The sequence below is a fragment of the Nocardioides pinisoli genome (assembly GCF_024199985.1).
GTDB classification, from domain to species: Bacteria; Actinomycetota; Actinomycetes; order Propionibacteriales; family Nocardioidaceae; genus Nocardioides; species Nocardioides pinisoli.
Genome location: NZ_JANARS010000003.1, coordinates 226107 through 339816, shown reverse-complemented (window position 1 = coordinate 339816; position 113710 = coordinate 226107). Strand labels below are relative to the sequence as shown.

Here is a 113710-nt window from a genome sequence, read left to right as displayed (position 1 = left end):
AGCGACCACTTCCACCCGTGGACCAACGCGCAGGGGCAGTCGCCCTTCGTCTGGTCGATGATCGGGGCGGTCGCCCAGGTGTGCGACCTCCCCGTCACCACGGCGGTCACCTGCCCGACCGTGCGCACCCACCCGGCGATCGTCGCGCAGGCCGCGGCGACGTCGGCGGTGCTGCTCGGCGAGGGCCGGTTCACCCTCGGCGTCGGCACCGGTGAGGCGCTCAACGAGCACGTCCTCGGCGACCGGTGGCCGCACACCGAGCTGCGGCTGGAGATGCTGGAGGAGGCCGTCGAGGTCATCCGTCAGCTGTGGACCGGCGAGGTGGTGTCCCGCGAGGGCCGGCACTACACGGTCGACACGGCGCGGATCTACACGTTGCCCGACCAGCCCCCGCCGATCTACATGAGCGCCTTCGGTCCGAAGGCGCTCGACGTGGCCTGCCGGATCGCCGACGGCTTCATCACCACCCAGCCCGACGCCGAGTCGGTGGAGACGTTCCGCGCGGCCAAGGGTGCCGACGCCCTCACGCAGGCGGGCTTCAAGGTCGCCTGGGGACCCACGCGCGACGACGCGATCGACGCAGCCTTCGAGCGGTGGCCCAACTCCGGTGTGCCGGGCGAGCTCAGCCAGGTGCTGCCGAGCCCGCAGCACTTCGAGCAGGCGAGCGAGCTGGTCACGCGCGAGGCGTTCGCCGAGAAGGGCGCCTTCGGTCCCGACGTCGCCGCGCACGTGGAGGCCTACGCGCCGTTCGTCGACGCCGGCTTCGACGAGGTCTACGTCGCCAACATGGGCCCGCACTACGCCGACATGATCGCGGCCTACGGGTCCGACGTGCTGCCGCAGCTCCGCGGCTGAGGCGCGCGCCTCAGTCGTCGTACTCGGGGTCGCCCTCGACGTCCGCGGGCTTGGCCTCGTGGCCCTCCCGCCCGCGGGTGCGGCGCAGCTCCTTCATCTCCGCCTCGAAGACGTGGCGCCGGCCGGCCGTCAGCTCGTCGATGATGCGCTGGTGGAGGCCCTTCGTGCGCGCGTAGAAGCCGTCGTCGAAGGCCTCGACCATCTGGAACGACCACATGCCCGGCAGCGGGTTCTGCCCGAGCACGTCGCGGTCCAGGGCGTCGGCGAGGTCCTCGTGGCCGGCCTCGCGCACCAGCGCCTCGGCCTCCTCGAAGGTGGACTCGGCGCTGCCCATGAGGCGGTGGAAGGCGTAGAGGTGGCCACGGGCGTCCTCGACGTGGTCGAGGGCGGCCGAGACCTTGCCGACCGCCTCGACGGTCTCGTCGGTGACCCCTTCGGGCCGGCGGTGCTCGGGGGAGGGCTGGTCGTCCATGCTCCGAGGGTCACAGACGCCGACGGGCAGCCGCCACCTGCCAACGGGCGGGTCAGTCGACCGCGGGGGTGCGCCCGCTGGGGATGTCGCGGGTGGCGACGAGCTCGGCGGCGAGGTCGCGCAGCTTGATGTTCTCCTGCGACGACAGACGCCGCAGCACGTCGAAGGCGCGGTCCGCGTCGAGGTCGTAGCGCTCCATGACCATCCCGATCGCCTGGCCGATGACGGTGCGGGTCTCCAGCGCACGGGTGAGCTGCTCGTCGTTGATCGAGCGCGCGAGCACGACGGCCGCCATGGCCGCGATCGTCCTGCCCTGGCTCACGTCCTCGTCGCCGAAGGAGCCCGGCTGGGTCGAGTAGACGTTGAGCGCCCCCCACGTGCGGTCGGGGCGGGTGAAGAGCCGGAAGCTGACGCTCGAGCGGATGCCGAGCTCGGCGACCATCGCACGACCCCACGCCGGCCACCGCGGATCGGTCGCGAGGTCGTGGACCACGACGACCTCGTGCTCCCGGATCGCGTCGCGGCACGGGCCCTGACCCAGCTCGTACTGCTTCTCGTCGAGCTGTCGCAGCCGCTCGTCAGTGGCGACGGGGGTGCGGATCTGGTCACGCTCGACGAGCGAGATGCCCACGTGGTCGCAGGCGCTGAAGAACTCCGGCGTGATCTGCACCAGCCGCTCGAGGGTGTGCGGTGGATCGGCCTGGGCGTCGAGCTCACGCACGGCGTCGGCCAGCTGGCCTCCGAAGACGTCGTCCATGGGACACCTCGTTCGATGGGGGTCGGGTTCTCGAGGCTGCCGTTCCTCCACGGTGCCACCGAACGGGGGGCCTCGCAACCTGCTCCTCGCAGCGTCCGACCAGCGTCTTTCCAGCGACCGACGAGCGCCCGCAGACCGGCGGCGACGCCCGTGCCGAGGCGGCTCCGCCGACGGCGTCCCAGCCTGCTGGAGCACCCGCAGGCCCGCGTGCTCGCCGCCGTGGTGGTTGACGGCGGCGAAGACGACCAGGTCGGCGTGCGGGTGCCGTCCGGCGACGTCGGCCAGCAGGCCCGTCACCGCCAGTGCGCCGGCGCACACGGCGGCGTCCCGACGTCCTGCGCCGGACCGGCCCATCAGACCCCTCACCCGACAGCCGGGCTGCGGGGCGGCCGGCTCTCGAGCTCGCGTGCCAGCTCGTCGAGGGCCAGGGTCGTCGCCGCGGCGACGACCTCGGAGGGGTCCCCGGGCAGGCAGGTGTGCAGCTCGCGCGTGCCCGCCTCGGTCGCCACGACGAGGTGGACCGTGCCTGCGGGGCAGTCCTCTTGCGGGCCGGGGCCCCCGACACCCGTGATCCCGACGGCGACGTCGGCGCCCAGGAGCCGGCGTACGCCGTCGGACACGGGGCACCTCCAGGTCGGGGCCCTCTGGTTCCCCGACGGACTCGCGCCCATGCAGGGCCCGGTGTGACGCGTACGCCTCTCGGGGGCGCATGGACGGCGCTGTCCGGGGCACTGGCTGTGCACGCGTTCCGTACTCAGCATGACGACCGAGGAGGTCACCGTTCGATGAAGGCAGTCACGTGGCAGGGCAAGCAGGACATGCAGGTCAAGGAGGTCCCGGACGCGGTCATCGAGGAGCGCACCGACATCGTCGTCGAGGTGACGTCGACCGGGCTGTGCGGCTCGGACCTGCACCTCTACGACCCGCTGACGCCCTTCATGGCGGCCGGTGACGTCGTCGGCCACGAGCCGATGGGCATCGTGCGCGAGGTCGGCTCGGCCGTGACCACCCTCGAGCCGGGCGACCGCGTGGTGGTGCCGTTCAACATCAGCTGCGGCACCTGCTGGATGTGCACCCGCGGCCTCCAGAGCCAGTGCGAGACCACCCAGAACCGGGACACCGGAACCGGCGCGAGCCTGTTCGGCTACAGCAAGCTCTACGGGCAGGTCCCCGGCGGCCAGGCCGAGCTGCTGCGGGTGCCGTTCGGCGACACCCTTCCGATCAAGGTGCCGCACGGCCCGACCGACGACCGCTTCCTCTTCCTCTCCGACGTGCTGCCCACCGCGTGGCAGGCCGTGGAGTACGCCGACGTGGAGCCGGGCGGCACCCTCGCGGTCGTCGGCGCCGGTCCGATCGGCGACATGGCCGCCCGGATCGCCCTGCACCGCGGCCTGCGGGTCATCGTCGTCGACTCGATGCGTGAGCGGCTCGCCCGTGTCCACGGCCGGGGTGCGGAGACGATCGACTTCACCGAGGTCGACGGGGTGGGCGACGCCATCCGTCAGCTCACCGACGGCCGGGGCGCCGACGGGGTGATCGACGCCGTCGGCATGGAGGCCCACGGCTCGCCGGTCGCCGAGACCGCCCAGAAGGCGCTCGGCCTGCTGCCCAAGAAGGTCCAGGAGAAGGTCATGCTCAACGTGGGCGCCGACCGCCTCGCCGCGCTGCTGAGCGCCATCGACGGCGTGCGCCGCGGCGGAACCATCAGCATCTCCGGCGTCTACGGCGCCCCCACCGACCCGCTGCCGATGTTCGAGCTCTTCGACAAGCAGGTGCAGATCCGGATGGGCCAGGCCAACGTCCGGCGCTGGAGCGACGACATCCTCGCGCTGCTCGAGAAGGACGAGGACGTGCTCGGCGTCGAGTCGTTCGCCACGCACCACCTGCCTCTCGACGACGCCCCCGAGGCCTACCGCAAGTTCCGCGACAAGGAGGACGGCATGGTCAAGGTGGTGTTCCGGCCGTGAGGCTGCCCAAGCCGCGCGGCGGGCTGAGCGAGTGGCTCGTCGCCCGGCTAGCCGAGCCGGGGCTTACCGGCTCGGCTCCGGATGCCGACTCGTGGGACGACGAGTCGATCTCGCTCTGGACGCTGCACGAGCTGTCGTTCCGCGGCTTCGAGGACGCCGACGACCGCGCCGAGTGGGACCCCGAGCTCCTCGGCGTACGACGTGACCTCGAGGAGGCGCTCGAGGAGCGGCTCCGAGCGCGGTGGTCGGCCTCGCCCACCTCGCCGGCCTCCTCGGCCGCGCCCGCTGCGGCCGACGTACCGACCGCGCTCGAGGACCTCGTCGCCGCGGACGACGGACCGTCGCTGGCCGACCACGTCCGCCGTCGCGCCGACCGCGACCAGGTGCTGGAGCTGCTGCGACAGCGCTCGGTCTACCACCTCAAGGAGTCCGACCCGTCGGCCTTCGTCGTCCCGCGCCTGCCGGTGCGGGCCAAGGCGGCGCTGATGGCGCTGCAGTTCGACGAGTACGGCGACGGCGACCCCAACCGGCTCCACTCCCACCTGTTCGCGCGCGGCCTCGAGGCCGTCGGGCTGCGGGCGGAGTACGGCGCCTACGTCGAGGACGCGACCACCGAGAACCTCGAGATGAACAACGCCGGCTCCATCTTCGGCCTGCACCGCCGGCTGCGCGGGGCGGCGATGGGACACCTCGCGGCGTTCGAGATGACCAGCTCACTGCCCTCGCGCAAGATGGTGCAGGGCCTCGAGCGGCTCGGGCTCGACGGACCGATGTCGGCCTACTACGACGAGCACGTCGAGGCCGACGCGATCCACGAGCACCTCGCCGCCCGCGACATCTGCGGCACCCTCGCCGAGGACGAGCCCGACCAGGCCGCCGAGATCCTCTTCGGCGCCTTCACCTGCCTCGACGTCGAGGCCCGCTTCGCCACGGCGATGCTCGCGACCTGGGAGGAGCAGCGGTGAAAGACCGCGACTTCGACCACCCCGACGTCGTCCTGGTCCCGCACGGACCGATGCTGCTCCGCGGCGCCGAGTCGGTGCAGGACCTCGAGGGCCGCGTCCACACGGTCGACCGTCCCGTGGTGGCGCTCTGCCGCTGCGAGAAGTCCAGCCGCCTGCCCTGGTGCGACGGCACCCACAAGGTCATCCCGCGCTGACGTCGTACGACCGGCGAGCTCATGAGGAGCGGTGCGTGAGGGGGATTCCGGCACGCGGAAATGCCCCTGGCACACCGCCCGAGCGCGTGTCGTCCGTCGGCGCGCAGGTGAGCGGTGCCTGAGGGGGATTCCGGCACGCGGAAATGCCCCTGCGACACCGCCCGTCGCCCGTCCAGGGCGTACGGCGTCAGGCGCGAACGATCCGGACGAGCACCCCGCGCACCTGCTGGCGCACCTCGACCATGACGAGCCGGCCCTCGGCGAAGCAGGGCTCCGCTCGCAGGATGTCGGCCTGGGCGCTGGTGCCGAGCTGGAGCACGGCTGAGCCGCCGGGGGCGAGGTGCTCGTCGATGACGACCAGGCAGGCGCGCGCGATGTCGAGGCCGTCGTCGCCGCCGTCGATGGCGGTGAGCGGGTCCTCGGGGTAGCGGCTGGTCTGCTCGCGCGGCACCCACGGCGGGTCGGCGATGATCACCGGGAAGAGCTCGCCGGGGGCGAGCGCGTCCTGCAGCCGCCCCTCCCGGACCTCGACGCGCTCGGCGGCCCCGGCGGCCAGCGCGTTGGCCCGGGCGTAGTCGCAGGCGACCGGGTTGGCGTCGACGCAGAGGAGACGGCGCCCGGAGGTCGCGACCGCGAGCAGGCCGATGTGGCCGGCGCCCGCGCAGAGCTCGAGGACCGTCCCACCCGGCGCGGTGTCCATCAGCTCGGCGGCCCAGTCCGACTGCGCGGCCGTCCACTCGCGCGGGCGCAGCACGCGGTCGTCGAAGGCGATCGTGAGGGACCCGAAGGTCAGCTGGTCGGTCATCGGCGGATCCTTTGGTGCCAGAGGGCTGCGCGGGCGGCGTTGGCGCCGGCCGCGCCGTGGACGCCGCCGCCGGGGTGGGCGGAGGCGGAGGCGAGGTAGAGGCCCGGCACCCCGGTCGCGGCCCGACCGCGCATGGCGGGGACGGGCCGGAAGACCAGCTCCTGGTGCAGCTGGGAGGTGCCGCCGTTGACGGCGCCGCCGACGAGGTTGGCGTTGCGGGCCTCGAGCTCGTGCGGGCCGAGCACCCGGCGCTCGAGGACCAGGTCGCCGAAGCCGGGCGCCACGGCCTCGATGCGGGCCTGCATCCGGTCGGCGAAGCGCTGGGCGTCGTCGTGGCCCCACTCGCCGGTGACCTCGTCCGCGGCGTCGCGGCGGGTCTTCCCCGGCTGGGGCACGTGGGTGTAGGCCCAGAACGACTCGGTGCCGGCCGGCGACCGGGTCGGGTCGCTGGTGGTCATCTGGCCGGTGAGCAGGAACGGCCGGTCCGGCACGACCCCCGACGCGACCTGGGCCAGCGTCTCGGTCATCTCCTCGACGGAGTCGGCGACGTGCACGGTGCCCGGTGCGCGCTCGGGACGGTTGGTCCACGGCACGGGACCGGAGAGCGCCCAGTCCACCTTGACGGTGCCCGGGTCGAGCTCGAAGTCCCGCATGCCCCGCATCAGCCGCGGCGGCAGGTGCTCCTCAGCGACCAGCCGGCCGAAGAGGTGGGTGGCGGACACGTCGGCGAGCACCGCGCGGGTGGCGCACGACTGCCCGTCGCGGGTGCGTACGCCGACCACGCGCCCGTCGCGGACGTCGACCCCGGTCACCTCGGCGTCGGTCACCAGCTCCACGCCGAGACCGGTGCAGCGGGTGACGAGCGATTCCGTGAGCTGCTGGGCGCCGCCCCGGGGGACGGGGAAGCCGACCGTCTGGCCGAGCATCGTCATCAGCACGCCGAAGACGCCGGACCCGGGGGAGGAGAGCGGGAAGTCGGCGTGGCCGGCGTTGCCGTTGAGCAGCAGCGGCGCGGCGGGACCGGCGAAGAGCTCGCGACCCAGGGACGCGACCGGGGTCGCCAGTCGCCGTACGGTGTCGAGGCCCCCGGAGCGGGCCAGCGCCGGCAGCAGCCGCGCGCCCGCGCGCACGGGCGGGAAGGGCGAGGTGAGCCCGTCGACCAGCGCCGGGCCGATGCGGTCCCACGTGGCGCACAGCTCGAGCCAGGCGTCGCCGTCGCCGGCCCGGAGCGCGTCGAGGCCGGAGGCGGTGTCGTGCCGGTCGCGGTGCAGGACGGCCCACTGGCCGTCGCCGAAGGGGTGACCGAGCACAGCCGGTGCGTGCTCCCAGGTGAGCCCGTGGTCCTCCAACCGGAGGTCGGCGATCGCGCGCGAGGCGACGGCGAGCGGGTAGAACGCGCTGAACGTGTCGTGGACGAAGTCGGGGTGCAGCTCGCGGTCGCTGCGCACGGCTCCGCCGGGCGTCGGCTGCGCCTCGAGCACCAGGACCCGCCATCCCGCGTCGGCGAGCACGTTGGCGGCGACCAGGCCGTTGGGACCGGCCCCGACGACGACGGCGTCCCAGCCGGTCGACGAGCCTGCGCTCACGTCGTCCGTCCCTCCACGACGAACGCGAGCCGGCGCAGGGCCTCGACGTTGCGCCAGTGGATCTGGGCGTCGCGCAGGGGCTTGGGCACCAGGACGCCCGGTCCCGCGGTGGCGTCCTCCTTCATGGTGACCAGGGTGGCGGCCCCGTCGGGGCGCAGGGAGATCTCGACGTGCGCCTCTCCCGCGGGCCAGCCGCGGGCCTTGAGGAGCAGCCGGCTGCCCTCGTCGACCTCGAGGACCTCGGTGGTGTCGTCGATCAGCAGCGGCCAGGTGCCGACGCTGTGGTGCAGCTTGGAGCCGACGGCGGGCCAGGTGTCGTCGACGTCGCGCATCCGGGACGCACCCACCACGAAGAGCGGGTAGAGCCAGCCGTCGGACAACACCTCCCAGACGCGCTCGGGGGTGGCGGACACGGTGCCGGTCGTGGTGCTCATGGTGTTTCCTTCACTGTGCTCGCGAATGTCGCTCGGGGGTTCTCGGGTCGTTCTGGGTCGTTCTCCGGGTCGTCCTCCCGCACCCAGTGCCCATCCTCGCGCCGCACCAGTCCCCGGCGCTCGAACTCCTCCAGCCACCCGGTCATCGGCCACTCGCCCCACCGCTGGTGGAACAGGCGGCCGTTGCGCAGGATGTCGTCGAGGTGCTCGACCGGTGGGCTGCTGACCGGGTGGTGCTGGTGGTAGGCCCGGGCGCCGCCGACCCAGCCGAGGCCGATGCCCCGCGCGATCGCCGTACGCCCCAGGTCGGTGTCCTCGCCGCCGTAGCCGACGTAGTCCTCGCAGAAGCCGCCGAGACGGTGCCACGTGCGCGGGCCCACCGCGAAGGAGAGCGACCAGAAGAGGTCGGGCTCGTCGAGCTCGAGCAGCTCGCCGGGGGCCGGGCGGGGTCGCGCCGGGTGCGGGTCGTCCCACTCGGCGAGGCCGGCGGGGTCAGCGGGGTAGCCCTCGGACGGGCGGGGAGGCAGGTAGGTCACCGGTCCCGACCAGATGCGGTGCGGGCGCGACGTGACGACGTTGGCGTAGGACGCCACGAGCCCCGCCCCGGCCAGGCAGTCGACGTCGAGGAGCACGACCACGTCGGCACCGGTGTCGAGCGCGGACTCCACGCCCAGGTTGCGTGCGGCGGCCAGCGGCAACCCGCCGCGCGGCCCGCGGCCGATGGCGACCACGTCGCGGACGAGGCCGTCGACCTGCTCCTTGACGATGTCGGGGTCGTCCATGGCGACGGCGAGGTAGGTGTCGGGTCGGAGCCCGCCCCGGGCGAGCGAGCGGTGCTGGGCGGCCAGGTGCTCGTGGCGGCCGTGCGCGATCGTGACGACGGCGACGCGGGTCACGAGGCGGTCCCCGCGCGCAGGCGGTCGCGGGTGGCGAGCACGACCTCGGCGAAGCGGTCGGCGGCCCAGCCGTCGCACCACTGCGCCCACGGTCGCGGGTCGAGGGCGGCGGCCCGGTCGAGCACGTCGCTCCACTCCGCGGCCTCGGGCCAGGCGGTCCGCACCACGGCCGGCCAGCCGCTGGCCAGCACCTCGCCTGTCGTGTGCTGCTCGTCGTGGGGCCGCCGTTGGGGGAGCACGACGGCGGGTCGGCGGGCGGCCGCGGTCTCGGCGAGCGCGTTCTGGCCGGCGTGGGTGACGACGACGTCGGCGCCCGCCAGCACGGCCGACGGGTCCTCGACCCAGGTGCTGCGGTCGGCGCCCAGGACGTGCCACCGCCAGTCGGGGGTGGCGCCCCGCGCGAGGCGTACGTCGTCCGCGCTCACGTCGTGGCCTCCCGAGCCGAGCATGAGGGCGACGGTGCGCTCGCGGCCGCGCGAGCGGTCGTGCGACCGGCTGCGCAGCACGGGTCGGACGGGGTGCCGGGAGAGCGCCCCCACCGGCACCAGTCGCTCCCGGAGGTCGGCGGGCAGTCCGGGCGTCATGTCGCGCGCCGTGCGGGGCCAGAACCCGACGAGCGCCTCCGCGACGCCGAGCCCGAGGAGGTGGGCGCGGTCGTCACGCCGCCCGGGCAGGACGACCCCGACCGCGGGCACGCCGTGGAGGCGGGCGAGGAGGATCACCTCGACCGAGACGTCGACGACCAGCAGGTCCGGTCGGGCGGCGTCCAGCCAGGCGCTGAGCGCCGCGGAACGTGACCGGGTGCCGTCGTGCAGCAGGGGAGCCCAGTGGAGGTGGCCGTAGGCGTTGACGTCGCGGGGGTCGCCGTCGTCGTCGGCCGGCAGCTGCACCCAGTCGCCGACCCAGGCGTCCGGCCGCGGCAGTGACGACAGGCCGGCGACCGCGATCCCCTCGTGGCGCAGCCGGGCGGCCAGCACCTGGGCGCGGTGCCGGTGGCCGCTGCCGACGTGGTGGACGTAGTAGCCGATGGTCGCGGTCGCGTCGCGGCTCACGCGGCGTGTTCCTGACGGGTCAGCTCGTCGTAGAGGTCGAGGTAGCCCTCGACCATCGCGTCCGCGCTGCACGTCGACTCCGCGTAGGCACGGACACCGCCCCGGTCGAGCCGGGCCGCGGCCACGACGGCCTGGGCCAGGGCAGCCGCGTCGCCGGGCGCCGCGAGGACGCCGCCCTGGGGCGAGACGACCTGGCTGAGGCCGCCGCGGGCGAAGGTCGCGACGGGGGTGCCGCTGGCCATGGCCTCGGCGGCGACGAGGCCGTAGGGCTCGTCCCACATCGGTGTCACCACGGCCACCGACGCCTGCCGCAGCAGCTGCGAGAGCTCGCGCTGGGCGAGGTGGCCGGCGTAGCGGGCGTCGGCGCCCAGCAGCGGCGCGACCTCCCGCTCGAAGTAGTCCCGGTCCTGCACGGGACCGGCCAGCACGAGGGGCACGCCCGCGAGCCGGCAGGCCTCGACCGCGAGGTGGGGCGCCTTCTCCGGCACGATCCGGCCCGACCACACGGCCGGTCCGCCGCCCGGGCCTGCGGGCCAGTCGCGGAGGTCGAGCCCGTTGAGCACGACGTCGCTGTCGACCGCGTGGCGCCAGGAGGTCGCCGTCCACTCGCTCACCGCGACGAAGCGCGGCGGGCGCGAGCACAGTGCCAGTGCCGACTCGATCATCGGCAGCGGCGGGGTGTGCAGCGTGGTGAGCATGGGCACGTCGACCGCAGGCGCCATGGCGATCGGCAGGTGGTGGAGGCTGTTGTTGTGCACCACGTCGTACTCCTCGGCGCCGGTGCGCGCGAGCGAGAGCATCAGGGAGAGGTAGGCGTGGTGCTCGGCCAGCCAGCCGGGTCCGGGCGCGAACTTGTCGGCCATCGCCGCAGGGCTCACCTCCACCGTCGACAGCGGCAGCAGGCGCACCGGGAGCGAGGTGTCCGACCCCGGGCCGGCGAACAGCGTGACGTCGTGCCCGCGCTCCGCCAGCCCGCGCGCGGTCGTCCAGGTCATCGACTCCAGGCCGCCGGCAAAGGGCTCTCGGATGGGGAAGCGGCTCGAGGCGATGAGGCAGATCCTCACCGTCGACCCACCACCGACTCGTAGACCCGGGCGTGGGCCTCGGCGACCTGCGCGCGCTGGTGGCGCCGCTCGTCCACGCTCGGCGGGGCGGCGACGTGGCCGGCGTGGGCCGCGCGCACCGCCGCCACCAGGCTGTCGGTGTCGAGGTGCTGCTCGTCGTGCTGGTAGGTCAGCACCGGGGCCTGGTCGGCGAAGTAGCCGCAGGAGGGGGCCACCACGGCGGTCCCGAGGTCGCGGCAGGCCTCGAGCCAGCCGCTGTGGGTGCCGAAGCGGTAGGGCAGCACCGACACGTCGAGCGAGGCCAGGTAGGCCCACAGCCCGTCGTCGTCGAGGAAGTCGTGGATGCGCAGGTCGAGCTCGCCCCGGGCGGCGTGGTGCTGCAGCGTCTCGGCGAGCCCGGCGTCGTACCTCGCCCCGTCGGGGAGCAGCACGTCGCGGTGCCCGTTGACCTGCAGGACGGCGCCGGGCAGGTCGCGGACGGCGTCGACGAGCACCGGCACCAGCGGGTGCGGGTGCATGCCGGCCCGCAGGCTCTTGACGTGCAGGCCGATGCGGAGCTCGCGCTCGCGCGGTCCGCGGCCGAGCACCTCGCGCATCGCCGCGGCCTTGCGCATCACGTCGAGGGGTACGACGTGGGGGTGCGGCACCACGACCGCCTCCCGTCCCCAGCGGTCGCGGATCTCGGCGGCGGCGCCCGGCGTCAGCGTGACCAGGGCGTCGGCGGCCGGCACGAGGACGTCGAGGTGCCGGTCGTGCGCCTCGCGGTCGAGGTGGTGGGGGTTGCGCAGGTCGTGCACCGTGAACACGAGCGGCTTGCCGCGCCGGCGCAGGGCGGCGACGAGCTCCTCGAGGTCGGCGGGGCTGCGGGCGTCGAAGCCGAAGTGCAGGTGGAAGACGTCGAAGTCGTGCGACTCGACCCAGGCGGCGTCGAGCATGACCGGGGGCCACCACTGCTGCGTGGTCGCCGCGCCGACCGGGACGGGGTCGGGCAGGCGCACGGGACCCGAGCCGTCCTCGGGCGCGAGGTGGCGGACGTAGACGTGGTTGGCGGGGACCGAGGCGATGACGAGGCGCCCGGTCCGGGGACGGGGCACCGGGCGCGCCGCGGGCGCGTCCGTCGTCATGTCGGAGGTGGTCACGCGCAGAAGTACCCGCGCGCGAAGGTGTCATGCGTGGGGGACGCTCGCTGTGACGAACTCCATCCCATAGGAGGTGTCGCGTTGAGCGACGGCCCGCGGGGACGTTAAATTCTGTCCTGACTCCAGAACACGGGTCTCAGACGCAAGTCATTCAAGGATTCCATTGTCATCCCATGACTCCTTGGCCGTGTTCGCGGCACTCGCAGCCGAGCTGCAGCAGGAGCCTGACGAGGCCATGACCTCGCGCGCGATCGTCACCCGGATGCGCGACCTCCTCCCCGAGGCCGACCAGGTCAGCCTCACGATCCGCACCTCCCGGGGCCACCGGACGCTGGCCAGCAGCGACCCCCTCGCGCAGGAGGCCGACACCCTGCAGTACGCCCTGGGCGAGGGGCCGTGCCTCGAGATCGCCGACACCGGCGGCTGGCTGCGCAGCGGCGACGTGGGCTCGGACGCGCGCTACCCCTCCTGGGGCCCCCGCGCCTCCGAGCTGGGCGTGGGGTCGCTGCTCGCCGTCGCGGTCAACGACCGTGACGAGCCGATGGGCGCGCTCAACCTCTACAGCTCACGGACCGGTGCCTTCGCCGACCGCGACGTCGTCGACACCGCCTTGGTCTACGCCGTCCACGCCACGACGGCCCTGTCGTCGGCGCGCCGCGCCAGCACGCTGCAGACCGCGATCAGCTCCCGGCACGTCATCGGCATGGCGCAGGGCATCGCGATGGAGCGCTACGGCATCGACCAGCACCAGAGCTTCGAGCTGCTGCGCCGGCTCTCCTCGACGACCAACGTCAAGCTGCGCGACGTGGCCACCCAGATCGTGGAGACGCGGGCCATCCCGCACGAGCGGGCCGCCGAGGCCGTGGACGACTGACGTCCCGCCGGCGACAGGGGGCCGGCCGGGACGTCAGGCTCTCGAGGACCTCAGGCCGGCAGGGAGCCGGTGTCGAGGACGTGCTCCGACACGACGCCGATCTTGGTACGACGGCTGCGCGCAGCGGTGCGGAGCGCGTTGAAGGCGCCGACCGCGTCGAGCGAGTGCTTGGCCATCAGGAAGCCGACGGCCCGCTCGATGAGCACGCGGTAGTCGAGGGCGTACTGGAGCTGTCGGGCGAGCTCGCCGGCGGTGTGCGCCTGGAGGGCGGCGCCCAGCGTGGTGGAGATGACCTCGGCGTAGCGCCCCAGCGCGGCCTGCTCGCTCTCGTCCCAGTCGTGGGGACGGCTCCTGTAGACGTCGAGGGTGCCGACGGGCACGCCACCGAGGAGCACCGGCGTGCCGAGCACCGCGCGCACCGGTTGCTCGGCCATCGCCCGCGCCAGGGTCGGCCAGCGCTCGGCCTCGGCGGTGACGTCGCGGCTGGTCACCACCCGTCCCTGGACGAACGCCTCGGTGCACGGCCCCTCGCCGGCCTCCGCCTCGGTCTGCTCGAGGAGTCGCCCGGGCCCGTCGCTGGCGGCGGCGTAGACCAGGATGTCCTGCTCGTCGGCGATGAGCACGCCAGCACCGTCGACGGCGAAGAGGTCGACGCAGGCGGTGACGACGACCTGGAGGGCCGAGGTGATCGAGCCGTCGTCGTCCCGCGGCTGGGAGAGCCGACGCAGGCTCTCGGCCAGCGCGGCGTCATCGATGTTCATGGGGCTGGATTATCCCTGAGCGGTGGAACCTCCCGGCCAGCCCGAGGCTGGAAGGTGCCCGGCGAACCTGGCCAGCGCCTGGTGGTCCTCCGGATCGGCGGTGCCGTCGTGGGTCGCCACGAGCACCCGCGCGACGGTGCGGACCTTGGTGTTGCTGTCCTGCGAGACGCGCAGCATCGTGCGCCAGGCCTGATCGGTGCTGCAGCTGAAGCGCGCGGACATGAGGCCGATGGCCATGCCGATGTCGCGCTGCGACTTGACGGCCTCGTGCAGCTGGGCGACCTCGTCGCGCAGCGCATCGGCGTGGGGTGTGGGCTCGCCCGGGTTCAGGGGTGTGGCAGACATCGTCACCTCATGCATGACGTCGGTCCGCGGACACAGGGCGGAGTTCAACTAGTTCAACTAAGGCAGTACCCCACCCTACAGGCGGGGCCCGAAACCTCACGATGGGCGGGACGGCCGTGACTGGGCTACAGTCGAGGAGACTCAAGACGTCGGGTCGTTCCGCACTCTCCTTGAGGAGGTGCCGGTGGAGGAGCAGGGCTCCCGCCGCAGCACACCCGACGTCTTCGACTTCGAGGGCGACGGCGACGAGGCGCGCCACTGGCTGGACTCGGCCTACGGCACCGCACTGGGTCTGGACGGTCACATGGGGACCGTGCACCACCGGCGGCGCGAGCGCGGCGGCGTGTCGTTCGACCGCCTGCGCATCGACGACCCCGTCCGCTTCGACGCCGAGGCCATGCCGGTGCTCGTGGTCGTCGACGTGCTGGAGGGCGAGATCGAGTACACCCGGAGGTCGATCACCGACCGCGCCCGCGAGGGGGACACCGTCCTGGCGGCGGGATGGGGGATGCCGTTCTCCGGGGGCGGCACGGGCTACGACGTGCGCAACACGGGCGTGTCGCTCGAGGTGCTGAGCGCCGCCATCGCCGACATCGACCCCGACAGGACGAGCGACGACCTCAGGTTCCACAGCTTCGTGCCGCGCTCGCCCGCCGCGGCCGCGCAGTGGCGCGCCGTCGTCGACCGGCTCGGCGCCCCGGCGCAGGACGGCGTCGATCCCGCGGGCCAGGCAGGCGCGTCCCGGCTCCTCGCCCACAGCCTCCTGCACACCTTCGCCAACAACATCGTCGGCGACGAGCGCGGGGCCGCGCGTGACGCGCGCGACGCCAGCCAGTCCGTCGTACGGCTGGCGCAGCGGATCATCGAGGACCGCGCCGCGGACGAGCTGACCATGTCCGACATCGCCCGGGAGTGCCACGTCACCCCGCGCGCCCTGCAGTACGCCTTCCGGCGCCACCTCGACTGCACGCCGCACGCCTACCTCCGGCAGGTCCGCCTCGACCTGGTCCACCAGGTCCTGCGCGACGGCTCGGTGCCCACCGTCGGTGACGCCGCAGCTCGTTACAGTTTCTTCAACCCCGGCCGGTTCGCCGCGGAGTACCGCCAGGTCTTCGGCGAGAACCCTGGACAGACCTTGGTGCGCGCCTCGTCCTGACGGGTGAGTTCGCTTTGCGGCTGTCGCGGTGGGCTAGACCATGCAACTGTGGGTGTTGATCGTCAGCTGGAGACCACGGCCGACGCCATCAACACCCCAGGAAGCGAGCCGTGGATTCCATGTCGATCGCCTCTGCACTGCCCGCTGGGCACATCCCCGCCCAGCTCCGAACCGCCCTGCCCCTCGAGGGCAAGGCCCGCGCCCGTCGCACCGACGCCATCGTCTGCGACCTCCGCGACGTCCGCCGCAAGGCCGACGCCCACGACCTGACTCGTCAGCTCATCGAGACCAATGCGGCCGTTGCCCGCAGCATGGCCTCCCGCTACCGCAACCGAGGCATCGACCTCGACGACCTGGAGCAGGTCGCCCTGCTGGGCCTGACCAAGGCCGCGCAACGTTTCGACCCCGCCGCCGGTCACGACTTCCTGTCGTTCGCCGTGCCCACCATCCGTGGTGAGCTGCGCCGGCACTTCCGTGACTCGGGCTGGATGGTGCGCCCGCCGCGTCGCGTCCAGGACCTTCAGACGCGCATCGCCAGTGCGCAGGAGGAGCTCGAGGCACAGCTCGGCCGGTCGCCCCGGCCCAGCGAGGTCGCCACCCACCTGGAGGAGGACATCTCCGCCGTGGTGGAGGCGCTCGCCGCCGACGGGTGCTTCACGCCCACCTCGCTCGACGCTCCGGTGGCCGACGGCTCGTCGGCGCTCGGCGACCTGCTCGGCGACGAGGACCGGGCCCTGGCGCAGGCCGAGGCCAAGGTCATGCTCGACCCGCTGATGCGCGGCCTCACGGCCCGTGACCGGCGGATCGTGCGGCTCCGCTACTTCCACGAGCAGACACAGCAGGAGATCGCCGACGCGGTCGGGCTCACCCAGGCCCAGGTGTCGCGTGTCCTCACGCGGATCCTGGCCGACCTGCGGGCCGGTCTCGGCGAGCGGACGGCGGCCGCCTGATCCTGCGGGTGGTTGGGGGTCACCGTGCCACGATGGCGCGGTGCCCCCCACCCTCGCCGTCGGTTACAAGGCCTCCGCCGAGCAGTTCGGCCCCCGCGACCTCGTGGAGCTCGGCACCCGGGCCGAGGAGGTGGGCCTCGACAGCGTCTGGGTCAGCGACCACCTCCAGCCCTGGCGCCATGAAGGCGGGCACGCCCCGCACGCGCTGGCCGCCCTCGCGGCCATCGGCGAGCGCACCGAGCGCGTCGTGCTCGGCACCAGCGTGCTGACGCCGACCTTCCGCTACAACCCCGCCGTGCTCGCCCAGCAGCTCGCCACGCTCGCCCTGCTCAACCCGGGCCGCGTCGTGCTCGGCGTCGGCACGGGCGAGGCGCTCAACGAGATCTCGGTCGGTCTGCCGGAGTGGCCCGACTTCAAGGAGCGCTGGGCGCGGCTGCGCGAGGCCGTACGCCTGATGCGCGAGCTGTGGGCCGGCGAGCGGGTGAGCTTCGACGGCGACTACTACCGCACCGTCGACGCCACGATCTACGACCGTCCCGAGGGCGGCGTCCCTATCTGGGTGGCCGCCGGCGGACCGCAGATGGCCAAGTACGCCGGTCGCGTCGGCGACGGCTTCATCTGCACGAGCGGCAAGGGCATGGACCTCTACACCGACCGGTTGCTCCCCGCCGTCGAGGAGGGCCTCGCCGCGTCCGGGTCGCCGCGCGACTTCGCCCGGATGATCGAGATCAAGCTGTCCTACGCGCCGACGCGCGAGGAGGCGCTCGAGAACACCCGCTTCTGGGCGCCGCTGTCGCTGAGCGCCGAGGACAAGCACCGGCTCCACGACCCCGTCGAGATGGCCGCAGCCGCCGACCGGCTGCCGATCGAGCAGGTGGCCTCGCGCTGGATCGTCGCCACGACGCCCGACGAGGTCGTCGACGCCGTACGTCCCTACGTCGACGCCGGCTTCGACCACCTCGTCCTCCACGGCCCCGGCCACGACCAGGAGCAGCTCCTCGCCGCCCTCGGCTCCGACGTGCTCCCTGCGATCCGCGAGCTGGGTCGCTGATCCCTGCCTGGGTGCGACACCGGCCCGCGGTTGGGGAACCAAACGCATCGTGATCGCGCCGAAAGGCATGCGGATCGTTCCCCAGTCGCTCGGGGTGGCCATCGCCCGTCGCTTCCGTTGCGTCGTCCATCGCTCGACGACCACACCGCACCCCCCGATCCACCCCGAACGAGCCCGGAGCGCGCGTGCGTGAGTACGCAGACCCGGTCGGGTCGAGGTTCGACGGCGGCCGTGCGTGACACGAGTCGCGACCCGGGGCTACGAGACCGCCACTACTTGACCTCGGACCGGCGCAGGAAGAGGAGCCCGACGGCGAGGGGGAAGACGATCCAGATCGTCGTGGTCGAGGCGAGCATCGCCCACTCCTCACCGGTGTCCGTGGTGCCCTCCAGGAGCGCCACCTGGGTGTAGTTCCAGTCGATCCACGGCTGCAGGTCCCGGAACCACTCCCGCACCAACGCGAGCAGCTCGAGGATGCCGGGCACCACCAGCGAGGCCACGAAGTAGCCGACGATCGCCGCGGCCGAGGCCCTCAGCGCCACGCCGAGGGTGAAGCCGAAGGCCATGCCGATCAGGTTGTAGAGCATGATCTGGGGCGCCATCGACCACGAGACGTCCCACACGGTGTCGACGCCGGCGAGTGCGGAGCCGGCCACGTTGCCCACGGCGCCCACCGCGAAGGCGACCGAGACGGCAGCCAGGCCGACCAGGAGGGTCGCGACCGCCTTGGCGCCGATCACGCGGCCGCGGTTCGGCACCAGGGTGAACGTCGTGAGCCCACTCCGCTGGCTCCACTCGTTCGTGACGGCCAGGATCGCGATGATCGGCAGGATCACCGACATCGGGAAGCCGCTCGCCCTCACGAAGTTCTGGTACGTCACGTCGCCGTCGAGGCCGAGGACGAGGAGCGACCCGGCCGAGATGGGCGACAGGATGCCGATGCTGACGAGCATCCAGAAGCCCGAGCGGGTGTCGAACATCTTGCGCAGCTCGACCTTGACCAGCCGGGTGGTCGGGATGCGGCGAGCGGTCCGTCGGGCCGGTGCGGCTCCGGTGGTGGGGTCCGGAGGGACGAGCGTGGCGGTCATGCCGCGGCTCCTTCGCGCTGGGTGTCGGCAGTGAGCGACAAGAACATGTCTTCCAGCCCGGCGCCCTCGGAGGACCGGAGCTCGACGAGGGCGATGCCGGCGCTCAGGGCCACCGCCCCGACCCGACCGGGATCGGCTTCCGTGCGGACCGAGCCGTCCCTGGCGAGCGTGCTGGGGATCCCGGCCTGGTCGAGCGCGCGAGCGAGGTCGCGCGGCGACGACGAGCGGGCGAGCGTCCCGGCGGATGCCAGGAGCTCCTCCTTGCTGCCGGACGCGACGATCCTGCCGTTGCCGATGACGACCAGGTCGTCGGCGATGACCTCGATCTCGTGGAGCAGGTGTGAGGACAGCAGCACCGTGCCGCCCGCGCCGGCGAAGCCCGTCAGCAGGTCGCGCATCCACCGGATCCCTGCGGGATCGAGCCCGTTGGCGGGCTCGTCGAGGATCAGCACCCTCGGGTCGCCGAGCAGCGCGGTGGCGATGCCGAGGCGTTGGCGCATCCCGAGGGAGTAGTCGCGGACCCGGCGCTGGGCCTCGGTGGGGGTCAGGCTGACCAGCTCGAGCATCTCGTCGACCCGGGAGCGGGGCAGGCCCATGGTCTCGCAGGCGACGGTGAGGATCTCGCGTCCGGTGCGGCCGGCGTGCTGGGCCGAGGCGTCCAGCAGGACGCCCACCTCGAGGCCGGGGTTGGGGAGGTCGGCGAACCGGACCCCGTCGATGGTCGCGGCGCCGGACGTCGGGGCGGTCAGACCGACCACGACCCGCATCGTGGTGGACTTGCCGGCACCGTTCGGACCGAGGAACCCGGTCACGCGACCGGGCCGGGCAGTGAAGGAGACGTTGTCGACGGCGGTGAAGCCGCCGTACCTCCGGGTCAGGGACTCGACTGTGATCATGCACCCCACCCTCGCGACATCGCGCCGTGTGCGTATCGGCTCGATGGCCGGTCTCGTCCTGACCGAAAGTACGGTCCGCGGTCCGACCGCCTACGAGTCGAAACCCAGCCCCGCGCGGTCGAGCGCCCGCAGGAAGGCGTTGCGCCGGCCCTCGTGGTGGTCGGCGCGGTCGAGGGACCAGCGGGTGAGGTTGATGCCGGCCGAGGCGAGCGGCTCGGGCGGGAAGGGGAGCGGCCGCTCGCGCACCATGCGCAGCCCGGTGCGCTCGGTCGGCTCCCCGGCGAGCAGGTCGAGCAGGACGTCGGCGGCGAAGCGGGTGGCGCCCACCCCGAGCCCGGTGAAGCCGGAGGCGTGGGCGACCCGGCCGCCGTGCGTCGTGCCGTAGAACGCGGCGAACTGGGTGGAGGTGTCGATGGCGCCGGCCCAGCGGTGCGTGAACCGGATGCCCTCGAGCTGGGGGAAGGTCGCGAGGAAGTGCGAGGCGAGCCGCGCGTGGCTCTCGGGCCGGTCCTCGTGACGCACGTGCAGCCGGCCGCCGGTCGGGTAGACGGCGTCGTACCCGCCCCACAGCACGCGGTCGTCGGCGGTGAGGCGCGCGTAGTGGAACTGGTTGGCGAGGTCACCGAGGCCCTGCCGCCCGGCCCAGCCGATGGAGGCCCGCTGCGTGGCGGTGAGCGGCTCCGTGACGAGCACGTAGTCGTAGACCGGCACCGTCATCAGCCGGTTGCGTCGCAGCAGGGACGGGAAGACGCCGGTGGCAAGCACGACGTGGTCCGAGACCACGACCGCGCGGTCTGTGGCGACCTCGACGACACCGCCCTCGCGCCGCAGGCCGGTGACGGCCGAGTGCTCGTGGACCTCGACGCCGAGGTCGGCCGCTGCCCGGGCCAGGCCGAGCGCGAGCCGCGCCGGGTGGACGAGCGCGGTGGTGTCGGGCGCCAGGGCGCCGGCGAGGAACAGCGGGCTGTCGATCGCGGCGCGCACCTGCTCGCCGTCGAGGAAGTGGCGGGACGTCCGCAGCCAGTCGACCTGGTGGTCCTCGACCGCGACCGACAGCGCGCCGGTGCGCTCCCACTCGCAGGCCACGCCGAGCTCGCGCACGTCGGCCTCGAAGGCGCCGAGGTTGTCGGCGCCGAGGCGGTGGAGGACGTCGTACTCCTCGGGCCAGCGCGACCGGCCGTTCTCCTCGCCGTGGGTCAGCGACGCCTCGCAGAAGCCGCCGTTGCGGCCCGACGCCGCCCACCCGACGGTCTGCGCCTCCAGCAGCACCACCCGCCGGCCGGGGTCGCGGCGCTTGGCGCGGACGGCCGCCCAGAGCCCGAGGTAGCCGCCGCCGACCACGGTCAGGTCGGCGCGCGTCGAGGCGGTGAGCGGGTCGTACGCCGCTGCCGCGCCGACGTCGTCGAGCCAGAAGACCGCCGGCTCGCTCCCGGCCAGCGACTCGGCGACGAGCCGCGGGTCGGGGGCGTGCCGCTCGTAGGCGGTGAGGTGGGCCGTCACCCCGCCGCAGCCGTCAGGGCCGCGTCGAGGATCTCGAGGCCCTCGCGCGCCTCGTCGTCGGTGGTGGTCAGCGGCGGCACGACGTGGATGCGGTTGTAGTTGCTGAACGGCAGCATCCCGCGCTCCTGGCACCCCTTCACGATCGCGCCCATCTCCGGGCTGGAGCCGCCGTAGGGCGCGAGCGGCGCGCGCGTCGACCGGTCGCTGACCAGCTCGACGGCCCAGAAGGCGCCGGTGCCCCGCACCTCGCCGATCCACTCGTGCCGCTCCGCGAGCGCGCGCAGGCCCGGCCCGAGCACCTCGTCGCCGAGGCGGGCGGCACGGGCGACGACGTCGTCGTCCTCCATCGCGCGGATCGTCGCCACCGCCGCGGCGCACGCGAGCGGGTGGCCGGAGTAGGTGAGGCCGCCGGGGTAGGCGCGGTGCGCGAAGGTCGCGTGGATCTCGTCGCTGATCGCGACGCCGCCGAGCGGCACGTAGCCGGAGTTGACGCCCTTGGCGAAGGTCAGCAGGTCGGGGGTGGTGTCGCTGTGCTCGACCGCGAACCACCGTCCGGCGCGGCCGAAGCCGGACATCACCTCGTCGGCGACCAGCACGATCCCGTTCCGGTCGCAGATCTCACGCACGCCGGCGAGGTAGCCGGGCGGCGGGACCATGATCCCGGCGGTGCCGGGGATCGCCTCGAGCACGATCGCGGCGATCGTCGCCGGGCCCTCCAGCGCGACCACCTGCTCGAGGTGCGCCAGCGCGCGCTCGCACTCCTCGGCCTCGGTGGTCGCGTGGAACGGGCTGCGGTAGAGGAACGGCCCGAAGAAGTGCACCGTGCCGGTCGACCCGTGGTCGCTCGCCCACCGGCGCGGGTCCCCGGTCATGTTGACCGCCAGGTGGGTGCCGCCGTGATAGCTGCGGTAGGTCGTCAGCACCTTGTGGCGCCCCGTGTGCAGCCGCGCCATGCGTACGGCGTGCTCGTTGGCGTCCGCGCCGCCGTTGGTGAAGAAGACGTGGTCGAGGTCGCCGGGGGTGTGGCTCGCGATCAGCCGGGCGGCCTCGGAGCGGGTGCCGTTGGCCATCGCCGGGGCGATCGTGCAGAGGTGCTCGGCCTGCTCCCTGATCGCGGCCACGATGCGCGGGTGCTGGTGGCCGAGGTTGGTGAAGACCAGCTGGGAGGAGAAGTCGAGGTAGCGCTTCCCGTCGCCGTCCCAGACGTGGCTGCCCTCGGCGCGGGTGACGACCATCGGGCTGATCTCGGCCTGCGCCGACCAGGAGTGGAAGACGTGGGCGCGGTCGAGCTCGTAGGCCCGCGCGGCGTCGTGGGTGCCGGCGAGGTCGGAGGTCAGGGCGGTCTCAGTCATTGCGCGGGAATCCCAGCTCGAGGCCGCCCTCGGGGCGGTTGGCGGGGTCGATCCACCGGGTGGTGACGACCTTGCCGCGGGTGAAGAAGTGGACGCCCTCGGTGCCGTGGGCGTGGGTGTCGCCGAAGAGCGAGCGCTTCCAGCCGCCGAAGGAGTAGTAGGCCACCGGTACCGGGACCGGCACGTTGACGCCGATCATCCCGACGGTCACGTCGGCCTCGAAGCGGCGGGCCGCGCCGCCGTCGTTGGTGAAGACCGCGGTGCCGTTGCCGTACTCGTTGGCGTTGACCAGCGCGACGGCCTCGTCGTAGGACCCGACCCGGACGACCGAGAGGACCGGTCCGAAGATCTCCTCGCGGTAGATGTCCATGTCGGGGGTGACCTCGTCGAACAGCGTCGGGCCGAGCCAGAAGCCCTCAGCCACGTCATTCGAGCCGCCGCGGGCCGCGACGTCACGTCCGTCGACCACGACCTTCGCGCCGGCCTTCTCGCCCGAGTCGATGAAGGAGCCGACCCGGTCGCGGTGCGCCCGGGTGACGAGCGGACCCATGTCGGCCTCCTTGCCGGAGGCGTCCGCGCCGGTCGCGTCCCGGCCGCCGTCGCCGATCAGCAGCGTGCGGGTGCGGTCGGCGATCCGGGCGACCAGCTCGTCGCCGATCGGGTCGACCGCGACGAGCACGCTGATCGCCATGCAGCGCTCGCCCGCGCTGCCGTAGCCGGCGTTGACGGCCGAGTCGGCGGCGAGGTCGAGGTCGGCGTCGGGGAGGACGACCATGTGGTTCTTGGCACCGCCGAGGGCCTGCACGCGCTTGCCGTGACGGCTGGCGGTCTCGTAGACGTACTCCGCGATCGGGGTGGAGCCGACGAAGCTGATCGCTTGCACCGCCGGGCTGGTGAGCAGTGCGTCGACGGCGGTCTTGTCGCCGTGCAGGACGTTGAAGACACCGTCGGGCAGCCCGGCCTCCTGCCACAGCGCGGCCAGCCAGCCGGCGGCGCTCGGGTCCTTCTCGCTCGGCTTGAGCACGACCGTGTTGCCCGCGGCGATCGCGATGGGGAAGAACCACATCGGCACCATCGCCGGGAAGTTGAACGGGCTGATGATGCCCACTACTCCCAGCGGCACGCGCTTGGAGTGCACGTCGACGCCGGTGGACGCCTCCTCGCTGTGGCCGCCCTTGAGCAGGTGGGAGATGCCGCACGCGAACTCCACGACCTCCAGGCCGCGGGCGATCTCGCCCATCGCGTCGGAGTGCACCTTGCCGTGCTCGGCGGTGATGATCGCGGCGAGCTCCTCCTTGCGCGCGTTGAGCAGCTCGCGGAAGGCGAACAGCACCTGCGTACGCCGGGCCAGCGAGGTCGTGCCCCAGCTCCGGGCGGCGCGCGACGCCGCGGCGATGACCTCGGCGGCGTCGGCCTCGCTCGCCAGCGCGACGCGTCCGGTGACCTGCCCGGTCGCGGGGTTGGTGACGTCGGCCCAGCCGGTGGGGGAGCCGGTCAGGGGGGCGCCGTCGGCCCAGTGCACGATCTGCTCTGTCATGCGGCCATCCTGCGCGTCGTACGACGTCGGGGCGGGTGTCGGATCGTCGGCATCGGCGCTAGCGGCCGGACACTTCGTCACCCCGCGCCCGCGTAGGCTGGACGCTGTGGTCGACGTGACGCCGGGGGTGACGCTCCGCGAGGCGCTGGAGCTGCCGACGTTCCGCCGCGCCCGTCCCACCGTCGTGGCCGGTGCCACCGGGACCGACCGGGCGATCCGCTGGGTGCACGCCACCGAGCGCCTCGACGTGCGCCAGCTCCTGCGCCCGGGCGACCTCCTGCTCACCATGGGCACCGGGCTGCCCGCCGACGACGACGCGGCCGGCCTGGAGGCGTTCGTCGACGAGCTCGCCGACGTCGGCAGCGCGGGCGTCGTCGTGGAGCTCGGCCGACGGTGGGCGGACACGCTGCCCGACGCGCTGGTCCACGCGTGCGAGCGGCACGGGCTCCCGCTGGTGGTGCTCGCGCGCGAGACCCGCTTCGCGGCGCTGGCCCAGGAGATCGGCGAGCGCGTGGTCGACCAGCAGCTGACCGAGCTGCGCGAGGCGCAGCGGGTGCACGAGACCTTCACCGAGCTGAGCAACGACCTGGCCAGCCCCGTCGACATCCTCCGGGCCGTGCAGCGCCTGGCCGACGCGCCGGTCGTGGTGGAGAACGCCCAGCACCGGCCGCTCGACTACTTCGCCGGGCCCGACGGGGACGACGGCTTCCTCGACGGCTGGCCGGCGCGCTCGCGGCGCGTGGAGGTGGCCGGCCGCACCGGCTGGGACGCCGCCAACGGCTGGCTGGTGACGCGCCTGGGCACCACCGACCGCGCCTGGGGCCGGCTGGTCATCGGCTCGCCCGACGCACCGTCCCAGCGGCTGGTCGCCGTGGCCGAGCGGGCCGCGTCGGCACTCGCGCTCCACCGGCTGCACGACCGCGACCGCGGCACGCTGATGCGCCGCACCCACCTCGAGCTGCTCACCGGCCTGGCCGAGGACCCCGGCTCCGACGACACGCGTCGTCGCTGCGAGCTCGCCGGCTTCCCGGTGCACCGCCGCCACCTCACCGGCGTGATCGTCCGGGGACGGGTCGGCTCCGTGCCGCCGGCGGACCTCGACGAGGTGGCAGCGACCGTGGTGCGCTCCGCGCACGCGCTGCGGGTGCCGGCGCTGGTGTGCGAGGTCGAGCGCGACCTGCGCGTGCTGGTCTCGACGTCCCCCGGGGCGGACGCCGACGACCTGGTCGACCGGCTGGCCGCGCGGGTGCGGGCGCACCACGACGTCGTGGTCGCCGCGGGCCGCACCGTGCCCGACCGCGCCGGCGTCGCGCGCACGGTGGCCGAGGCCGGTCAGGTCGCCGATGCCGCCCCGCAGGTCCGGCGCGAGCAGGACCCCGACGTCCACCGGCTCGCCGACCTCCACCTGCGCGGGCTGCTGGCGCTGCTCGGCGAGGACGAGCGGGTCCGGCTCTTCGTCGAGCGCGAGCTGGGACCGCTGCAGGAGCACGACCGCGCCGACGGCTCGCGGACCGAGCTCCTCGCCGCCCTGCGCGCCCTGGTGCTGCACCCCTCCAGCAAGACCGAGGCCGCCGCGAGCCTGCACCTGTCCCGGGCCGCCTTCTACGACCGCCTCGCCCGGATCGAGGCGCTCCTCGACGCCGACCTCGACGACCCCGACGTACGCGTCTCGCTGCACGTCGCCCTCGTGGCAGACGAACTGTTGGGCGGGCGGGCCAAGTGACGACAGATCGTCGGCCCGCCGGTGCCCTGCCGCTGGGGACGATGGCCGGCATGACCCGCGTGACCACCCGTGTGCTCGACGTCGCCACCGCCGTGCCGACCACCCCGCTCGACCCCGGCACCGTCCTCCTCGGCGCCCCCGAGGCGGGGTCGCGCGCCCTGGCCGCGGTCTCGGGCGTGGAGGTCGGCGTGTGGGAGATGACGCCCGGCACCGCGACCGACGTCGAGGTCGACGAGGTGTTCGTCGTGCTGTCCGGGTCGGGCACCGTCACCTTCGACGACGGCGAGCGGGTCGACCTGCGCCCCGGCAGCGTCGTACGCCTGCGCGCCGGCGAGCACACCACCTGGGTCGTCCACGAGACCATCCGCAAGATCTACGTCGCCTGAGCACGACCGCCCAGCAGAGGGAGCACGGAGCCATGACCGAGACGATCCGCAACTTCATCGACGGCGAGCCGGTCGAGTCCGCCACCGCCGACTTCATCGAGCTCGTCGACCCGGTCACGGGGGAGCCCGACGGCCGCTCTCCGGTCTCCACGCCCGACGAGGTCGACCGGGCCTACGCCGCCGCCGAGCGCGCGTCGGCGTCGTGGAAGCGGCTCACCCCCGGAGCCCGGCAGGCGCACCTGCTCGACCTCGCCGCCGCCGTCGCCGAGCGACGCGACGAGATCAGCCGGGTGCAGGCCCGCGACACCGGTCAGCCGGTGCGCTACGTCGCGAGCGAGGAGGTCGACCAGGGCGTCGACCAGCTGCGGTTCTTCGCGGGCGCGGCGCGGCTGCTGGAGGGGAAGTCGTCCGGGGAGTACCTCGAGGGCCACACGTCCGCGATCCGTCGCGAGCCCATCGGCGTGGTCGGCCAGGTGACGCCGTGGAACTACCCCTTCGCGATGGCGATCTGGAAGATCGCGCCCGCGCTCGCCGCCGGCAACACGATCGTGCTCAAGCCCAGCGACACCACGCCCCGCTCGACCGCGCTGCTCGCCGAGATCGCCGGCGCGATCCTGCCGCCCGGGGTGCTCAACGTCGTCAACGGCGACGCCTCGACCGGGCGCCACCTCGTCGAGCACCCGACCCCCGGCCTCGTCGCGATCACCGGCTCGGTCCGCGCCGGCACCGAGGTCGCGCTCTCCGCGGCCAGGTCGCTCAAGCGCGTGCACCTCGAGCTCGGCGGCAAGGCGCCGGCCGTCGTGATGCCGGACGCCGACCTGCCCCGGGCCGCGGAGATGATCGCCGCCGCGGCCTACTTCAACGCCGGCCAGGACTGCACCGCCGCCACCCGCGTCATCGCCCACAGCAGCGTCCACGACGAGCTCGTCGACCTCCTGGTCAAGGCGGCGGAGGCGACGCGGCCCGGTCCTCCGTCGGACGAGGAGGCCGACTACGGCCCGCTCAACAACGCCTCCCACCTCGCCAAGGTCGAGGCCTTCCTCGCCGAGCTGCCCGGCCACGCCGACGTACGCACCGGTGGCTCCCGCCACGGCGACACCGGCTTCTTCTTCGCCCCGACCGTCGTCACCGGCGTACGGCAGGACGACCGGATCGTGCAGGAGGAGGTCTTCGGCCCGGTGCTCACCGTGCAGTCCTTCGGCGACGAGGCCGACGCGCTGGCGATGGCCAACGGTGTGCCCTACGGCCTGGCCGCCAGCGCCTGGACCCGCGACGTCGGCGTCGCCGACCGGCTCACCCGCGAGCTCGACTTCGGCTGCGTGTGGGTCAACACCCACATCCCCTTCGTCTCCGAGATGCCGCACGGCGGGTTCGGTGCGTCGGGCTACGGCAAGGACCTCTCGGGCTACGGGTTCGACGACTACACGCGCATCAAGCACGTGATGACCGCGCACTACTGAGCCGGCTGCTCCTCCTCGGGCGCACCCACGTCGAACACGTCGAGCAGCTGGGCAAGCGTGCGGTAGTAGCCGACCAGGACGATCAGCTCCGTCATGGTCGTCGTGCCCAGCGCGTCGGCGTACGCCGCATAGCTGTCGTCGTCCAGGTGTCCACCGTCGTCGAAGAGGTGACGGCAGAAGTCGTACGCCGCCCGCTCGCGGGGGTCCGCCGAGGTGAACGAGCCGTCGGCGAGCGCGGCGATCTCGTCCTCGGTGAGCCCGACGGCACGCCCGACCCGCTCGTGGGCGTACGCCTCGAACGCGCTGCCGGTGGCGGCGGCGACGGCGAGGATGGCGATCTCCCGGGTGCGGGCGTCCAGGCCGGACGCGTAGCGGATCGCCGACCCCAGTTCCTGCAGCGGCGCCCCCAGCGCCGGCTCGTGGAGCATGACGCCGAACGGGCCCGTCAGCGAGCCGTCCTCGCGCACCAGTGGGAAGTGCTGCGGTCCACTGCCCCGCGGTCCGCCCACGATCCGCTCGCGGAGCTCGAGCTGGGCCTGGCCCAGCTCGGCAGGGGTCAGGTCGGGCAGGCGCACGGGGTCCTCCTGGGCGGGGCGGGTCTGGGACAAGGATGACCGGACGGGTTCGAGGCGGCCACGGGGGTGGCACGATCACCGCATGACCTGCGTCCCCGGGAGGGGTCGTGAGCGCAGCCGCTGGCCGGGGCACACTTGACCCATGCGCTTCACCGAGCACGAGCTGACCGTCGCCGTCACCGCCGCCGCCAAGATCGTCGCCGGCGGCAAGATCGGCAAGCGCGGCAAGGGCGAGGAGAAGTGGGAGTCGATGAGCAAGATCGACCGCTACCACCTGCTCGAGGCGGTCGGCAGCCAGGTGCTGCCGGTCATGCTCGCCCTTCCCGACGTGGAGGTGCCCGCCGGCACCCGGCCGACCTTCACCGACGCCCAGATCGCCGAGGCCGTGGAGCAGACGCTCGGCGAGAGCGGGGTGGGCCGGCTGCGCCAGAAGGTGGCGGTCGCGGCGCGCCTCACGCTCGTGCGTACGGCGCTCGCGCAGCTCCCGGTGCGTCAGGACCCGGACGCGCTGATCGTGCCGGACTCCCTCGACGACCTGTGACCTGCGGCAGGGGGGTGGTCACCGGATATCCGGTGACCACCCCGCTTCGCACCCCAGATCTCGGCCACAAAGCAGGGATCTCGGGTGCGAAGCTCGCTCCGAGCGCCAGCTGAGGACCCTGAGAACGGCGCTCAGGATCGGTGCGTAGTCTCGTCGACGATGACTTCCACGAAGACCTCCCTGCTCAGCTCCCGCACCCTCGCCGCCATCGGCGTCCTGGTGGTCGCAGCCGTCCTCACCTTCGGCGCCTACATGGTCGGCCCGGGCTCGTCGGACGCCGACGGAGGCAAGGACGCCGCGGCGAGCTCGTCGCCGTCCGCCGACGCGTCGGCCGACGCCGCGGAGGGCCCCCAGCCCGACCTCGACGCCATCCCCGACGTGGTGGCCGAGGTCAACGGCGAGCAGGTGACGAAGGAGGAGTTCGTCCCGATCTACCAGGCAGCCTTCCAGCAGGCGGCCGCGCAGGCGCAGATGGGTGGCGAGAAGCCCGACGAGGAGGCGCTGCGCAAGCAGACGGCCGACAACCTCGTGGACACCGAGCTGCTCATCCAGGAGGCCGAGTCGCGCGGTCTCGAGGTCAGCGACGACGCCGTCGACGCCGAGCTCACCGACCTCGCCGAGCAGAACGGCATGAAGTCGGCCGAGGAGCTGCTGAAGGCGGTCGAGGCGCAGGGCGTCACCGCCGAGCAGGCGCGCCAGCAGGTCGAGACCCAGGCGATGGTCGAGCAGCTCGTCGCCGACGAGAACGGTTCGATCGAGCCGACCGACAAGGAGCTCCGCAAGCTCTACGCGCAGGTCAAGAAGCAGCAGGCCGCCGCCGGCGGGCAGGGGCAGGAGATCCCGCCGTTCGCCCAGGTGCGCGACCAGCTCGCGGAGCAGGCGACGAGCCAGGAGGTCGGCAAGGTGGCCACCGGGCTGGTCGACGACCTCCGCAAGGACGCGGACATCACGATCAACCTCTGACGCTCACGCCGTCAGGAAGGCGTCAGGAAGCCCGCCAGCAGCTCCTGGAACGCCGCGGGATGCTCCACTGGCGGCGCGTGGCCGCACCGGCCGAGGACGTGGAGGCGTACGTCGCGCACGTGCTCCAGGAGCGGGAGCGCGGCGGTCCGCAGTGGCGTGAGCCGGTCCTGTGCGCCGTGCACGAGGAGCACTGGCGCGCGCACCGCCGCCAGGGTGGTGGCCGAGAGCGTGAGGTCGTCGACCCAGCGGGTGCGGGGCGCGGGGAACATCGTGGCGAACGCCTGCGCCCCTGCCCGCATCGCCTCGGCGCGCGTGGCCACCGCCTCGTCGGTCACGAGCGACTGGTCCAGGACGAGGCGCCTCAGCATGTCGCGCGCCCCGGCCTCGCCGGGGACGGCCGACCAGACCGCGTTGAGGTCCGCCGAGAGGGGCGCCCCGGGGGCGCCCATGCTCGCGACGGCGACGACCCGGGTGACCTGATGCGGCCGCGCGGCGGCGAGGGCGAGAGCGACCGCGCCGCCCATCGAGTGGCCCACGACCGCGTAGGACGTCTCCCCGAGGGCGTCCATCAGGCCGGCGGCCTGCTCGGTCCACACCTGCCGGCCGCCTGAGGTCCCCGGCGGCAGGGGCGTGCGTCCGAACCCCGCCTGGTCGGGGGCGACCACGCGGTGCGAGGCAGCCAGCGCTCGGGCGGTCGTCGTCCAGGCGCCGGCCCCGGTCGTGCCGGGCCCGGACCCGTGCAGCAGCAGCACGGCGGGCCCGGTGCCCGTCTCCATGACGTGCACCGGGCTGCCGGCGACCTCGACGCTGCGGCGCTCGACCGCCGCTGCGTCGGCGGTCGCGGTCATGCCGACGCGTCGCCGATGGACTTGTCGAAGACCTGCATCATGGCGCGGCCGAACTGCGGCATGTCGGGCCAGCCGCGGCAGGAGACGAGGTTGCCGTCCACGCAGTCCGGGGCGTCGACGACCGTCGCGCCGGCGTTCTCCATGTCGCCGGTGATGGGCGGGAAGCAGGCCGTCTTCCGTCCCTGGAGGAGCCCGTAGACCGCCGGCACCTGCGCGCCGTGGCACACCAGCGCGATGGGCAGGTCGCGGGCGAAGAAGTGCTCGGTGATGCGACGCACGTCGGCGTCGACGCGGATCCACTCGGGAGCGCGCCCGCCCGGGATGATCAGCGCGTCGTAGCGCTCCAGGTCGACCTCCGACCAGGTGACGTCGACGGGCAGTTTGCGGCCGTTCTTCTCGACGTAGGCGTCGCAGTTGGGGTCGAACTCGTGGATCACCAGCTGGATGTCGCGCATCGTGAGGGAGGCGACGTCGACGTCCCACCCGCCCTCCTGCACGCGGTAGTAGGGGTACATGGTGTCGAGCTCTTCGGCGGCGTCGCCGGTCATGAGCAGTGCTCTGGGCACCTTGGTCTCCTCGCGCTCAGGTCAGATCAGATCCGATTGGATCGATCGGCTTAGGATTCCGTCGGGTGGGCGCCGGCGTCAAGCCCCTGTCCGGACCGGCCGGCCTCCTCGGACTCGTCGAAGAGCCGCCGGAAGCGGTCCCGCGAGAGGAGGATGTGGCGCCGCATGGCGTAGGCGGCTGCGTCGGGGTCGCGGGCGGCGATGGCACCGAGGACCTCCTCGTGCTCGCCCATGGCCAGGAAGGTGACCTCGGCGTCGTAGAGGAGCCGGAAGAGGTGCACGTGGGTGTGCAGGCGCGCCAGCGCTTCGCGCACGACCTGGTTGCCGGCGCTGTGGGCCACCAGGTCGTGGAAGGCGGCGTCGCGGAGGCCGAAGGCGCCGTAGGCGACGTGGCGGTCGCCCTCGACGAGCTCGGCCATGTCGTCGAGCATCCGTCGCAGGCCGCTGACCTGCTCGGACGACGCGCGTTCGGCCGCGTGGCGCGCCGCTGCGGGCTCGAGGAGCAGGCGGAACTCCACCATGTCCTCGAACCGCTCGCGCGTGATCTGGGGCGGTATCCGGTAGCCGGCGTGGGGGACCCGGACCACGAGCCCGTCGGCCTCCATGCGGTTGAGCGCGTCGCGGATCGGCGTCTGGGACACGCGCAGCTCGCGCGCCAGGGCGTCGATCGTGACCCGTGACCCGGGCTCGATGCGCAGCGACATCAGCTGCGCCAGGAGGGTGTCGTAGACCTCGTCGGCCAGGCGGCCGCGTGTGCGGTCCACCCGCAGCCGGTCCGTCGGCGGGGCCCGGAGCGCGCCGGCCTCGCCCGTCGTCGCCTCGTCCATGTCGTCGTCCCCTCTCTGCGTGTCGGCGCCCAGCCCTGTTGACAGGGGCCGGTTTCGTGGCTCATGCTCTCGCACCAATCGGATCGTATATGAAATGGGTCCGACGTTCTGCTTCTCCTTCCTTCCACCACGGAGCCCTCATGAGCATGCTCGGCATCCTGCGGAGCCCGCGCCAGGTCCTGTTCGGAGCCGGACAGCGCCATGCGCTCGGGTCGGTCGTCTCGGCGCTGGGCTCACGCGCCCTGGTGTGCACCGACGCCCGCTTCGGCGCCACCTCGGAGTTCGCCCACCTGCTCCGCCTGCTCGCGGACTCCGGCGTCGAGGTCACGACGTTCGCCGAGGTCGAGCCCGACGTCCCGGTCCACCAGGTGACCCGGTGCGCCGAGCTGGCCGCAGCCGCCGAGCCCGACGTCGTGGTCGGGATGGGCGGGGGCAGCTGCCTCGACCTGGCCAAGGCGGTCGCGGTCCTGCTCACCCACGGAGGGACGCCCGCCGACTACTACGGCGAGCTCCGGGTGCCCGGCCCCGTCGTGCCGGTCGTCGCCCTGCCCACCACGGCGGGCACCGGGTCGGAGGTGACGCCGGTGGCGGTGCTCACCGACCCCGACCGGATCAGCAAGGTCGGGATCTCTAGCCCTCACCTGATCCCGCACGTCGCGGTGTGCGACCCGGAGCTGACCGTCGGGTGCCCGCCGCCGCTCACCGCGAGCGCCGGCGCCGATGCGCTCTCCCACGTCGTCGAGGCCTTCACAGCGGTCCGCCGTCCGGCGACGAGCGGGCTGGCGAGCGAACGTGTCTTCGTCGGCAAGAACGAGCTGACCGACAGCTACGCCCTGCTCGGCGTCCGGCTGATCGCCGGCAGCCTGCACCGCGCCTGGTCCACGCCCGGTGACGTCGAGGCGCGCGAGGCGATGATGCTCGGCGCGACCGCGGGCGGCTTCGCCCTCGGCACCGCGGGCACGGCCGCAGCGCACGCCATCCAGTACCCGGTCGGTGCCCTCACCCACACGCCCCACGGCGTCGGCGTGGGCGCCCTGCTGCCCTACGTGATGGAGTTCAACCGTCCCGCCCGGGTCCCGGAGCTCGCGGCCGTCGCCGTCGCGATGGGCGCCCCGCCGGAGTGGTCGGCCGACGACCTCGCGGACGAGGCGATCGACCGGGTCGCGGCCCTGCTGGCCTCGGTGGGGATCCCCACGACCCTTGCCGAGCTCGGCCTCCCGGCCGACCAGCTGCGGTGGACCGCCGAGCAGGCGTCCGGAGCGGAGCGGCTGGTGGCCAACAACCCGCGTCCCCTCGACGTCGACGCGCTCGAGCACATCGTCCGCGCAGCCCACGCGGGTGACCGCTCTGCCCTGCGGGAGGCCGTGCCGGCTCCTGCCGTCCTCGGCGCCGCAGGCGGTGCGTGATGACGATCGTGGACGAGGTGCTGGTGCCGGTGGCCGACGCCATCGACGTGCCGACTGACCTGTTCGTGGCGGGTGCCTGGCGTCCCGCCGACAGCGGACGACGCTTCGAGGTGTCCGACCCGGCGACGGGTGCGGTGCTGGCCACCGTGGCGGACGCCGACACCGCCGACGCCGTGGCGGCGGTCGAGGCAGCCGACGCCGCCGCTGCCGGCTGGGCGACGACGTCGCCGCGCTCCCGTGCAGACCTGCTGATGCGCGCGTTCGACCTGATGCACGAGCGCAGCGAGGACCTCGCCCTGCTCATCTCCCTGGAGAACGGGAAGTCGCTGGCCGACGCCCGCGGCGAGGTCGCCTACGCGGCCGAGTTCTTCCGCTGGTACGCCGAGGAGGGTGTCCGTCTCCGCGGCCAGGTGGGCCATTCGCCCAGCGGGGCCAACCGGCTGCTGGTGGGCTACCAGCCCGTGGGCGTGAGCGTGCTCGTCACGCCGTGGAACTTCCCTGCCGCCATGGCGACCCGCAAGATCGCCCCGGCGCTCGCGGCCGGGTGCACCACCGTCCTCAAGCCGGCGGCCGAGACGCCCCTCACGGCCCTGGCTGTCGCGGCGCTCCTGGAGGAGGTCGGGCTGCCCCACGGGGTGCTCAACGTCGTCACCTGCTCCCGGCCGGGACCGGTGGTGGAGGCCATGCTCCGCCACCGACGCACCCGGATGCTGTCGTTCACCGGGTCCACGGAGGTCGGTCGGGTGCTGCTGCGCACCGCCGCCGACAGCGTCCTCAAGTGCGCCATGGAGCTCGGCGGCAACGCCCCCTTCGTCGTCCTCGCCGACGCCGACGTCGAGGCGGCGCTCGACGGCGCCATGGTCGCGAAGATGCGCAACGGCGGCCAGGCCTGCACGGCCGCCAACCGGTTCTACGTGCACAGCTCGGTCCACGACGCCTTCGTCGACGGGCTCATCGCGCGGATGGCCGCCGTCAGGGTCGGGCCCGGCCCTGACGAGGACACGGAGTGCGGGCCGCTCATCAACGACCGGGCGGTCAGCAAGGTCGACCTGCTGGTGCGCGACGCCGTCCAGCGCGGTGCCCGGGCCATGATCGGCGGCCGCGCACCCGAGGGCCCCGGCTCGTTCTACCCGCCCACGGTGCTCGTCGACGTACCGGCCGACGCCCGTGTGCTGCACGAGGAGGTCTTCGGACCGGTCGCCCCGGTGGTCCGCTTCGAGCAGGAGGACGACCTGATGCCGATGGTCAATGACACCGACTTCGGCCTGGTCAGTTACCTCTACACCCGCGACCTGGCCCGTGGCCTCCGCCTCGCGGAGCGCCTCGAGAGCGGGATGGTCGGGCTCAACCGAGGGCTCGTGTCCGACCCCGCCGCCCCCTTCGGCGGCACCAAGCAGAGCGGACTCGGTCGCGAGGGCAGCACCGAGGGGCTGCTCGAGTTCCTGGAGGCCCAGTACGTCGCCACCTCCTGGTAGCACGCCCCACCCGTCTTCTCGGACGTCTCGGACAGCCCAGCACCACCCGATCACCCACCCCGAGCAGGAAGCAGGAAGCAGATGCGGTACCTACAGCGAACGGGACGCAGGTCCCTTCCCGGCCGACCGGCACGCCTGGCCACGGCGGCCATCCTCGCGGCGACGGCCCTCGCAGCCTGCGGCGGCGGTGCCGGCGACGACAGCGGCGGTGCCGCGGCGGCCGGCGGCCCGACGGCGCCCGCGACGGTCCCCGAGCTCACCGACGACCCGCTCACCCTCAGCTTCATCTGGTTCGAGTGGCCCCCAGCGCAGGCGCTCGAGGACTTCGCCAACGCGGAGTACAGCAAGGAGCGCCCGAACGTGACCATCGAGGTCAACACGGTGCCCAACGCCAACTGGCACGACGCGATGTTCACCCAGTTCGCGGCGCGGCAGACCGACTTCGACATCCCGATCCTGGACTCCCAGCACATCGGTGAGGCCGTCACCAACGGCAACATCCTCGACATCACCGACTTCGTCAACGAGAACATCGAGGTCGACGCCTACGACCCCTACCTCCTGGCCGCCTACGGCCAGTACCCGCAGGCCGAGACGGGCCAGCGCGACGAGGACGCCAGCCTCTACGGCCTCCCGCTGCTGGGCGACACCTGGACGATGATCTACCGCAAGGACCTCATCGGCGACGAGCCCCCGAAGACGTGGGACGAGATGATCGACGCGGCCCAGAAGTGCCAGGACGAGAACCCCGGCGTCAGCGGCCTGGCCTTCCACCAGGCCAACGGCTCCGACGCCGCGGCCGTCACCTACAACACGGTCAACGGCGTCTACGGCGGCAACCTCTGGAACGCCGAGGACAAGACGGTCGAGGGCGTCATCAACGACGAGGCCGGCCAGAAGGCCATGGACGTGCTCGTCAACGAGATGAAGCCGCTGACCGCGAAGGGCTCGGGCAACTGGTTCATCGACGAGGTCAACGCCGCGGTCGCGCAGGGCAAGGCCTGCATCGCGTTCCAGTGGATCGCCGCCGCCGGAGGCCTGGTCGACCCCGCACAGTCGACCCTCGGCAAGACCGAGGACGAGATCCTCGACAAGCTCGGCTTCGCCACCCTGCCCACGCAGGACGCCGACGTCGTGCCCCTCGGCGGGATGGGCATGCACATCTCCGCCTACGCACCCTCGGAGCGGCAGGCCGAGGCCCTCAACTTCATGAAGTGGTTCGAGCAGGAGGACATCCAGAAGAAGTGGGCCGCGGCCGGCGGTGTGCCGGCGCGCACCGATGCGCTCGAGTCCCCGGAGTTCCTCGAGGCCGGACCGTTCAACCAGGTCTACGCCGACTCGGTGTCCCGCATGCGGGACATGTGGAACGTCCCGGAGTACGCCCGGCTCATCGATATCGAGAACACCAACGTCAACGCGGCGCTCAACGGCGCCAAGGACCCGGAGCAGGCCCTCGACGACATCGCCTCGGAGCAGCAGAGGGTGCTGGACTCCGCTGGCGGCGGCGGACTGTGAGCTGAGCCGATGACGACGACGAAGGACCACCCGGTGCAGGAGGCGCACGCGGCGGCGCCCCCTGCGCCGGGGGGTTCCCCCCGCCTGAGCGATCGCGGCCTGGCCGTGGCGTTCATCTCCCCGGCCCTGTTGCTGCTGCTCGGGATGTCGGTGTTCCCACTGCTGTGGGCGCTCTACCTCTCCTTCACCGACTACTCCGCCACGCGCGACGTGCCCGCCAACTTCGTCGGGGTCGAGAACTACACCAACATCCTGACGTCGGACCAGGTCCACCAGCGGGCGCTGACGACCCTGCTCTACGTGGTCGGCGCGGTCACGCTGCAGACCGTGCTCGGCTTCGCGATCGCCTTCCTGATCTCGCGGCGTACGCACGGGCGGGGGGCGCTGACCACCATGTTCCTGGTGCCGATGATGCTGTCGCCGGTCGTGGTCGGCCTGTTCTGGAAGTTCATGCTCGACGCGCAGTTCGGGGTGATCAACTCCATGCTCGGCTCGCTCGGCCTCGGGCAGGTGGAGTGGCTCACCCGGCAGCGGACGGCGTTGATCTCGCTGATCGTGGTCGACACGTGGCAGTGGACGCCGTTCATCATGCTCATCGCGCTCGCCGGCCTCACCGCCGTCCCGAAGTACCTCTACGAGGCCGCGTCCATCGACCGTGCCTCGGAGTGGTTCCGCTTCCGCCACATCACCTTGCCGATGGTCTGGCCGCTGCTGCTCATCGCGATCATGTTCCGCGCCATCGAGGCCTTCCGGCTCTTCGACCTCGTCTACATCCTCACCAGCGGAGGCCCAGGGGTCTCCACCGAGACGCTGTCGTTCCACGTCTACAAGGTCGCGTTCCTCGGCTTCAACACCGGGACCGCATCGGCGTACGGGATCTTGATGGTCCTCGTCGTCATCGTCCTCGCGCAGTTCTACCTGCGCTACCTGAACAAGCTCAAGGAGGGCTGATGGCCATCACCATCGACGAGGCCGTGCCCGTGTCCGCCACGCACGACGCGCCGCCGGAGCGCCGCCGCGGCGGACGAGGGCGGATGGTGGTCGAGGTCGTGCTGCTCACCGCGCTGGCGGTGGCCATGCTCTTCCCGGTGCTGTGGATGCTCGAGACGTCCATCAAGGAGAACCGCGACGTCTACGCCGTGCCCGCGAAGTTCTTCGGCTTCGACCTCACCCTGGCCCACTACAAGGACGTGTTCGTCGCGCCGGGCGGCGGCCGGTCGGACCTGTCCGGGTCCTTCCTCAACTCCGTCATCGTGGCCGGTGCGTCGACCGTGCTGGCCACCGTGCTCGGAGTCCCGGCGGCCTGGGCCTACTCACGCTTCAGCATGAAGGCCAAGAAGGACCAGCTGTTCTTCATCCTGTCGACCCGCTTCATGCCGCCCGTGGTCGTGGTGATCCCGATCTTCCTCATGTACCGATCGCTCGGCCTCATCGACAGCAAGCTCGGCCTCGTCCTGATCTACGCCGCGTTCAACGTGCCGTTCACCATCTGGATGATGAAGGGGTTCGTCGACGAGGTCCCCGCAGAGTACGAGGACGCGGCGATGCTCGACGGCTACACCCGGCTGCAGGCGTTCCACAAGTTCACCCTTCCCCTGCTCGTGCCGGGGATCGCTGCGACCGCGGTCTTCGCGCTGATCTTCTCCTGGAACGAGTTCGTGTTCGCGATCTTCCTGACCTCCAGCCAGGAGGTGCGGACGGCGCCTCCCGCCATCGCCGGGCTGATCGGTGGCACCACGGTGGACTGGGGACTCGTCGCCGCGTCCGCGGTGGTCTTCGCCCTGCCGGTACTGGTCTTCGCCTACCTCGTGCGCAAGCACCTCGTCGCCGGTGTCACCCTCGGGGCGGTGCGTCGCTGATGGCCGGCATCGAGGTCACCTCACTGCACAAGAAGTACCCGGACGGCACCGTCGCCGTCGACCACGTGGACCTGTCGATCGGCGACGGCGAGCTGTTCGTCATGCTCGGCCCGTCCGGGTGCGGCAAGACCACCACGCTGCGGGCGATGGCCGGTCTGGAGCGCCAGACGTCGGGCGACATCCGCATCGGCCGGACGCTGGTCAACGACCTCCCGCCGGCGGAGCGCGACATCGCCATGGTCTTCCAGTTCTACGCGCTCTACCCGCACCTCCGGACCCGCGACAACCTCGCGTTCCCGCTCCGGGCCGAGGGCAAGCCCGAGAAGGAGGTCAGGGAGCGCGTCGCCGAGGTCGCCCGGATGATGCAGCTCGAGCGGCTGCTCGACCGCAAGCCGCAGCGCCTCTCGGGTGGCGAGCAGCAGCGCGTCGCCCTCGCCCGGGCCCTCGTCCGCCGGCCGCAGGCCTTCTTGATGGACGAGCCGCTGACCAACCTCGACGCGGAGCTGCGTGCGGACGTGCGCACCGAGATCAAGCACCTGCAGGCCGAGCTCGGCACCACGATGGTCTACGTCACCCACGACCAGGTGGAGGGGATGTCGCTCGGGCACCGCATCGCCATCCTCAACAAGGGCCGCGTCGAGCAGGTCGGGACGCCGCTCGAGGTCTACGACCGCCCGGCGAGCCTGTTCTGCGCCGCCTTCATCGGCTCGCCGCCGATGAACCTCATCGAGGTGCAGGTGGCCGAGGGTGCGCTCCGCGGCGCGGGCGGCCTTGTGCTCGCACCACCGGACGGCCTACCGCGCGACCGCTCGCTCGTCGCGGGCGTACGACCGGAGGCGCTCGAGGTGACCGCACCCGGTGCCGACCGCACGGTCCCCGCCCGGGTCGTCTCGGCCGAGGCCCTGGGCGACGAGATCATCTACGTCGTCGACCACGGCGGCGACAGCGACGTACGGGTCCGGATGCCACCGACCGCGCGGTTCGCGGCCGAGGAGCAGGTCGGGCTGCGCCACGCCGGCGGGACCCCGCCGGTCTACGACACGAGCACGGAAGAGTTGGTGGCCTGATGGGAACCGTGGCAGCGCACGGGCTGCGCAAGTCGTTCGGCGAGGTGCAGGCCCTCGACGGCGTCGACCTCGACGTGCCCGACGGCTCGTTCTTCGTGGTGCTCGGCCCGTCCGGGGCGGGCAAGACCACCACCCTCCGGGCGATCGCCGGGCTCGAGACGCTCGACGGCGGGTCGGTCCACCTCGACGGCAGGGACGCGACGGCCGACACCCCGGCCGCGCGCGACCTCGCCATGGTGTTCCAGAGCTATGCCCTCTACCCGCGGCGCACGGCGTACGAGAACATCGCCTCGCCGCTGCGGGCCCGCAGGGCGTCGTCGAGCGACATCCAGGCGGCCGTGCAGCAGGTCTCCGCCCTGCTGCACATCGAGCGGCTGCTGCAGCGGCGCCCGGCGCAGATGTCCGGCGGGGAGATGCAGCGCGTCGCTCTGGCCCGAGCCCTGGTCCGGCGCCCGCGTGCCTTCCTGATGGACGAGCCGCTGACCAACCTCGACCTCAAGCTGCGCGTGGAGATGCGCACCGAGCTCACCCGGATCCACCGCACCCTCGGCGGCACCTTCCTCTACGTGACCAACGACCAGGTCGAGGCGCTGTCCATGGCCGACCGCGTCGCGGTGCTGCGAGAGGGGCGGGTGCAGCAGGTCGGCACGCCGACCGAGGTCTACGAGCGCCCCGCCAACCAGTGGGTGGCCGGCTTCGTCGGCAGCCCGCGCATCAGCCTGCTGGCCTGCCGGGCCGAGGGCGACCGCCTCGTCGGGGCGCAGGGCTGGTCCCTCCCGCGGCCGCGGTGGACCACCGCCGAGGACGGCCGGCCGCTGCTGCTCGGCCTGCGGGCCGAGGACGTGTCGGTGGAGAAGCGGGGCGAGGCTGCGCTGCCCGGTGAGCTCTACGGCCTCGAGCCGCTCGGCGACCGCACCGTCGTCGACGTCAAGGTGGGCTCGGAGATGGTGAAGGTGAAGGCGCGCCCGACGGTGACGGGCACGCCGGGGGAGCGGGTGTCGGTGACCGTCGACCTCGATCGCGCCCACCTCTTCGACGCCGACACCGGACTCGCGCTCGCCACCTCGGGGAGGTAGCCGACGGCCCGGCTCGGCCTCCTCGGCTCAGGGTGCGCCGGGGAGGTCGAGCAGGGTCTCGACCGCGGCGAGGAACTCGCGCCGGTTGAACGGCTTGGGCAGGAAGTGTCGGTGCGCGTCGCCCACGTCGAGGTCGCCCGACATGATCAGCACCTTGGTCGTCGGGCTGGTGCGGCGCAGCTCGTCGGCGACCGCGAGCCCGGTCATCCGCGGCATGTGGTGGTCGACCACGACCAGGTCGAAGGTCTCCGTCGACGCGTGGGCGATGACCTCGGCGCCGTCGTCGGCGAGGGTGACCGCGTGCCCGGCCCGCTCGAGCACGTGCCCGATGAAGTCGCGGATGTCGGGCTCGTCGTCCGCGACGAGGCTGCGCAAGGACATGTGCCCGAGTCTGGACCCGGCGACGCCCCGCTGTCGCGCCGCGGCGTGGTTTCTCGGGCAGATGTGAGCAGATCGTGAGGTCTGCCCTCGGCGAACCGCCGTCGGGCGCCCGCCCGCGGTCGTAGTCTGTGCCCATGACGAGGGGGGCCCTGCCGCCGGCACGGTCGGCCGCCTTCGCAGCGACCTACGTCGTCCTCACCCTCGTCGGGCGGGCGACCGCGATCGAGGGCCAGGTCGTCAGCCTGGTCTGGCCGGGGTCCGGCGTCGCCTTCCTGTGGTTGCTCGCCGAGTCGCCCCGCCACGTGCTGCGCGTGCTCGTGCCGCTGACGGCCCTCCACTTCGGCGTGGTCGTCGCCACAGGGGTGTCCCCGCTGCTGGGCCTCTTCGGAGCCGCGTCGGTGACCCTCCAGACCGCCGTCGCGGTCCTGCTGCTGCGCCGCTGGTGCCCGACGATGCTCGGCACCGGCGGGACCCACAGCATCCGGTCGCCCCGCGCCCTGGCTGTGACCGCGGGCTCGGCGGCGATCGGCTGCGCCCTCGGCGCGGCGGTCGGGACGCTCGGGCTCTGGCTCGACGAGGTCCCGGTGACCGGCCTGACCCCGGTGGCGTGGTTCGCGCGGCACTTCGCCGGCGTCCTCACCGTCGGTGCGGTCGGGCACCTGGCGTGGGAGTGGCACACGCAGACGATCCCGGCCCGTGTGCGCGGCGGATCGCGCGCCGAGCTGGTGCTGCTGTGGGTGGTGTCGGTCACCGCGACCGCCCTGCTGTTCGTCCAGCCCTACCCGGTCGTCTTCCTCGTGATCGCCTTCGCCGTGTGGTCGGCCGCCCGGTTCCGGACCTTCCCCGCCGCCCTGCACTGCCTGGTGCTGGGCGGCCTCGCGCTCGTGCTCAGCCTGACGGACCACGGCCCGTTCGCCGCTGTCGAGGACCCGGTGGCCGAGGTGCTGGTCTCGCAGCTCTTCATGGTCGTCGTGGTGCTCACCGGCCTCGCGGTGGGCGCGCTGGGCGACCGGGTCGACGAGGCGTACGCCGCCGTGACCGCGGCGCGTGCCGAGTCGGCCGAGCAGGCCGAGCTCCTCGCGGAGATGACCGAGAGCATGGACGAGGGGCTCATCGTGCTCGACCCGGACGGGCGCGTCGAGCGCAGCAACGGCGCCAGTCGCCGGCTGGCCCACCGGGTCAGCCTCGCGACCACCGACGCCGACGCGCTGGCCGAGCTGGTCGCGCTGCTTCACGACCCCGAGCCCTCCCACACCGGCGCGGTGCGCGCCGAGCTGGGGGTCGGCGACGTGGTCATCCCGCTGGGCAGCGGGGAGGAGATCGTCCTCGCGGTCTCCCGCGCCACGCTGTCCCGTGCCGGCGGGCCTCCCGGCGTGCTGCTCGTGCTGCGGGAGGTGACCGAGCACCGCTCCGGCCTGCGGCCCCTCGCCGGCTTCGCGTCGACCGCCGCCCACGACCTGCGCGGCCCGCTCTCGGCGATCCGCTCCTGGGTGGGCCTCGCCGCGGACGACCTCGAGCCCGGCTCCCCGGCGGCGGAGCCGCTGCGTCGCGCCGAACGGGCCGCGGAGCAGATGGGGGAGCTCATCGGCGACCTGCTCGAGCACGCGCTGGCGGAGTCGGGCGAGCTCGCCGCGCGCGAGGTGCCCATCGTCGGCCCCGACGGCGTCCTCGACCAGGTGTCCGGACTGCTCGGGCCCGACGACGTGCTCGAGGCGGCTCCCGATCTGCCGTCGGTGCGCGCCGACCCGGTCGCGGCGCGACAGCTCTTCGGCAACCTGATCGGCAACGCCGTCAAGTACGCCAAGCCCGGCGAGCACGCCACCATCACCGTGCGCGCCCGGCGAAAGGGCTCGCGCGTCGTCGTCGAGATCGAGGACCACGGGGTCGGGGTCGAGGACTCCGAGCGCGCCCTGATCTTCCAGCGCTTCCACCGCAGCGGCGCCGTCCGCGCCCACTTCCGCGGGACCGGGATGGGGTTGTCGATCTGCCAGACCATCGTGCAGCGCCACGGCGGCACGATCGAGTGCCTGGCGACCCCGCCCGGAAGCGGGACGGTCTTCCGGTTCGACCTCCCGGCCGGCTCCGCCCCTGAGGGTGGAGAGACGGGCCGCTGACGCGGATTCTTTACCGTCGTCCGGCCAACCTACGCCAATGTGGGCATGCCGCGTCCTGTGACCGGGGCCTACCAATGCTGTAGGCCCGGTCGAGTGACCCCCCGCTCCGGGCGGGCCGTCCAGCCACCGGCCGCGGGTCGATTCTCGGTAGGACTTGCCGACACCTTGAGTGAGGCGCCATGCACCGCATGCCCGCATGGATCACGGTCCTCCTGGTCACGGCGGGGGTCGCGCTCGCCCCGCTGCCGGCCAGTGCCGCCCCCGGCGCCCCGGTGATCACCGGCCATCCTGCCGCGACGGTCGAGACCCCCTACGCGGCGTTCACGTTCCTCGCCGCCGGGGCGACGTCGTACGAGTGTCGGGTCTTCGCTGCCGGCACCCCGGACGGGACGCGACCGGCGTACGACGACTGCGGCCAGGCGGGGAGCCACCGCACCGAGGCACTGGCAGACGGCGACTGGACCTTCGAGGTGCGGGGGCGTGACGAGGGCGGCACCGGGCCGAGCGCGACGAGGGACTGGACCGTCACCTCCGACCCGGTGGTGCAGTGGATCGTCGAGCCCACCGGGAGCTACTCCGCCCGCACCGTGGCGGCCACCTTCACCGCTGCCGGTGCGACGAGCTTCGAGTGCCGGCTCGATGACGGCGGCTTCGCCGCGTGCGGCAACGGCCAGAGAGGCACCTGGACCTCCCCGATGCTCGCGGCGGGCCCGCACGTGCTGCAGGTGCGGGCGTCGGACGCCGGCGGCCCCGGGCCGGTGGCGACCGCGACGTTCACCATCGCCGACCCGCTGGGCATCACGTGGCTCGCCCGCCCGCAGGGGACCGTGGACGCGCGGGCGCTGACGGCACGCTTCACGGCGAGCGGCGCCGTCCGCTACGAGTGCCGGCTCGTCCGCACGGACCCCGAGCCCGACCCGCTGCCGGGGTTCAGCACGTGCGGCAGCGGCCGCAACGGGCACTGGCGCAGTGAGTTGCTCCCTGACGGCGCCTACCGGCTCGACGTGCGCGCGGTGGACGGTGTGGACCCGGGACCGACGGCCGCCGCCGAGTTCGTGGTGGCGGCGAGCAGCCCCCTCGTGTGGGTGTCACGACCGCAGGGCACGATCGAGCACCGGGCCGTGACGGCGATGTTCCGCGCCACGGGAGTCAGCGGCTTCGAGTGTCGAGTCCACCGGACCGACCCCGTGCCGACGGACGTCCCGGACTTCAGCGCCTGCGGCAACGGGCGTCAGGGCTACTGGCGCTCCGCGGTGCTGGAGGACGGGGCGTGGCGCCTCGAGGTGCGTCCCGCCGACCCGACAGGCCCCCGGCCGGTGAGCGGCACCGAGTTCGTGGTGTCCCGTCCGCTCGCCGTCTCGTGGGGTGCTCGCCCCACCGGCACCATCGCGGGGTCGACGTACGCCGCGACGTTCAGCGCCGAGGGCGCCATCTCCTACGAGTGCCGGCTGGACGCGGGCGCGTGGGGTGGCTGCGGCACCGCCCGCAACGGCTACGAGACGGGTGCGCCGGGTGACGGTGAGCACGTCCTCGAGGTGCGCGCTGTCGACGAGCACGGACCGGGCCCGTCGAGCAGCACGACCTTCACGATGCTCGGACGGGACGCCGGCGCGACCGACCTCCAGGTCACGTCCGGGCCGAGCGGGACCACGGGGCTTGCGTGGGCGGCGTTCTCCTGGGCTGCGCGGGACGCCGCGTGCTTCCGCTGGGAGCTCGACGGGGACGGTGACCTCTCGGATGCGTTCTGCTACCACCCCGCCTCCTACGGCGACACTGCGTCGATGTCGGCGTCGTTCGCGAACCTCGCCGACGGCGACCACCTCCTCCGCATCCAGGCACAGGCCGCGGACGGCACCTTCGGCGACGTGATCACGCGACCCTTCACCGTCGACACGGCTGCCGGGACACGCGTACGTCTGGTCACCGGCCCCGGTGCCGCCTCGACCGTCGAGTCGGCCTGGGCAGCCTTCTCGTGGACGGCCGAGCAGGCACGTTGCTTCCGCTGGCAGCTCGATGGCGACGACGACCTCTCGGACGCGTTCTGCTTCGACCCCGGCTCCTACGGAAGTGCGGCCTGGCAGGACACGTTCACTGCCCTGCCCGACGGCGTCCACGTCCTCAAGGTCCAGGCCGAGTCGCTGGGAGGCACGCCGGGGCCCGTGACGTCGCACTCCTTCACCGTGGCCACGGGGGACGTGGTGCGCCCCCGCATCACGTCCGGACCTGCCCAGGACGCCACCGTGGAGGCTTCGTGGGCTGCCCTGGGATGGGAGGCCGACCAGGCCCAGTGCTACCGCTGGGAGCTGGACGGGGACGGTGACCTGACGAACGCGTTCTGCTTCGACCCCTCGTCGTACGGCGCAGCGGCACTCAGCTCCGCGTTCGACGACCTCGCCGACGGCGAGCACACGCTCCGCGTCCAGGCCTCCTCCCTCGGAGGCACCTACGGCCCCGTCGTCACGCGGACGTTCCTCGTCGACACGGCCGGTGCCGTCCGCCCGCGGATCATCGCCGGACCCGGTGAGGACGCGACCATCCCCAGCGCCTGGGCCGCCTTCGCGTGGACGTCCGAGCAGGCGAGGTGCCTGCGTTGGGAGATGGACGGCGACGGTGACCTGTCGGACCGGTTCTGCTACGACCCCGCCTCCTACGGCTCCGCCGCGTCCGCTGCCGCGTTCGACGGCCTCGGGGACGGGACGCACGTCCTGCGGGTGCAGGCGGAGTCGGTCGGCGGGACTCCTGGCCCGACCATCACCCGGACGTTCCGCGTCAACAGCGGCCCGTGGGTCACGGTCTCGTCCCGGCCACGGCAGGTGCTCCCGTCGTCGACGGCCGCGTTCGCGTGGTCGGCACCCGGGGCCGAGTGCTACCGCTGGGAGGTCGACGGGGACGGTGACCTCGCCGACAGGTTCTGCTACAACCCCGCGTCCTACGGCGCCCAGGCCCACTCGGACTCGATCTCGGGACTCGCCGACGGCGCCCACACCCTGCGGGTGCAGGCCCAGTCGACCGGGGGCGCCTTCGGGCCCGTGACCCCCGTCCAGTTCACGGTCGAGACCAAGGCGCCGGAGACCACGATCACCGGCGGTCCGACGGGATTCGTGTCGTCGCGGGCGGCCTCCTTCACCTTCGACGCCGACGAGACGGCGACGTTCGAGTGCAGCGTCGACGGAGGGGCGTACACGGCCTGCGGGTCGCCGCTCGAGCTCGACGAGCTCGAGCAGGGGGTGCACTCGCTGTCCGTGCGGGCCGTCGACCTGGCCGGCAAGACCGACGCCACCCCCGCCACCCGCTCCTGGACCGTGGACACCGTGGACCCGACGGTCATCGACCTCGACGGTCCGAGCGGGACCATCGTGGACCCGGACTTCGTCGCGGTCCTGACGTTCCAGGCCGACGAGCCGGCGACCTTCGAGTGCCGCCTGGTCCCCGCCGCCTTCGCGCCGTGCGCGCCCCCGACGTCGTACACCGCGCTCCCGGACGGTCAGTACCGCTTCGAGGTGCGGGCCGTCGACCGCGCGGGCAACCGGAGCGCGGTGGCCTTCCGCGAGTGGACGCTGGTGACCGACCCGCCGGAGACCGCCCTCACGAGTGCCCCGTCGGGCCTCGTGCGCCAGACGTCGGCGACCGTTGCGTTCACCTCGCCGGACAGCCCGGTCACGTTCGAGTGCGAGGTCGACGGGGCCGCCTGGGCGGCCTGCACCAGCCCGCTCCAGCTCACCGGTCTCGCTCAGGGCGACCACACCGTCCGGGTCCGCGCGGTCCTGCAGGGCTCGCTCCGCGATCCCTCGCCAGAGGTGGCCACGTGGACCGTCGACACGATCGGGCCCACGACGACCATCACCTCCGGCCCCTCCGGGACGGTGGGTGCCGGCCCCAGGACGCTCACGTTCCTCGCCGACGAGCCCGCGACCTTCACCTGCGTGGTCGACGGTGGCACGCCCTACACGTGCACCTCTCCCGAGAGCATCGGGGCACTCGGCTCCGGCGCCCACACCTTCACGGTCCGGGCGACCGACGAGGCCGGCAACGTCGGGTCCGACGCGTCCCGTTCCTGGACGGTGGACGCCGAGCCGCCCGTCGTGACCATCACGGGCCGGCCCGCTGCGGTGACCAGCCAGACGAGCGGCACCGTGAGCTTCACCGTCGACGACCCGAGCGCCACGGTGGAGTGCCGCCTCGACGGCGGGGCCTGGTCGCCGTGCACCTCCCCGGTCACGCGCACCGGCCTCGCGGAGGGCGAGCACGTGCTCGAGGTGCGGGCAACCGATGCGGCCGGCAACGCGTCCGACCCGGCCGCAGCCCAGTGGCGCGTCGACACCACGGCACCGGTCGTGGCCATCACGTCCGCGCCGGTCCTGCCCACCAGCTCCTCGACCGTGACGATCGGCTTCACCGTCAGCGAGCCGGCCGACGCGTCCTGCCGGGTCGACGGCGGACCGTTCACGCCCTGCTCCTCCCCGCACGCGTTCGCCGACCTCAGCGACGGCGTGCACCGGGTCGAGGTGCGCGCGACCGATGCCGCGGGCAACACCGGGACCCCTGCGGGTCGCGACGTCACCGTCGACACGGTCGCGCCCCGGGTGACCATCACCGGCGGCCCGGCCGACACGGTGCCGCAGACCGACGCCCGCTTCACCTTCACCGTCGACGAGTCGCCGGTCACCACGCGGTGCAGCCTCGACGGCGCCGCGTTCACGCTGTGCGACAGCCCGGTGACGTACGCCGGGCTGGACCAGGGCGTCCACACGGTGCGGATCCAGGCGACCGACGCGGCGAGCAACACCGGGCCGGTCGAGTCGCGGACCTGGACCGTGGACACGCCCGAGCCCGACACGACCATCGACTCTGCGCCCCCGGCCGTCAGCAACGACCGGACGCCTGCGTTCGCCTTCAGCTCCGACACCGTGGGTGCGACGTTCGAGTGTCGGCTCGACGACGCCACCGTCTGGACCAGCTGCGCGAGTGGGCTCGAGGTCGGTCCCCTGGGCGACGGGCCGCACACCTTCCGGGTGCGCGCGGTCTCCGACGGGCTGACGGACCCCACACCCGACGCCCACACCTGGGTCGTCGACGCCACCGCGCCGGTGGTGACGGTGACCCAGCGCCCTGTGGGCCTGGCCACCCTCGTCGGCAGCCGGTTCGTGTTCACGGTGGGCGAGGAGGCGACGGTCGAGTGCCAGGTCGACGGGACGTGGCGCTCGTGCGCCAGCCCGTTCGACCCCGTCCTGACGGACGGGTCCCACACCGTGCGCATCCGCGCCACCGACGCGGCCGGCAACGTCGGCCAGACCGACCCGATGACGTGGACGCTGGACGGGACCGAGCCCGACGTCGTGATCACCTCCGGCCCCTCCGGCGACCACACCAGCCGGACGGCCACCTACACCTTCACCGTCGACGACCCCACCGCGACCGTCGAGTGCCTCCTCGACGGCGGCACCTGGACGCCCTGCTCGAGCCCCCGGACCTTCACCGGTCTTGAGGACGGCCCGCACTCCTTCTCGGTGCGGGCGACCGACCCGGCGGGCAACCGCGGAGCCGAGGGACGGTCGTTCTTCGTCGACGCCACGGCCCCGGTCGTCACCTTCACCAGCGGACCACCCGCGGTGACGACCTCGCGCGTGGCCGACCTGGCGTTCCGGGCCGATGACCCCCAGGCCGTCCTGCGCTGCCGGCTCGGCACGGCCGCCCTGGCGCCGTGCACGTCCCCGGTGCAGCTCACCGGCCTCGCGGACGGGACCTGGACGTTCCACGTGGAGGCGACCGACGGCTTCGGCAACTTCGGGACCGCCACCCGCACCTGGGTCGTCGACAACACCCCGCCGACGGTCACCATCACGTCCGGGCCGTCCGGGACCGTCACGTCCAACGACGTCTCGTTCTCCTTCACGGCCGACGACTCCCCGGCGACGTACGAGTGCCGGCTCGACGCCGCCGCCTTCGCGCCGTGCACCTCGCCGCGCGCCTACGACGACCTCGCGGCCGGCGCGCACCGGTTCGAGGTCCGCGCGACCAACGGCGCCGACGTCACCGGCCCGATCGCCTTCCGCGAGTTCACCGTCGCCGTGCAGGGCGATCCCTCGATCGCCGTGACGGTCCAGGCTCGTACGACGGCCGGAGCCGCCCTGACCGCCACTGGGCTCGGCGACGACTTCGTGGTGCGGGCGTCGCTGACCAACAGCGGGCCGGTGGCCTCGGACGCCACCGTGCTGACCGTGCCGCTGTCGTCCGACCTGACCCTCGCGGGAGCGCTGCCCGAGAGGTGCGCGTCACCCGATGCCGACGGACCCGTCACCTGCACGATCGGTGTCGTGGGCGCCGGAGCGACGACCGTCGTCGACCTCCGGTTGGACGCGTCGTTCACCTGCACCGTCCACGGGGACTCCGGCAACCAGTCGGGTGACGCCGCTCGGTTGCTCGGCACCGCAGGCGACGACGTCATCTGTGGCGGCGGGGGCGCGGACGAGATCCTCGGACGGGGCGGCAACGACGTGGTGTGGGGCTACGGTCCGACCGGTTCCGTGGCCACGGGCGCGTCGGTCAGCTACGGCCCCGGTGCGCGCACGGCCAGCGCGCCCGTGCCGGCGACGGTCGGCATCGGCGGACCGGACGGCGGCGACACGATCACCACCGCCCAGGGCGACGACACGGTCCGCGCCGGTGCCGGGGCCGACACGGTCAGCACCGGTGCCGGTCGGGACACGGTCGCGGCGGAGGACGGCAACGACCGCGTCGACACCGGCACCGGTCCCGGCACGGCGAGTGGCGGTGACGGGGCCGACACGTTGACGGGTGGCCCGGAGGGGGACGGCGTCGACGGTGGCGCCGGTGACGACACCATCAACGCAGGAGCGGGTGGGAACACCGTCCGCGGCGGTGCAGGCGACGACCGCATCTCGGCGAGCAGCGGCACGATCCTCGCCGAGGAGGGCAACGACACGGTGACCGGCACGACCGGTTCGGTGGATGCCGGTCCCGGCAACGACTCGGTCTCCTCGACCACGGGCCCGGTCCTCGGAGGCGCTGGCAGCGACACGATCACGGGCACGTCCGAAACGGTTCGGGGCGGGCCCGGGAACGACACCGTCAGCGGCACGTCAGGCACCGTGGCGGGTGACGACGGGAACGACGTGATCACCGGGACCCCGGCTGCCGACCTCATCGACGGCGGCAACGGGGACGACGCGGTGGCTGCCGGTGCGGGTGACGACCAGGTCGCTGGAGGCGACGGTACGGACACCCTCCGTGGCGACTCCGGCAACGACACGATCGGCGGCAGCTTCGGCAACGACATCATCTGGGGCGGTGACGGTGCCGACCGGTTGTCCGGCGACACGGGCGACGACACCATCAACGGCGATGCCGGCAACGACAGGATCGAGGGGGACAACGGCGAGGACACCCTCCGCGGCGGCGGCGGGGCCGACATCATGGACGGCGGCATCCTGGACGACGACCTCCACGGCGACGCGGGCGACGACGACCTCGTCGGAGGAGATGGGCGGGACCTGGTCAACGGCGACGTGGGCGACGACGACGTGGCGGGTGGCCGCGGCTCCGACAGGCTATGGGGAGAGGACGGCGACGACCTGCTCGACGGCGGCCAGGACAGCGACAAGATCCTCGGTGGCGGTGGGCACGACTACCTCGAGGGCGGCGCCAACGGCGACGAGCTCAACGGCGGCCTGGGCCGCGACGTCGTCCGCGGTGGCGGGGGAGCCGACGAGCTCGACGGCGGTGGCACTTCCGAGTCCAAGCGCGAGGCTCCGCGTGACCACTGGAACCGGCTCTACGGTGACGACGGGCAGGACATCTGCCACTTCGGGCCCGGCACCGGCATCCAGATGACCAACTACCGCGACGCGACGTGCGAGCTGCGGAAGAAGGGCGACCGCGATCCTGGACGTGGGTGGCTGAACGGATCCGCGATCCGGCTCGATCGCGGGCGCAACCTGCGGGCGTACCCGGGCTAGGGGCGGCTGGCCCGCCGGCTCGTCGAGGGCGGGAGGTTTCGACCGCTCGCTCCCGTGGCACCATCCCACCGTGAGGTCTTCGGGGGTCGCGGTCTGCGGTGTGCTGCTGCTCGGCGCGCTGGTGACCGGCTGCACCGACGATGCGGACGGGACCGCCGGCCCTGCGGACGACGGGCGATGGCGCACCAGCACGGCGCCGGTCGACGCCTCCGGCGTCTCGTGGGCCGTCGGCTCGACGGTCCACCTCGCGGACGGCACCACCGTGGACACGGGCCGCCCGCCGCGGGCCTTCCTCGTCGCGGGTGACGGTGTGTTCTTCGTGCCTGCCGACGGCGACACGTCCACCGGTGACTCGGCGTTCACCGGCGCGGACCTGTGGTTCGTACGCCCGGGAGCGGGCCCCGTCCCGACCGGGCTCGAGGTCGCCGGGACGGGATTGGCCCGCACGCCCGACGGGACACGCCTCGTGGTGCTCGACGCGGACCACGACGAGGGCACCGCGGTGATGCGGTTCCTCGACCTGTCGTCCGGCGAGGAGACCACGTCCGAGGACGGGATGGACACCTCCGGCATCGACGACCCCGTCGACCACCTGCTGGAGGCGGAGGTGGAGATCCTCGCCGTCGACGACGAGCGCGTGCGCGCCCGCGTGATCGAGGGCGAGGAGGTCTACGACCTCCGCACCGGGGAGGGTGCGCCTGCGAGCGACGGCGAGCCTCCCCTCGTGCGTGACGCGCTGACCAGCCCCGACGGGACGTGGCGCATCGAGAAGCCCGGCTCGGGTCCCGACCGCGTCGTCGACGCCGACGGACGGGTCGTCGACCTCCAGGTCCCGCAGGAGCGGTGGAACCTGTCCTGGTGGGCCGACCAGGAGACGGCGGTCGGCACCGTGATCACCGGGCCGGGCACCGGCAAGCGGACCACCGAGGGCGACACCGTCACTCTCCTGTCGTGCACGGTGCCGACCGGCGCCTGCACCGTCCTCGAGGACTCCGCGGGCCAGACGGTGCTGTTCCCGCTCCGCTCCCCGGTGGCCGCGATCCGGCTGCAGGGCGGGGAGTGACGAGACGGTGACGGCCGGCTGGGCCGCCGGTGCTCAGACGTTGCGGCGGTACTGCCCTCCGACCTCGAAGAACGCCTCGGTCACCTGCTGGAGCGAGCAGACGCGGGCGGCGTCCATCAGGACGGCGAAGACGTTGTCCCCGGAGATCGCGGCGTCCTTGAGCCGGGCGAGCGCCTCCTGCGCCTCGGCGCCGTGGGCGGCCTGGAAGGCACGCACACGGGAGAGCTGCGACTCCTTCTCGGACTCGGTCGCCCGGGCGAGCTCGACCTCCTTGGGCTGCGCGTCGGCCGCCGACTCCTTGACGAAGGTGTTGACGCCGATGATCGGCAGCGACCCGTCGTGCTTGCGGTGCTCGTAGAGCATCGACTCGTCCTGGATCCGGCCACGCTGGTAGCCGGTCTCCATCGCGCCGAGCACGCCGCCGCGCTCGTTGATCCGGTCGAACTCCTCCAGGACGGCGGCCTCGACGAGGTCGGTGAGGTCGTCGATGACGAAGGACCCCTGGAGGGGGTTCTCGTTCATCGCAAGGCCCCACTCGCGGTTGATGATCAGCTGGATCGCCAGAGCGCGGCGCACTGAGTCCTCGGTGGGGGTCGTCACCGCCTCGTCGTAGGCGTTGGTGTGGAGGCTGTTGGCGTTGTCGTAGATCGCGATGAGGGCCTGCAGCGTGGTGCGGATGTCGTTGAAGTCCATCTCCTGCGCGTGCAGCGACCGGCCGCTCGTCTGCACGTGGTACTTCAGCTTCTGCGAGCGCTCCGAGGCGCCGTACTTCTCCTTCATCGTGACCGCCCAGATGCGGCGCGCGACGCGGCCCAGCACGCTGTACTCCGGGTCCATGCCGTTGGAGAAGAAGAACGACAGGTTGGGCGCGAAGTCGTCGATGTCCATGCCGCGGGCGAGGTAGGCCTCGACGTAGGTGAACCCGTTGGCGAGGGTGAAGGCGAGCTGGCTGATGGGGTTCGCCCCGGCCTCGGCGATGTGGTAGCCGGAGATCGACACCGAGTAGAAGTTGCGCACCTGGTGCTCGATGAACCACTCCTGGATGTCGGCCATCATCCGCAGGCTGAACTCGGTGGAGAACAGGCAGGTGTTCTGGCCCTGGTCCTCCTTGAGGATGTCGGCCTGCACCGTGCCGCGGACGTTGGCGAGGGCGTACGCCGCCAGAGTGGCGCGCTCCTCCTCCGACGGCTCGCGGCCCTCCCGCTCGCGGAAGGCGTCGACCTGCTGGTCGATCGCGGTGTTGAGGAAGAAGGCGAGCACCGTGGGGGCGGGGCCGTTGATGGTCATGCTGACGCTCGTGGTCGGCGCGACGAGGTCGAAGCCGTCGTAGAGCGCCTTCATGTCGTCGAGGGTCGCGACGGAGACGCCGGACGTGCCGACCTTGCCGTAGACGTCGGGGCGCGGGTCGGGGTCGCGGCCGTAGAGGGTGACCGAGTCGAACGCGGTCGAGAGCCGGGTCGCGTCGTTGCCCTCGGAGAGGATCTTGAAGCGGCGGTTGGTGCGGGCCGGGTCGCCCTCGCCGGCGAACATCCGCGCCGGGTCCTCGTTGTCGCGCTTGAACGGGAAGACGCCGGCGGTGAAGGGGAAGTAGCCGGGCAGGTTCTCGCTGCGCCAGTAGCGCACCAGCTCGCCGTGGTCGGTGAAGCGGGGGAGCGAGACGCGCGGGATCTTGTTGCCGCTGAGCGACTCCCGGGTCAGCTTGGTGGTGATCTCGCGGTCGCGCACCTTCACGGTCTGCTCGTCGCCGGAGTAGGCCTCCACGACCGACGGCCAGCGCTCGAGCTGGTCGGTGACCTCGTGCGGCACGGCCTTGCGCGCGGACTCGAGCAGCTCCGCGACCTGCCCGAGGTCGCCGTCGGCCAGCTGGTCGGCCACGTGCTGGACGCGCTGGAGGTGGCGCGCCGCCTCGGCGAGCTCGGTCGTGCGCGCGTGGTAGCCGCGGACGGTCTCGGTGATCTCGGAGAGGTAGCGCACCCGGTCGGCCGGGACGACCTGCCGGATGCCGGAGGAGTGGCGGACGTCGACGTGGGGGAGCGTGCCCTCGCTGACCTCGAGGCCAGCGTCGGCGAGCTCGGCGCGCAGGTGCTGGTAGAGCGCGGTGACGCCGTCGTCGTTGAAGGTCGCGGCGCTGGTGCCGAAGACCGGCATGTCCTGCGGCTGCTTGCCGAAGGCGTTGCGGTTGCGGACGAGCTGGCGGCCGACGTCGCGCAGCGCGTCCTTGGCGCCGCGGCGCTCGAACTTGTTGATCGCGACGGTGTCGGCGAAGTCGAGCATGTCGATCTTCTCCAGCTGCGACGCGGCGCCGAACTCCGGCGTCATGACGTAGAGCGAGTGGTCGACCAGGGGCACGATGCCGGCGTCGCCCTGCCCGATGCCCGGCGTCTCGACGATCACCAGGTCGTGGCCGGCGGCCTTCACCACGTCGATGACGTCGGCGAGGTGGTCGGGCACCTCGTGGGCGCCGCGGGTGGCGAGGGAGCGGAAGAACACCCGGTCGCCGTCGAGGGAGTTGGCCCGGATCCGGTCGCCGAGCAGCGCGCCGCCGCCCTTGCGGCGGGTCGGGTCGACCGCGATGACCGCGATGCGCAGCTTGTCCTGCTGGTCGGTGCGGAAGCGGCGGACGATCTCGTCGGTGAGGCTCGACTTGCCCGAGCCGCCGGTGCCGGTGATGCCGAGCACGGGCACGACGCGGCGCGCGGCCGCGTGACGTACGTCGTCGAGCAGCGACGCGTCGAGTCGCCCGCCCTCGGCGCCGGTGATCGCGCGGGCGACGGCGAAGCGGTCACCGGAGAGCACCTGCTCGGCCGTGACCTGCCGGTCGGCCCACAGGTCGATGTCGCAGTCGGCGACGACCGAGTTGATCATCCCGACGAGGCCCATCTTCTGGCCGTCCTCGGGGGAGAAGATGGTCACGCCGGACTCGCGGAGGCGCTGGATCTCCTTCGGGACGATGACCCCGCCACCGCCTCCGACGACCCGCACGTGGCCCGCGCCCGCGGCGCGCAGCGACTCCACGAGGTACTCGAAGTACTCCACGTGGCCGCCCTGGTAGGACGACACCGCGACGCCCTGCACGTCCTCCTCCAGCGCCGCGTCGACGACCTCCTGGACCGAGCGGTTGTGGCCGAGGTGGATGACCTCGCAGCCCTGGCTCATGAGGATGCGCCGCATGATGTTGATCGACGCGTCGTGCCCGTCGAACAGCGCGGACGCCGTGACGAGGCGGATCGGGTTCTTCGGGGTGTGCAGGTCGGCCATGCTGTCGATAGTAGGACTTCCAAGTATTACTCGCGAGTCACCGAGCGGGGCGGTCCCCGGATATCCGGTGACCGCCCCACTTACAGGTACAGATCCCGGGTGCGAAGCACGCAACTCGGGTGCGAAGTACGGCCCGGGTGCGAGGTCCGGTCCGGGTGCGAAGTCCGGCCCGGGCGGGCTCAGGCCCCGTCGCCGAGGCCAGAGCGCAGCGCGGTCAGCCGGTCGGTGAGCTCGCGCACCTCGTCACCGGGGAGCCCGGGCGTCTCGAACACCTCGCGGTTGAGGGCGTCCGTCGCCTTCTCGACCGCGTCGCGGCCGGCGTCGGTCAGCACCGCTCGTACGACGCGCTTGTCCTCGTCGCTGCGCACGCGCTCCACGTAGCCCTGCGCCACGAGCCGGTCGACCGCGCTGGTGACGCTGGTCGGGTGCACCTGGAGCAGCGACCCGAGCCGCGACATCGGCATCGCGGCGCCGCGGCTGAACGACAGCAGGCGCAGGACCTCGTAGCGGGCGAACGTGAGCCCGCGCGGGCGGAGCACGGAGTCGATGCGCTCGAGCAGCAGCTGCTGCGCGCGCACGACCGAGGTCACCATCGCCATCCCGTCGGCCGCGTCGGCCCAGCCGTGGGCGACCCACTGGCGGTGGGCCTCGCTGATCGGGTCGCGGGTCATGGCAGGGGAGGCTACTCAGTCAGACCGGTCAGCACGGCGTGCGCCTCGACCATCGCCGGGCCGTACCAGGTGAGCAGCCGTCCCGACACCAGCCGGGTCGGCGTACGCAACGCCTCGGGGCCGTCGTCGGCGGTGAAGACGTAGGGCTCGTCGGGGAGCAGGACGACGTCCGCGCCGGCGCCGTCGATGTCGTGCGGGGTCACCGTCGGGTAGCGCCCGTCGCGCCGGGCCGGGCCGTGGGCGAGCACGTTGGTCAGCCCGGCCCGGGTGAGGAGGTCGTCGGTGTAGGTCGGCGACCCGACCACCATCCACGGGTCGCGCCAGATCGGTACGACGACGGAGAGCCGCCGCGAGGCCGGGGCCGACCAGAGGGCACGGGCCGACGCGAGCCACGGCGGGTCGTCGATCCCGAGGGCCTCGCCGAGGAGCCGCGACATCGACGTGAGCGCCTCCTCGACCGTCTCGATCCGGGTCACCCACACGGCCACCCCGGCCTCGCGCAGGCGGCGCACGTCGAGCTCGCGGTTCTCCTCCTTGTTGGCCACGACGAGGTCCGGCGAGAGCGCGCGGACCGCCGCGAGGTCGGGGTTCCTGGTGCCGCGCACGCGGGCGACCTCGAGGTCGGCGGGGTGGGTGCACCAGTCGGTCGCCCCGGCAAGCCGGTCCGGTGCGCTGGCCGCGATGGCCTCGGTCAGGGACGGCACGAGCGAGACGACCCGCCGCGCAGGGGCCTGAAGTGGGACGTCGGCCCCGAGGTCGTCGCGCATGGGGCGAGGCTAGCCACATCGGGCCGGTCGACGCTGCCCGACCGGGTGGTGGGGCGGACGGGGCAGCCGTGATGGAGTTGTCCCCATGAGCAAGCACGCGCGTCGTCCGGCGCTGCCGGTCGACGGCGTGGAGCGCCCCACCGCCGACGGCTGGACCTTCCCGGCCCGCAACCCGGCCACGGCGGAGCCGCTGTGGGACGTGCCGGACGCGGGGATCCCCGACGCGCGCGATGCGGTCACCGCCGCGCGCCGCGCCTTCGACGCGACGCAGTGGAGCTCCGACGCCGCCCTGCGCGCCGACGCCGTACGACGACTCGCCGACGCCGTGACGGCGCGTGCCGACGAGCTGGTCGCCCTGATGGCGGCCGAGACCGGGGTGCCGGTCGCCCTGCGGTCCGCGCACCTCGACGAGGCGCTCGCCACGATGAGGACGGCGTCGGTGGGGGCCGCCCCGCAGCGTGAGCCGGCCGGGGTGACGGCCGTCGTCACGCCTGCCACCTCGCCGCTGGCCGTCGCGCTGTGCGAGGTCGGCCGCGTGCTCGGTGCGGGCGGGACCGTCGTGCTCAAGCCCGCCCCCGAGGCCGCGACCGCCGCCATCGAGCTCGGCCGGATCGCCCTCGACGTGCTGCCGCGCGGCGTGCTCAACGTCGTGACCACCCGTGACGTCGACGTCGCGATCGCGCTGACGCTCGACGAGCGCGTCGACGAGGTCTCCCTCACCGGGTCACCCGTCGTGGCCGAGCGCGTGCAGGTCGCGGGGGAGCGCGCGGGCAAGCGCGTCCGCCTCGACGTCGGCGGTCCGGACGCCGTCCGCGCCGGCGACGACGCGGACCTCGAGGCGGTCGTGACGACGGCCGCCCACGCCCTCGCGAGCAACGCCGGCCAGGGCTGCCGCGTGCCGAGCAGCGTCGTCGTACCGGCGCACCGGCACGCCGAGGCGATGCACGCCGCCACGACCGCGATGGCGGCCGTGGTGGTCGGCGACCCGGCTGACCCCGCCACCCGCTGCGGGCCGCTGCGGTCGGCGGTCGCCCGGGACCGGGTGCGCCGCTACGTCGACCTCGGCCGGTCCGAGGGTGGCGACGTCGCCCTCGGCGGTCAGCCGCTCGACCGGCCCGGCTGGTGGTTCGCGCCGACCGTCATCGGCGGACTCGACCCCGCCTCGCGGCTGGTGCGCGAGGAGGTGCTCGGCCCGGTGCTCATGGTCGCGGTGGAGCCACCCGGTGGGGCCGGCCCGCCCGGGCCATCGGCACGTGCATGACGCCGTCCTCGTCGAACTCCGGCCCGGTGACCTCGAAGCCGTAGCCCTCGTAGAAGGCCGTGAGTCCGGTCTGGGCGTCGAGGCGCACCTCGCGGTCGCCGCACAGCGCCAGCGCCTCGTCCATCAGCACGGCGGCCAGCCCGCGCCCGCGGACGGCCGGTGCGACCACGACGCGACCGATTCGCGCCCACTCCCCGTCGTCGAGGAACCGGAGCGTGCCGAGCACCGTGCCGTCGTCGTCGAGGAGCACGACGTGGCGGGTGGCGTCCTCGAGGTCGCGGCCGTCGAGGTCGGGGTAGGGGCAGTCCTGCTCGACGACGAAGACCTGCTGGCGCAGCCGCCACACGTCGTACGCCGTGCGCACCGGGAGGTCGTCGACGCCGGCCACCAGCACCCTCACCGGACGAACGCCCTCACCTGGCGGAACGCGCGAGTGCCCTCGGGCACGAGGGGGAGCAGCCCGTAGACGTGGATCAGGTCCGGCTCCTCGATCGCGGTCAGGTCCCACCCGGCCTCGCCGGCGCGTCGGGCCAGCAGGCGGCATCCCGGCGCGAGCAGGTCGCGGGTGCCGTAGAGCATGAGCGCCCGCGGCAGCCCGGCCAGGTCGCCCAGCGCCGGGGACACCTCGGGGCGAGCGAGGTCGTCGGGGGACCCGGCCCACCACGCGGCGTAGGCCTGGAGCTTGCCGATGAACAGCCAGGGGTCGATCGCGTCGGCGGCGAAGGTCTCGGGAGTCGACGTGGTGAGGTCGACCCACGGGGCGTGCAGCACCAGCGACGACGCCTGCGCGAGACCGCGGTCCCGCATCGAGAGCGCCATGGCGAGCGCGAGCCCGCCGCCGGCCGAGTCGCCGGCCAGCACGGCGCCACCCTCCGAGCCGGCCCACCTGGCGGCGTCGTCGACCAGCGCGTCGTGCGAGTCCTTCCACGTGTGCTCGGGCGCGAGCGGGTAGTCCGGCATCACGACCCGCGCACCGATCGCGTCGGCCAGGCGGGTGGCGTAGCGGACGTGGAAGGGGTCGATCGGCGCCATGTAGCCGCCGCCGTGCACGTAGTAGAGCGTGCGCGTCGCCGGGCGGCCGCGCGGGGTCAGCACGTGGCACGGGAAGCCGATGTCGGTGACGCTGGCCTCCCAGCGCCGGGCGAAGCGCGGCACCGCGCGCGTCGGCAGGCTCCGGTCCAGCGTGCGGTGCCACGCCTCGACGCGCGCCCGCTCCGTCGGCTCGTCGTCGAGCTCGCGCGAGCGGCGCACCGCGGGCACGAGGCGGGCGAGCAGGTCGTGACGTCGGCTCGGCATGGGAGGCAGCGTAGGGGGAGGCTAGGGTGGGACCACGAAGACAGGGGAGCACGCGCAGGCGTGCTGAGAGTGCGGACCAGCCGCAGACCCTCCGAACCTGATCCGGTTAGCACCGGCGCAAGGGAGTCACACATGTTGCACACACGCGTCCGCGCTGCCCTCACGGCATCGGTCCCGGCCGTCGTGTCCGCCCTGCTGCTGAGCAGCTGCAGCCTCGTCGGAGGCGGCGAGGAGCCGCGGGCCACCGAGTCGCCCGCCTCGTCGACCGGGTCCCCGCAGGCCGGCGGCACCGTCGTCCTCGCCACCCACGAGTCGTTCCACCTGCCGAAGAGGCTGGTGCGCTCGTTCGAGGACGAGACCGGCTACCAGCTCGAGGTGCGCGCCGCCGGCGACGCCGGCACCCTGGCCACCAAGCTCAGCCTCACCGCCGACAACCCGATCGCCGACGCCGCGTTCGGCATCGACAACACCTTCGCGTCGCGGCCGCTCGGCGAGGGCGCCTTCGCCGAGGTGTCCACGACGGCGACCCCGCCCGAGGAGTACGCCCTGCCCGAGGGTGGCGACCGGCTCGTGCCGATCGACTCGGCCAACGTCTGCGTCAACGTCGACACCGCCTGGTTCGAGGCCGAGGGCCTCGAGCCGCCGACCACCCTCGAGGACCTCGCCGACGAGCAGTACCGCGACCTCTTCGTGACGCCGGGCGCGTCGACCAGCAGCCCCGGCATGGCCTTCTTCCTCGCCACCGTCGCGGCCTTCGGCGACGACTGGCAGGACTACTGGACCGACCTGCTCGACAACGGGACCAAGGTCGTCGACGGCTGGGAGGACGCCTACTACGGCGACTTCACCGCCGGGTCGGACAACGGCACCCGGCCGATCGTCGTGTCCTACGACTCCTCGCCGGCCTTCACCGTCAGCGGCGGGCGCACCACGACCGCGGCCCTGCTCGACACCTGCTTCCGGCAGGTCGAGTACGCCGGCGTGCTCGAGGGCGCCGACAACCCCGCGGGCGCCGAGGCACTGGTCGACTGGATGCTGACCGACGAGGTGCAGAGCGCGCTGCCGGAGTCGATGTACGTCTTCCCCGTGATGCCCGGCGCGTCGGTCCCCGACGACTGGGCCGAGTTCGCCCCGCAGCCCAGCGACCCCTACGAGGTCGACCCCGCCGACATCGTCGCCAACCGCGAGCAGTGGCTGACCGAGTGGACCGACGTCATCTCGCGATGACGACCGTCGTCGGTCGAGGAGGGCGGGCAGCGCCCGTCGCGGGACCACAGGTCAAGCGGATCCTGGCCCTGCTCCTCCTCGCCGCAGGCCCCGTCCTGGTGCTCGGCGTCCTGTTCGTGCTGCCGGTGAGCGGCATGCTGGCCGAGGGGTTCGTCGTCGACGGACGCTTCTCGCCGGGGGCGGTGCTCGACGTCCTCGCCCGGCCGCGGGTGCGCCGGGTCGCCTGGTTCACCGTGTGGACCTCCGGCGTCGCGACGCTGCTGGCGGTCGCCCTCGGCCTGCCGGCGGCGTACGCCCTGCACCGGCTCGCGCTGCCCGGCCGGTCCGCGGTGCGGGCGGCGCTCCTGGTGCCCTTCGTGCTGCCGACCGTCGTCGTCGGGGTCGCGTTCCGCCAGCTGCTGGGGGAGGGCGGCCCGCTCGGCGTCCTCCGCCTCGACGGCACGCCGGTCGCCATCGTGTGCGGCCTGGTGTTCTTCAACGTCGCCGTCGTGGTGCGCACCGTCGGTGTCGCGTGGGAGTCGCTCGACCCGCGGCCGGGGCAGGCGGCGGCCGCCCTGGGCGCGACTCCGTGGCAGGTGCTGCGCACGGTCACCCTGCCGGCGCTGCGGCCCGCGATCGTCGGGGCCGCGAGCATCGTCTTCCTCTTCTGCGCGACCGCGTTCGGCATCGTGCTGACCCTCGGCGGGGTCCGCTACGCCACGGTCGAGACCGAGATCTACCTGCTCACCACCACCGTCTTCGACCTCCAGGCGGCGGCCGCGCTGTCGGTGCTGCAGATCGTGGTCGTCGTCGCCCTGCTCGCCCTCGCCGCGCGGCTGCGGGCGACGCCCGACCCGACGACCCAGCGGGCCGTGTCGCCCGTGCGGGCCGTACGCCGCTCCGACGCGCCCGTCGTCGTCGCGACGCTGCTGGTGCTGGCCGCCATGGCACTGCCCATCCTCACGCTGGTGCTCGGCTCGTTGAGCGTCGGGGACGGGTGGGGCCTGGACAACTACCGCGCGCTCACCACGGCCGGCGACGACCAGGCGCTGCTCGTGCCGGTCACCACCGCCCTGGTGACCAGCCTGCGCACCGCCGTCGACGCGACGTGGATGGCGCTGCTGGTGGGGGTCTCCGTGTCGCTGATCGTGACGCGGCGCTCGCACTCGGTCGCCGAGCGCCGGGTCCGCTCGACCCTCGACGGCTTCTTCATGCTGCCCCTGGGCGTGAGCGCCGTGACCCTCGGCTTCGGCTTCCTGATCACCCTCGACCAGCCGCCGCTCGACCTGCGCGACTCCCCGCTGCTCGTGCCGATGGCGCAGGCGCTCGTCGCCCTGCCGCTCGTCGTGCGCACCCTCGCCCCGATGCTCGGCGGCATCGACGACCGGCAGCGCCAGGCCGCTGCCTCCCTCGGCGCCTCGCCGTGGCGCACGCTGCTCACCGTCGACCTGCCGGTGGTGTGGAAGCCGCTGCTCGCGGCGGGCGGGTTCGCGTTCGCCGCCTCGCTGGGCGAGTTCGGGGCGACGTCCTTCCTGGCCCGCGACACCGACCCGACGCTGCCCGTCGTCATCTTCCGGCTGATCGGGCACCCCGGGGAGATGAACTACGGCATGGCGCTCGCCGCCTCGGTCGTGCTGGCGCTCGCCACCGCCGTGGTCGTCCTGGCCGTCGAGCGGCTGCGCGTGCCGGGTGTGGGAGCTTTCTGACCATGCTGCAGATCGACGACGTGACCGTGCGCTACGGCGACAACGCGGCCGTCGACCACGTGTCCCTCGACCTCGCCCCGGGGCAGGTGCTCGCCGTGCTGGGGCCTTCGGGCTGCGGCAAGTCCACCCTGCTGCGGGCGATCGCCGGCCTCGAGCCGATCACGTCCGGCTCGATCTCCTGGGACGGTGCCGACCTCTCCGGCGTGGCCACCCACCGGCGCGGCTTCGCGCTGATGTTCCAGGACGGCCAGCTCTTCGCCCACCTCACGGTCGCCCGCAACGTCGCCTACGCCCTGCGGCTGCGTCGTACGCCCTCGGCGCGGGTCGCCGAGCGGGTGCGCGAGCTGCTCGACCTCGTCGGCCTCGCCGGCTACGACGACCGGCTGCCCGGCACGCTGTCCGGCGGCGAGCGGCAGCGGGTCGCCCTCGCGCGCGCCCTGGCTGTCGAACCGCGGCTGATCCTGCTCGACGAGCCGCTGTCGGCGCTCGACGCCTCGCTGCGCGAGCGGCTGGCCGGAGAGCTGCGCGAGATCCTCCACGCCGCCGGCACCACCGCGCTGCTGGTCACGCACGACCACGAGGAGGCCTTCGCGCTCGCCGACGGGCTCGCCGTGATGCGCGCGGGTCGCGTCGTGCAGCAGGGCGCGATCGACGAGGTGTGGCGCGAGCCGGTCGACGAGGACACCGCGCTCTTCCTCGGCTACGCCCGCGTGCTGCGCGACGAGGCGGCGCGGCGGGTGCTCGATGCGGCCGCCCTGCCACCGGCACACGCCGTCGCCCTGCGCCGCTCGGCCCTTGTCGTCGACGACGCCGGGCCGCTGCGCGCGGTCGTCGAGTCCGCCCGGGTGACCCCCGACGTCGTGCGGCTGGTCGTCGGCGTCGAGGGCGTCGGCACCGTGGACGCGGTCGCCCCGCTCGGCGCCCGCGTGGCCCTCGGCGACGAGGTGTCGCTGCGTGTCGACGTGACACGTCTCGCGGTGCCGCCGATCACGGCCGCACCTTGACCCGTCCCTAGACTGACGAGCGTGTACAGACCGGCCTATGCCCTGCTCGTGGGAGTCGCCGCCACCATGGGCGCGCTGGCTGTCACGGCTGCGCTCATGCTCGACCGGCCGCTGGTGGACCCGGAGGGGTTCCTCGGCCCGTCGTGGCTGAGGCTGCCGCTGCTGGTGCTGGGGGCCTTCCTGCTCGACCTGCTGCCGCGCACGCTGTGGGGCTCGCGGATGAAGCCGGCCCTGATGCCCGACATCGCACGCGCGCGGATCCGCGAGCACTGGGACCGCGAGCGCGTCATCCTCGTGGTGCTCGGGCTCGTGTCCTTCTACATCACCTACGTCTGCTACCGGAACCTCAAGTCGTTCCTCCCCTTCATCATGGGCGAGGACAAGTACGACCGTGAGCTGCACCTGATCGACCGGGCGCTGATGTTCGGCCACGAGCCGGCCACGATCCTGCACACGATCTTCGGCACCGGCTTCTCCGCGCACATCCTGTCGACGATCTACCTGTGGTTCCTGCCGCTGGTGCCTCTGGCGCTCGCCGCCTGGCTGGTGTGGTCGCGCAACATCACCTTCGGCTACTGGTTCGCCACCTCGCAGTGCCTGGCCTGGTCGATCGGCACCGCGTCCTACTACGCGCTGCCCACCCTCGGCCCCGGCTTCCAGTACAGCTACCTCTACGCCGACCTCCCCGAGACCGGGTCGAGCGCGCTGATGGAGTCGCTTTTCTACGGACGCAAGGGCGTCATCCGCGACGGCGCCGAGGGAGCCGTGCAGTCCGTGGCGGGCTTCGCCTCGCTCCACGTCGCGATCACCCTGCTCGTCGCGCTGATGGTGCAGTACACGCTGCGCAACAAGGTCCTCCGCATCGTCTTCTGGGCCAACTTCGCCATCACCGTCGTGGCGACCCTCTACTTCGGCTGGCACTACATCGCCGACGACCTCGCCGGCGTCGTCATCGCCCTCTTCGCCTTCTGGCTCGGCGGGTTGGCCAGCGGGCAGAAGTTCGATCGCGGGGGACTGGCGAGCCACCCGACCTCCACCACCAGCCAGGTCCCCGTCGACGCCGAGTGAGCGGCGTACGCGCCTCACCCGGGCGCTGTCCTCGGGCCCCCGCGCGGTCCCCGGATATCCGGCGACCACCCCTCTTTGCACCCGCGATCTCGACAGCGAAGCGTGAGTCTCGGGTGCACAGTCGAGTCAGGCTGACTTGCTCCCGCGCGAGTTCATGACCGCGCGGATCCGGGTGGCGAGCCGTTCCGGGTGGGCGAGGTCGGCCCAGGTGATGCGGATGCAGGTCCAGCCCGTGAGCAGGCACACGAGCTCCTCCCGCTTCTTCTCACGCATGAGGAACTCCTCGAGCGACTCGCCCTCGCGCCGGTGCCTCAGGTACTTCGAGCGCCCGTCGAACTCCGCGAACACCTTGTGGTCCGGCCAGGCGAAGTCGAGCCGGGCGACCAGTGCGCCGTCCTCGTCGTGGACCTTCAGCTGCGGCACCGGCTTGGGGAGCGCCTGTCGGAAGGCGAGATAGCTGAATCGATCCTCGCCCACCGACTCGAGCCGGTCGTCGGCGAGGCACTCCACGACGTGCGCCGTGAGGCTGCCAGGCCAGCGGTCGTGCGTCTCGACCTGCTTGGCGAAGTCCGCCATCGAGAGCACGCCGGCGTGCAGCATCCGGTTGACCACGACGAGCCCGGCTTCGACGCCGGCGATGGTCATCACCTCGAAGGCGGATCGCGCCGGGGTCGTGATGCGTACGCCGTTGATCTCCTCGGTCTCGGCCTCGTCGAGCACACCGCGGTGGGGGACCCAGTCAGCCTGGCGACGACCGGCTCGCTCAGGATCCGCACGTGTGGTGTGGACGACGTCGAACGGGAAGCCCCACACCGGGATGCCCCGCTCGATGACCGACGACACGTGCGTCAGCACAGTCGACTCGTGGGCCCTGGCCAGCACCGCCCGACACAAGAGCCGGTGACGGTCCTCGACGCTGCAGGCGTCCCAGAGCTCTCCGGTGGTGTAGACGCCGTACCGAATCCGGTGCAGCACCTTCCTTCGGACCAGGCGGTCGATCTGGTTGTCGCTCATCCCGCTCGCGAGCAGCTCGCCGCGGGTGCGCACGGTGCCCGTGAGGTCGCGCGGGTGTTCAGGGGTTCGCGGTGGTCGCATCATGCGTACGGCTTGCCCGCCATGACGCACGGATAGTCCGTCTCGTTGCTGCCTGTGGAGAACCTCGCCAGGGCCACTTTGCGCCCGGGACTCCTTCTTGTCGGCCCAGATCTCGGCCGTGAAGTGGGGCGGTCCCCGGATATCCGGTGACCGCCCCACGGGAGATCGCGCAAACTACATTGATGTAGTTCGCAAGCCGACACGCCGGCGGATGGTGAAAAAGTTGAGGAAACTGTTCCCGTTGTGACGAAAGTTCACTAGCGTGGCGCGAGTTGCTCGTGCGAAGGGGAAGTCGCGCGAGCCCGAGACCACCCACTGGGAGCCCCGTGCCCGTCGCAGCACCGCACGACCACGAGCCGCAGCGTCGTACGACGTCGCGCTGGGCCGGCGCGGTCGTCCTCGTCGCCGCGCTGGCCGCGGGCGGCGGGCACGCGGCCCACGCCGACGACGACCCGGTCCCTAGCAAGGCGGACGTCGCCGCGGCCGCGGACCGGGCCGCGGCGAAGGGTCGTGACGTCGCGGCCGTCCAGGCCGACCTGATCCGCGCCGACCTCGCGCTCGAGTCCGCCGGCGACCGCGCCGCGCAGGCAGCCGAGGCGTGGAACGGCGCCCGCTGGCGCGCCGAGCAGGCACGCGCCGACGCGGAGGAGGCCGAAGAGGCCGCGGACGCCGCGCGCGAGGACGTCGAGACCCAGCGCGAGCTCTACGCCGCCACGGTCGTGCAGTCCTACGAGGACGCCACCCAGGTGCAAGGACTCTCGGCGGTCGTCGAGGCCGACGGCATCGAGTCGCTCGTCGACCGCACGGTGACGATGGGCAACACCTCGGACGCCCTCGACCACCAGTACGACGCCTTCCTCGCCTCGTCGGCCGTCGCCGACGTCACCGCCTCGACCGCCACCGCCGCCTCGGAGCGGGCCGCCACCGCCGAGGCCGAGGCCGAGGAGGCACGTGACGCCGCAGCCGCCGCGGAGGCCGCCGCCGGCGCCGAGGCGCAGTCGGTCGCCGCCACCAAGGCCGACCTGATCGCTGAGCTCGCCGAGCTCGAGGGGATCAGCGTGCGGTTGGCCGAGAAGCGCCAGTCAGCGCTCGAGGAGGCAGCGCGCCAGGCGGCCGCGGCCGCCGCCCAGGCGGAGGCCGAGGCAGCGGCGCAGGCCGAGGCGGCAGCGCAGGCCCAGGCGGCAGCGGAGGCGGCAGCCCAGGAGCAGGCCGAGCAGGAGCAGGAGCAGCAGCCCGCGCCCACCCCCGCCCCGACCCCCACGCCGGCCCCCACCCCGACCCCCACGCCGACGGAGACCCCGACCCCGGCGCCCACCCCGACCGAGGCCCCGACCGAGACCCCGACCGAGACCCCGACCGAGGCCCCGACCGAGGCCCCGACCGAGGCCCCGACCGAGGCCCCGACCGAGACCCCGACCGAGACTCCGACCGAGACCCCGCCCCCGCCGCCCCCGCCGACTCCGCCGGCGTCGACGGGTGCCGCGACCGCGATCGCGTTCGCCACCGCGCAGCTCGGCGACCCGTACAAGTGGGGCGCCGCGGGCCCCGACGCCTGGGACTGCTCCGGCCTCACGTCGGGCGCGTGGGCCGCGGGCGGGACGTCGCTGCCGCACTACTCCGTCGCGCAGTACATCCAGTCGACGACGATCAGCCCGAGCCAGCTGGCGCCCGGCGACCTGGTCTTCTGGGGCTCCTCGAGCAGCCCGAGCTCGATCTACCACGTCGCGCTATACGTCGGCGACGGGCAGATCATCCACGCCCCGCGCACCGGCCGCCCGGTCGTCCGGGAGTCGATGTACTCCTGGCGGGCGCCCACCTTCTTCGCCCGCCCCTGAGACCCGCCCCTGAGACCCACCCCTGAGGCCCGCCCCCCAGGCCCGCCCCTGGCACGCGCGCTCGGCGCGCCGGCTCACCCGGACCGGGCGATGCGCCGCCGGTGCCCCGTGGCCTCCAATGAGGTCGGCGGAGCCACCAAGGAGGTCGCATGGCGCGCGCGGAGGGGGCAGGTGCCGCGACGGCGCTGGCCTCCTCCTCGGGGCTGGTGCTGCTGACCCTGTCCTCGGCGCAGTTCCTCATGACCCTGGACAGCTCGGTCATGAACGTCTCGATCGCCACGGTCGCCGCCGACGTCGGCACCACCGTGACCGGCATCCAGACCGCCATCACGCTCTACACGCTGGTGATGGCGTCGCTGATGATCACGGGCGGGCGGATCGGCCAGATCATCGGCCGCAAGCGGGCGTTCGGCATCGGCTGCGTGGTCTACGGCCTCGGCTCGTTCACCACGGCCCTGTCGCCGAACCTGCTGGTGCTGATGATCGGCTGGTCGCTCCTCGAGGGGATCGGCGCCGCCCTCATCATGCCGGCCATCGTCGCCCTCGTGGCCTCCAACTTCGAGCAGGCGGAGCGGCCGCGTGCCTACGGCCTCGTCGCCGCCTCGGGAGCGATCGCCGTCGCCGTCGGGCCGCTGATCGGCGGCCTGCTCACGACGTACGCGTCCTGGCGCTGGGTCTTCGCCGGCGAGGTGCTGATCGTGGCCGTCATCCTCGCCCTCACCCGTCGGGTCACCGACATCCCGCCGCAGCCCGCCCGGCTGGACCTCGTCGGCACCGCCCTGTCCGCCCTCGGGCTCGGCCTCGTCGTGCTGGGCGTGCTCCGCGGCGGATCGTGGGGGTTCGTCGTCCCCAAGCCGGACGCGCCGTCGTGGCTCGGGCTCTCCGCCGTCGTGTGGCTCGTGCTGACCGGCGGGGCGGTGCTGCGCGGCTTCCTCGCGTGGGAGCAGCGCCAGCTGGACCGCGGACAGGCCGCCCTCATCGATCCGGCGATGCTGCAGATCCGGCTGCTGCGCGGCGGGCTGACGTCGTTCTTCTTCCAGTACCTCCTCCAGGCGGGCCTCTTCTTCACCGTCCCGCTGTTCCTCTCGGTCGCGCTCGGCCTGTCCGCGGTCGCCACCGGGGTGCGGATCATGCCGCTCTCGATCACCCTGCTCATCGCGGCGGTGGGCATCCCGCACTTCTTCCCGCACGCCTCCCCGCGCCGGGTCGTGCGGATCGGCTTCCTGCTCCTCCTCGCTGGCATCGTGTCCCTGATGGCCCTGCTGGAGTACGGCGCGGGGCCCGAGGTCGTCACCTGGCCGCTGCTGCTCGCCGGGCTGGGCATCGGGGCGCTCGCCTCGCAGCTCGGGAGCGTGACGGTCTCGGCGGTGCCGGACGAGCAGAGCGGCGAGGTCGGCGGGCTCCAGAACACCGTGACCAACCTGGGCGCCTCCATCGGCACCGCGCTCGCCGGGGCGGTGCTGATCTCCGGCCTGACCTCCTCCTTCCTCGCCGGCGTGCAGGACAACCCCGCCATCCCGCAGGACCTCTCCTCCCAGGCGGAGGTCGACCTCGCCGGAGGTGCGCCCTTCCTCTCCGACGAGGCGCTGAGCGACGCCCTGGACGAGGCTGGCATCACCGGCGACGTCGCCGACCAGGTGATGAAGGAGAACGAGGAGTCGCGCATCGACGGGCTGCGGGTCGCGCTGGCCGTCCTCGCCCTGCTGGCCGTCGTCGCGCTGCCGCTCACCCGCGGGATCCCGACCCGCCAGCCCGGCGCGGCGGGAGCGGCGCGACCGGAGTGATGCCGGCGATCAGCGCGATCCTGCTCGCCGGGTGAGCGCGGCGCCCTCGCGCGGGCGGGTCAACCCGTCGCGACCTTCCGCGCGAAGCGCGCCGCCAGCTCCCCGGGGTCGAGCTGTCCGTCGAGGACGAGCCGGGTCGGCCAGGCGGAGGTGTCGATGCCGGAGAGCTCCTCGAAGAGCGCGAGGTCCTTGGCGTAGACCTCGGCCACCCGGGCGAGGTCGTCAGCGGTCGGCGCGGTGCCCGGCACCTGGTCGGCGCCGGCGTGCCAGTTCTGCAGCGGCGGCACGCGCTCGAAGCGCGGCAGGTCGAGGAAGTCGGTCGTCCTGTCGACCGTCGCAGGGAAGTCGGCGAGCATCGTGCGCAGCTCGAGCAGGAGCCACTGTCGCTGGTCGAAGAGCTCGAAGCCGCGCTGCAGCTGCTCGCCGTAGAACCCGCGCGCCAGGCCGGTCATGTGCCGCCACCGCATGGTGCGGACGTCGTCGGGCACCTCGTCGGGCAGCGACGTGTGGGGCCACTCGGTCAGGAAGTCCGGCCAGTCGGGCCAGGCGAGGTTGCGCGAGCGCAGCATCACCCAGTGGGAGAAGAGCCGCTCGAGCGGGTCGCGGAACACCGCGACGAGCGGCATGTCCGGCTTGTAGGCGCGCATCCGCTCCAGCGCGTGCGGCCAGTAGAGGTAGGTCGGCGAGGCGTCGCCGAGCAGCCGGTGCACGCGGGCGCGCCGAGGTGCGGTGTAGTCGCGGTCGTAGTCGGGTGCCGACCAGTCCACCTCCTCGTCGTCGAAGTAGTGGCGCTCCTTGTCGGGTGCCTGGCACACGAGCCGGTGCTGGTTGAGCGTCACCGCCAGTGTCGACGTACCGCCCTTCTGCACGCCCACGACGGCGAAGTTGTAGGCCATCGTCCCCAGCGGCTCGCCCGGGGAGCCGGGGGAGTCCGGCGAGCCCGGCGGGGTGGCATCCGACACGTTCATCGCGGTGAACCTACCGCCATGGCTACCGTTGGTGAATGGCCACCGACCAGGTTCCGCCCATCGCCGACGAGCTGCCCACACCGCTGCCGGAGACCGCGCCGGCCCGTGTCGAGGACGACGGGGTCCACGCCGACGACTCGGGCTACCGCCAGCCCGAGGTCGACGTCGACGCGCTGCGCGCGCTGCTCGACGGCCGCTACCGGGAGGTCCGCGACCTGGTGCGCGACAACCTCACCCAGCACGCGCAGATCCTGCTCGACCAGGAGCAGATGAGCACCGCCGACTTCCGCGAGCGCGTGCGGGACGTCGTGGTGATGATGGCCGAGACCGGGCAGACCGGCATGGGCTTCCCGGAGGAGTACGGCGGTGGCGGCGACATCGGCGCCTCGATCGCCGCCTTCGAGACCCTCGCCCTCGGCGACCTGTCGGTGCTGGTGAAGGTCGGTGTCCAGTTCGGCCTGTTCGGCGGCGCCATCCTGCAGCTCGGCACCCGCCACCACCACGACGCCCACCTCGCCGACCTCGTGACCGGGCGCACGATGGGCTGCTTCGCGATGACGGAGAGCGGGCACGGCTCCAACGTGCAGGCGCTCGGCACCGTGGCGACGTACGACGCCGAGGCGCAGGAGTTCGTCATCACGACGCCCGACGACGCGAGCCGCAAGGACTACATCGGCAACGCGGCGGCCCACGCGGAGCTCGCCGTGGTGTTCGCCCAGCTCGAGGTCGGCGGGGAGCGCCACGGCGTGCACGCCTTCGTCGTCCCGGTGCGCGAGGACGGCCGTGTGCTCGACGGCGTCCGCATCGAGGACTGCGGCCCCAAGATGGGCCTCAACGGCGTCGACAACGGGCGCATCTGGTTCGACCACGTGCGGGTGCCGCGCACGGCGCTGCTCAACCAGTTCGCCGAGGTGACGCCCGAGGGCCGCTACCTCTCGCCCATCGACAACCCCAACAAGCGCTTCTTCACGATGCTCGGCACGCTCGTGCAGGGCCGCGTCTGCGTCGGCGGAGCCGGCATCAACGCCGCCAAGGTCGCGCTCACGATCGCGACCCGCTACGCCGTGCGCCGCCGCCAGTTCGAGGCGACCTCGCCCGACGAGGAGCAGGTGCTCCTCGACTACGGCATGCACCAGCGCCGCCTGCTGCCGCTCCTGGCGCGCACCTACGCCCTGCACTTCGCGCAGGAGGTCGTCGCCGGGCAGCTGCACGAGGTGTTCTCCGGCCCCGGGCCGATCGAGCCGGGCAGCGACGAGCACGCCCGGCGGATGCTGGAGTCGCGCGCCGCCGGCACGAAGGCCCTCGGCACCTGGCACGCCACCCGCACCATCCAGGAGTGCCGCGAGGCGTGCGGTGGGGCCGGCTACCTCAGCGAGAACCGGTTCGCTGCGCTCAAGGCCGACACCGACGTCTTCACCACCTTCGAGGGCGACAACCACGTCCTGCTCCAGCTCGTCGCGAAGGGCCTGCTCACCGACTACGCCGGCGAGTTCGAGGACATGGACCAGCTCGGGATGGCCCGCTTCGTCGCCGGGCTCGCGGTGGAGACCGTGGTCGAGCGCACGGCGGTCCACAAGCTGGTGCAATCGGTGCGCGACCTGCTGCCCGGGGGCGACACCTGGGACCAGGAGGCGGGGCTGCTCGACCCCAACTACCAGCTCGCCATGCTGCGCTTCCGCGAGGAGCACATGATCGGCGGCGTGGCCCGGCGCCTCAAGCGCGGCATCGACCAGGGCGACAACCCCGGGGCGGTCTTCTCCCGCGTGCAGGACCACGTGATCGCCGCGGCCCGGGCCCACACCGAGCGTCTGGTGCTCGAGGCGTTCGTGCAGAAGACCGCAGCGCTGCCCGACGGCGACCTCAAGGTCGCGCTCAACCTGCTCTGCGACCTCCACGCCCTCTCCACGATCGAGGCCGACCGGGCGTGGTTCATGGAGCACGGTCGCCTCTCCAGCGCCCGGTCCAAGGCGATCAGCCGCGAGATCAACGCGCTGTGCCGCAGGCTCCGCCCGATCGCGGTCGAGCTCGTCGACGCCTTCGGCGTGCCGGAGGAGATGCTGCGCAGCCCCGAGCTCCTCGGCTGGCCCATCGGCTCGGACGACTGACGTGCGGCTCCCCGGCCTGGGCGGCTGGCACGAGGACCCGCTGTGGTCCTACGTCTACCCCTGGCTCGTCGAGCACGAGCGCCTCGGCGGCCCCGCCTGGCGGTTGGGCACCGGCAGCGACCTGGCCCTGATGCGGGAGGCGGCGGCCGAGATCGGCACCCTGCCCCGCGGCGCGCGGGTGCTGGACGTGCCGACCGGCTCCGGCGTCGCGCTGCGCGGCCTGCGGCCGGGGCAGGGGATCGACTACGTCGCCGCCGACATCTCGGCCACGATGCTCGGCCGGGCGCGCGCCGCCGCGACCCGGCTGGGAGTCGCCGACCAGGTGACCACCGCCCTCGCCGACGTGGGCGCCCTGCCGTTCGCCGACGCGTCGTTCGACCTCGTCGTCTCCCTGACCGGGCTGCACTGCTTCCCCGACCCGCGCCGCGCGATCGACGAGATGGTGCGGGTGCTCGCGCCCGGCGCGGCGATCACCGGCAGCTCCCTGTTCACCGACACCGGCGCCCGCTACGAGCCGCTGCGCTGGGTGGGCACCCGCGCCGGCGTCCTCGGCCCGATGTGCACGTCGGTCGAGGCGGTCACCTGGCTGCGGGACGCCGGGTGCCGCGACGTGGACCTCACGCTCAACGGCGGGATCGGCTACTTCCGCGCCGTGCGCGGGGCATGATCGGGCCATGACCTTCGGAGGACTGCCGACGCGCTGGGAGCCGACCGGTGCCAGCCGCGGCCTCGCCCTCGTCGCTCCCGGACGCGCCTACTCGCCGGCCGCGCCGCTGCTCGACTTCGCGAGGTTGGCGCTGCTCCAGCACGACCTCACCGTCCAGCAGCTGTGGTGGGACTCGACCACCCGCGGCGACGAGGACCCCGAGGCGTGGGTACGCCGTCACGTGGCCGAGGCGCACGCCCGGGAGGACGCCGACCACGTGCTGGTGGTCGGCAAGTCGCTCGGCACCCGCGCCGCGTCGTACGCCGCCGAGCGGGGGCTCGACGCGGTCTGGTTCACCCCGCTCCTCGTCGACCCGGTCGTCGCTGAGGGCATCGCCGCCAATGCCGGCCGGCAGCTCCTCGTCGGCGGCCTCGCCGACGAGCTGTGGGACCCGGGCGTCGCGCGCGAGCTCGCCGACGCCGGCTGCGAGGTGCTCGAGGTGCCCGACGCCGACCCCGCAGCCCTGTAACGCCGGGTTGGTGCCTGTACCCACCCCCGTGCACAGGGGTGGGTAGTTGCCGTAACCCGGCGTTACAGCGCCCGGCGGGCGGCGTTCGCGGTGGGCGAACCCCGACCGGGCATCGTCCGCGCCAGGGCGAGCGTTGTGCAGGCATGACGCAGAACCTGTCCCTGCCCACCTCGCTCCCCGTCGTCCTCCTCCACGACACGGTCGTGCTGCCCGGCATGGTCGTGCCCATCGAGCTCGACGACTCCGCCCGCGCCGCCATCGACGCCGCGCGCCTGGCCCACGACGACGAGCCCACCAGGGTGCTCGTCGCCCCCCGCCTCGAGGACCGCTACGCCACCCACGGCGTGGTCGCCGTGGTCGACCGGGTCGGCCGCTTCGCCGGCGGCCGGCCCGCCGCCGTGCTGCGCGCCGAGAGCCGCGTCGCGATCGGGGCCGGCGTCTCCGGACCCGGCGCCGCGCTCTGGGTCGAGGTCACGGCCGTGCCCGAGGCGGACGTCACCGACGAGCTGCGCGCCCTCGCCGAGGACTACCGCACGCTGGTCGTCTCGATCCTCGAGCGCCGGGAGGCGTGGCAGGTGATCGAGAACGTCCGACGCATCGCCGACCCCGACGCGCTCGCCGACACCTCCGGCTACGCGCCCTACCTCTCCGACGACCAGAAGCGCCAGGTGCTCGAGACACCCGACGTGGGCGACCGGCTGCGGCTGCTCATCGAGTGGACCCGGGCCTACGACACCGAGGACGAGGTCAACGACAAGATCAGCCAGGACGTGCGCGAGGGCCTGGAGAAGAACCAGCGCGAGTTCCTGCTGCGTCAGCAGCTTGCCGCGATCCGCAAGGAGCTCGGCGAGGGCGAGCCCGACGGCTCCGACGACTACCGGGCCCGCGTCGAGGGTGCCGACCTGCCCGAGGCGGTCCGCGAGGCCGCGCTGCGCGAGGTCGACAAGCTCGAGCGCTCGAGCGACCAGAACCCCGAGGCCGGCTGGATCCGCACCTGGCTCGACACCGTCCTCGAGCTGCCGTGGAACGAGCGGACCGAGGACTCCAACGACGTCGCGGCCGCGCGTGCGGTGCTCGACGCCGACCACCACGGCCTCGACGAGGTCAAGGACCGCATCACCGAGTACCTCGCGGTGCGCGCCCGCCGGGCCGAGCGCGGCCTGCAGGTCATCGGCGGTCGCGGCTCCGGTGCGGTCGTGCTGCTCGCCGGTCCTCCCGGCGTGGGCAAGACCTCGCTGGGCGAGTCGGTCGCCCGCGCCCTGGGCCGGAAGTTCGTCCGGGTCGCGCTCGGTGGCGTACGCGACGAGGCCGAGGTCCGCGGTCACCGGCGCACCTACGTCGGCGCGCTGCCCGGACGCATCGTGCGAGCGATCAAGGAGGCCGGCTCGATGAACCCGGTCGTCCTGCTCGACGAGGTCGACAAGGTCGGTGCCGACTACCGGGGCGACCCGGCGGCGGCGCTGCTCGAGGTGCTCGACCCGGCGCAGAACCACACCTTCCGCGACCACTACCTCGAGCTCGACCTCGACCTGTCCGACGTGCTCTTCATCGCGACCGCCAACGTCGTCGAGCAGATCCCCTCGGCGCTGCTCGACCGCATGGAGCTCGTCACCATCGACGGCTACACCGAGGACGACAAGGTCGCCATCGCGCGCGACTTCCTGGTGCCGCGCCAGCTCGAGCGGGCCGCGCTGACCCCTGACGAGGTCACCGTCTCCGACGCCGCACTCGGCGAGCTCGCCGCCAACTACACCCGCGAGGCCGGCGTACGCCAGCTCGAGCGGCTGCTGGCCAAGGCGTTCCGCAAGGCCGCCACCCGGCTCGCGACCGGCGAGGTGGACCGGCTCGACATCGACCTGGACGGCCTCAAGGACCTGGTCGGCCGGCCGCGGTTCACCCCCGACAGCCACGAGCGCACCGACGTGCCCGGCGTCGCGACGGGTCTCGCCGTCACGGGGCTCGGCGGCGACGTGCTCTACGTCGAGACCTCCGTCGCGGAGGGCAAGGCCGGCCTCACCGTCACCGGCCAGCTCGGCGACGTCATGAAGGAGTCCGCGTCGATCGCGCTGTCGTGGGTGCGCGCCCACGCGGCCGAGCTCGGCATCGACCAGGCCGCCTTCGACCAGTCGATCCACGTGCACTTCCCGGCAGGAGCGATCCCCAAGGACGGGCCGTCCGCCGGCGTGACGATGGTGACCGCCCTGGTCTCGCTGCTCACCGGGCGGCCCGTGCGCTCCGACGTCGGCATGACCGGCGAGGTCACGCTGTCGGGCCGGGTGCTCCCGATCGGCGGCGTGAAGCAGAAGCTGCTGGCGGCCCAGCGCGCCGGGCTGGCCACGGTCTTCGTCCCGGAGCGCAACCGCGCCGACCTCGACGACGTACCCGCCGAGCTGCTCGCGGAGCTGGACGTGCGTCCGGTCGGGCGGGTGACGGAGATCCTCACCGAGGCCCTCGAGCCGCAGGCGCCGGCCGCCGACGAGGCGGGGCGCGCGGCCTGATCCGACCCGCGGGCCGGAAGCGCTGTAACGCCGGGTTGGGTGCTCTGCCCACCCCCGTGCAAGGGGGTGGGTACAGGCACTAACCCGGCGTTACAGCGGCGGTGGCGCGGAGGCGACCGTCAGCAGTCAGGCGTCCTCGCCGAGGCTGTCGTCGGCGAGGTTGGCGACGTCGTCGCCGTGGCCCTCGGTCTTGAAGCGCTCGAAGGAGGCGCGGACCTCGGCCTCGGCCTCGGTGCGGCCGACCCAGTCGGCCCCCTCGACGGACTTGCCGGGCTCGAGGTCCTTGTAGACCTCGAAGAAGTGCTGGATCTCGAGACGGTCGTACTTCGAGACGTGGTTGATGTCGCGCAGGTGCTCCAGGCGCGGGTCGTGGCTCGGCACGCAGAGGACCTTGTCGTCGCCGCCGGCCTCGTCGGTCATCCGGAACATCCCGATCGCGCGGCACTCGATGAGGCAGCCGGGGAAGGTGGGGGACTGCAGGATCACGAGCGCGTCGAGCGGGTCGCCGTCCTGGCCGAGCGTGTTCTCGATGTAGCCGTAGTCCGCCGGGTAGGCCGTCGAGGTGAAGAGCATGCGGTCCAGGCGGATCCGTCCGGACTCGTGGTCGACCTCGTACTTGTTGCGCTCACCCTTGGGGATCTCCACCAGCACGTCGAAACTCAGCACGTCTTCCTCCACTTTTCCGGCACGCCCTCGGGCCGCTCAGCTGCGTCCGGCCGCGGGCCCGACGCGTTGGTCTCGGGGCAGTGTCGCGCACAATGGGCCCGATGCGCGAAGCGAGAGGACCGAAAAGGGTGGGACGTGACCTACGCCACTCGCGCCGCTGGTCCGTCGTCCACTGGCTGCCGCCGCTGCTCGTGCTCGCGCTGCTCGCGGCCGGGGTGGGGGCCTATCGCTTCGAGTGGGGCCAGCGCTACCTGCCCGGGCTGGCCGCCGACCCTGTGACCGAGCCCGAGCAGGTGCTCGCGCCGGCGGGGCTCGACCTGCCCGAGTGGTCGCCGCCGGTCGACGACGCCGTCGCCCTCGACCCCGCGACCGCCCTCGCCCCCGATCGGGTCGCCGCTGCCGTCGGCGACGACCTCGCCGACCCCGACCTGGGCCGCCACGTCGTCGGGGCGGTCGCCGCGCTGGCTCCGGGCTCGCCCGAGTGGACGTCGGGCGACGGGCGCTACCTGCCGGCCTCGACGACCAAGCTGCTCACCCTCGGCGCCGCCCTCGAGGTGCTCGGCCCCGACCACACCTTCACGACACGGGTCGTCCGCGGCCCGGGCCCGCGCGACGTGGTGCTGGTGGGCGGGGGAGACCCCCTGCTGGCGAGCAGGTCCCTCACCCTCGCCGAGGCCGAGTCGACGTACCCCGCCCGCGCGGACGTCACGACGCTCGCCCTCGACGTCGCCGCGGCCCTGGGTGGCCAGGGACGCGTGCGGGTCCGCTTCGACGACAGCCTGTTCACCGGCCCGACCGACAACCCCGCCTGGCGTCGCGACTACGTCCCCGACGACATCGTCAGCCCGATCACAGCTCTCATGGTCGACGGGGGCGACGAGCCCGACAGCGACCTCAAGGCGGACGAGCCGTCGCTGGCCGCCGCCCGGGTCTTCGCCGACGCCCTCAGCGCCGCCGGCCTGCGGGTGACCGGTCAGCCCCGCCGGGTCGTCGCGCCGCCCGGCGCCGAGGAGCTCGCCGCCGTCGAGAGCGCGCCCCTGTCCGAGGTCGCCGAACGGATCCTCGACGTCAGCGACAACGAGGGCTCCGAGGTGGTCGCCCACCACGTCGGCCTCGCCACGGCCGGCGCAGGGTCCTTCGAGGCCGGCGCCGCCGGCGTGCTCACCACCCTCGGCGGGCTCGGGATCGACGTCACCGGCGCCGAGCTGTACGACGGCTCCGGGCTGTCGCGGCGCAACCGGGTCTCGACCGCCACGCTGATCGACCTGCTCCAGCACGCGGCGGGTCCCGACGGCGACGCCATGCGCAGCCTGGTCACCGGGATGCCCGTCGCCGGGTTCACCGGCTCGCTGACCTACCGCTTCGCCGAGGGGCCCGCGGTCGCGCGCGGCGTCGTACGCGCCAAGACCGGCACGCTCACCGGCGTGCACGCCCTGGCCGGCATCGCCGTGGACCGCGAGGGACATGCGCTGGCCTTCGTCTTCGGGGCGGACAGGTCGCCGCCCGACGAGCGCTACGACGCGCAGGAGGCCCTCGACCGCGCGGCCGCCTCGCTCGCAGCGTGCCGCTGCACGCGCTGAGGCCCGCCGGGTCGCGCACGTCCTCCTCGGTCCGATCGTCGATTCCCCACCCGTGGGTCTCGATACACCCCGTCACGACCTCGCGGGCTCCGTCGTGGGGGCATTCGACCTCCCTCCCCACGCCGGGAGCTCATTCTTCGCTCCCCACCCGTGGGTCTCGATACACCCCGTCACGACCTCGCGGGCTCGGTCGTGGGGGCACTCGACCTCTCTCCCCACGCCGGGAGCTCATTCTTCGCTCCCGGCTAGTGTCGTGACATGAACCTCGTCGACTGGGACTTCGCCGTCACCGTGGGATCCCGGATCGCCGGGCCCGGGCCGGACGTGTCGCCCGACGAGGCCGCCGCCGCCGTCGTCGAGCTGCGCGAGGGGGCTGAGCGCTCGACCCCGCTGGTCCGTGACTTCACCGGGCTGCACACCGAGGCGGGCACCGCTCCCGTGCTGGTGGTCGACCGCACCGGGTGGCTGCGCGCCAACGCCGACGGCTTCGCCAAGATCCTCCGCCCCGTCGTGGACAAGCTGGTGGAGAAGAAGGGCCCCCCGTCGGCGTTCGCCGAGGCGATCGGCACCCGGGTCACCGGCGCCGAGGTCGGGCTGATGCTCGGCTTCCTCAGCAGCAAGGTGCTGGGGCAGTTCGACCCCTTCCACGACCCGCACGGCCGGCTGCTGCTGGTGGCGCCCAACATCGTCCACGTCGAGCGCGAGATCGGCGCCGACCCCACCGACTTCCGGCTGTGGGTGTGCCTGCACGAGGAGACCCACCGGGTCCAGTTCACCGCCAACCCCTGGCTGGGCGAGCACCTCATGTCCCAGATGCACGCCGTCGCCGACACCCTGGAGCCGAGCGCGCTGCTCGACGGGCTGCGGCGCGGCGCCGACGCCATCCGCGGCGGCAACGGCAGCGTCCTCGACCTCGTCTCCTCGCCCGAGCAGAAGGAGATCCTCGACCGCGTCACCGGGGTGATGTCGCTGCTCGAGGGCCACGCCGACGTCGTGATGGACGGCGTCGGTCCCACGGTCATCCCGTCGGTGGAGGAGATCCGCCGCAAGTTCAACCAGCGCCGCAAGGGCGTCGGCTCCCTCGACAAGCTGCTGCGCCGCCTGCTCGGCCTCGACGCCAAGATGGCGCAGTACCGCGACGGTGCGGCGTTCGTGCGCCACGTCGTCGACAAGGTCGGCATGGACGAGTTCAACGCCGTGTGGATCGGCCCCGAGACGCTGCCGTCCAAGGCCGAGATCACCGACCCCGACGCCTGGGTCGCCCGGGTGCTGTGACGCTCCACCCCTCGATCGCCGCGGTCCGGGTGCCCGTCCGCAGGACGCTCGCCGCGCCGGAGGCCCGAGGCGGTGGCACTGGTGATGGCCGGGGGACCGTGGCCGTGGCGTGCAGCGGCGGAGCCGACTCCCTCGCCCTCGCCTCCGCGACCGTCTTCGAGGGCCACAAGCTCGGGCTGCGCGTCGTCGGGGTGACCGTCGACCACGGCCTCCAGCCCGGCTCGGCCGAGCAGGCCGACCGCGTGGTCGCCCAGCTCGCCGCGATGGGCGTCGACGAGACCCTGACCGCGCGCGTCGAGGTCGACGCCGCGTCCGGCCTCGGTCCGGAGGCTGCCGCACGCAAGGCGAGGTACGCCGTCCTGGAGCAGGTCGCCGAGCACCTGCGGGCCGGGCTCGTGCTGCTCGGCCACACCCTCGACGACCAGGCCGAGACCGTGCTGCTCGGCCTGACCCGCGGCTCGGGTGGGCGGTCGCTGCAGGGCATGCGGCCGGCCTTCGGCGTGTTCGCGCGCCCGCTGCTCGGCGTACGCCGTGCCGACACCGTCACCGCCTGCCTCGTCGAGGGGCTCGAGGCGTGGGAGGACCCGCACAACTCCGACCCGGGCTACACCCGCGTGCGGGTGCGGGACCGGGTGCTCCCCGTGCTCGAGACCGAGCTCGGTCCCGGCATCGCCGAGGCCCTCGCCCGGACGGCCGACCAGCTGCGCGAGGACACCGCCCTGCTCGACGACCTCACCGACCGGGCGCTCGCCCACGCCCGACGCGACGGTGGCCTCGACGTCGCGACCCTCCGCGAGGAGCCGCCCGCGATCCGGCACCGCGCGCTCCACCGCGCCGCGCTGGACGCCGGGTCGCCCGCGTCCGAGCTGACCCGCGACCACGTCCTCGCCGTCGACCAGCTGCTCGTCGGCTGGCGCGGCCAGAAGTGGATCGACCTGCCCGGCCCGCTCCGGGCGATCCGTCGTGACGGGCTGCTGGTCGTCGAAGCGCCCTGAGACCCTAGGCTGACGCCCATGGACTCGTCCCACGTGGAGAACGACCTGGTCAACATCCTTTTCACCGAGGAGCAGATCCAGCAGCGGCTGGCCGAGATGGCCCTCCAGATCACCGAGGACTACGAGGGCCGGGACCTGCTCGTCGTCGGCGTCCTGCGCGGCGCGGTGATGGTCATGGCCGACCTCGCCCGGTCGATGCCGCGGCACCTCGAGATGGACTGGATGGCGGTCAGCTCCTACGGCTCGGGCACCAAGTCCAGCGGCGTCGTCCGCATCCTGAAGGACCTCGACACCGACATCAGCGGCCGCGACGTGCTGATCGTCGACGAGATCATCGACACCGGCCTCACGTTGAGCTGGCTGGTCAACAACCTCTCGAGCCGCAGCCCCGCCAGCGTGGAGATCGCCACGCTGCTGCGCAAGCCCGAGGCGCTGTCGATGCCCGTGGAGCCGAAGTACGTCGGCTGGGACATCCCCAACGAGTTCGTCGTCGGCTACGGCCTCGACTACCGCGAGCGCTACCGCAACCTGCGCGACATCGGCACGCTCGCGCCCCACGTCTACTCCTGAGCGCGGGTGCGTTCGAGCCCGAACCGGTCGCCCCGCTTCACCCTGCCTGAAACAATGAGGGCACCCGGCGGCGTTGTAGCGTCGCCTCCTCACCTCCGAAACGCCGAAAGTTGCCTGTGAAGCGCATATTCAAGGGTCCCTGGCTGTGGATCGTCCTGTCCGCCTTCGCGGTGCTGCTGGCGATCCAGTTCCTCGCGCCCAGCGACGGCTACGACGAGGTCGACACCTCGACCCTCGCCTCCTACATCGACGACGGCAAGGTCAAGGAGATCGAGTTCAACGGCGCCGACTTCGAGATCCAGGCGACGCTCGACGACGGCACCCGCAAGGACGGCGACAAGGTCGTCGCGCAGTACATCGACGGCCAGCAGGAGGAGCTCCTCGCAGCGGTCACCGAGCAGCGCGCCGCCGGCACCATCGAGTCCTACAACTCGACCGTCCCGCAGCCCAGCTTCCTCGGCTCGCTGCTGGCGACGCTGCTGCCCTTCGCGCTGATCATCCTGCTGTTCATCTTCCTGATGAACCAGGCCCAGGGCGGCGGCGGCCGCGGCGTCATGCAGTTCGCCAAGTCCAAGGCCAAGCTGATCACCAAGGACATGCCGAAGACGACGTTCAGCGACGTCGCCGGCTGTGAGGAGGCGATCGAGGAGCTCGGCGAGATCAAGGAGTTCCTCACCGACCCGGCCAAGTTCCAGGCCGTCGGCGCCAAGATCCCCAAGGGCGTCCTCCTCTACGGCCCGCCCGGCACCGGCAAGACCCTCCTCGCGCGCGCCGTCGCCGGCGAGGCGGGCGTGCCGTTCTATTCGATCTCCGGATCCGACTTCGTCGAGATGTTCGTCGGCGTGGGCGCGAGCCGCGTGCGCGACCTCTTCGAGCAGGCCAAGGAGAACCCGCCGGCCATCGTCTTCATCGACGAGATCGACGCCGTCGGCCGCCACCGCGGCGCCGGCATGGGCGGCGGCCACGACGAGCGCGAGCAGACCCTCAACCAGCTGCTCGTCGAGATGGACGGCTTCGACGTGCGCGGCGGGGTCATCCTGATCGCGGCCACCAACCGTCCCGACGTGCTCGACCCGGCGCTCCTGCGCCCGGGCCGGTTCGACCGCCAGGTGCAGGTCGACGCCCCGGACCTCAACGGCCGCCACCAGATCCTCAAGGTCCACTCGCGCGGCAAGCCGATGGCGCAGGACATCGACCTGCTCAGCATCGCCCGCCGCACGCCCGGCTTCACCGGTGCCGACCTGGCCAACGTGCTCAACGAGGCGGCGCTGCTCACCGCGCGCGGCAACGCCAAGATGATCACCGACGCGTCCCTCGACGAGGCGATCGACCGCGTGATCGCGGGTCCGCAGCGTCGTACGCGCCTGATGAGCGAGCGCGAGAAGCTCATCACCGCCTACCACGAGGGCGGCCACGCGCTGGTCGCCGCGGCGCTGCCGGGCACCGACCCCGTGCACAAGGTGACGATCCTGCCGCGCGGTCGCGCGCTCGGCTACACGATGGTGCTGCCCGACCGCGACAAGTACTCCCAGACGCGCAGCGAGATGCTCGACTCCCTCGCCTACATGCTCGGTGGCATGGCCGCCGAGGCGCTGATCTTCCACGACGTCACCTCCGGTGCCGGCAACGACATCGAGAAGGCCACCAACCTGGCCCGCGCGATGGTCACCCAGTACGGCATGACCGAGCGCCTCGGCGCCGTCAAGCTGGGCGACAGCAACTCCGAGCCCTTCCTCGGCCGCGACATGGGCCACACCCGCAACTACTCCGAGGAGACCGCCGCGGCGGTCGACGGCGAGGTCAAGACGCTGCTGGGCCACGCCCACCAGGAGGCCTTCGAGATCCTCGAGACCAACCGCGACGTCCTCGACGCGCTGGTCCTCGCGCTGCTCGACAAGGAGACGCTCGACAAGGCCGAGATCGCGGAGATCTTCGAGCCGCTCACCCGGCGGCCGTCCCGGCCCGCGTGGACCGGCTCGCCCCTGCGCGTCCCCTCGACGATCCCGCCGGTCGACATCCCGCAGGAGATCCGCGACCGCGTGCACGCCGGTGCGAGCGCCGAAGAGGCGGAGCCGGGCGCGATCCTGACGCCGCCCGGTGCCGGCGGTGACGTCCACGGCAGCCCGCTGCCCGGCCACGAGGCGCCGGCCCCGCCCCACCCGGACGCACCGTGACGGACCCCGTGACCGCGCCCCTGCGCGATCCGGAGGACGTGCCGGAGTTCGACCACGCGCGGGCGGAGGCGGCCGTGCGCGAGCTGCTCATCGCGATCGGCGAGGACCCCGAACGCGAGGGGCTGCTCGAGACCCCCGCACGCGTCGCCCGGGCCTACGCCGAGCTCACCCACGGCCTGCGGCAGAGCGCCGAGGACGTGCTGACCACGACCTTCGACCTCGGGCACGAGGAGATGGTCCTGGTGCGTGACATCGAGCTGTGGTCGATGTGCGAGCACCACCTCGTGCCCTTCACCGGCGTGGCGCACGTCGGCTACATCCCGGCGGAGACCGGCAAGATCACCGGGCTGTCCAAGCTGGCGCGGCTCGTCGACGTCTACGCCAAGCGCCCGCAGGTGCAGGAGCGGCTGACCACGCAGGTCGCCGACTCGTTGATGGAGATACTCGAGGCGCGCGGCGTCATCGTGGTGATCGAGGCCGAGCACCTCTGCATGACGATGCGCGGGGTCAAGAAGGCCGGGGCCCGCACGATCACCTCGGCCGTGCGCGGCGCCTTCCTCACCCACCAGGCCACCCGCGCCGAGGCGATGGCGCTGATCCACTCAGGCACCAGGTGAGCCAGGGCGCCCCGCCTGCACCCGCGGTCACCCGCGTGATGGGGATCGTCAACGTCACGCCGGACTCCTTCTCCGACGGCGGCCGCTGGGACACCACCGAGGCCGCGGTCGCCCACGGGCGCGACCTGCTGGAGCAGGGCGCCGACGTCCTCGACATCGGGGGCGAGTCGACCCGGCCCGGAGCGACCCGTCCGCTCGTGGCCGAGGAGCTCGACCGCGTGGTCCCGGTGATCCGCGAGCTGGCGGCCGACGGGGCCGTGGTGTCGGTCGACACGATGCGCGCCGAGGTGGCGGCGGCGGCCCTCGGCGCGGGCGCACGGATCGTCAACGACGTCTCCGGCGGCCTCGCCGACCCCCGGATCCTCGACGTCGTCGCCGACAGCGACGCGACCTACGTCGCCATGCACTGGCGCGCCCATGCCGACCGGATGCGCGACTTCACCGACTACTCGCCCGACGGCGTCGTGGCGTCTGTACGCCGAGAGCTCGGCGAGCGCCTCGACGCCGTCCTCGCCGCCGGTGTCCCGCAGGAGCGGGTGGTCCTCGACCCGGGGCTGGGCTTCGCCAAGCGGCCGCCCCACAACTGGGAGCTGCTGGCCGCGATCGACGTCCTGCGCGAGCTGGGCTGCCCGCTGCTCGTGGGCGCGAGCCGCAAGTCGTTCCTCGGCACCCTGCTCGCGGTCGACGGCTCGCCGCGGCCGGTGGAGGAGCGCGAGCACGCCCACGTCGCCCTGGTCACCCTGCTGGCCGTCCGGGGGGTGGAGCTCGTGCGCGTGCACGACGTACGGGCCACGCGCGACGCGCTCGCGGTGGTCTCCGCGATGACAGGAGGGGATCGCCCATGAGCGTGACCGACGAGCTCGCCGTGACCGGCATCGAGTGCTTCGCCCACCACGGCGTCTTCGACTTCGAGCGGCGCGAGGGGCAGGTCTTCGTCGTCGACCTCGTGCTCGGCATCGACACCCGGCCCGCAGCCGCCTCCGACGACCTGGTTGACACGGTCAACTACGGCACGCTGGTGGCGGACGTGAAGGCTGCCGTCGAGCGCGACCCGGTCGACCTGATAGAAACCGTCGCTCAACGCATCACGGACGTGTGCCTGTTGGACACTCGTGTTGAATGGGCGCGAGTCACGCTCCACAAACCTGATGCGCCCATCGACGCGACGTACTCGGACGTCGCGCTGACGATCACCAGAACGCGAGGCAACGCTCATGACTGAGACCCCCAACCCCCACATCGTGGATGCCGACTCCCTCACCGGTGAGATGCACCCGATCCGTCGGGTGGTGGTGGGCCTGGGCTCCAACCTCGGCGAGCGCCTGGCGGCCCTCCAGGGGGCGGTCAACGCCCTCGCGGACACCCCCGACTTCTTCGTGACCGGCGTCTCGCCCGTCTACGAGACCGAGCCGGTGGACTCGCCCGACGGCTCGCGTCCCTACCTCAACGCCGTCCTGCTCGCCGACACCACGCTCCCGGCCGCCCGGCTGATGGAACGGGCGCTGGCGATCGAGGACGCCTTCGACCGCGAGCGCAGCGACATCCGCAACGCGCCGCGCACCCTCGACGTCGACCTGATCGTCGTCGGCGACCGCCGCGCCAACGAGGACTTCCTCCGCCTGCCGCACCCGCGCGCCCACGAGCGTGCCTTCGTCCTCCAGCCGTGGCACGACCTCGAGCCCGACGCGGTCTTCCCCGACCGCGGCCCGATCGCCCAGCTGCTCGACGCCTCCGACTCCTCGGGCGTGAAGAGGCGCGAGGACCTCACGCTCGAGGTCGAGTGAGCGGCGCCGAGTGAGCGACGCCGGGCCGGAGCCCGACCCGGACCCGGAGGAGCCCCGCGGCACGCTCCGCCCGACCTCTGCGCGTGCCCTGACGGCCTGCATAGTCGTAGGGCTGGCGCTCGGCTGGGCGCTCCACCCGGTGATGAGCGCGCTCACGGGCCGTCCGCCGCTCGTGTCCTGGGCCCAGGCGCTGGTGCTGGTGCTGGTCGCCGCGATCATGGGCTTCCTCGCCTGGCACACCTGGCAGACGGTGCACGTGCGGCGCGAGCGGCTCGAGCCGCACCAGGCCGTCAACCGCCTCGTGCTGGCCCGCGCGTGCGCCCTCGCCGGCGCGCTGGTGACGGCCGGCTACGTCGGCTACGCCGTCAGCTGGCTCGGCGACGAGTCCTACTACGCCGACCGGTGGATCCTGCGCGCGCTCGTCGCGGCGGCCGGTGCGGCCGGGGTGACCCTCGCCTCCCTCGCCCTCGAGCGTGCGTGTCGCGCGGACGGTGGCCGGCCGCGCCCCTAGTCTGGCGCCATGCCTCCCCAGCAGTCACAGCAGTCACAGGTGTCCCGCACGCCTGCTCGTCGCCGCCAGCGCAGCACGCGTCTGGCCGTGGCCGTCGCGCTCCTCGCCGTCGGCGCGGTGCTCGTCATCGGCGCCCTCGCGTCCTCGTCGGCCGGCCTGACCGCTGTCGCTGCCGTCGTGGCCGTGCTGGCCGGTGCCGCCGCCACCCGCATCACCCACTCCGAGCTCATGCAGGCGCGCCGCGACGCCGCCCGCGACCGGGCCGTGCAGGCGCAGGAGTACCGCGCCCTCACCGAACGTCGTACGGCCGAGTCCGCGGCGTTCGCCGCCGACATGCGTCGCAAGATCAACGAGCGCGAGGAGGCCATCGACGTCCTCGAGCGCGCGCTCTCCAACGCCCAGAAGAACGCCGCCGAGCAGACCCTCAAGCGCGGCCAGGAGGCCCGCCGCGCCGACGCCGCCGAGCGGGGTCGTGACGAGGCCGAGCGCGGTCGCGACGACGCCGAGAGCCGCGCCGCCGAGGCGATCGTCATCGTCGCCGAGCTCGAGGCCGAGATCGACGTCCTGCGCGCCGAGCTCGACTCGCTGCGCGCGGCTGCCGCGCGCCGCAACCACAAGAGCGCCTGAGCCGCCTCGACGCACGCCCCTCGCCGTTCTCGCGTGCCGCCGGGACCCGTCCGGCAGCGGTGGCTGAGGGGGGTTCGGTCCGCCCGTAGTCCTCCTCACGCACCGCCCACGGGGGGACACGCCGTCACCCGTCCGGCAGCGGTGGCTGAGGGGGGTTCGGTCCGCCCGTAGTCCTCCTCACGCACCGCCCACGGGCGCGGCGGCGGTGCGTACGGAAGAATGACCGCTCGTGATCCCTGAGGATAACCGGTTCGAGAGCGACCCCACCGACGCGCTGCCGGACGACCCGGGGCTCCCCGCGGGCTGGGTGGCCGACGCGCCCGACGGCGACGACCCGGCGACCGTCGAACGGCTGACGGAGCTGCTGCGCGACCACGAGCGCGCCGGACGCGGCTGGGCGGGATCGGGGGAGGAGGAGGTCCTGGTCGAGGTCTCCGAGCGCGGGCTGATCATGCGTGAGAACCTCGTCGTGCGCGACCCCGACGGCCGGATCCAGGCGTGGGGCAGCGTCCACGACCGAGCCGAGGGCCGGATGCTCTTCGTGCACATCGTGGCCCGGGACGTCGACCAGCGGACCGCCGACCGCTGCAGCGAGGTGCTCTTCGAGTGGGCCGAGTCGCAGGCCAGGGCCGTGGGAGCGGCCCGGGGCCTGGCCGAGCAGCAGATCGACACCGGGTCCTTCGCCGACGACGAGCGCCAGCACGCCTGGCTGGCCGACGCCGGCTTCGAGCGGGTCCGCACGTGGTGGCAGATGAGCCGCTCGGTGGAGGCCGCGGAGGCCGAGCTGGTGCCCGACCCGGCGCGCTGGGAGCGCAAGGGCGTGGTGTTCCGCCTCGTCGAGCGGCAGGGCGGCCACGACTCCGGCGGGATGCCCGACGAGGCCGACCTGCGGGCGGTGCACGACGTCCTCGAGGGCGCGTTCACCGACCACTTCAACTCCTCGGAGGAGACCTTCGACGAGTTCATCCACCGGCTCCGGGAGGACCCCGGCCACCGGTGGGACCACTGGTGGCTGGCCGAGATCGTCGACGGCGAGGGCGGCGAGCCCGAGCCCGCCGGTGCCCTCGTCGGCACGGTGAGCGAGTCCGGCACCGGCCCCGACGGGTCGTACGTCTCCTACCTCGGCGTGCTCGAGTCCGCGCGCGGCCGCGGGGTGGCCACCGGCCTGCTCCGCACGATCATCGCCGACGCCGCCGCCCGCGGTCGGGACCGTGTCGGGCTCGAGGTCGACGCCGACTCACCGACCGGGGCCGACGGCCTCTACACCGCGATGGGCTGGGGCACGAAGTACGTCACGGAGTCCTGGCACAAGGATGTGACGGTCACGTAGGACGCGAGGAACGAGCGTCCTGCGTGCAACCGGCCAGGTCGAGCACGTCGCCCGGCTGAGCCTGCGAAGCCGGGACCGACGCGTCGAGACCACGACGGTCACGTAGAACGATCGCCTCAGCGCAGGGACTCGCGCAGCGCCCGGTGCACCCCGGCGGGGGTGAGCACCCCGAGGAACGTCGGCCCGCGTCGCACCCCGACCATCGGCTTGTCGTCGCGCAGCATCGCGGCGAGCGCGTCCTCGAGGGAGGAGTCGATGTCGATGGCCGAGCCGAGGTCGCCGGTGGAGACGCCGTCGAGCGGCTCGAGGTGGTCCTCGCGGAGCCGGGTCACGGTGAGCGTGCGGAGGCCGCCGGAGCCCACGAAGTCGGCCACCTGGTCGTCGGCGGGGTGGGCGAGCAGCTCGCCGGGCGTCGCGTACTGCGCGAGACGGCCACCGGCCGCGAAGACGGCCACACGGTCGCCCATACGGATGGCCTCGTCGATGTCGTGGGTCACCAGCACGACGGTCTTGCCGAGCTCGTCCTGGAGCCGGCGGAACTCGTCCTGCAGGCGGCCGCGGACGACGGGGTCGACGGCGCCGAAGGGCTCGTCCATGAGCAACACGGGCGGGTTGGCCGCCAGCGCCCGGGCGACGCCGACGCGCTGGCGCTGGCCGCCCGACAGCTCGTGGGGGTACTTCCGGGCGTACTGCTCCGGCTCGAGGCCGACGGTGTCGAGCAGCTCGTGGGCGCGCTCGCGCGCGGTGGCCCTGGACTCGCCGTAGAGCAGCGGCACCGTCATCACGTTCTGCTCGATGCGCTGGTGGGGGAACAGGCCGATCTGCTGGATGACGTAGCCGATGCCGCGGCGCAGCTCGACCGGGTCGGCGTCGGTGACGTCCTGGCCGTCGAGCCAGATCCGGCCGGTGGTCGGCTCGATCAGCCGGTTGATCATCTTGAGGGTCGTCGACTTGCCGCAGCCCGACGGACCGACGAGGCAGACCATCTCGCCGCGGGCGACCTCGAGGTCGAGCTCGTGGACGGCCACGGTCCCGTCGGGATAGGTCTTGCCCACACCCTCGAGCCGGATCATCGGCTCGTCGCCCCGTGTAGCGTCCATGCGGTGACCATACTGGGGGCCGCAGACTCCGGGCCGAGCTGCTACAGCCGGTTCGTCAACGAATGGTTCTGCTGGCAGTACGTCGAGGACCGGCACGAGCAGATCACCGACGCCCTCGTCGAGCACGTCCTCATCACGCTGGCGGCGCTCGCGCTCGGCATCGCCATCGCCCTGCCGCTGGCGCTGGTCGCGCGGCGGCTGCCTCGCCTGGAGTCCGCGGTACTGGGCTTCAGCACCGGGGTCTACACCGTGCCGTCGCTGGCGCTCCTGCCCCTGCTGGTGCCGTTCACCGGCCTGTCGGCCGCCACGGTCGTGATCGGGCTCGGGCTCTACGCGCTGACGATCCTCGTCCGGGCGCTCCTCGACGGGCTCCGCTCCGTGCCCGACGACGTACGCGAGGCGGCGCGCGGCCTCGGCTACGGGCGCGCGCGGATGCTCACCCGGATCGAGATGCCGCTCGCGCTCCCGGTCGTCATGGCCGGCCTGCGGGTGGCGGCCGTGTCGACGATCGCACTGACCACCGTCGGCACCCTGGTGGCCTACGGCGGCCTGGGTGACCTCATCTCCCACGGCGTGCAGCGCGACTTCCGCGCCGAGCTGATGACCGCGGCGGTGCTGTGCGTCGTGCTGGCCGTCGTCCTCGACGTCGTGCTGGTGCTGCTGCAACGGGTGCTGACGCCGTGGACGGCAGGGGCGCGCTGATGGACCTCTTCGCCGAGACCGGGCGCTACCTCCTCGACCCCGACAGCTGGACCGGCGCGGGCGGCCTCGTCGCCCGCCTGCTCGAGCAGCTGCTGCTCACCGCCACCGCGCTCGTCGCGGCGATGCTGCTCGGGCTGCCCCTCGCCCTCTGGCTCGGCCACCTCGGCAAGGGCGGCTTCCTCGCCGTCAACGTGTCCAACGTCGGCCGTGCCGTCCCCACGTTCGCCCTGCTGGCCCTGCTGGTCGCCGCCGACTGGCCGGGGTCCGCGGACTTCGGCCCCTACGGCCGCGCCGGCCTCGCGACGCTCATCGCGCTCGTGCTCTTCGCGCTCCCGCCGCTCATCACCAACGGCTACGTCGGGATGCGCGAGGTGCCGTCCGACGTGCAGGAGGCGGCCGACGGCATGGGCATGTCGCCGGTGCAGCGCTTCCGGCGCGTCGAGCTGCCGCTCGCGCTGCCCGTGGTCGCATCGGGCGTGCGCCTCGCCCTCGTGCAGGTGTGGGCCACGGCCACCATCGCGGCCCTGGTCGCGGGACCGGGCCTCGGTCGGATCATCACCGAGGGCTTCGCCCGTAACGACTACGCCCAGGGCATGGCGGGTGCGGTGGTCGTCGCCCTCGTGGCCCTCGTCCTGGAGCTGGCCGCCGCCGCGGTCCAGCGCGCCGTGGACCCGATGCCGCGGGGCCCGTCACCGGATCGTGATGACGCCGTGTCGGTGCCCTCGACTACGGTGGCAGAGGCTCCCACCGGGAGCTGAGCGGACCCGCTCGCACACCGGACACGCGTGGCTCGGCCACGGGACACAGAAGGTTCAACGACATGCACGTACGACGTCCGCTGATGGCGGTCACCGGTCTGGCCCTGACCGCCCTGCTCGCCGGTTGTGCCGGCGACGACCTGGCCGCGGAGAACGACGAGCCCACCTCGGGCTCGGGTGGCGGAGGTGGCGAGGGCACGTCCGTCGTCATCGGCAGCCAGAGCTTCGACGAGGCCGCGCTCGTCACCGCGATGTACCAGCAGATCCTCGAGGCCGAGGGCTACGAGGTCGAGACCCGCCTGGTCGACACCCGCCCGGTCTACCTCAACGAGATGCCCGACTCGGTGCAGATCGCCCCCGAGTACGTCGCCGGCATCGTCGACCAGCTCAACACCGACGCCAACGGCCCCGACGCGGAGCCGCTGTCGACCAGCGACGCCCAGGAGACGATCGACGCCGGCGCGTCGCTGCTCGAGGAGAAGGGCATCACCCTGCTCGAGCCGTCGGAGGCGTTCTCGGCCAACGGCTACTTCACCAGCCAGGAGTTCTCCGACGCCGAGGGCGTCACGAAGCTCTCCGACCTCGAGGGCCAGGCCGTGACGCTGGCCGCCGCCCCCGACTGCAAGGGCCGCACCGACTGCGAGAAGGGCCTGGTCGACACCTACGGCATCGACATCACCTTGGAGCCGCTGGGCTACGCCTCCACCGAGACGTTCCAGGCGGTGCTCGACGGCGAGGCCCAGCTCGGCCAGACCAGCACGCTCGACGGCACGCTCGAGGACCAGGGCCTGCTCCTGCTCGAGGACGACAAGGGCATCCAGCCCGCGCAGAACCTCGTGCCCGCCGTGTCGACCGACTTCCTCGCCAACCACCCCGACGTCGAGGGTCCGCTCAACGACCTGATGGCGGCGCTCGACAACGAGACCCTCGGCGAGCTGCTCGTCAGCGTCCAGATCGACCGCGAGCAGCCGGCCGACGTGGCGCAGGAGTTCCTGGAGTCCGAAGGCCTTCTGTGAGACGAGCAGCCGCGCGTCCTTGATCTCGACGCGCCCGGTCGCGACTTCCTGCGTCAGTCCGCGGGGCTTGCTCAATCTGGCCGAGCCCACGCCACGACCTCGTCTCTCGGTCGCGTCTGCTCGTCACATCTCGTGGTCCCGGAGCGCCAAGGCCTCCGGGGCCACGGTCGTCTCGTCGAGCACCGAGGGGGGCACCGACAGCCGCCACGCGCCCGTGGCGATGTCCTGCGCCCGCGGGGCGGGTCCGTCGAGCGTGGCGGCCCACTCCATCAGGGCGGTGACGTCGGCGCGGCGGTCCTGCTCGACGAGCCAGCCCGCGAGCCGGTGGACGGGCGGCAGGCCGCTGTGCACCAGCGAGCGGCGGCCCCAGAGCTCCAGCACGCCTGAGCGGAGCAGGCGCCACCACTCGGGCGTGCACCCGGGCACGAGCAGGAAGTAGCGCCAGAGGTCGCCGGCCAGCACCCGGTCGACGAAGACCTGCTCGACCTCGGCCGAGCCGTGGGCCCGCACCGCGGCCAGCGACGTCCGCTTGGTCTCCCACCGGTCGGCGAGGTCCTGCAGCGACGAGGCGCGGGTCTGCGTGATCGAGCCCTCCCGGATCCGCCAGTGGTAGACCACCTCGTCGAGCACGTCGAAGCTGCCCTCGAGGAAGGCCCGCGTCGTCGTGGGCTGGTCCTCGTAGCGCACCCCCTCCGGCCACGACAGGCCACGGGCGTCCCACCAGGACCGGCGGAACACCTTGTTCCAGGCGAACACGTCGCCCAGGAGCTCGGGCCGGTCCTCGACGCGCGCTCCCCGCAGCGGCCGGTGGAGGCGTCGCATCCACGGTGGCTCGACGAGCCGGTCGCCCTCCCAGCGCACGATCGAGCCGGTCGCGAAGTCCGAGCCCGAGCGGGTGAGCGCGCCCACCAGGTCGGCGTACGCCGTGGGCGGCAGCACGTCGTCGGAGTCGAGGAAGGTGAGGAAGTCGCCCCGCACGTGCTGGGTGCCCAGGTTGCGGGCGGCGCCGAGGCCGCCGTTGACCGAGTGGACCACGCTGATCCGGTCGTCCCGGCGCGCCCAGGCGTCGGCGAGCTCGCCGGTGCGGTCGGTGGCACCGTCGTCGACGATCACCGCCTGCCAGCGCCGGTGCGTCTGGGCGAGCAGCGAGCGGACGCAGTCGTCGAGGTAGTCCTCCACGCCCCACGCCGGGATCACCACCCCGAGCATCGGAGTGCGGGAGAACAGCCTCATACGGCCGGACCCTAGGACATCGCTCCGCGCCGGTAGGCTGCCCGCCGTGACCGAGCAGCCCAGAGCGATCGACGAGATGAACCCCGACGGAGTGCCGCGGAAGGTCCTCTTCGTCGCCGGCGCCGGCCGCAGCGGCACCAGCACCCTGGCCGGGATCGTGTCGCGGCTCGGGATGCACGTCCCGCTGCCCGAGGTCCCGCCGGACGACTCCAACCCGCGCGGGTTCAGCGAGCCGCAGTGGGTCGTCGACGTCCACGACGAGTGGCTCCACGAGTCCCTCGTGCAGGTCAGCGACAGCCGTCCGGAGGCGTGGTTCGACACCGGCCGCATCTGCAGCCGCGAGCCCGCCCGGATCCGGGTCAGCGAGTGGCTCGAGCCGCACTTCGCCGAGCACCCCGAGCTCGTGGTCAAGGACCCGCGGCTGAGCTGGTTCCTGGGCCTGTGGCGCGTCGCCGCCATCCGCACCGGAGCGACGCCGGTCTTCGCCACCATGCTGCGCCCGCCCGCCGAGGTCGTCGGCTCCAAGCAGAAGTACTACGCCAACAAGCTGGGCTCGGCCCACCTCGCGGCGAGCTGGGTCAACATGCTCCTCCACACCGAGCGCGCCACCCGCAGCGTCGACGGCGTGGGCGAGCCCGACGCCGGCCGGGGCCGCGTGTTCGTGCGTTACGAGGACCTGCTGACCGACTGGGTGAAGACGACCACGGCCATGGGCCACGCCCTCGACCTGCAGACGATCATCCACACGCGCAGCGACCAGATCCGCGAGGTCCACCGCTTCATCGACCCCAACCTCCGCCGCGTGAGCGCCACGCTCGACGACCTCGCGCTGCCCAAGCGGCTGCACGACCTCACCGGCCAGACGTGGGAGGAGCTCAACAGGCTCGCCGACGAGGGCGGCGACACCACCGACGCGCACGAGACCTTCGACCAGCTGCGCGCGGAGTACGTCGACCTCTACGAGGAGGCGGCGGCCATCAGCCGCTCGACCGCCGAGCACGCCCGCCACCAGGCCCGGCGGCGGGCGCTCCACGAGGCCGCCGATGCGGGCGGCTCGAGGTCGCTCGCCGACCGCGTGCCCCACGACGTACGCGCCGCGATCCCGCCGTCGGTGCGGCGCGGGGTGCGCAAGGCGCTCGGCCGCAGCCGCGACGGGTCCGGGGACGGACAGCCGTGACCATCCCGATCGGCTCGGGCCACGGCCTGACCAACATCGAGGGCCACACCGAGTTCGACATCGTCTGGCCGTGGAACCAGCCCGGCGGGCTCCGCCGCGGCGCCACCGCCGTGCTCAGGGTCAAGAACGAGGCACCCGGCCTGCGCTTCGTGCTGCCGCCGCTGCTGCGCGCGTGCGACCACGTGCTGCTGGTCGACAACGGCTCCGACGACGGCACCGGCGAGGAGGCGCTCCGGGTGGCCGCCGAGCACGGCCTGTCGGACCGGTTCACGCTGAAGGAGTACCCGTTCCAGGTGGCGCGCGCCGGCGCCGAGCACCTGGCGGTCAACGAGCGCTCGGTCCACTCGCTCGCCTACTTCTACAACTGGTGCTTCTCCCACGTCCGCACCCGCTACTCGTGGAAGTGGGACGGCGACATGGTCCTCACCACCGAGGGCGAGGTGTCGATGGCCGACCTGTCCTGGCAGGTCGGGATGGCCGAGGCCGTCATCCGCTTCCCGCGCCACGGCCTCTACGTCGAGTCGGACCGCAAGGCCTACCTCGACCTCGGCCTGCGCAACATCGAGGAGTGGGGCTTCCCGATGAGCCCCGACTACGTCTACACCAAGGCGCCGGAGTGGGAGATCCGCACGACGCCCGAGCGCATCGAGATGTTCGCGCTGCCGCAGGGGCTGTGCGTCGAGCTCAAGTGGCTCGACGGCGACGAGTTCGCCCACTGGACCAACCCCGAGTCGTTCGCCACCTCCATCCGCAACCGGCGCAAGCGCCGCGAGTGGCTGGTGTGGAACGCGCTCCACGACGGGCAGGTCCCCGAGGGAGTCGTGGAGATCGAGTCACCCGAGGGCGTGCACGTGGTCGACCACGTCACCCACGCCTGGCTCCCGCGCGCGCCGCGCCCCTTCGTCGTCGACGACCCCGACCACGCCAGGCTCCACCTGCGCGCCTGAGTGAGGCGGTTCACACCGTCAACCGGGATAGCGGTTTGGCCTCTCGAGGTTGCACCGGTCTAAGGTCGCCGCACGGCTTTGTCGTGCTTGTCTACCAAGTTAGTTCGGTTAGGCATGGGCGGCGGCCAGTGGGGGTGACGCCACCGTGCGTGCTCGTCCCCGCGCTCACCGACGTACGACGAAAGGCTCCGCCGTGTCCGAGACCCACCCGCAGATCGCACCCCCCGCCAAGCGACGCACGCCGCTCCTGATCGGCGTCGCCGTACTCGCGGTCATCGTCGTGGTGGTCGGCCTCCTCTGGTCGCGAGGTGACGACGCCGGCGCCGCCGGCGGTGAGGAGCGCGAGAAGGTCGTGCTCGGCACCGTGGGCGCCAGCGACCCCTACTGGCAGGTGCTCGTCGACGCCGCCGCCGAGGAGGGCATCGACCTCGAGGTCGAGGACTTCGCCGACTACACCCAGCCCAACCCCGCGCTGAGCGAGGGCGAGCTCGACATCAACCAGTTCCAGCACCTCGTCTACCTCGCCGAGTACAACGTCGCCAACGACGACGACATCGTGCCGCTGGGCTCCACCGCGATCTACCCGCTCGGCCTCTACTCCTCCCAGGTCGACTCCGTCGAGGAGATCCAGGACGGCGACACCGTGGTCGTCCCCGACGACGACAGCAACCAGGCCCGCGCCCTGCTGATCCTGCAGTCGGCCGGTCTCATCACGCTGGAGGACGGCGGCTCGATCTTCTCCACGCTCGCCGACATCGACGAGGCCGCCTCGAAGGTGGAGGTCAAGGCGATCAAGGCCGACCTCACGCCCACCTCGCTGCCCGACGTGGCCGCGGCGGTCATCAACAACGACTTCGTCGAGAAGGCCGGCCTGTCCTTCGAGGACGCCCTGGCCACCGACGACGTCGAGGACCCCAACGCGCTGCCCTACGTCAACGTCTTCGCGGTCCGCGCTGAGGACCGCGACGACCCGACGCTGCTCAAGCTCGTCGAGGTCTACCAGGAGACCCAGGCCGTGCTCGACGGCGTGCAGGACGTCTCCGGCGGCACCGCCGAGCTGGTGAAGATCCCGCAGGAGGACCTGCAGGCGTCGCTCGACGACGTCGAGGCCGACACCGCGGCCCAGCAGTGACCCGACGCTGACAGGGGAGGAGCCCACGATGCCGCTCGTCGAGCTGACCGACGTGCACAAGACGTTCCCGGCCGCACGCGGACGGACGCCCGTCGAGGCGATCCGCGGGGTCGACCTGACGGTCGAGGCGGGAGAGATCGTCGGCATCGTGGGCTACTCCGGTGCCGGGAAGTCCACCCTGGTGCGGCTGATCAACGCGCTGGAGACCACCACCTCCGGCAGCGTGCAGGTCGACGGCCGGGAGATCACCGGCCTCAAGGAGCGCGAGCTGCGCGAGGTGCGGCTGGGGATCGGGATGATCTTCCAGCAGTTCAACCTGTTCCGCTCGCGCACCGTGTGGGGCAACGTCGCCTACCCGCTCGAGGTGGCCGGCGTCCCCGCGCAGGAGCAGAACGCCCGGATCTCCGACCTGCTCCACTTCGTCGGCCTCGCCGACAAGGCCCACAGCCACGTCGAGGAGCTCTCCGGCGGCCAGAAGCAGCGCGTCGGCATCGCCCGCGCGCTCGCGACCAACCCCCGGCTGCTGCTCGCCGACGAGGCGACCAGCGCCCTCGACCCGGAGACCACCCAGGAGGTGCTCGCCCTGCTGCGCCGGGTCAACCGCGAGCTCGGCATCACCATCGTGGTGATCACCCACGAGATGGACGTCGTCCGCAGCCTGGCCCACCGCGTCGTGGTCATGGAGGCCGGTCGCATCGTCGAGGAGGGCCCGGTCGTGCAGGTGCTCTCCGACCCGCAGCAGCCCGTCACCCGCCGCTTCGTCTCGACGATCGTCGACGACGAGCCCGACGCCGAGGCGCTGGCCGCCCTCCACGCCCGCCACGCCGGACGCTTCGTCAAGCTCGCCTTCCGCGGCGACGAGGTGCGTCAGAGTGACGTCTTCGCGGTGCTCCTCGAGCACGGCGTCCGCTTCGAGCTCGTCTTCGGCGGGATCGAGGAGGTCCAGGGCGAGACCTTCGGCAACCTCACCCTCGCCCTCGACGGCGATCCCGCGGCGGTGGACGCCGCGGTCGACGCCGTACGAGCACTCGTCCCCACGAAGGAGCTGGCCCGATGACCGACTCCAACATGGACCAGCTCTGGCCGCTCTTCTGGGAGGCGGCGTGGGAGACCCTCTACATCGTCGCCATCACCCTGACCCTCGGTGGCCTGCTGGGCCTGCTGCTGGGACTCGGGCTCTACGTCACCCGCAGCGGCGGGCTCTACGCCAGCCGGCCGGTCAGCGTCGTGCTCAACGTGCTGGTGAACTTCTTCCGGCCGATTCCGTTCGTCATCTTCATCGCCGCCGTCCAGCCGTTCGCCCGGGTGGTCGTGGGCACCGGCATCGGCAACCCCGCCATCATCTTCGCCCTCACGCTCGCCGCCGCCTTCGGCATCAGCCGCATCGTCGAGCAGAACCTCGTCACGGTCGATCCGGGCGTGATCGAGGCCGCGCGCTCCGTCGGGGCCAGCCGGGCCCGGATCGTGCGGACCGTGGTGCTGCCCGAGGCGCTCGGGCCGCTGGTGCTGGGCTACACCTTCGCCTTCGTCGCGCTGGTCGACATGACCGCGGTGGCCGGCGTCGTCGGCGGCGGCGGGCTGGGCAACTTCGCCCTGCAGTACGGCTTCCGGCAGTTCGACACGGTCGTCACCTGGACCGCGGTCATCGCGATCGTGGTGCTGGTGCAGGTCGTCCAGCTGGCGGGCAACACCACCGCGCGCCGCATCCTCCGCCGCTGACCCGGAGGACCGGGCCTCAGAGCAGCAGCAGCGGCAGCGCCATGACCACGGTCAGCAGCGGGAGCAGCCACGGCGTCAGCCGCTCGAGGCCGCGCATCATCGCGTCATCGGCCACCGTGCCCGCGCCGCCGGCCTCCTCGGGGCCAACGACGGGGTCGTTCAGGCCCGTGACGCGCAGCGCCATCGCGGTGCTGGCCGCCAGGAGGACGACGCCCGCCGCCAGCGAGCCGGACGCGGACAACGTGAACAGCGGCTGGCGACCGAGCAGCAGGATCGCCACGAACACCCCGATCGGGGCCAGTGCGCCGAGCGCGGCGACCCACCAGTGCCGCACGACCGCACGCAGCAGGCGATCGGCACAGCTGACGACGAGGGCGACTCCCACGACCGTGAGCACCACCACCGCGACGACACCGGTGGTGACCTCGACCCGAGTGCCGACGCGCAGGGCGCCGAGCGCGGCGAGCGTGAGCAGCATGCCGGAGAGCCCGACACCCGAAGGGAGCAGCTCTGCGCGCCAGTCGCGGATCGCGGCCCGCTCGGGCGCCAGCTCGACGGCGTACGCCACGGGCTCGCCGAACGCCTCCCGCGCCGACTCGCCGCTCTCGTCGCAGTGGGCCTCGACCTCCGCGAGCGCGGCGCCGATGGCTCGACCGCCGACCCCGCGCAGGCGCAGCTCGAGCAGGAACGCCTCCGCCCAGTCCGGCTCGACGTGCGGAGTGTGCGTGTCGATCTTCATGACGGGTCCTTTCCGGGACTGGGCGCAAGCGCAGCAGGGCTGCTCGTGGTCGTGCTGACGAAGGTGCTGGTGACCTCGGCGAAGGCCCTCCACTGGCTGGTCTGGCGGTCGTGCTCGACGCGCCCCGCGTCGGTCAGGGCGTAGAACTTGCGACCCGGGCCCCCGTCGCCGGCGCGCCACTCGACGGTGACCAGGCCTGCCTCCTCCAGGCGCGCGAGGAGCGGGTAGAGCGTGCCGCCCTTGATCGCTCCGAGGCCGACGTCGGCCAGGGCGCTGGCGATGGCGTAGCCGTAGGTCGGGCCGTCGGCGACGACGTGCAGTACGCACACGCCGAGGGCGCCGCGCAGCCACTCGGCCGGCCACGGCTGGGTGGCGGAGGACAGCGGCATGGCTAGATGGTGACGCGAACTAGTCAGGCTGTCAACCTATTGCCGCGGGCGAGAGGCCGACACACGTGCCGGGGCGTGGCGTGCGTCACGCTCGCGGGGCGTTCCCACCACGGAATCCGCAGGCGTAGGGTCGTTGTTGATCGCAGTAGATCGGTACCCGCCACGGGACTGAAACGAAGAGGTCACCACATGACGCACGACCCTGTCCGCCGCCCGGCGTCCCACCCGACGTTCGGCGTCGGTGTGATCGGCGCCGGTCGCGTCGGCGCCGTCCTGGCCGCAGCCCTCCGCGCCGCGGGCCACGACGTGGTCGCCGCCGCGGGCGAGTCCGACGCCTCACGGGGTCGCATCGACGCCCTGCTGCCCGGTGTCACGGTCGCGAAGCCGACCGACGTCGCCCGGACCAGCGACCTGCTGCTGCTCACCGTGCCCGACGACATGCTCTCCAACGTCGTCACGGTGCTCAGCGCGAGCGGAGCGATCCACGCGGGTCAGGTCGTGGTGCACACGAGCGGACGTCACGGGCTGGCCGTGCTCGAGCCCGCCCGCGCGGTCCTTTCCCGCATCCTGGCCCTGCACCCGGCGATGACGTTCACCGGGACCGAGGTCGACCTGCCGCGCCTCACCGGCTGCGTCTTCGGGGTGACCTCGGACGCGGAGGACCGGGCGCTCGCGGAGTCGCTCGTCGCCGACCTCGGCGGCACCCCCATGTGGGTGCGCGAGGACCTCCGGACGCTCTACCACGCGGGTCTCGCCCACGGCGCCAACCACCTCGTCACGCTGGTCTCCGAGGCGATGGAGATCCTGTCCGCCGCCGGTGCGGCCGACCCCGCCGCCACCCTGCGCCCGCTGCTGACCGCCGCGCTCGACAACGCGCTCGAGGACGGCGACGCCGCCCTGACCGGACCGATCGTGCGCGGCGACGTGGAGACCGTCCGCGCCCACGTCACCGACCTGCGCGCGACCGCCCCGCAGACGCTGCCGTCGTACGTCGCCATGGCGCGGGCCACCCTGGACCGGGCCGTCACCGACGGCCGGCTGCTGCCCATCCGTGCCGCCGCGATGCTGCGCGTCCTCGACGCGGCGGAGGCCCCGACCCCCCGCGACCGGCAGGCTCGATGACCAGGACCCCCGCCCTCGCGTCGACCCGCGAGGAGCTGGCCGGCCTGCTCGCCGACGCCCGCCGCGCCGGCGAACGGATCGCGTTCGTGCCCACCATGGGCGCCCTCCACGACGGTCACGCCAGCCTGATCCGCACCGCCCGCGCCGCCACCGGCGGACCCGTCGTGGTCAGCATCTTCGTCAACCCGATGCAGTTCGCCCCCACCGAGGACCTCGACCGCTACCCCCGCACCCTCGACGCCGACCTCGAGGTCTGTGCGGCCGAGGGGGTCGACGTCGTCTTCGCGCCCGGCGTCGAGGAGATGTACCCCGGCGGCTTCAGCCACGACTCCGTCCACGACGGGGTCACCGTCTCTCCCGGCGCGCTCGCCACGATCCTCGACGGCGCCTCGCGCCCGGGCCACTTCGACGGCGTGCTGACCGTCGTCGCCAAGCTGTTCGGCCTGGTGCGCCCCGACGTGGCGGTCTTCGGGCAGAAGGACTACCAGCAGCTCGCCCTCATCCGCCGCATGGTCAGCGACCTCTGCATGGGGATCGAGGTCGTCGGCGCCGAGACGGTGCGCGAGCCCGACGGCCTGGCCCTCTCCAGCCGCAACCGCTACCTCGACGCCGACGAGCGGCGGGCGGCGACGGCCCTGAGCCGGGCGCTGCGGGCGGCGCAGGAACGGGCGGCGTACGGCGTTCCTGCCGCCCGCTGGGCCGCGATGTCGGTCCTCAAGGCCGAGGCGGGCCTCGAGCTCGACTACCTCGCGCTCACCTCGGTCGACCTCGGCGAGCCGCCCGAGGCCGGCGAGGGCCGGATCCTGGTCGCCGCCCGGGTCGGCACCACGCGCCTGATCGACAACATGCAGATCACCTTCGAACGATCGGCACCACCGGCGGGGACCGCGCTCGCGGCCTCGACCACCTCTGGAAGGAACAGCTGATGCTGCGCACCATGATGAAGTCCAAGATCCACCGCGCCACGGTGACCCAGGCCGACCTGCACTACGTCGGGTCGGTCACCGTCGACGAGGACCTGCTCGACGCCGCCGACCTGCTGGCCGGCGAGCTCGTGCACATCGTCGACGTCACCAACGGAGCCCGCCTGGAGACCTACACGATCGCCGGCGAGCGCGGCTCGGGCGTGATCGGCATCAACGGGGCCGCGGCCCGGCTGGTGCACCCCGGCGACACGGTCATCCTCATCGGCTACGGCCAGATGGACACCGCCGAGGCCAGGGAGCTCAAGCCCCACGTCGTCTTCGTCGACGCCGACAACAAGGTCATGGGCACCGGCTCCGACCCCGCCGACACCTTCGGCGACGAGACGCTGTCCCGCGGCGACCTCGTCGCTCGATAGCCTGCGCGGATGAGCCTCCACCAGCCGGTCCCGGGCCGTCTCCGTGCCCCGGCCCCCGGCTGGACCACCCGCGCCGACGTGGTGGTGGTCGGCTCCGGCATCGCCGGGCTCACCGCCGCGCTCCGCATCCACGCCGCCGATCCCTCGCTGCGCCTGCTCGTGGTCACCAAGGACGTCCTCGCGGCCGGGTCGACCCAGTGGGCCCAGGGCGGGATCGCCGCCGCGCTCGGACCGGGGGACACCCCCGAGCAGCACGAGCGCGACACCCTCGTCGCCGGAGCCGGTGCCTGCGACGTCGAGGCCGTCCGGGTCCTGGTGACCGAGGGCCCCGCCGCGGTCCACGAGCTGATCGCCCTCGGCACGCAGTTCGACCACCACCCCGACGGTGAGCTGTCGCTGACCCGCGAGGGCGGCCACCACCGCGACCGGATCGCCCACGCCGGCGGCGACGCCACCGGCGCGGAGATCCAGCGCGCGCTCATCGCCGCGGTCGAGCGGGCGCCGGAGATCGAGGTCATCCAGCACGCACTGGCCGTCGACCTGCTCCGCGCGGCCGACGGGGGCGTCGCGGGGCTCACGCTGCACGTGCTCGGCGAGGGCCAGCACGACGGCGTGGGTGCGGTCCACTGCCGGGCGGTCGTGCTCGCCTCCGGGGGCCTGGGCCAGGTCTTCAGCCAGTCCACCAACCCGAGCGTGTCCACCGGGGACGGGATGGCCCTCGCGATGCGCGCCGGCGCCCGGCTGCGCGACCTCGAGTTCGTCCAGTTCCACCCGACCGTGATGTGGCTCGGCCCCGACTCCCAGGGCCAGCAGCCGCTGATCTCCGAGGCGGTGCGCGGCGAGGGGGCGTTCCTCGTCGACGACGAGGGCCACCGCTTCATGCAGGGCGAGCACCCGCTCGCCGACCTCGCCCCGCGCGACGTCGTCGCCAAGGCGATCACCCGCCGGATGATCGAGACCGGTCGGCCGCACATGTGGCTCGACGCCCGCCACCTGGGCGCCGACTTCTGGCGCCGGAGGTTCCCCACCATCCTGGGCGTGTGCCGCGAGCACGGCGTCGACCCGGTGACCGAGCTGGTCCCGGTCGCCCCGGCCCAGCACTACGCGTCCGGCGGCGTGGCCACCGACCTGTGGGGGCGTACGACGGTCCCGGGCCTCTACGCCACCGGTGAGGTCGCCTGCTCCGGCGTGCACGGCGCCAACCGGCTGGCGTCCAACTCGCTGCTCGAGGGACTGGTGTTCTCCCGCCGCATCGCCGACGTGCTGCCCGGCGAGCTGCGCGACTGGGCCGCACCGGTCCCCGACGAGCGCCCCGAGGGCCTCGTCTCCGGCGACCGCCGCCGGTCGATGCAGGAGACGATGACCACCCGGGTCGGCGTCCTGCGCCACGCGACGGGCCTCGGCGAGGCGCTCGCGACGCTGGGCTCGCTGGAGCACGGCGAGGCGGACGCCGGGACGCCCGCCTGGGAGACCACCAACCTGCTCACCGTCAGCACCGCGCTGGCCGAGGCCGCGGCGCTGCGCACCGAGACCCGCGGCTCCCACTGGCGCGAGGACCACCCCGACCGCGACGACACGAAGGCCGGCCACGTCGACTCGTGGCTGGACGACGACGGCCGCGTCGCGGTGGAGTGGACCTACGCGCCGTCCACCGACCCGTCCACCGCGGAGGTCCCCGCATGACGAGCATCGACGACGTTCCGAGCGACGTGCGGGCCGACCTCGCCGCGAGCGGGCTGGACGAGGACCACGTCTGGGACGTGGTGCGCCGCGCCCTCGCCGAGGACCTGCCGGACGCGCGGATGGACGACCCGACGAGCGCCTCGACCATCTCGTCCGAGGCGCGCGGCGAGGCGGTCCTCGCCGCCCGCGAGCCGGGTGTCGTGGCCGGGCTCGGCGTCGCCGCGACCGCCTTCTTCGCCGTCGGCGCCGACGCGACCGTCACCGACCGGGTCGCCGACGGCACCCGCGTCGCGAAGGGCGACGTCGTGATGCGCGTGGAGGGCCTGACCCAGCGGATGCTCGTCGCCGAGCGCACCGCCCTCAACCTCGCCTGCCACCTCTCCGGCATCGCGACGGCCACGGCCCGCTGGGTCGAGGCGCTCGAAGGCTCCCCGACGCGGGTGCTCGACACCCGCAAGACGCTGCCCGGCCTCCGCGCGCTCCAGAAGTACGCCGTGCGCTGCGGCGGCGGCGTCAACCACCGCTCCAGCCTCCAGGACATGGCGATGGTCAAGGACAACCACGTCATCGCCGCCGGGGGAGTGCTGCCCGCCCTCGAGGCCATCCGCGGTCGCCACCCCGGCCTGCCGGTCGAGGTCGAGGTGACGACGCTCGACCAGCTCGACGAGCTGCTCGCGCTGCCCGAGCCCCCGGAGCGGATCCTGCTCGACAACATGACCGACGAGCTGATGGCGGACGCCGTACGACGTACGGCCGGGCGCGTGCCGCTGGAGGCGAGCGGCGGCATCACCCTCGAGCGCGCCGCGCGGATCGGGGCGACCGGCGTCGACTTCGTCTCGGTCGGGGCGCTCACCCACTCGGTGGTCGTCTTCGACATCGGCCTCGACCTCGTGGACCGGTCCGCATGAGCCTGCTCGCGGTCGACATCGGCAACAGCCACACCTTCGTCGGCCTGCTCGACGGCGAGGAGGTGACCGCCCACTGGCGGGTCAACAGCGACGAGCGCCGCACCGCCGACGAGTGGTCGGTCCTGCTCCGCGGGCTGCTGGCCGAGCGGTTCGACGACGTCGACGGAGTCGCCCTGTGCGCGACGGTCCCGGCGGTCCTGCACGAGTGGCGCGAGATGCTCGAGCGCCACCTCGGCGGGGTGAGCGCCATCGTCGTCGAGCCCGGCGTGCGCACCGGCATCCCGGTCCTGATGGACAACCCCCGCGAGGTGGGCACCGACCGCATCGTCAACTCGCTGGCCGCGGCGGAGCTCTACGGCGGCCCCGCGATCGTCGTCGACTTCGGCACCGCGACGACGTTCGACGTCGTCAACGGCAAGGGCCAGTACGTCGGCGGGGCGATCTCGCCCGGCATCGAGATCTCGCTGGAGGCGCTCGGGCGTCGCGGCGCGCAGCTGCGCAAGGTCGAGCTCGCCCGCCCGCGGTCGGTGATCGCCAAGAACACGGTCGAGGCGCTGCAGAGCGGCATGGTGTTCGGCGTCGCGGCGCAGGTCGAGGGCCTGGTGGCACGCATGATCGCCGAGCTCGGAGTTTCCCCGGACGACGTCACCGTGATCTCCACCGGGCATTTGGCCGCGCTCGTCGTCGATGATTGTGAATGCTTCACCGAGCATTCCCCGTGGCTGACCCTTCAAGGACTCCGGCTGGTATTCGAGCGCAATTCCTGAAGCAATTGTCTCCGGATCCGTCAGGGAATTCCTGACTCTTTTGTGCGCATCGGCGGTTGCTGCCACACTGCATTCACGCGTTTAGCCGAGAGCGCACGAAAGCAAAGGAATTCACGATGGCACAAAAGGTCAACATTGTTCTCGTCGACGACCTCGACGGCACCGAGGCCACCGAGACCGTCTCCTTCGGACTCGACGGCACCACCTACGAGATCGACCTCAACGACGCCAACGCTGCCTCCCTCCGCGAGGCCCTGAGCGGCTACGTCGGCCACGCCCGCAAGGTCACCGGCGGCGGCCGTCGCGCGCGCCGCTCCTCCGGCGGCTCGTCGTCCTCCTCGTCGTCCAACACCAAGGACGTGCGCGAGTGGGCCAAGGCGCAGGGCATGGAGGTCTCCGAGCGCGGCCGCATCTCCGCAGACGTGCAGCAGGCCTACGACGCGGCCCACTGATCGGGTCCCACCCCGTTCGCTGTGAGCGGACGCTCTGGTGAGCGGGGTGGGAACACGTAGGCTGATGTCGGGCGTTGAGCCCAGTGTCCGCATCCCGGCGCCCGCGCCGGACCCGTGGACCACGCAGACGTAGAGGAGCGCACATGTTCGAGCGGTTCACCGACCGAGCCCGGCGAGTTGTCGTGCTGGCCCAGGAAGAGGCCCGCATGCTCTCCCACAACTACATCGGGACCGAGCACATCCTGCTCGGCCTCATCCACGAGGGCGAGGGCGTCGCCGCCAAGGCCCTCGAGTCCCTCGACATCTCCCTGGAGGCCGTGCGCGCCCAGGTCGAGGAGATCATCGGCCAGGGCCAGCAGGCCCCGTCCGGCCACATCCCGTTCACGCCGCGCGCCAAGAAGGTGCTCGAGCTCTCGCTGCGCGAGGCGCTCCAGCTCGGCCACTCCTACATCGGCACCGAGCACATCCTGCTCGGCCTGATCCGGGAGGGCGAGGGCGTCGCGGCCCAGGTCCTGCAAAAGCTCGGCGCCGACCTCAACCGGGTCCGCCAGCAGGTCATCCAGCTGCTCAGCGGCTTTCAGGGCAAGGAGTCGGCCTCCGCGGGTGCCCAGACCTCCGGCTCCGGCGGGGAGGCCCCGTCGAGCTCGCTGGTCCTCGACCAGTTCGGCCAGAACCTCACCCAGGCCGCGCGCGAGGGCAAGCTCGACCCCGTCATCGGGCGCGAGCAGGAGATCGAGCGCGTGATGCAGATCCTGTCGCGCCGCACGAAGAACAACCCGGTCCTCATCGGTGAGCCCGGCGTCGGCAAGACCACCATCGTGGCCGGCCTGGCGCAGGACATCGTCAAGGGCAACGTGCCCGAGACGCTGAAGGACAAGCAGATCTACACGCTCGACCTCGGCGCGCTGGTCGCCGGCTCGCGCTACCGCGGTGACTTCGAGGAGCGCCTCAAGAAGGTGCTCAAGGAGATCCGCACCCGCGGCGACATCGTGCTCTTCATCGACGAGATCCACACCCTCGTCGGTGCGGGCGCGGCCGAGGGCGCGATCGACGCCGCCAGCATCCTCAAGCCGATGCTGGCCCGCGGCGAGCTGCAGACCATCGGCGCCACCACGCTTGATGAATACCGCAAGTACCTCGAGAAGGACGCCGCGCTCGAGCGCCGCTTCCAGCCGATCCAGGTGCAGGAGCCCTCGATCGCGCACACCATCGAGATGCTCAAGGGTCTGCGCGACCGCTACGAGGCGCACCACCGCGTCACGATCACCGACGAGGCCCTGGTCTCCGCGGCGACGCTGGCCGACCGCTACATCTCCGACCGGTTCCTGCCGGACAAGGCGATCGACCTCATCGACGAGGCGGGTTCGCGACTGCGCATCCGCCGGATGACCGCGCCGCCGGACCTGCGCGAGTACGACGAGAAGATCGCCGACGTGCGCCAGCGCAAGGAGGCCGCCATCGACGGGCAGGACTTCGAGGCCGCGGCCCGCCTGCGCGACGAGGAGAAGCAGCTCTCCGCCCGCCGTGCCGAGCGCGAGAAGCAGTGGCGTGCCGGTGACCTCGACGAGATCGCCGAGGTCGACGAGGAGCTGATCGCGGAGGTCCTGGCCGTGGCCACGGGCATCCCGATCGTCAAGCTCTCGGAGGAGGAGTCCACCCGTCTGCTCAAGATGGAGGACGAGCTCCACAAGCGCGTCATCGGGCAGGAGGAGGCCGTCAAGGCGCTCTCCCGCGCGATCCGTCGTACGCGCGCCGGGCTCAAGGACCCCAAGCGCCCCGGTGGCTCGTTCATCTTCGCCGGCCCGTCCGGCGTCGGCAAGACGTGGCTGTCCAAGACGCTCGCGGAGTTCCTCTTCGGTGACGAGGACGCGCTCATCCAGCTCGACATGAGCGAGTTCTCCGAGAAGCACACCGTGTCGCGACTGTTCGGCTCGCCTCCCGGCTACGTCGGTTATGAAGAGGGCGGCCAGCTCACCGAGAAGGTGCGCCGCAAGCCGTTCTCCGTCGTTCTCTTCGACGAGGTCGAAAAGGCCCATCCCGACATCTTCAACAGCCTGTTGCAGATCCTCGAGGAAGGTCGCCTGACGGATTCGCAGGGTCGCGTCGTCGACTTCAAGAACACCGTCATCATCATGACGACCAACCTCGGTACGCGTGACATCTCCAAGAGCGTCAACCTCGGTTTCGGGCAGACCGGCGACGCCGCCGGCTCCTACGACCGGATGAAGAGCAAGGTGTCGGAGGAGCTCAAGCAGCACTTCCGCCCCGAGTTCCTCAACCGTGTCGACGAGATCGTGGTCTTCCCGCCGCTCTCGCGCGAGCAGATCATCGCGATGGTCGACAACATGATCGACGCGGTGGAGCTGCGGCTCAAGGACCGCGACATGTCCCTCGAGCTCACGCAGCCCGCCAAGGACCTGCTGGCCGAGCGCGGCTTCGACCCGGTCCTCGGTGCCCGTCCGCTGCGTCGCACGGTGCAGCGCGAGATCGAGGACGTGCTCGCCGAGAAGATGCTCTTCGGCGAGGTCGGTCCCGGCCAGATCGTCCTGGTCGACGTGGAGGGCGAGGGCGTGGAGGCGAAGTTCACCTTCCGCGGCCAGAAGAACTCCACGGTCCCCGACATGCCGCCGCTGGAGACGGTCGTCGAGGGTCCGGGCGGCGACGGTCCCGACGACTCGGCCGGCCCGACCGACGTGCCCAAGGCGACCGACTCCTGATCGACGGAGCCTGATCGTCACCTGATCACCCCGGGAGCGCCCAGCGCCCCGGGGTGATCTGCGTCAGGAGGCCGTCGGCGACCAGGCCGGCCAGGCACCGCTCGCGCTGCTCGGCGTCGGGCCACGCGGCCTCCACCTGCGCCGGCCCCACCGCGTCGGCCTCGCGGGCGAGGGCAAGGATCCGGCCGCGGCACTGCCGGTCGGTGCCCGCCCACGCCTGCCCGCGGCGGGGCGGCCCGTCGTACGCCGGGAAGCCGGCGCCGCGCCACGTGCAGTCCGTGGCGATGGGGCAGGCCTCGCAGGCGGGTTGGCGCGCGGTGCACACGAGCGCGCCGAGCTCCATCGTCGCCACCGCCCAGGTCGCGGCCGTCGCGGGGTCGTCGGGCAGCAGCGCCGTCGCGACGTCGCGCTCGGCGCGGGTGACGGCCGGCGCAGGGAGCTCTCGCCCGGAGACGGCCCGGGTCAGGACCCGACGGACGTTGGTGTCGAGCACGACGTGGCGCTGGCCGAAGGCGAAGCTGGCGATGGCCGCGGCGGTGTAGTCGCCGATGCCGGGCAGCGCGAGCAGGTCGTCGTACGACGCCGGCACCTCACCGCCGTGGCGCTCGACGATGGCCGTGGCCGCCGCGTGGAGGCGGAGCGCGCGGCGAGGGTAGCCGAGCCGGCCCCACATCCGGACGGCCTCGCCGGTGGGGTCGTCGGCCAGCGCGGCCGGGGTGGGCCACCGCTCCAGCCAGGCGGCGTGCGCCGGCAGGACACGCGCCACCGGGGTCTGCTGGAGCATGAACTCGCTGACCATCACCGACCACGGCGTGGCGGACAGCCCGCGCCACGGCAGCTCGCGCGCGTGGTCGTCGTACCAGTCGAGCACGGCGTCGTGCAGCGCGGTGCGGGCGGGCTCGTCCATCGCGGTGATCGTAGGTGAGCCGGTGCGCCTCCGCCGAGACGGGCCGGTGGCTACCTAACCTGAGCCCATGCCGACGACCGTACGACCGCGGGGGCCGTTGCCGGCCAGGGTCTACTGGACCCGTCGGCTCGTGGTGCTCGCCGTCCCGCTGCTGCTCGTCGTCGTGATCGCCCGCGTGCTCGGCGGGTCGGCCGACGGCAAGGACGGGTCGACCGCGAAGGCGACGCAGGCCGGCGCGACGACCGAGGCGACGGTGGCCGCACCCACGGCCGGTCCGACCATCGAGGTGGCGCCGACCGGCAAGAAGGGCGGCAAGGGCAAGAAGGACCGCGTCGAGGAGACCGTGCCCCCGGAGCCGGTGCTGGCCGAGCCGACCGGGCCCTGCACGGAGTCCGACATCGTCGCCACGCCGGCCCTGACGTCCGCCGCCGGTGGCGCCGACGTCCCGATCACGATCAACCTGCGCACCCTCGTCGCCGAGGCCTGCACGTGGCAGGCCTCGCCGGAGACGATGACGGTCACGATCACCTCGGGCGACGACTACATCTGGAGCAGCCGCGAGTGCCCGGCGTCGATCCCGCCGCAGGACGTGGTGGTCCGCCAGGCCGTTGACGCACCGGTCGTCGTGACCTGGTCGGCCAAGCGCTCCGACGAGGGCTGCACGAAGTGGACCGACTGGGCCGGCCTCGGGTGGTACCACGTCCAGGCTGCTGCCCTCGGGGGCGACGCCACCGACGTGCAGTTCGAGCTCGTCGCCCCGCAGCCCGGGGTCGTCACCACGACTGCCGACCCGCAGCCGCAGGGCGGCAAGGACGAGAAGAACGGCGACACCGCGCACACGCCCGGCGAGGACGGCGCCGGCAACTCCGCCGGCTGAGCCTCCCGCCCGCACCCCCTGATCGGGTCCTTCGGCCCTGTGGCCGGTCTTCGGCGCGCGCGATGCTGGAGGTGTCACAGGAGGTGGGCCGATGTTCACCCAGCAGCAGCAGCGCACGCCGCGCAGCGCCCTCCCAGGCGCCTCGGTGGCGGGCAGCGTCACCCTCGTGCTCGGTGTCGCCTTCGCGCTCGCGGTCGCCTACGCGTACGTCCTGAGCATCGCCGACGGCTTCGACCCGCCCGACTGGGCGCGCGTGGCGGGCCTGGTCTGGCTCCCGGTCGGGCTCCTCGGCGTACCGATCGGCTACTACTGGGCGCGCGGCGGTCCCCGCGAGTCGCGGGCCGAGCTCGGCCTGGTCCTCTCGCTGGCCGCGGTGCTCGCGTTCGTCGTCCTCGTGCTCGTCCTGGGATGAGCGACATGACCACCCACCGCACCCCTCTCGAGGCCGAAGCCGCCACCAACCTGCGCCGGGCCTGGTGGTCCCTGCTCGGCTTCGTCGTGACCTTCGTCCTCGCCTTCGTCGTCGGGGAGGGCGTGGCCTCGGCGCTGGGCCACCCGTCCGGCGGCGACCAGCCCGCCGAGCTGTGGGTGATGGTGGCTGCGGGGGTGCCCGCGCTGCTGGTCTTCGCCCTGCCCGCCGTCCCCGCCGTGCTCTACGGGCGCCGGGCGGTGCACCTCGGCGAGCCCCGCGGCCGCTACCCGGCCTTCATCGCCGTAGTCGTGGCGGTCGGGTTCGTGATGCTCAACCTCGGCTCGGGCGTCGCGGTCCTGCTCGCCGGCTGAGGCGTCGTACGTCGCGCGGGTGGCGGTCGTGGCCCTCGGGCGGGCGTACGCCACCGGCCGGGAAAGGTGGCTGGGCCACCGCCGCCGCGCCCACGCCGTCCGCTCGTTCCTCGCGGCCGGCTGCGCGTCTCAATCTCGACGCGCACGTCGCGGCTTCGTGCCTCAGCCGCGGTGCTTGCTCGACCTGGCCGCGCCCACGCCGTCCGCTCGTTCCTCGCGGCCGGCTGCGCGTCTCAGATGTAGCGCTCGGTGATGCTCGACTCGGCGAGGCGGGAGAGACCCTCGCGCACGCTGCGGGCGCGGAGCTCGCCGACGCCGTCGACGGCCTGGAGGTCGTCGATGCCGGCGGAGAGCAGCTGCTGGAGGCCGCCGAAGTGGTCGACGAGGCGGTCGACGACGGCGGCGGGGAGGCGGGGCACCTTGGCGAGGAGGCGGTAGCCACGCGGGGCGACGGCGGCGTCGAGGTGCTCGGCGCCCCCGAGGCCGATGGCGCGGGCCACCGAGGCCGGGTCGACGAGCTCGGTGGGCGAGAGCGTCTCGAGCTCGGCGATGTGGGAGGCCGGGCTGGCGAGGCGGCGCCGGCCCCCGGGCAGGTAGTCGCGCACGACGAGGTCGCGCTCGGCGTCGACGCCGGTCACCAGCTCCTCGAGCTGGAGGGAGAGCAGGCGGCCGTCGGTGCCGAGCTCGAGGACGTAGTCCTCGATCTCGCGGGCGATCCGGATGACCATCTCCAGGCGCTGGGCCACGACCGCGACGTCGCGGACGGTCACGAGGTCCTCGATCTCCAGGGCGGACAGCGTCGCGGAGACCTCGTCGAGACGCAGCTTGTAGCGCTCGAGCGTGGCGAGGGCCTGGTTGGCGCGGGACAGGATCTTGCCGGAGTCCTCGAGCACGTGGCGGATGTCGCCGACGTAGGCGGCGATGATCTGCATCGACTGCGACACCGAGATGACCGGGTGGCCGGTCTGCTTCGCCACGCGCTCCGCGGTGCGGTGCCGGGTGCCGGTCTCCTCGGACGGGATCGTGTGGTCGGGCATCAGGTGCACCGCAGCGCGGTGGACGCGGGTGATGTCCTTGTCGAGGATGATCGCGCCGTCCATCTTGGCCAGCTCGCGCAGGCCCGTCGCGGTGAACGGCACGTCGAGGGTGAACCCGCCGGTCGCGATCGACTCGACGACCTTGTCCTGGCCCAGCACGATCAGGGCGCCGGTGCGTCCGCGCAGGATCCGTTCGAGCCCGTCGCGCAGCGGTGTGCCCGGTGCGATCGACGCCAAAGTCGCGCGCAGCCTCAGCTGCTCGTCGATGCGCTCTGCCACCGGTCCCTCCACGTGCTCTCTCCTCGGGCGCGCCCCCGTGCGCCATCGGGTGAAGTGTAGGGGTGGGCGGACCCGATCCACCGATCCTTTCCGCCGAGCGGCGCCGGGCGGACGGTCGGGGAGCCCTCCGTCAGTTGGGCGGCACGAGGCCGAGGGTGAGCAGCGCGCCCACGACGTCGTCGACCTCGACCACCCGGAGGTCGTCGACCATGCGTCGTGACGGGATCCCGCGCTCGCTCGGAAGGGCCCGGCCGCGGGGCACGACGGCGACCTTGAAGCCGAGCCGTGACGCCTCGGCGATGCGCTGCGGCAGGTCGCGCACGCGCCGCAGCTCGCCGGCCAGGCCGATCTCGCCGATGGCCACCGCACCACGCGGCGGCGGCACACCGAGGTGGGAGCTGGCCACGGCCACGGCGATGGCCAGGTCGGCCGCCGGGTCGTGCAGCCTGGCCCCACCGACAGTGGCGACGAAGGTGTCGCTCCCGGCGATCCGCAGGCGGGCGTGCCGCTGGAGGACGGCGAGCACCATGTCGACCCGCGACGTCTCCACGCCCGACACCGTGCGGCGCGGCCGCTCGAGGGGCGAGGGGGAGAGCAGCGCCTGCACCTCGGCCAGGAGCGGACGGCGTCCTTCCATCGTGACCGCGACGCAGGTGCCGGAGACGTCCTGGGTGTGGTGCTCGACGAAGAGCCCGGTCGGGTCGGTGACGGCGGAGATGCCCTCGGAGGACAGGTCGAAGCAGCCCACCTCGTCGACCGGGCCGTAGCGGTTCTTCATGGCGCGGACCATGCGGAAGCGGGAGTTGCGGTCGCCCTCGAAGTGGAGGACCACGTCGACGAGGTGCTCGAGCACCCGCGGGCCGGCGATCGAGCCGTCCTTGGTGACGTGGCCGACGAGCACGGTGGTGATGTTGCGGGTCTTGGCGACGCGGATCAGCGCGGCGGCGACCTCCTTGACCTGGGTCACCCCGCCCGGCACGCCGTCGATGCCCGAGGCGCCGATGGTCTGCACCGAGTCGACGACGAGCAGTGTGGGGCGTACGTCCTCGATGTGGGTGAGCAGCGCCCCGAGGTCGGTCTCGGCGGCGAGGAACAGCTCGTCATGCACGCCCCCCGTGCGGTCGGCGCGCAGCCGCACCTGGGCGGCCGACTCCTCGCCGGTGACGTAGAGGGTGCGCTGCCGGGTGCGCGCGGTCTGCGCGGCCACCTCGAGCAGCAGGGTGCTCTTGCCGACACCCGGCTCGCCGGCCAGCAGGATCGCCGCGCCCGGCACCAGGCCGCCGCCGAGCACGCGGTCGAGCTCGGGCACGCCGCTGGACCGCGCGACCGACTCGGTGGTGGTGACCTGGCCGATGGGCACCGCCGGCGTGGAGACCGGTCCCGCCGCGGCGCGCAGGGTCGGGGCACCGGCCTCGGCGACGGACCCCCACGCCTGGCACTCGCCGCACCGGCCGACCCACTTGGCCGTCTCCCACCCGCACTCGGAGCAGCGGTAGGAGGAGCGTGTCCGGGCGGTCTTGGTCGACATGGGCCCCACGCTAGGTGAGCGCACCGACACCGCGACGCCCGCCGCGCGCTAGAACCTCACCCGCCGGGTAGGCGTGCGCGACGTAGGTCGGGGCTTATGCTCACCTCGATTGGATCGATCTAGGTCGATCGGGAGGGGGAGCCATGGCGCGCACTGAGCACCGCAAGAGCGGCACGTTGCCGGTGACGCCGCCGACCCTCGCCGACGTCGCCGAGCGGGCCGGCGTCTCGCGCCAGACCGTCTCCAACGCGGTCAACAACCCCGACCTGCTGCGTCCCGACACCCTGGAGCGGGTGCGCCAGACGATCGCCGAGCTCGGCTACTCGCCCAACCGCGCCGCCCGCAACCTCCGCACCCGTACGTCGTCGCTGATCGGCATGCGCTTCGCCCCCGCCCAGGAGGGCACCGCCAACGCCGCGATGGACCGCTTCGTGCACTCCCTCGTCGAGGCCAGCGAGGAGGTCGGCTACCACGTGCTCCTCTTCCCCGGCGACGACGAGGACCCGGTCGGTGGCTACGACAACCTGCTCCGCTCCACGGCCGTGGACGCCTTCGTCGTCACCGACACCTACCTCGGCAATCCGCAGGCCGCCTGGCTGAGCCAGCAGCGCGCGCCCTTCGTCGCCTTCGGTCGGCCCTGGCACGACGACGAGGCCCGCCACGTGTGGGTCGACGTCGACGGCGCAGCGGGCATCGCGCTCGCGACCCAGCACCTCATCGACCGCGGCCACACCCGCATCGCGTGGATCGGCTGGCGCAAGGACTCCCCGATCGGTGAGGACCGCCGCTCCGGCTGGGTGCGCACGATGCACGCCAACGGCCTGTCCACCACCGGCATGGCCTCCCGCGTCGAGGACGTCGTGCACAGCGGCGCCGAGGCCGCGGCCGTCCTGCTCGACGAGTCCGCCCCGACGGCGTTCGTCTGCGCGTCCGACACCCTCGCGATGGGCGTGCTCCACACGCTCTGGATCCGCCAGCTCGCCCCCGGTCGCGACATCGCCGTGGTCGGCTTCGACGACTCCCAGGTCGCGCAGGTCTACCCGGTGGGCCTCA

At 72.9% G+C, this 113710-nt stretch carries 103 protein-coding genes and 1 riboswitch (2 of these 104 only partly in view); of the genes, 66 read left to right on the top strand and 37 right to left on the bottom strand.

Annotation, left to right across the window (positions count from 1 at the left end):
* Window positions 1-855: the 3' portion of a TIGR03557 family F420-dependent LLM class oxidoreductase gene (locus NCI01_RS08715; protein WP_254181083.1), read on the top strand. 105 nt of this gene lie to the left of the window's left edge; the window shows 855 of its 960 coding nt (coding positions 106-960); its start codon lies off the left edge, out of view; the stop codon is at window positions 853-855.
* A 10-nt stretch (window positions 856-865) separates the two neighbouring features.
* Here the strand turns inward: NCI01_RS08715 and NCI01_RS08710 are convergent, their stop codons facing one another.
* From NCI01_RS08710 to NCI01_RS08700, 3 genes are all read right to left on the bottom strand, one after another.
* Window positions 866-1327 (bottom strand): hypothetical protein, encoded by a 462-nt coding sequence (locus tag NCI01_RS08710; RefSeq protein WP_254181082.1) that lies wholly within the window; start codon window positions 1325-1327, stop codon window positions 866-868.
* 52 nt (window positions 1328-1379) lie between these two features.
* A complete protein-coding gene (locus NCI01_RS08705) occupies window positions 1380-2084 on the bottom strand; it encodes a GAF and ANTAR domain-containing protein (protein ID WP_254181081.1) in 705 nt (234 codons plus the stop codon).
* 362 nt (window positions 2085-2446) lie between these two features.
* Complete coding sequence (locus NCI01_RS08700) at window positions 2447-2704, bottom strand: CinA family protein (RefSeq protein WP_254181080.1); 258 nt, start codon at window positions 2702-2704, stop codon at window positions 2447-2449.
* A gap of 165 nt (window positions 2705-2869) precedes the next feature.
* On the opposite strand from NCI01_RS08700, the gene NCI01_RS08695 reads away from it, so the two are divergent.
* The 3 genes from NCI01_RS08695 to NCI01_RS08685 are packed head-to-tail and all read left to right on the top strand — an operon-like array spanning window position 2870 to window position 5210.
* Window positions 2870-4051, top strand: a complete 1182-nt coding sequence (locus NCI01_RS08695; protein WP_254181079.1) for a zinc-dependent alcohol dehydrogenase — start codon at window positions 2870-2872, stop codon at window positions 4049-4051.
* The gene (locus NCI01_RS08690; RefSeq protein ID WP_254181078.1) at window positions 4048-5016 is read left to right on the top strand and encodes an iron-containing redox enzyme family protein; all 969 of its coding nucleotides are present in this window, start codon (window positions 4048-4050) and stop codon (window positions 5014-5016) included. Before NCI01_RS08695 ends, NCI01_RS08690 begins: the two co-directional genes overlap by 4 nt.
* Window positions 5013-5210 carry a CDGSH iron-sulfur domain-containing protein gene (locus tag NCI01_RS08685; protein WP_254181077.1) on the top strand — a complete coding sequence of 66 codons (198 nt, stop codon included), beginning with the start codon at window positions 5013-5015 and terminating at the stop codon, window positions 5208-5210. Before NCI01_RS08690 ends, NCI01_RS08685 begins: the two co-directional genes overlap by 4 nt.
* 187 nt (window positions 5211-5397) lie before the next feature.
* Here NCI01_RS08685 and NCI01_RS08680 read toward each other — a convergent pair whose 3' ends face one another.
* From NCI01_RS08680 to NCI01_RS08650, 7 genes are read right to left on the bottom strand one after another with little or no spacing between them, the layout of a single operon-like run.
* A complete protein-coding gene (locus tag NCI01_RS08680) occupies window positions 5398-6015 on the bottom strand; it encodes a methyltransferase (RefSeq protein ID WP_254181076.1) in 618 nt (205 codons plus the stop codon).
* Window positions 6012-7601 (bottom strand): phytoene desaturase family protein, encoded by a 1590-nt coding sequence (locus tag NCI01_RS08675; RefSeq protein WP_254181075.1) that lies wholly within the window; start codon window positions 7599-7601, stop codon window positions 6012-6014. Before NCI01_RS08675 ends, NCI01_RS08680 begins: the two co-directional genes overlap by 4 nt.
* A complete protein-coding gene (locus NCI01_RS08670) occupies window positions 7598-8035 on the bottom strand; it encodes an SRPBCC family protein (protein WP_254181074.1) in 438 nt (145 codons plus the stop codon). The genes NCI01_RS08675 and NCI01_RS08670 overlap by 4 nt, the downstream gene beginning before the upstream one ends.
* Complete coding sequence (locus NCI01_RS08665; RefSeq protein ID WP_254181073.1) at window positions 8032-8931, bottom strand: glycosyltransferase family 2 protein; 900 nt, start codon at window positions 8929-8931, stop codon at window positions 8032-8034. Before NCI01_RS08665 ends, NCI01_RS08670 begins: the two co-directional genes overlap by 4 nt.
* Entirely contained in the window at window positions 8928-9983 is a 1056-nt protein-coding gene (locus tag NCI01_RS22670; RefSeq protein ID WP_254181072.1) for a glycosyltransferase, read from the bottom strand. Before NCI01_RS22670 ends, NCI01_RS08665 begins: the two co-directional genes overlap by 4 nt.
* Window positions 9980-11047 (bottom strand): glycosyltransferase, encoded by a 1068-nt coding sequence (locus NCI01_RS08655; protein WP_254181071.1) that lies wholly within the window; start codon window positions 11045-11047, stop codon window positions 9980-9982. Before NCI01_RS08655 ends, NCI01_RS22670 begins: the two co-directional genes overlap by 4 nt.
* Window positions 11044-12186: a glycosyltransferase gene (locus tag NCI01_RS08650; protein WP_254181070.1), complete on the bottom strand. Its 1143-nt coding sequence runs from the start codon at window positions 12184-12186 to the stop codon at window positions 11044-11046. Before NCI01_RS08650 ends, NCI01_RS08655 begins: the two co-directional genes overlap by 4 nt.
* Window positions 12187-12373: 187 nt before the next feature.
* Here NCI01_RS08650 and NCI01_RS08645 point away from each other — a divergent pair, with 187 nt between their 5' ends.
* Window positions 12374-13060 carry a GAF and ANTAR domain-containing protein gene (locus tag NCI01_RS08645; protein WP_254181238.1) on the top strand — a complete coding sequence of 229 codons (687 nt, stop codon included), beginning with the start codon at window positions 12374-12376 and terminating at the stop codon, window positions 13058-13060.
* Between the two features lie 50 nt (window positions 13061-13110).
* Here NCI01_RS08645 and NCI01_RS08640 read toward each other — a convergent pair whose 3' ends face one another.
* Both NCI01_RS08640 and NCI01_RS08635 read right to left on the bottom strand, forming a co-directional pair.
* The gene (locus NCI01_RS08640; RefSeq protein WP_254181069.1) at window positions 13111-13821 is read right to left on the bottom strand and encodes a GAF and ANTAR domain-containing protein; all 711 of its coding nucleotides are present in this window, start codon (window positions 13819-13821) and stop codon (window positions 13111-13113) included.
* A 9-nt stretch (window positions 13822-13830) separates the two neighbouring features.
* Window positions 13831-14166 carry an ANTAR domain-containing protein gene (locus NCI01_RS08635; RefSeq protein WP_254181068.1) on the bottom strand — a complete coding sequence of 112 codons (336 nt, stop codon included), beginning with the start codon at window positions 14164-14166 and terminating at the stop codon, window positions 13831-13833.
* A gap of 184 nt (window positions 14167-14350) precedes the next feature.
* On the opposite strand from NCI01_RS08635, the gene NCI01_RS08630 reads away from it, so the two are divergent.
* The 3 genes from NCI01_RS08630 (at window position 14351) to fgd (ending at window position 17323) form a co-directional block, all read left to right on the top strand.
* Window positions 14351-15322: an AraC family transcriptional regulator gene (locus NCI01_RS08630; protein WP_254181067.1), complete on the top strand. Its 972-nt coding sequence runs from the start codon at window positions 14351-14353 to the stop codon at window positions 15320-15322.
* A 119-nt stretch (window positions 15323-15441) separates the two neighbouring features.
* Entirely contained in the window at window positions 15442-16272 is an 831-nt protein-coding gene (locus tag NCI01_RS08625) for a sigma-70 family RNA polymerase sigma factor (protein WP_254181237.1), read from the top strand.
* A 40-nt stretch (window positions 16273-16312) separates the two neighbouring features.
* Window positions 16313-17323 (top strand): glucose-6-phosphate dehydrogenase (coenzyme-F420), encoded by a 1011-nt coding sequence (gene fgd / locus NCI01_RS08620; RefSeq protein ID WP_254181066.1) that lies wholly within the window; start codon window positions 16313-16315, stop codon window positions 17321-17323.
* Between the two features lie 272 nt (window positions 17324-17595).
* Here the strand turns inward: fgd and NCI01_RS08615 are convergent, their stop codons facing one another.
* The 5 genes from NCI01_RS08615 to NCI01_RS08595 form a co-directional block, all read right to left on the bottom strand.
* Window positions 17596-18411, bottom strand: coding sequence for an ABC transporter permease subunit (locus NCI01_RS08615; protein WP_254181065.1), 816 nt, complete (start codon window positions 18409-18411; stop codon window positions 17596-17598).
* Window positions 18408-19307 carry an ABC transporter ATP-binding protein gene (locus tag NCI01_RS08610; RefSeq protein ID WP_254181064.1) on the bottom strand — a complete coding sequence of 300 codons (900 nt, stop codon included), beginning with the start codon at window positions 19305-19307 and terminating at the stop codon, window positions 18408-18410. The genes NCI01_RS08615 and NCI01_RS08610 overlap by 4 nt, the downstream gene beginning before the upstream one ends.
* 90 nt (window positions 19308-19397) lie before the next feature.
* Window positions 19398-20807, bottom strand: a complete 1410-nt coding sequence (locus NCI01_RS08605) for an NAD(P)/FAD-dependent oxidoreductase (protein ID WP_254181063.1) — start codon at window positions 20805-20807, stop codon at window positions 19398-19400.
* The gene (locus tag NCI01_RS08600) at window positions 20804-22159 is read right to left on the bottom strand and encodes an aspartate aminotransferase family protein (RefSeq protein ID WP_254181062.1); all 1356 of its coding nucleotides are present in this window, start codon (window positions 22157-22159) and stop codon (window positions 20804-20806) included. The genes NCI01_RS08605 and NCI01_RS08600 overlap by 4 nt, the downstream gene beginning before the upstream one ends.
* The gene (locus tag NCI01_RS08595; protein WP_254181061.1) at window positions 22152-23696 is read right to left on the bottom strand and encodes a CoA-acylating methylmalonate-semialdehyde dehydrogenase; all 1545 of its coding nucleotides are present in this window, start codon (window positions 23694-23696) and stop codon (window positions 22152-22154) included. The genes NCI01_RS08600 and NCI01_RS08595 overlap by 8 nt, the downstream gene beginning before the upstream one ends.
* Window positions 23697-23802: 106 nt before the next feature.
* Between NCI01_RS08595 and NCI01_RS08590 the strand changes: the two genes are divergently transcribed.
* From NCI01_RS08590 to NCI01_RS08580, 3 genes are read left to right on the top strand one after another with little or no spacing between them, the layout of a single operon-like run.
* Complete coding sequence (locus NCI01_RS08590) at window positions 23803-25419, top strand: PucR family transcriptional regulator (RefSeq protein ID WP_254181060.1); 1617 nt, start codon at window positions 23803-23805, stop codon at window positions 25417-25419.
* A 50-nt stretch (window positions 25420-25469) separates the two neighbouring features.
* Window positions 25470-25805: a cupin domain-containing protein gene (locus NCI01_RS08585; RefSeq protein WP_254181059.1), complete on the top strand. Its 336-nt coding sequence runs from the start codon at window positions 25470-25472 to the stop codon at window positions 25803-25805.
* 32 nt (window positions 25806-25837) lie between these two features.
* On the top strand, window positions 25838-27265 hold the full coding sequence (locus NCI01_RS08580) for an aminobutyraldehyde dehydrogenase (RefSeq protein WP_254181058.1): 1428 nt from the start codon (window positions 25838-25840) through the stop codon (window positions 27263-27265).
* Here NCI01_RS08580 and NCI01_RS08575 read toward each other — a convergent pair.
* Window positions 27259-27840: a carboxymuconolactone decarboxylase family protein gene (locus tag NCI01_RS08575; RefSeq protein WP_254181057.1), complete on the bottom strand. Its 582-nt coding sequence runs from the start codon at window positions 27838-27840 to the stop codon at window positions 27259-27261. The two genes, NCI01_RS08580 and NCI01_RS08575, sit on opposite strands and share 7 nt — an antisense overlap.
* 142 nt (window positions 27841-27982) lie before the next feature.
* Here NCI01_RS08575 and NCI01_RS08570 point away from each other — a divergent pair, with 142 nt between their 5' ends.
* The gene (locus NCI01_RS08570; protein ID WP_254181056.1) at window positions 27983-28381 is read left to right on the top strand and encodes a hypothetical protein; all 399 of its coding nucleotides are present in this window, start codon (window positions 27983-27985) and stop codon (window positions 28379-28381) included.
* Window positions 28382-28540: 159 nt separating this feature from the next.
* The gene (locus tag NCI01_RS08565; RefSeq protein WP_254181055.1) at window positions 28541-29344 is read left to right on the top strand and encodes a SurA N-terminal domain-containing protein; all 804 of its coding nucleotides are present in this window, start codon (window positions 28541-28543) and stop codon (window positions 29342-29344) included.
* A gap of 11 nt (window positions 29345-29355) precedes the next feature.
* Here NCI01_RS08565 and NCI01_RS08560 read toward each other — a convergent pair whose 3' ends face one another.
* The 3 genes from NCI01_RS08560 to NCI01_RS08550 are packed head-to-tail and all read right to left on the bottom strand — an operon-like array spanning window position 29356 to window position 31585.
* Window positions 29356-30192 (bottom strand): alpha/beta fold hydrolase, encoded by an 837-nt coding sequence (locus tag NCI01_RS08560; protein ID WP_254181054.1) that lies wholly within the window; start codon window positions 30190-30192, stop codon window positions 29356-29358.
* Complete coding sequence (locus NCI01_RS08555) at window positions 30189-30758, bottom strand: DJ-1/PfpI family protein (RefSeq protein WP_254181053.1); 570 nt, start codon at window positions 30756-30758, stop codon at window positions 30189-30191. The genes NCI01_RS08560 and NCI01_RS08555 overlap by 4 nt, the downstream gene beginning before the upstream one ends.
* Window positions 30759-30808: 50 nt before the next feature.
* Window positions 30809-31585 (bottom strand): GntR family transcriptional regulator, encoded by a 777-nt coding sequence (locus tag NCI01_RS08550; protein ID WP_254181052.1) that lies wholly within the window; start codon window positions 31583-31585, stop codon window positions 30809-30811.
* Between the two features lie 140 nt (window positions 31586-31725).
* Here NCI01_RS08550 and NCI01_RS08545 point away from each other — a divergent pair, with 140 nt between their 5' ends.
* The 7 genes from NCI01_RS08545 (at window position 31726) to NCI01_RS08515 (ending at window position 39983) form a co-directional block, all read left to right on the top strand.
* On the top strand, window positions 31726-32991 hold the full coding sequence (locus NCI01_RS08545) for an iron-containing alcohol dehydrogenase (RefSeq protein ID WP_254181051.1): 1266 nt from the start codon (window positions 31726-31728) through the stop codon (window positions 32989-32991).
* The gene (locus NCI01_RS08540; protein ID WP_254181050.1) at window positions 32991-34466 is read left to right on the top strand and encodes an NAD-dependent succinate-semialdehyde dehydrogenase; all 1476 of its coding nucleotides are present in this window, start codon (window positions 32991-32993) and stop codon (window positions 34464-34466) included. The genes NCI01_RS08545 and NCI01_RS08540 overlap by 1 nt, the downstream gene beginning before the upstream one ends.
* Window positions 34467-34547: 81 nt before the next feature.
* Entirely contained in the window at window positions 34548-35981 is a 1434-nt protein-coding gene (locus tag NCI01_RS08535; RefSeq protein WP_254181049.1) for an extracellular solute-binding protein, read from the top strand.
* A gap of 9 nt (window positions 35982-35990) precedes the next feature.
* Window positions 35991-36932, top strand: coding sequence for a carbohydrate ABC transporter permease (locus tag NCI01_RS08530; protein WP_254181048.1), 942 nt, complete (start codon window positions 35991-35993; stop codon window positions 36930-36932).
* Window positions 36932-37840 (top strand): carbohydrate ABC transporter permease, encoded by a 909-nt coding sequence (locus NCI01_RS08525; protein ID WP_254181047.1) that lies wholly within the window; start codon window positions 36932-36934, stop codon window positions 37838-37840. The genes NCI01_RS08530 and NCI01_RS08525 overlap by 1 nt, the downstream gene beginning before the upstream one ends.
* The gene (locus NCI01_RS08520) at window positions 37840-38907 is read left to right on the top strand and encodes an ABC transporter ATP-binding protein (RefSeq protein WP_254181046.1); all 1068 of its coding nucleotides are present in this window, start codon (window positions 37840-37842) and stop codon (window positions 38905-38907) included. Before NCI01_RS08525 ends, NCI01_RS08520 begins: the two co-directional genes overlap by 1 nt.
* Complete coding sequence (locus tag NCI01_RS08515) at window positions 38907-39983, top strand: ABC transporter ATP-binding protein (RefSeq protein ID WP_254181045.1); 1077 nt, start codon at window positions 38907-38909, stop codon at window positions 39981-39983. The genes NCI01_RS08520 and NCI01_RS08515 overlap by 1 nt, the downstream gene beginning before the upstream one ends.
* A gap of 27 nt (window positions 39984-40010) precedes the next feature.
* Here NCI01_RS08515 and NCI01_RS08510 read toward each other — a convergent pair whose 3' ends face one another.
* Window positions 40011-40364, bottom strand: a complete 354-nt coding sequence (locus NCI01_RS08510; RefSeq protein WP_254181044.1) for a response regulator — start codon at window positions 40362-40364, stop codon at window positions 40011-40013.
* Window positions 40365-40498: 134 nt separating this feature from the next.
* Here NCI01_RS08510 and NCI01_RS08505 point away from each other — a divergent pair, with 134 nt between their 5' ends.
* From NCI01_RS08505 to NCI01_RS08495, 3 genes are all read left to right on the top strand, one after another.
* Complete coding sequence (locus NCI01_RS08505; protein ID WP_254181043.1) at window positions 40499-42478, top strand: sensor histidine kinase; 1980 nt, start codon at window positions 40499-40501, stop codon at window positions 42476-42478.
* A 188-nt stretch (window positions 42479-42666) separates the two neighbouring features.
* Window positions 42667-50454: a hypothetical protein gene (locus NCI01_RS08500; protein WP_254181042.1), complete on the top strand. Its 7788-nt coding sequence runs from the start codon at window positions 42667-42669 to the stop codon at window positions 50452-50454.
* A gap of 70 nt (window positions 50455-50524) precedes the next feature.
* Window positions 50525-51517 carry a hypothetical protein gene (locus tag NCI01_RS08495; protein WP_254181041.1) on the top strand — a complete coding sequence of 331 codons (993 nt, stop codon included), beginning with the start codon at window positions 50525-50527 and terminating at the stop codon, window positions 51515-51517.
* 33 nt (window positions 51518-51550) lie between these two features.
* On the opposite strand, the gene icmF is transcribed toward NCI01_RS08495, so the two are convergent.
* From icmF to NCI01_RS08480, 3 genes are all read right to left on the bottom strand, one after another.
* Window positions 51551-54775 carry a fused isobutyryl-CoA mutase/GTPase IcmF gene (gene icmF, locus NCI01_RS08490; RefSeq protein WP_254181040.1) on the bottom strand — a complete coding sequence of 1075 codons (3225 nt, stop codon included), beginning with the start codon at window positions 54773-54775 and terminating at the stop codon, window positions 51551-51553.
* Window positions 54776-54954: 179 nt separating this feature from the next.
* Complete coding sequence (locus NCI01_RS08485) at window positions 54955-55446, bottom strand: MarR family winged helix-turn-helix transcriptional regulator (protein ID WP_254181039.1); 492 nt, start codon at window positions 55444-55446, stop codon at window positions 54955-54957.
* Between the two features lie 11 nt (window positions 55447-55457).
* Window positions 55458-56213 (bottom strand): helical backbone metal receptor, encoded by a 756-nt coding sequence (locus NCI01_RS08480; RefSeq protein WP_254181038.1) that lies wholly within the window; start codon window positions 56211-56213, stop codon window positions 55458-55460.
* A gap of 85 nt (window positions 56214-56298) precedes the next feature.
* Between NCI01_RS08480 and NCI01_RS08475 the strand changes: the two genes are divergently transcribed.
* Window positions 56299-57474 (top strand): aldehyde dehydrogenase family protein, encoded by a 1176-nt coding sequence (locus NCI01_RS08475; protein WP_254181037.1) that lies wholly within the window; start codon window positions 56299-56301, stop codon window positions 57472-57474.
* Here NCI01_RS08475 and NCI01_RS08470 read toward each other — a convergent pair.
* Complete coding sequence (locus tag NCI01_RS08470) at window positions 57413-57862, bottom strand: GNAT family N-acetyltransferase (protein WP_254181036.1); 450 nt, start codon at window positions 57860-57862, stop codon at window positions 57413-57415. The two genes, NCI01_RS08475 and NCI01_RS08470, sit on opposite strands and share 62 nt — an antisense overlap.
* Before the next feature lie 8 nt (window positions 57863-57870).
* Window positions 57871-58770, bottom strand: coding sequence for an alpha/beta hydrolase (locus NCI01_RS08465; RefSeq protein WP_254181035.1), 900 nt, complete (start codon window positions 58768-58770; stop codon window positions 57871-57873).
* Window positions 58771-58802: 32 nt separating this feature from the next.
* A riboswitch (TPP riboswitch) is annotated at window positions 58803-58912 on the top strand.
* Here NCI01_RS08465 and NCI01_RS08460 point away from each other — a divergent pair.
* The 4 genes from NCI01_RS08460 to NCI01_RS08445 all read left to right on the top strand — a co-directional run bounded on the left by NCI01_RS08460 (window position 58903) and on the right by NCI01_RS08445 (window position 63754).
* A complete protein-coding gene (locus tag NCI01_RS08460; RefSeq protein WP_254181034.1) occupies window positions 58903-59997 on the top strand; it encodes a thiamine ABC transporter substrate-binding protein in 1095 nt (364 codons plus the stop codon). (Overlaps the previous riboswitch by 10 nt.)
* Window positions 59994-61682, top strand: a complete 1689-nt coding sequence (locus NCI01_RS08455) for an ABC transporter permease (protein ID WP_254181033.1) — start codon at window positions 59994-59996, stop codon at window positions 61680-61682. The genes NCI01_RS08460 and NCI01_RS08455 overlap by 4 nt, the downstream gene beginning before the upstream one ends.
* Before the next feature lie 2 nt (window positions 61683-61684).
* Complete coding sequence (locus NCI01_RS08450; protein ID WP_254181032.1) at window positions 61685-62686, top strand: ABC transporter ATP-binding protein; 1002 nt, start codon at window positions 61685-61687, stop codon at window positions 62684-62686.
* A gap of 21 nt (window positions 62687-62707) precedes the next feature.
* Window positions 62708-63754, top strand: a complete 1047-nt coding sequence (locus tag NCI01_RS08445) for a phosphatase PAP2 family protein (RefSeq protein WP_254181031.1) — start codon at window positions 62708-62710, stop codon at window positions 63752-63754.
* A 126-nt stretch (window positions 63755-63880) separates the two neighbouring features.
* Here the strand turns inward: NCI01_RS08445 and NCI01_RS08440 are convergent, their stop codons facing one another.
* A complete protein-coding gene (locus NCI01_RS08440; RefSeq protein WP_254181030.1) occupies window positions 63881-64849 on the bottom strand; it encodes a type IV toxin-antitoxin system AbiEi family antitoxin domain-containing protein in 969 nt (322 codons plus the stop codon).
* A gap of 326 nt (window positions 64850-65175) precedes the next feature.
* Here NCI01_RS08440 and NCI01_RS08435 point away from each other — a divergent pair, with 326 nt between their 5' ends.
* Together NCI01_RS08435 and NCI01_RS08430 are read left to right on the top strand one after the other, a co-directional pair.
* Window positions 65176-66684, top strand: coding sequence for a C40 family peptidase (locus tag NCI01_RS08435; RefSeq protein WP_254181029.1), 1509 nt, complete (start codon window positions 65176-65178; stop codon window positions 66682-66684).
* A 149-nt stretch (window positions 66685-66833) separates the two neighbouring features.
* Window positions 66834-68468: an MFS transporter gene (locus NCI01_RS08430; RefSeq protein ID WP_254181028.1), complete on the top strand. Its 1635-nt coding sequence runs from the start codon at window positions 66834-66836 to the stop codon at window positions 68466-68468.
* Window positions 68469-68527: 59 nt separating this feature from the next.
* Here NCI01_RS08430 and NCI01_RS08425 read toward each other — a convergent pair whose 3' ends face one another.
* Window positions 68528-69436, bottom strand: a complete 909-nt coding sequence (locus NCI01_RS08425) for a sulfotransferase domain-containing protein (protein WP_254181027.1) — start codon at window positions 69434-69436, stop codon at window positions 68528-68530.
* A 35-nt stretch (window positions 69437-69471) separates the two neighbouring features.
* On the opposite strand from NCI01_RS08425, the gene NCI01_RS08420 reads away from it, so the two are divergent.
* From NCI01_RS08420 to lon, 4 genes are all read left to right on the top strand, one after another.
* Window positions 69472-71541, top strand: coding sequence for an acyl-CoA dehydrogenase family protein (locus NCI01_RS08420; RefSeq protein WP_254181026.1), 2070 nt, complete (start codon window positions 69472-69474; stop codon window positions 71539-71541).
* 1 nt (window position 71542) lies between these two features.
* On the top strand, window positions 71543-72208 hold the full coding sequence (locus tag NCI01_RS08415) for a methyltransferase domain-containing protein (RefSeq protein WP_254181025.1): 666 nt from the start codon (window positions 71543-71545) through the stop codon (window positions 72206-72208).
* Between the two features lie 7 nt (window positions 72209-72215).
* Complete coding sequence (locus NCI01_RS08410) at window positions 72216-72716, top strand: hypothetical protein (RefSeq protein WP_254181024.1); 501 nt, start codon at window positions 72216-72218, stop codon at window positions 72714-72716.
* 143 nt (window positions 72717-72859) lie between these two features.
* The gene (lon, locus tag NCI01_RS08405; protein ID WP_254181023.1) at window positions 72860-75214 is read left to right on the top strand and encodes an endopeptidase La; all 2355 of its coding nucleotides are present in this window, start codon (window positions 72860-72862) and stop codon (window positions 75212-75214) included.
* Between the two features lie 126 nt (window positions 75215-75340).
* Here lon and NCI01_RS08400 read toward each other — a convergent pair whose 3' ends face one another.
* On the bottom strand, window positions 75341-75877 hold the full coding sequence (locus tag NCI01_RS08400) for an inorganic diphosphatase (RefSeq protein ID WP_254181236.1): 537 nt from the start codon (window positions 75875-75877) through the stop codon (window positions 75341-75343).
* A 131-nt stretch (window positions 75878-76008) separates the two neighbouring features.
* Here NCI01_RS08400 and dacB point away from each other — a divergent pair, with 131 nt between their 5' ends.
* The 12 genes from dacB to NCI01_RS08340 all read left to right on the top strand — a co-directional run bounded on the left by dacB (window position 76009) and on the right by NCI01_RS08340 (window position 87343).
* Window positions 76009-77460: a D-alanyl-D-alanine carboxypeptidase/D-alanyl-D-alanine endopeptidase gene (dacB, locus tag NCI01_RS08395; protein ID WP_254181022.1), complete on the top strand. Its 1452-nt coding sequence runs from the start codon at window positions 76009-76011 to the stop codon at window positions 77458-77460.
* 258 nt (window positions 77461-77718) lie between these two features.
* The gene (locus NCI01_RS08390) at window positions 77719-78735 is read left to right on the top strand and encodes an Rv3626c family coenzyme F420 biosynthesis-associated protein (protein ID WP_254181021.1); all 1017 of its coding nucleotides are present in this window, start codon (window positions 77719-77721) and stop codon (window positions 78733-78735) included.
* Window positions 78732-79730, top strand: coding sequence for a tRNA lysidine(34) synthetase TilS (gene tilS / locus NCI01_RS08385; RefSeq protein ID WP_254181020.1), 999 nt, complete (start codon window positions 78732-78734; stop codon window positions 79728-79730). The genes NCI01_RS08390 and tilS overlap by 4 nt, the downstream gene beginning before the upstream one ends.
* Before the next feature lie 18 nt (window positions 79731-79748).
* Window positions 79749-80300: a hypoxanthine phosphoribosyltransferase gene (hpt, locus tag NCI01_RS08380; protein WP_254181019.1), complete on the top strand. Its 552-nt coding sequence runs from the start codon at window positions 79749-79751 to the stop codon at window positions 80298-80300.
* A gap of 116 nt (window positions 80301-80416) precedes the next feature.
* Window positions 80417-82474 (top strand): ATP-dependent zinc metalloprotease FtsH, encoded by a 2058-nt coding sequence (gene ftsH / locus NCI01_RS08375; RefSeq protein WP_308213203.1) that lies wholly within the window; start codon window positions 80417-80419, stop codon window positions 82472-82474.
* Between the two features lie 38 nt (window positions 82475-82512).
* Window positions 82513-83091, top strand: coding sequence for a GTP cyclohydrolase I FolE (gene folE / locus NCI01_RS08370; protein WP_254181235.1), 579 nt, complete (start codon window positions 82513-82515; stop codon window positions 83089-83091).
* 38 nt (window positions 83092-83129) lie between these two features.
* The gene (folP, locus tag NCI01_RS08365) at window positions 83130-83936 is read left to right on the top strand and encodes a dihydropteroate synthase (RefSeq protein WP_254181234.1); all 807 of its coding nucleotides are present in this window, start codon (window positions 83130-83132) and stop codon (window positions 83934-83936) included.
* A complete protein-coding gene (folB, locus tag NCI01_RS08360) occupies window positions 83933-84313 on the top strand; it encodes a dihydroneopterin aldolase (protein WP_254181017.1) in 381 nt (126 codons plus the stop codon). Before folP ends, folB begins: the two co-directional genes overlap by 4 nt.
* The gene (folK, locus tag NCI01_RS08355; RefSeq protein ID WP_254181016.1) at window positions 84306-84875 is read left to right on the top strand and encodes a 2-amino-4-hydroxy-6-hydroxymethyldihydropteridine diphosphokinase; all 570 of its coding nucleotides are present in this window, start codon (window positions 84306-84308) and stop codon (window positions 84873-84875) included. Before folB ends, folK begins: the two co-directional genes overlap by 8 nt.
* A gap of 10 nt (window positions 84876-84885) precedes the next feature.
* On the top strand, window positions 84886-85386 hold the full coding sequence (locus NCI01_RS08350) for a DUF3180 domain-containing protein (RefSeq protein ID WP_254181015.1): 501 nt from the start codon (window positions 84886-84888) through the stop codon (window positions 85384-85386).
* 9 nt (window positions 85387-85395) lie between these two features.
* Window positions 85396-86013, top strand: a complete 618-nt coding sequence (locus tag NCI01_RS08345) for a hypothetical protein (protein WP_254181014.1) — start codon at window positions 85396-85398, stop codon at window positions 86011-86013.
* A gap of 229 nt (window positions 86014-86242) precedes the next feature.
* Complete coding sequence (locus NCI01_RS08340) at window positions 86243-87343, top strand: GNAT family N-acetyltransferase (RefSeq protein ID WP_254181013.1); 1101 nt, start codon at window positions 86243-86245, stop codon at window positions 87341-87343.
* Window positions 87344-87459: 116 nt separating this feature from the next.
* Here the strand turns inward: NCI01_RS08340 and NCI01_RS08335 are convergent, their stop codons facing one another.
* Window positions 87460-88443, bottom strand: a complete 984-nt coding sequence (locus NCI01_RS08335) for an ABC transporter ATP-binding protein (RefSeq protein ID WP_254181012.1) — start codon at window positions 88441-88443, stop codon at window positions 87460-87462.
* A 3-nt stretch (window positions 88444-88446) separates the two neighbouring features.
* Here NCI01_RS08335 and NCI01_RS08330 point away from each other — a divergent pair, with 3 nt between their 5' ends.
* The 3 genes from NCI01_RS08330 (at window position 88447) to NCI01_RS08320 (ending at window position 90919) form a co-directional block, all read left to right on the top strand.
* Complete coding sequence (locus NCI01_RS08330) at window positions 88447-89145, top strand: ABC transporter permease (RefSeq protein WP_254181011.1); 699 nt, start codon at window positions 88447-88449, stop codon at window positions 89143-89145.
* Window positions 89145-89903, top strand: a complete 759-nt coding sequence (locus NCI01_RS08325) for an ABC transporter permease (protein ID WP_254181010.1) — start codon at window positions 89145-89147, stop codon at window positions 89901-89903. The genes NCI01_RS08330 and NCI01_RS08325 overlap by 1 nt, the downstream gene beginning before the upstream one ends.
* A gap of 62 nt (window positions 89904-89965) precedes the next feature.
* Window positions 89966-90919: an ABC transporter substrate-binding protein gene (locus tag NCI01_RS08320; protein WP_254181009.1), complete on the top strand. Its 954-nt coding sequence runs from the start codon at window positions 89966-89968 to the stop codon at window positions 90917-90919.
* A 123-nt stretch (window positions 90920-91042) separates the two neighbouring features.
* On the opposite strand, the gene NCI01_RS08315 is transcribed toward NCI01_RS08320, so the two are convergent.
* Window positions 91043-92152 (bottom strand): glycosyltransferase family 2 protein, encoded by a 1110-nt coding sequence (locus tag NCI01_RS08315; protein ID WP_254181008.1) that lies wholly within the window; start codon window positions 92150-92152, stop codon window positions 91043-91045.
* 46 nt (window positions 92153-92198) lie between these two features.
* Here NCI01_RS08315 and NCI01_RS08310 point away from each other — a divergent pair, with 46 nt between their 5' ends.
* The 5 genes from NCI01_RS08310 (at window position 92199) to NCI01_RS08290 (ending at window position 97127) form a co-directional block, all read left to right on the top strand.
* On the top strand, window positions 92199-93329 hold the full coding sequence (locus NCI01_RS08310) for a sulfotransferase family protein (protein ID WP_254181007.1): 1131 nt from the start codon (window positions 92199-92201) through the stop codon (window positions 93327-93329).
* A complete protein-coding gene (locus tag NCI01_RS08305; RefSeq protein ID WP_254181006.1) occupies window positions 93326-94276 on the top strand; it encodes a glycosyltransferase family protein in 951 nt (316 codons plus the stop codon). The genes NCI01_RS08310 and NCI01_RS08305 overlap by 4 nt, the downstream gene beginning before the upstream one ends.
* 193 nt (window positions 94277-94469) lie before the next feature.
* On the top strand, window positions 94470-95408 hold the full coding sequence (locus NCI01_RS08300; protein WP_254181005.1) for a MetQ/NlpA family ABC transporter substrate-binding protein: 939 nt from the start codon (window positions 94470-94472) through the stop codon (window positions 95406-95408).
* Window positions 95409-95436: 28 nt separating this feature from the next.
* On the top strand, window positions 95437-96465 hold the full coding sequence (locus NCI01_RS08295) for a methionine ABC transporter ATP-binding protein (RefSeq protein WP_254181004.1): 1029 nt from the start codon (window positions 95437-95439) through the stop codon (window positions 96463-96465).
* Window positions 96462-97127 carry a methionine ABC transporter permease gene (locus NCI01_RS08290; RefSeq protein WP_254181003.1) on the top strand — a complete coding sequence of 222 codons (666 nt, stop codon included), beginning with the start codon at window positions 96462-96464 and terminating at the stop codon, window positions 97125-97127. Before NCI01_RS08295 ends, NCI01_RS08290 begins: the two co-directional genes overlap by 4 nt.
* Before the next feature lie 16 nt (window positions 97128-97143).
* Here NCI01_RS08290 and NCI01_RS08285 read toward each other — a convergent pair whose 3' ends face one another.
* Together NCI01_RS08285 and NCI01_RS08280 are read right to left on the bottom strand one after the other, a co-directional pair.
* Entirely contained in the window at window positions 97144-97866 is a 723-nt protein-coding gene (locus NCI01_RS08285) for a hypothetical protein (protein WP_254181002.1), read from the bottom strand.
* Window positions 97863-98255, bottom strand: coding sequence for a PadR family transcriptional regulator (locus NCI01_RS08280; protein ID WP_308213202.1), 393 nt, complete (start codon window positions 98253-98255; stop codon window positions 97863-97865). Before NCI01_RS08280 ends, NCI01_RS08285 begins: the two co-directional genes overlap by 4 nt.
* Window positions 98256-98444: 189 nt before the next feature.
* Here NCI01_RS08280 and NCI01_RS08275 point away from each other — a divergent pair, with 189 nt between their 5' ends.
* The 8 genes from NCI01_RS08275 (at window position 98445) to NCI01_RS08240 (ending at window position 107246) form a co-directional block, all read left to right on the top strand.
* Window positions 98445-99377 (top strand): Rossmann-like and DUF2520 domain-containing protein, encoded by a 933-nt coding sequence (locus NCI01_RS08275; protein ID WP_254181001.1) that lies wholly within the window; start codon window positions 98445-98447, stop codon window positions 99375-99377.
* Complete coding sequence (gene panC / locus NCI01_RS08270) at window positions 99374-100303, top strand: pantoate--beta-alanine ligase (protein ID WP_254181000.1); 930 nt, start codon at window positions 99374-99376, stop codon at window positions 100301-100303. The genes NCI01_RS08275 and panC overlap by 4 nt, the downstream gene beginning before the upstream one ends.
* Window positions 100303-100719, top strand: a complete 417-nt coding sequence (panD, locus tag NCI01_RS08265; RefSeq protein ID WP_254180999.1) for an aspartate 1-decarboxylase — start codon at window positions 100303-100305, stop codon at window positions 100717-100719. Before panC ends, panD begins: the two co-directional genes overlap by 1 nt.
* A 9-nt stretch (window positions 100720-100728) precedes the next feature.
* Complete coding sequence (locus NCI01_RS08260) at window positions 100729-102402, top strand: L-aspartate oxidase (RefSeq protein ID WP_254180998.1); 1674 nt, start codon at window positions 100729-100731, stop codon at window positions 102400-102402.
* Window positions 102399-103310: a carboxylating nicotinate-nucleotide diphosphorylase gene (nadC, locus tag NCI01_RS08255; RefSeq protein WP_254180997.1), complete on the top strand. Its 912-nt coding sequence runs from the start codon at window positions 102399-102401 to the stop codon at window positions 103308-103310. The genes NCI01_RS08260 and nadC overlap by 4 nt, the downstream gene beginning before the upstream one ends.
* Window positions 103307-104077 (top strand): type III pantothenate kinase, encoded by a 771-nt coding sequence (locus tag NCI01_RS08250; protein ID WP_254180996.1) that lies wholly within the window; start codon window positions 103307-103309, stop codon window positions 104075-104077. Before nadC ends, NCI01_RS08250 begins: the two co-directional genes overlap by 4 nt.
* A gap of 116 nt (window positions 104078-104193) precedes the next feature.
* The gene (locus NCI01_RS08245; RefSeq protein ID WP_254180995.1) at window positions 104194-104529 is read left to right on the top strand and encodes a histone-like nucleoid-structuring protein Lsr2; all 336 of its coding nucleotides are present in this window, start codon (window positions 104194-104196) and stop codon (window positions 104527-104529) included.
* A 143-nt stretch (window positions 104530-104672) separates the two neighbouring features.
* Entirely contained in the window at window positions 104673-107246 is a 2574-nt protein-coding gene (locus NCI01_RS08240; RefSeq protein ID WP_254180994.1) for an ATP-dependent Clp protease ATP-binding subunit, read from the top strand.
* 25 nt (window positions 107247-107271) lie between these two features.
* Here the strand turns inward: NCI01_RS08240 and NCI01_RS08235 are convergent, their stop codons facing one another.
* Window positions 107272-108153: an iron-sulfur binding domain-containing protein gene (locus NCI01_RS08235; protein ID WP_254180993.1), complete on the bottom strand. Its 882-nt coding sequence runs from the start codon at window positions 108151-108153 to the stop codon at window positions 107272-107274.
* Window positions 108154-108220: 67 nt separating this feature from the next.
* On the opposite strand from NCI01_RS08235, the gene NCI01_RS08230 reads away from it, so the two are divergent.
* The 3 genes from NCI01_RS08230 to NCI01_RS08220 all read left to right on the top strand — a co-directional run bounded on the left by NCI01_RS08230 (window position 108221) and on the right by NCI01_RS08220 (window position 109813).
* Window positions 108221-109030 carry a hypothetical protein gene (locus tag NCI01_RS08230; protein WP_254180992.1) on the top strand — a complete coding sequence of 270 codons (810 nt, stop codon included), beginning with the start codon at window positions 108221-108223 and terminating at the stop codon, window positions 109028-109030.
* A 91-nt stretch (window positions 109031-109121) separates the two neighbouring features.
* Window positions 109122-109442, top strand: coding sequence for a hypothetical protein (locus NCI01_RS08225; RefSeq protein ID WP_254180991.1), 321 nt, complete (start codon window positions 109122-109124; stop codon window positions 109440-109442).
* A gap of 5 nt (window positions 109443-109447) precedes the next feature.
* Window positions 109448-109813: a hypothetical protein gene (locus NCI01_RS08220; protein ID WP_254180990.1), complete on the top strand. Its 366-nt coding sequence runs from the start codon at window positions 109448-109450 to the stop codon at window positions 109811-109813.
* 233 nt (window positions 109814-110046) lie between these two features.
* Here the strand turns inward: NCI01_RS08220 and disA are convergent, their stop codons facing one another.
* Window positions 110047-111129, bottom strand: a complete 1083-nt coding sequence (disA, locus tag NCI01_RS08215) for a DNA integrity scanning diadenylate cyclase DisA (protein ID WP_254180989.1) — start codon at window positions 111127-111129, stop codon at window positions 110047-110049.
* Between the two features lie 130 nt (window positions 111130-111259).
* On the bottom strand, window positions 111260-112657 hold the full coding sequence (gene radA / locus NCI01_RS08210) for a DNA repair protein RadA (RefSeq protein ID WP_254180988.1): 1398 nt from the start codon (window positions 112655-112657) through the stop codon (window positions 111260-111262).
* Window positions 112658-112800: 143 nt separating this feature from the next.
* Here radA and NCI01_RS08205 point away from each other — a divergent pair, with 143 nt between their 5' ends.
* Window positions 112801-113710 carry the 5' portion of a LacI family DNA-binding transcriptional regulator gene (locus NCI01_RS08205; protein WP_254180987.1) on the top strand. Its footprint extends 161 nt past the window's final position, so the window shows 910 of its 1071 coding nt (coding positions 1-910); the start codon lies at window positions 112801-112803; its stop codon lies off the right edge, out of view.

Coding starts and splice junctions, on each gene's coding strand:
- NCI01_RS08390 (WP_254181021.1), top strand. CDS start 77,719: ATGAACCTCGTCGACTGGGACTTCGCCGTCACCGTGGGATCCCGGATC.
- NCI01_RS08260 (WP_254180998.1), top strand. CDS start 100,729: ATGAGCCTCCACCAGCCGGTCCCGGGCCGTCTCCGTGCCCCGGCCCCC.
- NCI01_RS08455 (WP_254181033.1), top strand. CDS start 59,994: ATGACGACCGTCGTCGGTCGAGGAGGGCGGGCAGCGCCCGTCGCGGGA.
- NCI01_RS08510 (WP_254181044.1), bottom strand. CDS start 40,364: ATGTCCTTGCGCAGCCTCGTCGCGGACGACGAGCCCGACATCCGCGAC.
- NCI01_RS08245 (WP_254180995.1), top strand. CDS start 104,194: ATGGCACAAAAGGTCAACATTGTTCTCGTCGACGACCTCGACGGCACC.
- NCI01_RS08450 (WP_254181032.1), top strand. CDS start 61,685: ATGCTGCAGATCGACGACGTGACCGTGCGCTACGGCGACAACGCGGCC.
- NCI01_RS08240 (WP_254180994.1), top strand. CDS start 104,673: ATGTTCGAGCGGTTCACCGACCGAGCCCGGCGAGTTGTCGTGCTGGCC.
- NCI01_RS08295 (WP_254181004.1), top strand. CDS start 95,437: ATGCCGCTCGTCGAGCTGACCGACGTGCACAAGACGTTCCCGGCCGCA.
- NCI01_RS08705 (WP_254181081.1), bottom strand. CDS start 2,084: ATGGACGACGTCTTCGGAGGCCAGCTGGCCGACGCCGTGCGTGAGCTC.
- NCI01_RS08525 (WP_254181047.1), top strand. CDS start 36,932: ATGGCCATCACCATCGACGAGGCCGTGCCCGTGTCCGCCACGCACGAC.
- NCI01_RS08480 (WP_254181038.1), bottom strand. CDS start 56,213: ATGCGCGACGACCTCGGGGCCGACGTCCCACTTCAGGCCCCTGCGCGG.
- NCI01_RS08430 (WP_254181028.1), top strand. CDS start 66,834: ATGGCGCGCGCGGAGGGGGCAGGTGCCGCGACGGCGCTGGCCTCCTCC.
- NCI01_RS08280 (WP_308213202.1), bottom strand. CDS start 98,255: ATGCCGCTGTCCTCCGCCACCCAGCCGTGGCCGGCCGAGTGGCTGCGC.
- NCI01_RS08585 (WP_254181059.1), top strand. CDS start 25,470: ATGACCCGCGTGACCACCCGTGTGCTCGACGTCGCCACCGCCGTGCCG.
- NCI01_RS08465 (WP_254181035.1), bottom strand. CDS start 58,770: ATGCCGAGCCGACGTCACGACCTGCTCGCCCGCCTCGTGCCCGCGGTG.
- panC (WP_254181000.1), top strand. CDS start 99,374: ATGACCAGGACCCCCGCCCTCGCGTCGACCCGCGAGGAGCTGGCCGGC.
- folP (WP_254181234.1), top strand. CDS start 83,130: ATGGGGATCGTCAACGTCACGCCGGACTCCTTCTCCGACGGCGGCCGC.
- NCI01_RS08505 (WP_254181043.1), top strand. CDS start 40,499: ATGACGAGGGGGGCCCTGCCGCCGGCACGGTCGGCCGCCTTCGCAGCG.
- NCI01_RS08235 (WP_254180993.1), bottom strand. CDS start 108,153: ATGGACGAGCCCGCCCGCACCGCGCTGCACGACGCCGTGCTCGACTGG.
- NCI01_RS08320 (WP_254181009.1), top strand. CDS start 89,966: ATGCACGTACGACGTCCGCTGATGGCGGTCACCGGTCTGGCCCTGACC.
- lon (WP_254181023.1), top strand. CDS start 72,860: ATGACGCAGAACCTGTCCCTGCCCACCTCGCTCCCCGTCGTCCTCCTC.
- NCI01_RS08285 (WP_254181002.1), bottom strand. CDS start 97,866: ATGAAGATCGACACGCACACTCCGCACGTCGAGCCGGACTGGGCGGAG.
- NCI01_RS08625 (WP_254181237.1), top strand. CDS start 15,442: ATGTCGATCGCCTCTGCACTGCCCGCTGGGCACATCCCCGCCCAGCTC.
- NCI01_RS08345 (WP_254181014.1), top strand. CDS start 85,396: ATGCCTCCCCAGCAGTCACAGCAGTCACAGGTGTCCCGCACGCCTGCT.
- NCI01_RS08560 (WP_254181054.1), bottom strand. CDS start 30,192: ATGACCGCGACCGCCGACGCAGCGGCGGTCGAGCGCCGCAGCGTCGAG.
- NCI01_RS08550 (WP_254181052.1), bottom strand. CDS start 31,585: ATGGACGAGGCGACGACGGGCGAGGCCGGCGCGCTCCGGGCCCCGCCG.
- NCI01_RS08610 (WP_254181064.1), bottom strand. CDS start 19,307: ATGATCACAGTCGAGTCCCTGACCCGGAGGTACGGCGGCTTCACCGCC.
- NCI01_RS08475 (WP_254181037.1), top strand. CDS start 56,299: ATGAGCAAGCACGCGCGTCGTCCGGCGCTGCCGGTCGACGGCGTGGAG.
- NCI01_RS08545 (WP_254181051.1), top strand. CDS start 31,726: ATGAGCATGCTCGGCATCCTGCGGAGCCCGCGCCAGGTCCTGTTCGGA.
- NCI01_RS08290 (WP_254181003.1), top strand. CDS start 96,462: ATGACCGACTCCAACATGGACCAGCTCTGGCCGCTCTTCTGGGAGGCG.
- NCI01_RS08540 (WP_254181050.1), top strand. CDS start 32,991: ATGACGATCGTGGACGAGGTGCTGGTGCCGGTGGCCGACGCCATCGAC.
- NCI01_RS08565 (WP_254181055.1), top strand. CDS start 28,541: ATGACTTCCACGAAGACCTCCCTGCTCAGCTCCCGCACCCTCGCCGCC.
- NCI01_RS08500 (WP_254181042.1), top strand. CDS start 42,667: ATGCCCGCATGGATCACGGTCCTCCTGGTCACGGCGGGGGTCGCGCTC.
- NCI01_RS08520 (WP_254181046.1), top strand. CDS start 37,840: ATGGCCGGCATCGAGGTCACCTCACTGCACAAGAAGTACCCGGACGGC.
- NCI01_RS08250 (WP_254180996.1), top strand. CDS start 103,307: ATGAGCCTGCTCGCGGTCGACATCGGCAACAGCCACACCTTCGTCGGC.
- NCI01_RS08670 (WP_254181074.1), bottom strand. CDS start 8,035: ATGAGCACCACGACCGGCACCGTGTCCGCCACCCCCGAGCGCGTCTGG.
- hpt (WP_254181019.1), top strand. CDS start 79,749: ATGGACTCGTCCCACGTGGAGAACGACCTGGTCAACATCCTTTTCACC.
- NCI01_RS08530 (WP_254181048.1), top strand. CDS start 35,991: ATGACGACGACGAAGGACCACCCGGTGCAGGAGGCGCACGCGGCGGCG.
- NCI01_RS08410 (WP_254181024.1), top strand. CDS start 72,216: ATGACCTTCGGAGGACTGCCGACGCGCTGGGAGCCGACCGGTGCCAGC.
- NCI01_RS08635 (WP_254181068.1), bottom strand. CDS start 14,166: ATGTCTGCCACACCCCTGAACCCGGGCGAGCCCACACCCCACGCCGAT.
- NCI01_RS08335 (WP_254181012.1), bottom strand. CDS start 88,443: ATGGACGCTACACGGGGCGACGAGCCGATGATCCGGCTCGAGGGTGTG.
- NCI01_RS08640 (WP_254181069.1), bottom strand. CDS start 13,821: ATGAACATCGATGACGCCGCGCTGGCCGAGAGCCTGCGTCGGCTCTCC.
- NCI01_RS08275 (WP_254181001.1), top strand. CDS start 98,445: ATGACGCACGACCCTGTCCGCCGCCCGGCGTCCCACCCGACGTTCGGC.
- NCI01_RS08420 (WP_254181026.1), top strand. CDS start 69,472: ATGGCCACCGACCAGGTTCCGCCCATCGCCGACGAGCTGCCCACACCG.
- icmF (WP_254181040.1), bottom strand. CDS start 54,775: ATGGCCGACCTGCACACCCCGAAGAACCCGATCCGCCTCGTCACGGCG.
- radA (WP_254180988.1), bottom strand. CDS start 112,657: ATGTCGACCAAGACCGCCCGGACACGCTCCTCCTACCGCTGCTCCGAG.
- NCI01_RS08570 (WP_254181056.1), top strand. CDS start 27,983: ATGCGCTTCACCGAGCACGAGCTGACCGTCGCCGTCACCGCCGCCGCC.
- NCI01_RS08695 (WP_254181079.1), top strand. CDS start 2,870: ATGAAGGCAGTCACGTGGCAGGGCAAGCAGGACATGCAGGTCAAGGAG.
- panD (WP_254180999.1), top strand. CDS start 100,303: ATGCTGCGCACCATGATGAAGTCCAAGATCCACCGCGCCACGGTGACC.
- NCI01_RS08325 (WP_254181010.1), top strand. CDS start 89,145: ATGGACCTCTTCGCCGAGACCGGGCGCTACCTCCTCGACCCCGACAGC.
- NCI01_RS08225 (WP_254180991.1), top strand. CDS start 109,122: ATGTTCACCCAGCAGCAGCAGCGCACGCCGCGCAGCGCCCTCCCAGGC.
- NCI01_RS08220 (WP_254180990.1), top strand. CDS start 109,448: ATGACCACCCACCGCACCCCTCTCGAGGCCGAAGCCGCCACCAACCTG.
- NCI01_RS08710 (WP_254181082.1), bottom strand. CDS start 1,327: ATGGACGACCAGCCCTCCCCCGAGCACCGCCGGCCCGAAGGGGTCACC.
- NCI01_RS08535 (WP_254181049.1), top strand. CDS start 34,548: ATGCGGTACCTACAGCGAACGGGACGCAGGTCCCTTCCCGGCCGACCG.
- folK (WP_254181016.1), top strand. CDS start 84,306: ATGACTGAGACCCCCAACCCCCACATCGTGGATGCCGACTCCCTCACC.
- NCI01_RS08600 (WP_254181062.1), bottom strand. CDS start 22,159: ATGACTGAGACCGCCCTGACCTCCGACCTCGCCGGCACCCACGACGCC.
- nadC (WP_254180997.1), top strand. CDS start 102,399: ATGACGAGCATCGACGACGTTCCGAGCGACGTGCGGGCCGACCTCGCC.
- NCI01_RS08440 (WP_254181030.1), bottom strand. CDS start 64,849: ATGCGACCACCGCGAACCCCTGAACACCCGCGCGACCTCACGGGCACC.
- NCI01_RS08615 (WP_254181065.1), bottom strand. CDS start 18,411: ATGACCGCCACGCTCGTCCCTCCGGACCCCACCACCGGAGCCGCACCG.
- NCI01_RS08315 (WP_254181008.1), bottom strand. CDS start 92,152: ATGAGGCTGTTCTCCCGCACTCCGATGCTCGGGGTGGTGATCCCGGCG.
- NCI01_RS08515 (WP_254181045.1), top strand. CDS start 38,907: ATGGGAACCGTGGCAGCGCACGGGCTGCGCAAGTCGTTCGGCGAGGTG.
- NCI01_RS08425 (WP_254181027.1), bottom strand. CDS start 69,436: ATGAACGTGTCGGATGCCACCCCGCCGGGCTCGCCGGACTCCCCCGGC.
- NCI01_RS08485 (WP_254181039.1), bottom strand. CDS start 55,446: ATGACCCGCGACCCGATCAGCGAGGCCCACCGCCAGTGGGTCGCCCAC.
- NCI01_RS08595 (WP_254181061.1), bottom strand. CDS start 23,696: ATGACAGAGCAGATCGTGCACTGGGCCGACGGCGCCCCCCTGACCGGC.
- NCI01_RS08680 (WP_254181076.1), bottom strand. CDS start 6,015: ATGACCGACCAGCTGACCTTCGGGTCCCTCACGATCGCCTTCGACGAC.
- NCI01_RS08460 (WP_254181034.1), top strand. CDS start 58,903: ATGTTGCACACACGCGTCCGCGCTGCCCTCACGGCATCGGTCCCGGCC.
- NCI01_RS08230 (WP_254180992.1), top strand. CDS start 108,221: ATGCCGACGACCGTACGACCGCGGGGGCCGTTGCCGGCCAGGGTCTAC.
- NCI01_RS08580 (WP_254181058.1), top strand. CDS start 25,838: ATGACCGAGACGATCCGCAACTTCATCGACGGCGAGCCGGTCGAGTCC.
- folB (WP_254181017.1), top strand. CDS start 83,933: ATGAGCGTGACCGACGAGCTCGCCGTGACCGGCATCGAGTGCTTCGCC.